Origin of the sequence: Shewanella frigidimarina NCIMB 400, assembly GCF_000014705.1 — a bacterium.
GTDB classification, from domain to species: Bacteria; Pseudomonadota; Gammaproteobacteria; order Enterobacterales; family Shewanellaceae; genus Shewanella; species Shewanella frigidimarina.
Map to the genome: position 1 here is coordinate 1,326,156 of NC_008345.1, position 115,343 is coordinate 1,441,498.

At 42.1% G+C, this 115,343-nt stretch carries 96 protein-coding genes and 1 tRNA gene (2 of these 97 cut by a window edge); 75 read left to right on the forward strand and 22 right to left on the reverse strand.

Annotated elements, in window-relative coordinates:
• From SFRI_RS05810 to SFRI_RS05825, 4 genes are all read left to right on the forward strand, one after another.
• A protein-coding gene (locus tag SFRI_RS05810) for a DUF3570 domain-containing protein (RefSeq protein ID WP_011636600.1) crosses the window boundary here: on the forward strand, window positions 1-287 show its final stretch. Its footprint begins 1,012 nt before the window's first position; 287 of the gene's 1,299 nt are visible here — the last part of the coding sequence; its start codon lies beyond the left edge, outside the window; the stop codon is at window positions 285-287.
• Window positions 288-343: 56 nt separating this feature from the next.
• A complete protein-coding gene (locus tag SFRI_RS05815; RefSeq protein ID WP_011636601.1) occupies window positions 344-1,240 on the forward strand; it encodes an FAD:protein FMN transferase in 897 nt (298 codons plus the stop codon).
• Window positions 1,241-1,256: 16 nt separating this feature from the next.
• Window positions 1,257-1,916 carry a response regulator gene (locus tag SFRI_RS05820; protein ID WP_011636602.1) on the forward strand — a complete coding sequence of 220 codons (660 nt, stop codon included), beginning with the start codon at window positions 1,257-1,259 and terminating at the stop codon, window positions 1,914-1,916.
• Between the two features lie 86 nt (window positions 1,917-2,002).
• A complete protein-coding gene (locus SFRI_RS05825) occupies window positions 2,003-3,406 on the forward strand; it encodes an ATP-binding protein (protein ID WP_011636603.1) in 1,404 nt (467 codons plus the stop codon).
• A 106-nt stretch (window positions 3,407-3,512) separates the two neighbouring features.
• Here the strand turns inward: SFRI_RS05825 and SFRI_RS05830 are convergent, their stop codons facing one another.
• From SFRI_RS05830 to SFRI_RS21215, 4 genes are all read right to left on the reverse strand, one after another.
• A complete protein-coding gene (locus tag SFRI_RS05830) occupies window positions 3,513-5,048 on the reverse strand; it encodes a DUF3300 domain-containing protein (RefSeq protein WP_011636604.1) in 1,536 nt (511 codons plus the stop codon).
• A 175-nt stretch (window positions 5,049-5,223) separates the two neighbouring features.
• Complete coding sequence (locus SFRI_RS05835) at window positions 5,224-6,552, reverse strand: ATP-binding protein (protein WP_011636605.1); 1,329 nt, start codon at window positions 6,550-6,552, stop codon at window positions 5,224-5,226.
• A complete protein-coding gene (locus tag SFRI_RS05840; RefSeq protein ID WP_011636606.1) occupies window positions 6,545-7,228 on the reverse strand; it encodes a response regulator transcription factor in 684 nt (227 codons plus the stop codon). Before SFRI_RS05840 ends, SFRI_RS05835 begins: the two co-directional genes overlap by 8 nt.
• Before the next feature lie 3 nt (window positions 7,229-7,231).
• The gene (locus SFRI_RS21215; RefSeq protein ID WP_011636607.1) at window positions 7,232-7,588 is read right to left on the reverse strand and encodes a PepSY domain-containing protein; all 357 of its coding nucleotides are present in this window, start codon (window positions 7,586-7,588) and stop codon (window positions 7,232-7,234) included.
• Between the two features lie 341 nt (window positions 7,589-7,929).
• Between SFRI_RS21215 and SFRI_RS05850 the strand changes: the two genes are divergently transcribed.
• Together SFRI_RS05850 and SFRI_RS05855 are read left to right on the forward strand one after the other, a co-directional pair.
• On the forward strand, window positions 7,930-8,811 hold the full coding sequence (locus SFRI_RS05850) for a choice-of-anchor H family protein (RefSeq protein WP_011636608.1): 882 nt from the start codon (window positions 7,930-7,932) through the stop codon (window positions 8,809-8,811).
• A 102-nt stretch (window positions 8,812-8,913) separates the two neighbouring features.
• Window positions 8,914-9,591 carry a YiaD family glycine zipper/OmpA-like lipoprotein gene (locus SFRI_RS05855; protein WP_011636609.1) on the forward strand — a complete coding sequence of 226 codons (678 nt, stop codon included), beginning with the start codon at window positions 8,914-8,916 and terminating at the stop codon, window positions 9,589-9,591.
• A 252-nt stretch (window positions 9,592-9,843) separates the two neighbouring features.
• Here the strand turns inward: SFRI_RS05855 and xseA are convergent, their stop codons facing one another.
• Window positions 9,844-11,184 carry an exodeoxyribonuclease VII large subunit gene (gene xseA, locus SFRI_RS05860; protein WP_041412834.1) on the reverse strand — a complete coding sequence of 447 codons (1,341 nt, stop codon included), beginning with the start codon at window positions 11,182-11,184 and terminating at the stop codon, window positions 9,844-9,846.
• A 118-nt stretch (window positions 11,185-11,302) separates the two neighbouring features.
• On the opposite strand from xseA, the gene guaB reads away from it, so the two are divergent.
• From guaB to tadA, 3 genes are all read left to right on the forward strand, one after another.
• Complete coding sequence (gene guaB / locus SFRI_RS05865) at window positions 11,303-12,769, forward strand: IMP dehydrogenase (RefSeq protein ID WP_011636611.1); 1,467 nt, start codon at window positions 11,303-11,305, stop codon at window positions 12,767-12,769.
• A 104-nt stretch (window positions 12,770-12,873) separates the two neighbouring features.
• A complete protein-coding gene (gene guaA / locus SFRI_RS05870) occupies window positions 12,874-14,451 on the forward strand; it encodes a glutamine-hydrolyzing GMP synthase (RefSeq protein ID WP_011636612.1) in 1,578 nt (525 codons plus the stop codon).
• 189 nt (window positions 14,452-14,640) lie between these two features.
• Window positions 14,641-15,120, forward strand: a complete 480-nt coding sequence (tadA, locus tag SFRI_RS05875; RefSeq protein ID WP_086019793.1) for a tRNA adenosine(34) deaminase TadA — start codon at window positions 14,641-14,643, stop codon at window positions 15,118-15,120.
• Between the two features lie 315 nt (window positions 15,121-15,435).
• Here the strand turns inward: tadA and mltF are convergent, their stop codons facing one another.
• Window positions 15,436-16,866 (reverse strand): membrane-bound lytic murein transglycosylase MltF, encoded by a 1,431-nt coding sequence (mltF, locus tag SFRI_RS05880; RefSeq protein ID WP_011636614.1) that lies wholly within the window; start codon window positions 16,864-16,866, stop codon window positions 15,436-15,438.
• A 355-nt stretch (window positions 16,867-17,221) separates the two neighbouring features.
• Between mltF and purL the strand changes: the two genes are divergently transcribed.
• From purL to SFRI_RS05905, 5 genes are all read left to right on the forward strand, one after another.
• Window positions 17,222-21,103 (forward strand): phosphoribosylformylglycinamidine synthase, encoded by a 3,882-nt coding sequence (purL, locus tag SFRI_RS05885; RefSeq protein ID WP_011636615.1) that lies wholly within the window; start codon window positions 17,222-17,224, stop codon window positions 21,101-21,103.
• Between the two features lie 1,139 nt (window positions 21,104-22,242).
• Entirely contained in the window at window positions 22,243-23,799 is a 1,557-nt protein-coding gene (locus SFRI_RS05890; RefSeq protein ID WP_011636616.1) for a cytochrome ubiquinol oxidase subunit I, read from the forward strand.
• Window positions 23,800-23,814: 15 nt separating this feature from the next.
• A complete protein-coding gene (gene cydB / locus SFRI_RS05895; RefSeq protein WP_011636617.1) occupies window positions 23,815-24,954 on the forward strand; it encodes a cytochrome d ubiquinol oxidase subunit II in 1,140 nt (379 codons plus the stop codon).
• 17 nt (window positions 24,955-24,971) lie between these two features.
• Window positions 24,972-25,082 (forward strand): cytochrome bd-I oxidase subunit CydX, encoded by a 111-nt coding sequence (gene cydX / locus SFRI_RS21220; protein ID WP_011636618.1) that lies wholly within the window; start codon window positions 24,972-24,974, stop codon window positions 25,080-25,082.
• A 363-nt stretch (window positions 25,083-25,445) separates the two neighbouring features.
• A complete protein-coding gene (locus SFRI_RS05905; RefSeq protein ID WP_011636619.1) occupies window positions 25,446-25,895 on the forward strand; it encodes a host attachment protein in 450 nt (149 codons plus the stop codon).
• Window positions 25,896-26,139: 244 nt separating this feature from the next.
• On the opposite strand, the gene SFRI_RS05910 is transcribed toward SFRI_RS05905, so the two are convergent.
• The 3 genes from SFRI_RS05910 to SFRI_RS05920 form a co-directional block, all read right to left on the reverse strand.
• Complete coding sequence (locus SFRI_RS05910; RefSeq protein WP_011636620.1) at window positions 26,140-28,146, reverse strand: methyl-accepting chemotaxis protein; 2,007 nt, start codon at window positions 28,144-28,146, stop codon at window positions 26,140-26,142.
• Between the two features lie 146 nt (window positions 28,147-28,292).
• Window positions 28,293-31,358 (reverse strand): efflux RND transporter permease subunit, encoded by a 3,066-nt coding sequence (locus tag SFRI_RS05915; protein WP_011636621.1) that lies wholly within the window; start codon window positions 31,356-31,358, stop codon window positions 28,293-28,295.
• Complete coding sequence (locus SFRI_RS05920; RefSeq protein ID WP_011636622.1) at window positions 31,355-32,476, reverse strand: efflux RND transporter periplasmic adaptor subunit; 1,122 nt, start codon at window positions 32,474-32,476, stop codon at window positions 31,355-31,357. Before SFRI_RS05920 ends, SFRI_RS05915 begins: the two co-directional genes overlap by 4 nt.
• A 244-nt stretch (window positions 32,477-32,720) precedes the next feature.
• On the opposite strand from SFRI_RS05920, the gene SFRI_RS05925 reads away from it, so the two are divergent.
• A complete protein-coding gene (locus SFRI_RS05925) occupies window positions 32,721-33,371 on the forward strand; it encodes a TetR/AcrR family transcriptional regulator (RefSeq protein WP_041412836.1) in 651 nt (216 codons plus the stop codon).
• A 133-nt stretch (window positions 33,372-33,504) separates the two neighbouring features.
• On the forward strand, window positions 33,505-34,437 hold the full coding sequence (locus SFRI_RS05930) for a DUF6268 family outer membrane beta-barrel protein (RefSeq protein ID WP_011636624.1): 933 nt from the start codon (window positions 33,505-33,507) through the stop codon (window positions 34,435-34,437).
• Window positions 34,438-34,520: 83 nt separating this feature from the next.
• Here the strand turns inward: SFRI_RS05930 and SFRI_RS05935 are convergent, their stop codons facing one another.
• Both SFRI_RS05935 and SFRI_RS05940 read right to left on the reverse strand, forming a co-directional pair.
• Window positions 34,521-34,967, reverse strand: a complete 447-nt coding sequence (locus SFRI_RS05935) for an LPP20 family lipoprotein (RefSeq protein WP_011636625.1) — start codon at window positions 34,965-34,967, stop codon at window positions 34,521-34,523.
• Window positions 34,964-35,674 (reverse strand): FlgO family outer membrane protein, encoded by a 711-nt coding sequence (locus tag SFRI_RS05940; RefSeq protein WP_011636626.1) that lies wholly within the window; start codon window positions 35,672-35,674, stop codon window positions 34,964-34,966. Before SFRI_RS05940 ends, SFRI_RS05935 begins: the two co-directional genes overlap by 4 nt.
• A 269-nt stretch (window positions 35,675-35,943) precedes the next feature.
• Here SFRI_RS05940 and SFRI_RS05945 point away from each other — a divergent pair, with 269 nt between their 5' ends.
• The 4 genes from SFRI_RS05945 (at window position 35,944) to SFRI_RS05960 (ending at window position 38,764) form a co-directional block, all read left to right on the forward strand.
• A complete protein-coding gene (locus tag SFRI_RS05945; RefSeq protein ID WP_011636627.1) occupies window positions 35,944-37,152 on the forward strand; it encodes a flagellar assembly protein FlgT in 1,209 nt (402 codons plus the stop codon).
• 203 nt (window positions 37,153-37,355) lie between these two features.
• Window positions 37,356-37,431: transfer RNA gene (locus tag SFRI_RS05950), tRNA-Arg, on the forward strand.
• A gap of 212 nt (window positions 37,432-37,643) precedes the next feature.
• Window positions 37,644-38,123 carry a DUF2947 domain-containing protein gene (locus SFRI_RS05955; protein ID WP_011636628.1) on the forward strand — a complete coding sequence of 160 codons (480 nt, stop codon included), beginning with the start codon at window positions 37,644-37,646 and terminating at the stop codon, window positions 38,121-38,123.
• 80 nt (window positions 38,124-38,203) lie between these two features.
• The gene (locus tag SFRI_RS05960; protein WP_011636629.1) at window positions 38,204-38,764 is read left to right on the forward strand and encodes a chalcone isomerase family protein; all 561 of its coding nucleotides are present in this window, start codon (window positions 38,204-38,206) and stop codon (window positions 38,762-38,764) included.
• A 156-nt stretch (window positions 38,765-38,920) separates the two neighbouring features.
• Here the strand turns inward: SFRI_RS05960 and SFRI_RS05965 are convergent, their stop codons facing one another.
• The 3 genes from SFRI_RS05965 to flgA all read right to left on the reverse strand — a co-directional run bounded on the left by SFRI_RS05965 (window position 38,921) and on the right by flgA (window position 40,608).
• A complete protein-coding gene (locus tag SFRI_RS05965; RefSeq protein WP_011636630.1) occupies window positions 38,921-39,394 on the reverse strand; it encodes a flagella synthesis protein FlgN in 474 nt (157 codons plus the stop codon).
• A gap of 102 nt (window positions 39,395-39,496) precedes the next feature.
• Window positions 39,497-39,826, reverse strand: coding sequence for a flagellar biosynthesis anti-sigma factor FlgM (gene flgM, locus SFRI_RS05970; protein WP_011636631.1), 330 nt, complete (start codon window positions 39,824-39,826; stop codon window positions 39,497-39,499).
• A 74-nt stretch (window positions 39,827-39,900) separates the two neighbouring features.
• Complete coding sequence (flgA, locus tag SFRI_RS05975) at window positions 39,901-40,608, reverse strand: flagellar basal body P-ring formation chaperone FlgA (RefSeq protein WP_011636632.1); 708 nt, start codon at window positions 40,606-40,608, stop codon at window positions 39,901-39,903.
• 370 nt (window positions 40,609-40,978) lie between these two features.
• Between flgA and SFRI_RS05980 the strand changes: the two genes are divergently transcribed.
• The 50 genes from SFRI_RS05980 (at window position 40,979) to SFRI_RS06225 (ending at window position 92,251) form a co-directional block, all read left to right on the forward strand.
• On the forward strand, window positions 40,979-41,899 hold the full coding sequence (locus tag SFRI_RS05980) for a chemotaxis protein CheV (protein WP_011636633.1): 921 nt from the start codon (window positions 40,979-40,981) through the stop codon (window positions 41,897-41,899).
• A 72-nt stretch (window positions 41,900-41,971) separates the two neighbouring features.
• A complete protein-coding gene (locus tag SFRI_RS05985; protein WP_011636634.1) occupies window positions 41,972-42,805 on the forward strand; it encodes a CheR family methyltransferase in 834 nt (277 codons plus the stop codon).
• 136 nt (window positions 42,806-42,941) lie between these two features.
• A complete protein-coding gene (gene flgB / locus SFRI_RS05990; RefSeq protein ID WP_011636635.1) occupies window positions 42,942-43,340 on the forward strand; it encodes a flagellar basal body rod protein FlgB in 399 nt (132 codons plus the stop codon).
• A 2-nt stretch (window positions 43,341-43,342) separates the two neighbouring features.
• Window positions 43,343-43,759 carry a flagellar basal body rod protein FlgC gene (flgC, locus tag SFRI_RS05995; RefSeq protein ID WP_011636636.1) on the forward strand — a complete coding sequence of 139 codons (417 nt, stop codon included), beginning with the start codon at window positions 43,343-43,345 and terminating at the stop codon, window positions 43,757-43,759.
• A 23-nt stretch (window positions 43,760-43,782) separates the two neighbouring features.
• Window positions 43,783-44,568, forward strand: a complete 786-nt coding sequence (flgD, locus tag SFRI_RS06000; protein ID WP_011636637.1) for a flagellar hook assembly protein FlgD — start codon at window positions 43,783-43,785, stop codon at window positions 44,566-44,568.
• Window positions 44,569-44,628: 60 nt separating this feature from the next.
• The gene (gene flgE, locus SFRI_RS06005; protein WP_011636638.1) at window positions 44,629-46,008 is read left to right on the forward strand and encodes a flagellar hook protein FlgE; all 1,380 of its coding nucleotides are present in this window, start codon (window positions 44,629-44,631) and stop codon (window positions 46,006-46,008) included.
• A 288-nt stretch (window positions 46,009-46,296) separates the two neighbouring features.
• Window positions 46,297-47,040: a flagellar basal-body rod protein FlgF gene (gene flgF, locus SFRI_RS06010; RefSeq protein ID WP_011636639.1), complete on the forward strand. Its 744-nt coding sequence runs from the start codon at window positions 46,297-46,299 to the stop codon at window positions 47,038-47,040.
• 11 nt (window positions 47,041-47,051) lie between these two features.
• Window positions 47,052-47,840, forward strand: coding sequence for a flagellar basal-body rod protein FlgG (gene flgG / locus SFRI_RS06015; RefSeq protein WP_011636640.1), 789 nt, complete (start codon window positions 47,052-47,054; stop codon window positions 47,838-47,840).
• A 9-nt stretch (window positions 47,841-47,849) separates the two neighbouring features.
• Window positions 47,850-48,524 carry a flagellar basal body L-ring protein FlgH gene (gene flgH, locus SFRI_RS06020; protein WP_011636641.1) on the forward strand — a complete coding sequence of 225 codons (675 nt, stop codon included), beginning with the start codon at window positions 47,850-47,852 and terminating at the stop codon, window positions 48,522-48,524.
• A 28-nt stretch (window positions 48,525-48,552) separates the two neighbouring features.
• The gene (locus SFRI_RS06025) at window positions 48,553-49,641 is read left to right on the forward strand and encodes a flagellar basal body P-ring protein FlgI (RefSeq protein WP_425271584.1); all 1,089 of its coding nucleotides are present in this window, start codon (window positions 48,553-48,555) and stop codon (window positions 49,639-49,641) included.
• A 17-nt stretch (window positions 49,642-49,658) separates the two neighbouring features.
• Window positions 49,659-50,786 carry a flagellar assembly peptidoglycan hydrolase FlgJ gene (gene flgJ, locus SFRI_RS06030; RefSeq protein ID WP_041412839.1) on the forward strand — a complete coding sequence of 376 codons (1,128 nt, stop codon included), beginning with the start codon at window positions 49,659-49,661 and terminating at the stop codon, window positions 50,784-50,786.
• On the forward strand, window positions 50,786-52,714 hold the full coding sequence (gene flgK, locus SFRI_RS06035; RefSeq protein WP_011636644.1) for a flagellar hook-associated protein FlgK: 1,929 nt from the start codon (window positions 50,786-50,788) through the stop codon (window positions 52,712-52,714). The genes flgJ and flgK overlap by 1 nt, the downstream gene beginning before the upstream one ends.
• A gap of 10 nt (window positions 52,715-52,724) precedes the next feature.
• Window positions 52,725-53,930, forward strand: coding sequence for a flagellar hook-associated protein FlgL (gene flgL / locus SFRI_RS06040; protein WP_011636645.1), 1,206 nt, complete (start codon window positions 52,725-52,727; stop codon window positions 53,928-53,930).
• 92 nt (window positions 53,931-54,022) lie between these two features.
• Entirely contained in the window at window positions 54,023-55,471 is a 1,449-nt protein-coding gene (locus tag SFRI_RS06045; RefSeq protein WP_011636646.1) for a flagellin N-terminal helical domain-containing protein, read from the forward strand.
• 261 nt (window positions 55,472-55,732) lie between these two features.
• Complete coding sequence (locus tag SFRI_RS06050) at window positions 55,733-57,178, forward strand: flagellin N-terminal helical domain-containing protein (RefSeq protein ID WP_011636647.1); 1,446 nt, start codon at window positions 55,733-55,735, stop codon at window positions 57,176-57,178.
• A 216-nt stretch (window positions 57,179-57,394) separates the two neighbouring features.
• On the forward strand, window positions 57,395-57,844 hold the full coding sequence (locus tag SFRI_RS06055; protein WP_011636648.1) for a flagellar protein FlaG: 450 nt from the start codon (window positions 57,395-57,397) through the stop codon (window positions 57,842-57,844).
• A gap of 65 nt (window positions 57,845-57,909) precedes the next feature.
• On the forward strand, window positions 57,910-59,274 hold the full coding sequence (gene fliD, locus SFRI_RS06060; protein WP_011636649.1) for a flagellar filament capping protein FliD: 1,365 nt from the start codon (window positions 57,910-57,912) through the stop codon (window positions 59,272-59,274).
• Window positions 59,275-59,361: 87 nt separating this feature from the next.
• The gene (locus SFRI_RS06065; RefSeq protein ID WP_011636650.1) at window positions 59,362-59,706 is read left to right on the forward strand and encodes a hypothetical protein; all 345 of its coding nucleotides are present in this window, start codon (window positions 59,362-59,364) and stop codon (window positions 59,704-59,706) included.
• Window positions 59,707-59,712: 6 nt separating this feature from the next.
• The gene (gene fliS / locus SFRI_RS06070) at window positions 59,713-60,117 is read left to right on the forward strand and encodes a flagellar export chaperone FliS (RefSeq protein WP_011636651.1); all 405 of its coding nucleotides are present in this window, start codon (window positions 59,713-59,715) and stop codon (window positions 60,115-60,117) included.
• Window positions 60,118-60,769: 652 nt separating this feature from the next.
• Window positions 60,770-62,200: a sigma-54 dependent transcriptional regulator gene (locus SFRI_RS06075; RefSeq protein ID WP_011636652.1), complete on the forward strand. Its 1,431-nt coding sequence runs from the start codon at window positions 60,770-60,772 to the stop codon at window positions 62,198-62,200.
• A gap of 505 nt (window positions 62,201-62,705) precedes the next feature.
• Window positions 62,706-63,776, forward strand: coding sequence for a sensor histidine kinase (locus tag SFRI_RS06080; protein WP_011636653.1), 1,071 nt, complete (start codon window positions 62,706-62,708; stop codon window positions 63,774-63,776).
• Complete coding sequence (locus tag SFRI_RS06085) at window positions 63,769-65,118, forward strand: sigma-54-dependent transcriptional regulator (RefSeq protein ID WP_011636654.1); 1,350 nt, start codon at window positions 63,769-63,771, stop codon at window positions 65,116-65,118. The genes SFRI_RS06080 and SFRI_RS06085 overlap by 8 nt, the downstream gene beginning before the upstream one ends.
• 240 nt (window positions 65,119-65,358) lie before the next feature.
• Window positions 65,359-65,700, forward strand: a complete 342-nt coding sequence (gene fliE / locus SFRI_RS06090) for a flagellar hook-basal body complex protein FliE (protein ID WP_011636655.1) — start codon at window positions 65,359-65,361, stop codon at window positions 65,698-65,700.
• Window positions 65,701-65,772: 72 nt separating this feature from the next.
• Window positions 65,773-67,452: a flagellar basal-body MS-ring/collar protein FliF gene (fliF, locus tag SFRI_RS06095; RefSeq protein WP_041413457.1), complete on the forward strand. Its 1,680-nt coding sequence runs from the start codon at window positions 65,773-65,775 to the stop codon at window positions 67,450-67,452.
• Window positions 67,445-68,500, forward strand: a complete 1,056-nt coding sequence (gene fliG, locus SFRI_RS06100; protein WP_011636657.1) for a flagellar motor switch protein FliG — start codon at window positions 67,445-67,447, stop codon at window positions 68,498-68,500. The genes fliF and fliG overlap by 8 nt, the downstream gene beginning before the upstream one ends.
• 154 nt (window positions 68,501-68,654) lie before the next feature.
• Window positions 68,655-69,866, forward strand: a complete 1,212-nt coding sequence (gene fliH / locus SFRI_RS20995; RefSeq protein WP_011636658.1) for a flagellar assembly protein FliH — start codon at window positions 68,655-68,657, stop codon at window positions 69,864-69,866.
• Window positions 69,847-71,187, forward strand: coding sequence for a flagellar protein export ATPase FliI (gene fliI, locus SFRI_RS06110; RefSeq protein WP_011636659.1), 1,341 nt, complete (start codon window positions 69,847-69,849; stop codon window positions 71,185-71,187). Before fliH ends, fliI begins: the two co-directional genes overlap by 20 nt.
• Window positions 71,188-71,192: 5 nt before the next feature.
• On the forward strand, window positions 71,193-71,639 hold the full coding sequence (gene fliJ, locus SFRI_RS06115) for a flagellar export protein FliJ (protein ID WP_011636660.1): 447 nt from the start codon (window positions 71,193-71,195) through the stop codon (window positions 71,637-71,639).
• Between the two features lie 304 nt (window positions 71,640-71,943).
• Window positions 71,944-73,482 (forward strand): flagellar hook-length control protein FliK, encoded by a 1,539-nt coding sequence (locus SFRI_RS06120; RefSeq protein WP_011636661.1) that lies wholly within the window; start codon window positions 71,944-71,946, stop codon window positions 73,480-73,482.
• 93 nt (window positions 73,483-73,575) lie between these two features.
• On the forward strand, window positions 73,576-74,097 hold the full coding sequence (gene fliL, locus SFRI_RS06125; protein WP_011636662.1) for a flagellar basal body-associated protein FliL: 522 nt from the start codon (window positions 73,576-73,578) through the stop codon (window positions 74,095-74,097).
• Window positions 74,098-74,126: 29 nt separating this feature from the next.
• Window positions 74,127-75,155 (forward strand): flagellar motor switch protein FliM, encoded by a 1,029-nt coding sequence (gene fliM, locus SFRI_RS06130; RefSeq protein ID WP_011636663.1) that lies wholly within the window; start codon window positions 74,127-74,129, stop codon window positions 75,153-75,155.
• Between the two features lie 11 nt (window positions 75,156-75,166).
• Window positions 75,167-75,550 carry a flagellar motor switch protein FliN gene (fliN, locus tag SFRI_RS06135; protein WP_011636664.1) on the forward strand — a complete coding sequence of 128 codons (384 nt, stop codon included), beginning with the start codon at window positions 75,167-75,169 and terminating at the stop codon, window positions 75,548-75,550.
• A gap of 85 nt (window positions 75,551-75,635) precedes the next feature.
• The gene (gene fliO, locus SFRI_RS06140) at window positions 75,636-76,046 is read left to right on the forward strand and encodes a flagellar biosynthetic protein FliO (protein WP_011636665.1); all 411 of its coding nucleotides are present in this window, start codon (window positions 75,636-75,638) and stop codon (window positions 76,044-76,046) included.
• Window positions 76,047-76,078: 32 nt separating this feature from the next.
• A complete protein-coding gene (gene fliP / locus SFRI_RS06145) occupies window positions 76,079-76,807 on the forward strand; it encodes a flagellar type III secretion system pore protein FliP (protein ID WP_086019795.1) in 729 nt (242 codons plus the stop codon).
• A gap of 12 nt (window positions 76,808-76,819) precedes the next feature.
• Complete coding sequence (gene fliQ, locus SFRI_RS06150; protein WP_011636667.1) at window positions 76,820-77,089, forward strand: flagellar biosynthesis protein FliQ; 270 nt, start codon at window positions 76,820-76,822, stop codon at window positions 77,087-77,089.
• Between the two features lie 3 nt (window positions 77,090-77,092).
• Window positions 77,093-77,896 (forward strand): flagellar biosynthetic protein FliR, encoded by an 804-nt coding sequence (gene fliR, locus SFRI_RS06155; protein ID WP_011636668.1) that lies wholly within the window; start codon window positions 77,093-77,095, stop codon window positions 77,894-77,896.
• A 9-nt stretch (window positions 77,897-77,905) separates the two neighbouring features.
• Window positions 77,906-79,039 carry a flagellar biosynthesis protein FlhB gene (gene flhB / locus SFRI_RS06160; protein ID WP_011636669.1) on the forward strand — a complete coding sequence of 378 codons (1,134 nt, stop codon included), beginning with the start codon at window positions 77,906-77,908 and terminating at the stop codon, window positions 79,037-79,039.
• Window positions 79,040-79,155: 116 nt separating this feature from the next.
• Window positions 79,156-81,255 (forward strand): flagellar biosynthesis protein FlhA, encoded by a 2,100-nt coding sequence (gene flhA, locus SFRI_RS06165; RefSeq protein ID WP_011636670.1) that lies wholly within the window; start codon window positions 79,156-79,158, stop codon window positions 81,253-81,255.
• Between the two features lie 29 nt (window positions 81,256-81,284).
• Window positions 81,285-82,670, forward strand: a complete 1,386-nt coding sequence (gene flhF, locus SFRI_RS06170; RefSeq protein WP_011636671.1) for a flagellar biosynthesis GTPase FlhF — start codon at window positions 81,285-81,287, stop codon at window positions 82,668-82,670.
• 4 nt (window positions 82,671-82,674) lie between these two features.
• Window positions 82,675-83,556 carry a MinD/ParA family protein gene (locus SFRI_RS06175; RefSeq protein WP_011636672.1) on the forward strand — a complete coding sequence of 294 codons (882 nt, stop codon included), beginning with the start codon at window positions 82,675-82,677 and terminating at the stop codon, window positions 83,554-83,556.
• Entirely contained in the window at window positions 83,549-84,268 is a 720-nt protein-coding gene (locus SFRI_RS06180) for an RNA polymerase sigma factor FliA (RefSeq protein ID WP_011636673.1), read from the forward strand. The genes SFRI_RS06175 and SFRI_RS06180 overlap by 8 nt, the downstream gene beginning before the upstream one ends.
• Before the next feature lie 44 nt (window positions 84,269-84,312).
• Window positions 84,313-84,696: a chemotaxis response regulator CheY gene (gene cheY / locus SFRI_RS06185; RefSeq protein WP_011919599.1), complete on the forward strand. Its 384-nt coding sequence runs from the start codon at window positions 84,313-84,315 to the stop codon at window positions 84,694-84,696.
• Window positions 84,697-84,709: 13 nt separating this feature from the next.
• Window positions 84,710-85,447: a protein phosphatase CheZ gene (locus SFRI_RS06190; protein ID WP_011636675.1), complete on the forward strand. Its 738-nt coding sequence runs from the start codon at window positions 84,710-84,712 to the stop codon at window positions 85,445-85,447.
• Between the two features lie 15 nt (window positions 85,448-85,462).
• Window positions 85,463-87,673, forward strand: coding sequence for a chemotaxis protein CheA (locus tag SFRI_RS06195; RefSeq protein WP_011636676.1), 2,211 nt, complete (start codon window positions 85,463-85,465; stop codon window positions 87,671-87,673).
• A gap of 30 nt (window positions 87,674-87,703) precedes the next feature.
• Window positions 87,704-88,900 (forward strand): protein-glutamate methylesterase/protein-glutamine glutaminase, encoded by a 1,197-nt coding sequence (locus SFRI_RS06200; protein ID WP_011636677.1) that lies wholly within the window; start codon window positions 87,704-87,706, stop codon window positions 88,898-88,900.
• On the forward strand, window positions 88,893-89,357 hold the full coding sequence (locus tag SFRI_RS06205; protein WP_049763524.1) for a hypothetical protein: 465 nt from the start codon (window positions 88,893-88,895) through the stop codon (window positions 89,355-89,357). The genes SFRI_RS06200 and SFRI_RS06205 overlap by 8 nt, the downstream gene beginning before the upstream one ends.
• 45 nt (window positions 89,358-89,402) lie before the next feature.
• Window positions 89,403-90,197 (forward strand): ParA family protein, encoded by a 795-nt coding sequence (locus SFRI_RS06210; RefSeq protein ID WP_011636679.1) that lies wholly within the window; start codon window positions 89,403-89,405, stop codon window positions 90,195-90,197.
• Window positions 90,181-91,263: a chemotaxis protein CheW gene (locus SFRI_RS06215; RefSeq protein WP_011636680.1), complete on the forward strand. Its 1,083-nt coding sequence runs from the start codon at window positions 90,181-90,183 to the stop codon at window positions 91,261-91,263. The genes SFRI_RS06210 and SFRI_RS06215 overlap by 17 nt, the downstream gene beginning before the upstream one ends.
• 2 nt (window positions 91,264-91,265) lie before the next feature.
• Window positions 91,266-91,760 carry a chemotaxis protein CheW gene (locus tag SFRI_RS06220; protein ID WP_011636681.1) on the forward strand — a complete coding sequence of 165 codons (495 nt, stop codon included), beginning with the start codon at window positions 91,266-91,268 and terminating at the stop codon, window positions 91,758-91,760.
• A 92-nt stretch (window positions 91,761-91,852) separates the two neighbouring features.
• Complete coding sequence (locus tag SFRI_RS06225) at window positions 91,853-92,251, forward strand: DUF2802 domain-containing protein (protein ID WP_011636682.1); 399 nt, start codon at window positions 91,853-91,855, stop codon at window positions 92,249-92,251.
• A gap of 88 nt (window positions 92,252-92,339) precedes the next feature.
• On the opposite strand, the gene SFRI_RS06230 is transcribed toward SFRI_RS06225, so the two are convergent.
• Both SFRI_RS06230 and SFRI_RS06235 read right to left on the reverse strand, forming a co-directional pair.
• Window positions 92,340-93,716 carry an RsmB/NOP family class I SAM-dependent RNA methyltransferase gene (locus tag SFRI_RS06230; RefSeq protein ID WP_011636683.1) on the reverse strand — a complete coding sequence of 459 codons (1,377 nt, stop codon included), beginning with the start codon at window positions 93,714-93,716 and terminating at the stop codon, window positions 92,340-92,342.
• A gap of 444 nt (window positions 93,717-94,160) precedes the next feature.
• Entirely contained in the window at window positions 94,161-94,832 is a 672-nt protein-coding gene (locus SFRI_RS06235) for a DUF2461 domain-containing protein (RefSeq protein WP_011636684.1), read from the reverse strand.
• A 469-nt stretch (window positions 94,833-95,301) separates the two neighbouring features.
• Here SFRI_RS06235 and SFRI_RS06240 point away from each other — a divergent pair, with 469 nt between their 5' ends.
• The 4 genes from SFRI_RS06240 to SFRI_RS06255 all read left to right on the forward strand — a co-directional run bounded on the left by SFRI_RS06240 (window position 95,302) and on the right by SFRI_RS06255 (window position 99,773).
• Window positions 95,302-95,733, forward strand: a complete 432-nt coding sequence (locus SFRI_RS06240; RefSeq protein WP_011636685.1) for an ATP-dependent zinc protease family protein — start codon at window positions 95,302-95,304, stop codon at window positions 95,731-95,733.
• A gap of 3 nt (window positions 95,734-95,736) precedes the next feature.
• Window positions 95,737-96,642, forward strand: coding sequence for a 30S ribosomal protein S6--L-glutamate ligase (gene rimK / locus SFRI_RS06245; protein ID WP_011636686.1), 906 nt, complete (start codon window positions 95,737-95,739; stop codon window positions 96,640-96,642).
• Window positions 96,642-97,655, forward strand: coding sequence for a succinylglutamate desuccinylase/aspartoacylase family protein (locus SFRI_RS06250; protein ID WP_011636687.1), 1,014 nt, complete (start codon window positions 96,642-96,644; stop codon window positions 97,653-97,655). The genes rimK and SFRI_RS06250 overlap by 1 nt, the downstream gene beginning before the upstream one ends.
• 534 nt (window positions 97,656-98,189) lie before the next feature.
• Window positions 98,190-99,773 (forward strand): methyl-accepting chemotaxis protein, encoded by a 1,584-nt coding sequence (locus tag SFRI_RS06255; RefSeq protein WP_011636688.1) that lies wholly within the window; start codon window positions 98,190-98,192, stop codon window positions 99,771-99,773.
• Between the two features lie 105 nt (window positions 99,774-99,878).
• Here the strand turns inward: SFRI_RS06255 and SFRI_RS06260 are convergent, their stop codons facing one another.
• Window positions 99,879-101,915 carry a methyl-accepting chemotaxis protein gene (locus SFRI_RS06260; RefSeq protein WP_011636689.1) on the reverse strand — a complete coding sequence of 679 codons (2,037 nt, stop codon included), beginning with the start codon at window positions 101,913-101,915 and terminating at the stop codon, window positions 99,879-99,881.
• A 372-nt stretch (window positions 101,916-102,287) separates the two neighbouring features.
• Here SFRI_RS06260 and SFRI_RS06265 point away from each other — a divergent pair, with 372 nt between their 5' ends.
• A complete protein-coding gene (locus SFRI_RS06265) occupies window positions 102,288-102,980 on the forward strand; it encodes a fumarylacetoacetate hydrolase family protein (protein ID WP_011636690.1) in 693 nt (230 codons plus the stop codon).
• A gap of 98 nt (window positions 102,981-103,078) precedes the next feature.
• Here the strand turns inward: SFRI_RS06265 and SFRI_RS06270 are convergent, their stop codons facing one another.
• The 5 genes from SFRI_RS06270 to SFRI_RS06290 form a co-directional block, all read right to left on the reverse strand.
• A complete protein-coding gene (locus tag SFRI_RS06270) occupies window positions 103,079-103,336 on the reverse strand; it encodes a hypothetical protein (protein WP_011636691.1) in 258 nt (85 codons plus the stop codon).
• A gap of 64 nt (window positions 103,337-103,400) precedes the next feature.
• A complete protein-coding gene (gene pfaD, locus SFRI_RS06275; RefSeq protein ID WP_011636692.1) occupies window positions 103,401-105,029 on the reverse strand; it encodes an eicosapentaenoate synthase subunit PfaD in 1,629 nt (542 codons plus the stop codon).
• A gap of 17 nt (window positions 105,030-105,046) precedes the next feature.
• Window positions 105,047-111,004 carry a hotdog fold thioesterase gene (locus tag SFRI_RS06280; protein WP_011636693.1) on the reverse strand — a complete coding sequence of 1,986 codons (5,958 nt, stop codon included), beginning with the start codon at window positions 111,002-111,004 and terminating at the stop codon, window positions 105,047-105,049.
• On the reverse strand, window positions 111,001-113,094 hold the full coding sequence (locus SFRI_RS06285; RefSeq protein WP_011636694.1) for a PfaB family protein: 2,094 nt from the start codon (window positions 113,092-113,094) through the stop codon (window positions 111,001-111,003). Before SFRI_RS06285 ends, SFRI_RS06280 begins: the two co-directional genes overlap by 4 nt.
• Window positions 113,091-115,343, reverse strand: partial view of a type I polyketide synthase gene (locus tag SFRI_RS06290; RefSeq protein WP_011636695.1) — the end only. It continues 5,610 nt past the right edge of the window; 2,253 of the gene's 7,863 nt are visible here — the last part of the coding sequence; its start codon lies beyond the right edge, outside the window; the stop codon is at window positions 113,091-113,093. Before SFRI_RS06290 ends, SFRI_RS06285 begins: the two co-directional genes overlap by 4 nt.

Sequence of the window (115,343 nt, forward strand, 5' to 3'; positions counted from 1 at the left end):
GTTATTACCAGCAGCAAGCCGCTGAGTTTTATCAACCATTCTTAATGAGTGGCGATGCAATACCTGAGTATGCCAGCGCAGATTATCGCATTGGTGATATGACGGCTTACACCATAGGGCTTAAATTTGGTCAGCGTTTATCGGGTGGCCATGAACTAAGTTATCGTATTGAATATTACCAGCAAAATCCTGAAAATAATGGCACAGAGATACCTGGTCAGCTACAAAACTACGATTTATTCCCAGCGGTGAAGGCGATAGTAGCTCAAGTGAGTTATTCGTTTTAAGATGAACGTATCATCAATAAACAGAGTCATTTAATTTGCTTGAACCACTCAAAACAATGTCAAAAGCCCCAAAAGTGATGAGCTTACAGCCTCGTCCTTGGGGCTTTTTAGGTTCATTTAACGCTATGGCTAGCCCATGTGAATTATTAATGGCGATTGATGATGAGCATACTGCGAGGCAAATGCTGACTATTGCTTACGACGAAGCAAAGCGTATAGAACATAAATTTAGCCGTTTTATTGAAGGTAACGTGGTGTGGCAGTTAAATCATGCCCAAGGTAAAGCAACCTCGGTCGATGCCGAAACAGCTCATTTATTACAGTTTGCTCAACAGTGTTTTCAATTAAGTGAATCAGCTTTTGATATCAGTGCCTGTCCTTTAATGGCGTTATGGCGCTTTGATGGTAACCATCGAGTGCCGTTACAAACTGATATTGATGCCGCTTTGCTTAAGGTGGGTTTTGATCGCATTGCATTGACTGATAAGACCGTTTGCATGCCTGCAGACATGAGTGTCGACTTTGGCGGTATCGGTAAGGAATATGCGGTGGATCGCACTGCACAAATATTAGCGAATCGTTGGCCAAATCAATCGGTATTAGTCAACTTTGGGGGCGACATTGCTTGCCCTATCACCAAAAGTGACGGTTGGCAGGTTGGGATTGAAAACCCGAATAAGCTTGATAACGCTGCAGCTCTGTTAACCATTCGCCAAGGGGCGTTAGCCACTAGTGGCACGACTCGGCGTTATATTGAGGTAGACGGTAAACGTTATGGGCATATTATTAATCCTCAAACGGGATACCCTGTAGAACAAGCGCCATTATCTGTCACTGTGCTGGCGCCCAATTGTGTTATGGCTGGAATGTTGGCCACAATGTCGATGCTAAAAGGAGCTGATGCTGAAGATTTTTTACAGCAACAAGGTGTCGATTTTAAGGTATTTCGTTAATGAATAAGGGTACTGAATGCGAGTGTTATTAGTAGAAGATAATAAGCTGTTAGCACAAGGCATCGTGATGAGTTTAGCTAAATCAGGTATTCAGGTCGATCATTTAGCATCATATAATCAAGCTCAAATCGCTTTAGAAAATGAAGATTTTAGCGCCATTATTCTCGATTTAAGTTTACCCGATGGCAATGGTGCGGACTTATTAAAACAGTGGCGTAAAAATGGTATCTCGTTACCTATAATTGTGTTGACCGCAAATACAGATTTTGACACCCGCTTAATGTGTTTAGATATTGGTGCAGATGATTATTTAAGTAAGCCTTTTGATGTAAGGGAATTAATTGCGAGGCTTAAAGCGATTATTCGACGTCAGCATGGCCTAGATAATAACCAATTCAGTTATGGTGCACTCAATATTGATTTTGCCCGCTGTGAAGTTCATTTTCGCGATGAGTTAGTGTCGCTTTCACGTCGTGAATATCAATTATTACTCGAATTTGCTCAATCAGCAGGCCGCGTGTTAACCCGTAATCAACTTGAACAGTTAACTTATGGCTGGGATGAAGTTGGCAGCAACTCTATTGAAGTGCATATTCATCATTTACGTAAAAAAACCGCCACTGAATTGATCAAAACCGTGCGTGGTATAGGCTATATATTAACTGAAACGGTATAGTCTTTTTAGCCGTTAAATAGGTTAGATGAAATTAATGGTGGGCAGCCAAGCTGCGGGTTAATTACACTTAATACAATAAGGATATTATGTTTTCATTACGATTATTATTAAGTTTGATTATGCTGGTAGGGATTGTTCTCACGGTAACTTTTTCGAGCATACTCAGTACCCGCGATGCTATGCATGAAGTCGAAGAATTGTTTGATGCGCAGATGGTGCAAACCGCCAAAATGTTGGAACAGTTTTATGTCGAACATTTAACAGAAGCTCAACTGGCACAATTGCTCCAGCAGCCAAGTTTGTTCCATGTTGCGGATTCAAAGATAGAAACCTTTGCAGAACAATCGAATCCTGTCACTTTGTCTTATGAGCATAAATTATCATTTCAATTACTGTCCAGCTCGGGACAGTTACTCGCGTACTCTGATAGCACTGGCGAACAACAATTAACCAATTTCACTCAAGGTTATGATATTCATCGAATCGATGATGAGTTATGGCATGTATACAGCTTTTTCTCATCGCCGCATCAAGTATGGATTGTGACTGCGCAACGTGATGATGTTCGGCAAGAATTAGTCTCATTAATCATCAGCAACACCTGGCGCTCGCCATTAATGATTACCCCCATTATGGTATTTTTTATGTTAGTGCTGACTTATTTCTTATTTAAACCAGTTAAATTATTAGAACGTCACCTAGCTAACCGCTCAGCCCAAGACCTAACCCCTATCAATTTCACTTTACCGACAGAGTTAGCGTCAACACAAAAAGCCCTTAATAGCTATTTGCTGCGCATTAGCGAGACGATGATCCGTGAACGTCGCTTTAGTGCCGATGCAGCCCATGAACTTAAAACGCCATTAGCGATTATTAAGTTACACAGCGACGGCTTAAGCGATGTATTGTCTAGCCAAACACCAGAGATCCAGCAGACAACTTTGCCGTATATAGAAGCCATAGGCGAGGGCGTAAACCGCATTAGCCATACTGTAGAGCAGCTGTTGTTATTATCACGCGTTGATGCCATTGAGGCGTTAAATAAAACCGATTGTAAGCTGCAAGATGTTATTGAGAATGTGATAAATCAGCTAGTACACATCATTGCCGATTACGAGTGGTATATCGTTGTTCCTAAAGATATGACCATCAATGCCGATCCGTTTTACATTGAATTGGTACTGAAAAATATTATCGAAAATGCTTGCAAATATAGCCCTATAGAATCATTAATTACCATTACGGTTACTCAGGACGAGCAGCAGACGATGATTTGTGTACTTGATCAAGGCAAGGGAATGTCTGATGAAGAAATTAGCTTAGCCAAAAATCGCTTTTATCGAGTTGATGAAAACGCTTCACACGGTGCCGGTTTAGGCTTGTCGATTTGCCAGCATATTATCAGTTTACATCATGGTGAATTGACTTTTAGCAAAGTAGAACCTCATGGCTTAAATGTTTGTATCGTCTTACCTCATGCTCAGATTTAGTGTGCGAACTGATAACTTTATTGATTTTATATATAAAAAAAACAACACGAGAGGCAAGGTCTACTCGTGTTGTTTAGTGCTTTAGCTCGCTGATTTTTTTGACTGTTTACTGTCTTTCTCTTGAAGGCTTTTCTCTTGACTGTTTGTCTCTTGAAGGCCCTGCGTCTCTTGATTGGCTTGTACGGCGTGATGATGAATTATCACGTTGCTGACTCATTGAGCGCGAAACTTGCTGAGGAGTCGATCGAGTTGTTTCGCGAACTTGCTGCTTTTGCGGTTCACTCCTACGAATTTGTTTCACTTGCTGTTGTGGATTGCGCATCGCGTTAACGTGCGACTCACGCGACTTTTCAACTCGAGTGTTACGCTGTGCTTGTTGTAATTCTTGAGTGCGCGGCTTGCTTGTTATATTTGCCACCGGTTTTGCCTCATATTTAGGCCTAGTTTGGGCCACATCGCGCTGGCGACTGTAATTTGACTTCATCGGCTCGCCTTTACGCTCAAACGACTTTACCTGTGCTACAGGTTGACGTTGTTGGCTTAGATCGCGTTTTAGCTGGTTACTTCTGTGCTCTATCGGCTCATTACGGCCTACGCTTCTTACTGTCGATTTTTCGCTACGCTTGTCATGCTTGTTGCCATGGCTTACTTCTTTACGCTGCTCATTGACCTTGGTTGAGTAATGACGAGGTTCATTGGCGTGCTGGCGTTTAGGTTCACGTGAATAGCTTACTTGCTTGTTACGCTTTTCATAATGGCCGTTATAACGTTTGCTGATCACTTGGCTGTGGTAAGCCACACCCTTGCGATGCTTAGGTTTATGTTGCCAATGTTGGGCTCCATGGCTGTAACTAATTTTCCGTGGTGTGTAGTAACGGTAGTTTTGATGTACTGGCACCGCAATCACGCGGCGGTCATGCCAATGAAAACCACTAAAAAAGAAATTAAAGCTAATGCGTACTCCGCTGTCCCAGTATATCGCGCTGTGGTTAGGGCGATAATGTACGTAAGCAGGTGCATGCCAATAAACGGGTGGATAACGATTCCAGCGCCAATTGCCATAAACGATACGGCTGTCGTAGTAAGGCACGTAAACAATTTCTGGGCGAACTGATTCAATAATAATCCGGCGCTCGACTCGTGACACTTTAACTTGCTCAAGGTCGGCTAAGTTGTTGGCTTCGTCAGCTTGTTGCCTTAACGATTGAATAGTGTCTAGCATGCGACCTTCGTCTTGCAAAAATGCATCGCCTACGCTTTGAGTCCACGCTAAATCATCATTTAAACGCTCTAATACATTGGGAAATGCTACCAATGCTTTCACGCTTGGGTCCCAGTCTTGCGACTCTACCTCGGTCATAATTTTGTTGGTGTCGCGGTTACCTTGGTTTGCTAACCAGCGTTTTGCTTGGACAATTTCTAATGGATACGTTGACGCTATTAATATGTGGGTTAATAAACTGTCTGGATATAGCGCTATTGGCGCGAGCATTTGTGCCAACTCAGCATCACTCACCACATCATCTGCTGCATTATAAGTGTATGAATTAGTTGGTTGCGCCGCTTGTACATTTGTTAATGGCATACAGACCAAGGCTAAGGCGAGTAATGCCTGAGCGGGTACGTGAATGGCTTTTTTCATGTTATCTCCAGCGTCATTGATGACTGTTAGGTTCATCATAACGAGCCGAAGATGAACATAAGCTGAAAGCTAATAACTGAAATTAATACGCTAGAACTATGCGAGAGAAATAAACGAGAGGAGTAAGCTAGATAAATTAAACAAATAATATATAACGACAACCTGAGGTAGGCGTTTACTGTTGGAAAAAAAACTCAAATTTGGCGCCACCCAATGATGCCGACTGATCAACGGTAAGTTTACCGTGATAACTGTCGACAAGATCTCTGACTATTGCCAGTCCTATCCCGTGACCTTGAGTGTAAGTGTCTGCACGGATCCCCCGTTCAAAAATATGCTGCTGTTTATCTTTAGGGATACCTTCACCATCATCTTCAATTGTTATGCACAGCTGATTTCCTTGCTGCGTAAGGGTTAATATCACCTTTGTTTTAGCAGCCTTACAAGCATTGTCGAGCACATTGCCAAGCATTTCTGTTAAGTCTGCTTCATCGCCTTTAAAGCGCGCTTGTTTGTTGGGGTGATACTCAATGGTGAGGTTTTGATGTTGGTATATCTTACTTAAGGTTCTGACTAATTTAACGGCAATACTGTCAACATTCACCCCTAAATGCCAAGCACTACCCGCTGCGCTTTGTGCCCGCTTTAGTTGGTAAGCAATAATTTGGTTTATACGATTAATTTGTTCCATCGAGGCTTCACTTAGATCCGCTTGAGTTTGGATTACCGCTAAAGGTGTTTTTAAACTGTGGGCTAAATCGGCTAAAGCATTGCGGTAGCGTTTGCGCTGACTTTGTTCGGTTTGCAATAAGGTGTTTAACTGTTGCGCTACTTTTTGCAATTCCACTGGGTAGCGAGTACTGAGTTGCTTTGATGTGCCTTGTTCTACAGCACTCAGTTCTTGGCTAAATTGACCTAATGGTTTTAGTGTCCATAACAACCAGCTGAGCTGTACGATAACCAATAAAGCAGTTAACACCAACAACCAAGTCCATAAGGTGTTAGAAAACTTTTGGATTTGTTGTAGGTATTCTTGTTGGTTTTTTATAATGTGCAGCGTCATGGTAAAAGGCTGTTCGCTGGTGGCAAAACTCACGCTAAAACTGTATATCAACTGCGGTTTGTCATTAATCAATATCGAGTCGAAGGTACTTCTACCGGTTGCGGGTTTGGGTAAGTTAATCGGCGTGTTGAGGCCGAGAAATGAGTTTGAAGTCCACAGTAGTTGGTTATCTTTAGTGGTGATTAATGCATAAAGACCTGAACCAATCACATTGAATTGGTTTTCAAGTAAATGAGACGGCATTTGTAATTGGTTATCTTCTACTTCAGCCATGGCTAAAACAGAGTAAACATAGGCTTTCAACTGGTTTTTTGCAGCAACATTTATTTGGGTTTCGAAGGCATTATTAACGGTTATACCGATAATAGGCAATAATACCAAAATCAGTAATAACGCACTGACCACAATGCGGACTTTAAGCGAGCTGAGTAGTTTACGCATCTGGGGCTAACTGTCGTAGTCGATAACCTTGACCACGCAGTGTTTCAATTAATTGATATTGATTGTCGGGGTCGAGTTTTTTACGTAACCGACGGATAAATACTTCAATTACGTTGGAATCTAAATCAAAATCCTGGTCATAAATATGTTCAATTAAACTGCTTTTTGAATGTACCGACCCAGGGTGCAGCATCAGGTATTCAAATAGTTTGTACTCAGAACCACTGAGGTTAATTATTTGCAGGCTCTTTTTAATTTCTAAACTACGGGTATTGATACTAAAGGGACCATTTTGAATTACTGGACTGGCTTTACCTGCGGAGCGGCGAATTAATGCATTAATTCGCGCGACAAGTTCTTCTAGCTGAAACGGCTTACTTAAGTAATCATCAGCGCCAGCATCTAAACCAACCACTTTATCTTGCCAACTGTCTCGAGCGGTTAAAATAATGATCGGGTAGCTAATGTCTTGTTCACGTAGTTTACTGATTAATGACAAACCATCAAGCTTAGGTAAACCCACGTCGATAATGGCGACATCGTATTGATATTCTTGAGCTTGAAATAAGCCTTCTTCACCATCGCTGGCAACATCAACTGTATATTGCGCATCAATAAGGTGCTGTTTTATGTTTGCTTGTAGGGCTAAATCGTCTTCGACCAGTAATAATCTCATGGGCTAGTTCCTTTTAACCGAGCCATTGGTGGCATCGACTAACACATAAAAAATAACGCCATCATTGGTGAGTAATTTAATCCGATAACCAGGATGTCCATTGACGTTAGCTGATTGCACTTTTAATACTTTACCCGAATAACTCCGCTGAGCCATTTGTACTGCTTGCTGGGCGCTATTAACTACCAGATTGCTGTTCTGCTGGTTATTGTTTTGACGATTATTATTTGGGCCAGGGGATAACTGAGCACCAGCAGATGAATGTAATGCAGCTGCATAGGACGGCACTGAGCACGTTAATGACAGTAGCGCTAACATCAGGCCTAACATGGTTGCATTTACGTTGAGCATACGCTGCATATTGTGTTCCCTAATAACCTCATTATTGCCAGTGTAAAAGATCCCTTTCTATATAGAAACATCTACTTAATCTTATTGGGTAAATAGCCGTAAGCGAAACATAAACGCCCGTAAGATATCGGTAAATACAAATGTGTCGATGATTTGAGTTGGCAGTATAAGGGGTAGCAGATGAACATTAACTGAATGACTTACGCCTATGGTCAGTTTTTGCGGTATTGATTTATAACAGCGTCACTAACGGGTAGCGTTAACGGAAGTCTGCCGTGTTGCTATGTTCAGCTTACGTTCATTTTGATTAGGGTTAAATGGCCTTAATATCAAGACTGTGAGGAACTAACATGAAACATAATACTGCCAAGACAGCCAATCTATCGACTATTAATACCCAGTTAAAATGGGGCGTAAGTTTATGTGTTGCCAGTGCACTCTGGTTAAGTTCGCCAACAGTACAAGGCGCCGAACGGATCTCTGAACAAGCTTTTGGTACATATAGCCAAGCAAGAGTCATTAATCCGCAAACGCCAGAAACTGAAGCTGACAAGCAGGCTAGGGTGAGCGCTTTACATGAGCAAGCTAAGTTGCAAAGTAACGTTGCAACACTGAATAAAAAAGTCACTCGTGAACAAGTGATGGCAAAAAATAAAAAAGCTGCCGCAACGACGGAAAACCAGCAGCAACGAGCGTTGGCGCAGCAAAACCAGGTCGTGTATTACGATTTTTCCTTCTATGGTGCCGATTCAAGTTTATTTGATGATTATGATTATGATGGTTTTTATCAAACCTTTAGTGTGACCTTTGATGCAGATATTACCAGCAGCGCGGGCGACATTCAGGCTGATGTATTTGCCGAATTATATTTAAGTCAAGACGGTGGACCGTGGCTCCATTATTACTCAACCGACGTATTCACCCTCCACGCAGACTCTAGCAATGATGATTACGAAGTGCTAACAACGTTAGCCAGTGGTTATCAAGCCGATCATTATGATGTATTGATCGATCTGTATGAGCTAGGTTATGCCGATCCGGTCGCGACAATAAGTAGTGATGAGTCCAATGCCTTGTACGCGCTGCCACTTGAAAGTAGCGACCGTGATGCGGTTTATGTGGAAGAGATTTATATTGAAACTGAACATTCAGGCGGGGCCTTATCTTGGTTAAGTATAGGCTTACTGGCCGGTGTTATTGGGTTTCGTAGACGTTTGATTAATAAAAAATAACGTAAGATTAATGCTTATGCACCTTAGATCTACGTTAGAATGGTTATTTTTGATTTTGTCAGTTTTTACTTATCCATCTGGGATAAGTAGTTAGGAGTATGTATGTTAGTAAAGTTAAATGCATCGTTGTTATGCAGTTCATTAATTGGTTCGGCGCTGTTGTTGTCAGGTTGCCAGTTACCTAATCCTTATACGGGCGAATCAGAAAATGCTAAAGCGACAAATGGCGCTATTATCGGTGGCCTTTCTGGCGCTGCCATTGGTGTGCTTTCATCAAGCAAAAGCGATCGCGGTAAAGGTGCATTAATTGGTGCAGCATCTGGTGCGGCTCTTGGTGGTGGTATTGGTTATTACATGGATGTGCAAGAAGCAGAATTGCGTAAACAGTTAAAATCAACTGGCGTGAGTGTGACGCGCAACGGTGACAATATTGTATTGAACATGCCTAATGAAGTGACTTTTGCGGTTGATCAAACTGTACTAAGCTCACGTGCTAAATCAGTATTAAACAGCGTTGTATTAGTTGCCAAAGAATATGATGACACTCGTTTAAATGTGATTGGTTATACCGACAGTTCAGGTTCAGATTCTTATAACCTGCGTTTGTCACAAGTTCGAGCGAGTGAAGTTGCGCAGTATATGACGAGCCAGAAAGTCAGCGGTTCACGTGTGTCTTCTACTGGTATGGGCGAGTCAAGCCCAATTGCCAGCAACTCTACCGAACAAGGTCGTTCGCAAAACCGTCGTGTAGAAATTGTATTAACACCAATGGGTAAGTAGTTTTAGCCGTGAGTGTGGTTAACAAGCGATGCTTGTTGACCTTTAAATAAAAAAGCCATCGAAAGATGGCTTTTTTTGCTTAACCGATAACGGAGTTAGTGAACAATAATCTAGATGACTACATGTATATGGCACAGATAATTTGGTATCTATGGATGGTAAGTGATCTAAATAACAAGCATACATAATCGATAATCTATCTGTTTCACGTTACGTCCTTTTGCCACATTTCTATCATCGAAACCATGCTTGTTATTTAGTTGAAACATCTGTCACGGTGGAGGTGACACTTCCTTGCTTTAACCGAGTATGAATAACATCACCATTGCTTAATTGATTGGCATTTTCGATAACATGCTCATTGGTACTTGTGATTGAATAACCTCGGCTTAAGGTTGCCAGTGGGCTGACGGTGTCAAGATTATGGGCGGCTTGTGAAACTCGTGATTCAGCCTGTTTAAAATAGTCTTTACTGGCGTCGTTAAAGCGTTCAATTAAATAGCCAAGCCGCTGTTTTTCTAAGGTTAAGGTGTTAACTGGTGAACGTTGTTGCAAACGATTATGTAATTGCTGGTGGCGTAAGGTTAAGCGACTGAGTTTATGCTGTAAGGCATTTTCTAAGCGCATTTGAATTTCGTCAAACCGTTGTTCAAATTGCTGCAGTTTATGTTGCGGCTCATGGCGTTGAAGCTGATGAGATAACTGAGTTAATCGTCCATATTGCTGCAATTGGTAATGCTTCATCCCTTGCTGCAAACGCGATAATAATAGCGCCAACTTTTCTGCTTTATTGCCTTTGTCTTTTGATAATAATTCAGCACCGGCTGACGGTGTTGGGGCGCGTACATCGGCTACATAATCACTGATAGTGGTATCTATTTCATGGCCAACCGCGCTAACAACAGGCAGTGCACTGTTGTAAATCGCATGGGCTAAGTGTTCGCTGTTGAAGCACCATAAATCTTCTAACGAACCGCCACCACGGGTAAGCAACAGCACATCAACTTCCATGCGTTGATTGGCGGTGACAATTGCTTGGCAGATTAATTGACTGGCTGTAGCACCTTGAACTTGAGTTGGGTACACAACCACTTCGATTGATGGATCTCGGCGTGCCAATACATGCAAGATATCTCGCAACGCTGCCCCCGTTGCCGATGTGATGACACCAATTCGTTGGATATTGGTTGGAATAGGGCGTTTGGTTTCTAGGGCAAATAAGCCTTCAGCGGCCAATTTTAGTTTTAACGCTTCAAATTCCTGTGCGAGTAGTCCGTCACCTGCTGGCAGCATTGACTCTAGTAGCAGCTGATAATCGCCACGAGGCTCGTAAACACTGATGGCGCCTTTAATCAACACTTGTTGACCATTGACGGGTTTAAAGCGCACAGATTGATTACGGCCCTTAAACATGGCACAGCGAACTTGTGAATGAGCGTCTTTTAACGTGAGATACCAATGCCCTGAACTTGGAGCCGAAAAGTTTGATATTTCACCATTTAGCCAAATTTTGCCAATTTGTCCTTCAAGAATATGCCTCACTTCGCTATTTAATTGCGAAACACTATAAACATTGTTTTTTGTGGCACTCATGAGAGTTCTCATTCTAACGTTAATAAAAATCTATTTTCCATTTACCAACTGCAATATGCAAGGTATAATCTCGCCGCAATATTTCACCTCAAATCCTACTTACTAGGGAGATGTTGCCATGCTACGTTTACTGAAAGATGCACTAACCTTTGATGATGTGTTGTTGGTTCCTGCCCACTCGACCGTACTCCCTAATACCGCTGTTCTTAAAACTCGTTTAACGACTAAAATCGAATTAAATATTCCACTTGTGTCAGCCGCCATGGACACTGTGACTGAATCTCGTCTTGCGATCGCGATGGCGCAAGAAGGTGGTTTAGGATTCATTCATAAAAACATGAGTATTGAGCAACAAGCTGAAGAAGTCCGTAAAGTTAAAAGTTATGAAGCCGGTATTGTTCAAGACCCCGTTACTGTTACGCCTACCACAAGCTTAACTGATTTACGTTTATTAACTGAACATAATGGTTTTGCTGGTTACCCTGTAGTGAATGATGCACACGAACTTGTGGGTATTATTACAGGCCGTGATGTGCGTTTTGTGACTGATTGGAGCAAAACCGTTGCCGACATGATGACCCCAAAAGATCGTCTAGTCACAGTAACTGAAGGTACTAAGTTAGATGAAGTGCAAAAACTAATGCATTCTCATCGTATTGAAAAAGTCTTAGTGGTTGATAAAAACTTTAAACTTAAAGGCTTAGTCACCGTTAAAGATTTCGAAAAAGCTGAACGCAAACCAAACGCATGTAAAGACGAATTAGGTCGTTTACGTGTTGGCGCAGCCGTCGGTGCTGGTCCTGGCAATGAAGAACGTGTTGACGCGCTCGTAAAAGCCGGTGTTGACGTGTTATTGATTGACTCATCACATGGTCACTCAGAAGGCGTATTGCAGCGCATTCGTGACACTAGAGCCAAATACCCTGATTTGCAAATTGTTGGCGGCAACGTTGCCACCGCATCTGGCGCACTTGCGCTAGTTGAAGCGGGCGTTAACGCCGTTAAAGTCGGTATCGGCCCTGGTTCAATTTGTACTACTCGTATTGTAACGGGTGTCGGTGTACCACAAATCACTGCGGTATCTGATGCTGCTGAAGCCGTACTCGCGTTAGGCATTCCTGTTATTGCTGATGGCGGTATTCGTTTTTCTGGCGACTTAGCTAAAGCATTAGCTGCAGGTGCATCATGCATCATGGCGGGTTCTATGTTTGCTGGTACTGAAGAAGCGCCAGGTGAAACTGAACTTTACCAAGGTCGTGCTTATAAATCATACCGTGGTATGGGATCTCTGGGTGCTATGGGCCAAACTCAAGGTTCATCTGACCGTTACTTCCAAAGTGACAACGCAGCAGACAAATTAGTACCTGAAGGTGTTGAAGGTCGCGTGCCGTACAAAGGTAAGTTGAAAGAGATCATTCACCAACACATGGGCGGCTTGCGTTCATGCATGGGCTTAACCGGTTGTGCCACGATTAAAGAGTTAAATGAAAAAGCACAGTTTGTAAGAGTGACTTCAGCAGGTATGGGTGAGTCACACGTTCATGACGTGACCATTACCAAAGAAGCACCAAACTATCGTTCATAATTACTGTAAGGGCGACGTTATGTCGCCCTTGTTTTATTAGCGTTAATTTGCCCGCATCAATTGGATGCGAGTTATTACACTTAATTAATATGTAAAGGTTATTCATGAGTAATATTCACGATCATAAGATTCTAATCCTCGATTTTGGTTCTCAGTACACTCAACTTATTGCGCGTCGTATCCGTGAAATTGGTGTGTATTGTGAGTTATGGGCGTGGGATGTGAGCGAAGCGCAAATTCGTGAGTTTGCCCCAAATGGTATTATTTTGGCTGGTGGCCCTGAAAGTGTCACTGCAGACAATTCACCACGTGCTCCAGAGTATGTGTTTAATGCTGGTGTGCCTGTATTGGGTATTTGTTACGGCATGCAAACCATGTCAGAACAGCTTGGTGGCAAAGTGATTCAAGGCGTGGGTGAAGGTGAGTTTGGTTACGCACAAATTGAATTACAAACCACATCTGCTTTGTTTAAAAGCATTGAAGATGCAGTAAGCGCAGAAGGCAAACCTTTGCTCGATGTGTGGATGAGCCACGGTGATAAAGTGTCTGCTATCCCTGACGGTTTTGTGACGGTAGCGAAAACGGCAACTTGTCCGTTTGCCGCTATGGCCAATGAAGAGAAAGGTTTTTACGGCGTACAGTTCCACCCTGAAGTGACTCACACTCGCCAAGGTCAGCGTATGCTAGAGCATTTCGCGTTAGACATTTGTGGCTGTAAAGCCAATTGGAAGCCATCATCAATTATTGAAGATGCTATTGAGCGTTTAAAAAAGCAAATTGGTGATGACGAAGTTATTCTGGGTTTATCTGGCGGGGTAGATTCATCGGTTGTGGCGATGCTATTACATCGGGCGATTGGCGATAAACTAACGTGTGTATTTGTTGATAACGGTTTACTGCGTTTGAACGAAGCCGAGCAAGTATTAGAAATGTTTGGCGATCATTTTGGACTCAATATTGTTCACGTTGATGCTGAAAACCGTTTCTTAGATGCAATGGCTGGCGAAGCAGAACCTGAAGCGAAGCGTAAAATCATTGGTCGTGTGTTTGTCGAAATTTTTGATGAAGAATCAAAAAAATGCGCGAATGCTAAATGGCTAGCCCAAGGCACTATTTATCCTGATGTGATTGAATCAGCGGGCAGTGCAACCGGTAAAGCACATGTGATTAAGTCGCACCACAATGTTGGCGGTTTACCTGCCGATATGAAGATGGGTTTAGTTGAACCACTACGTGAGTTATTTAAAGATGAAGTGCGTAAAATTGGTTTAGAGTTAGGCCTGCCTTACAACATGCTTTATCGTCATCCGTTCCCAGGACCAGGTTTAGGTGTTCGTGTACTTGGCGAAGTGAAAAAAGAATATTGTGATTTACTGCGAAGTGCAGACGCTATCTTTATTGAAGAGCTACACAAAGCTGATTTGTATAATAAAGTGAGCCAAGCCTTTACCGTTTTCTTACCCGTTCGTTCGGTAGGTGTAATGGGTGATGGTCGTAAGTATGATTGGGTTGTATCGCTACGTGCGGTAGAAACTATCGACTTTATGACCGCACATTGGGCACATTTGCCGTATGATTTCTTAGGCCGCGTTTCTAACCGTATTATCAATGAAGTCGATGGTATTTCTCGTGTGGTTTATGATATTTCAGGTAAGCCGCCTGCAACAATTGAATGGGAATAACGCTGTAGCGTGACACCTAGTTTGATTTAAAAAAGACGCTGCGGCGTCTTTTTTATTTGCTAGAATAGCCACGTATGACAATTACCTAGGTTTTATAGAGTGACAGATACCCCAAAAGCACACGTTTCCACCGATACTTGCCCACTTTCTAATGCGCACAATGATAAATCGAATCAGCTTCAGCGCGCCATTGATGAAAAGTGGATGCGTTTAGCGATGCAACTTGCCGAGCAAGCCGAGCTAAAAGGCGAAGTGCCTGTGGGTGCCGTATTGGTTAAAGACGATGTATTGATTGCTAGTGGTTGTAATTTAAGTATTGTAAATCACGACCCGACCGCTCACGCCGAGATGGAATGTATTCGTCAAGCCGGCAAGGTGTTAGAAAATTATCGTATGCTCGACACCACTTTATATGTCACGTTAGAGCCCTGCACTATGTGCGCGGGTGCCATGGTGCACAGCCGTATTACGCGGGTTGTGTATGGTGCGGATGATTTAAAAACTGGCGCGGCGGGTAGTGTGATTAATTTATTGCAACATCCTGTGTTTAATCATCAGCTTGAAGTGAGTTCAGGTGTGTTGGCAGCAGAATGTGGCGCGCAATTAAGTGCATTTTTTCAGCGACGTAGAGCAGAAAAAAAAGCACTCAAACAGTTAGCTAAAAAATAGACTGATTGAGTGACTTGTTTTTATGTGGTTAACGAAAGATTAATTTTCAGTTTGAACCAATAAAAAATGAGCTCGTTGACGATTTTGAATGCGGCTTTTATGTACTTTAAGCATGACACGACGACGTGACATGGTATTGCTTATAGCTCTTCTTCTCATACCGTGATCCCTTAATATTGGCTAACCTCACCGAGGTTACTGATAAACAACATACTTTAGCAGAATGCTTTCTAACGATAAATTCAGCACCATAGTACCTTATATTCGTGACGATTATCGGTCAGCTTTATGACGATAAACTCTCACGCATAATAATTATTGCGCCGATACGTGACTTTTGGCTGGCACTTCTTCTGCAATCACTTCAACTTGTTCTTTCTCTTCGATAATCTCCATTGTTTTGGTTTGATTATCGATCCAAACTAAGGTGTCGTAGTAACGACGAATACTGTCAACATAATGGACAGCTTCACTACCACGAGCATAACCATAGCGAGTTTGTTTATAATATTTAGATTGTTGCAGCAAAGGTAATACTTTTTTGACATCACGCCATGCGCTTGGATCCATTCCCATTGATTCTGTTAATCGGCGCGCATCTTCAACATGGCCTAAACCGATATTATAAGACGCCAGTGCGAACCAGATCCGTTGAGCTTCAGAAATGGTGTCTGGCAGTCTCTCCATCATGTCTTTTAAATAAAATGCGCCACCACGTATGCTTTGTTCTGCATCTAGACGATCATCTACACCGACGTAAGCTGCTGTAGGCTGGGTTAGCATCATCATACCTCTCACTCCAGTAGGTGAGCGAGCACTCGGATTCCAGTGTGATTCTTGATAACTGGCGGCCGCTAATTTACGCCAATCTAACTCTCCAGAATACTCCTCGAAAAAACTGCGATATTCGGGAAGAATATTATCAATTGCGCGGATAAAGGCACGAGTATCAACGTAATCAAAACGTTTTACGTGGCCAAAATACTTCTCGTTTAAATGCTCCAGCGTACCCGCACGCCTTTCTTTATGCCAAAAAGCCAACAACTTACTCATTAAACGATCGCTGTTATTCGGCGGTAATAGCCACACCACTTCGACTTTTTCTTCTAAAATCATTCCCGCGCGCAGTTCGGGTAAAAAGCGTTGATTGATCAATAAACTATTTGAATCTGAAATGGTGTAGTTCAGTTCACCGTTGGCTATTAGTGCAAACAGTTCTTCATTGTCTTTGTCGTTGACTTGATTCCACATCAACTCAGGATAGTCTTTTTGTAATTTGGTTAAGGTATTGACCGACGATGAGTTAGCCATGACGGTAATCTCACCCGACAGAGTGCTAATGTCTTTGGGTTCCGGAGTGCCTTCCTTATATACCAGTACTTGGTTGACTTTATATAATGTTGGTCCGAGCTTGAATTGTTGACTGCGGTTGGGGGTTTTAGCGATACCGGCCGCAATAATATCAATCTTGTTTTCTTTTAATGCCGCAAATAATTGCTTGCGATTGGTATACGGGATCATCTCTAAAGGGACGGCTAAATAGTCAGCAAAGCGCTGCGCCATTTCAAAATCGAATCCGCTTTCACCCTGTTCTGAATTCAGATAAATCTGTGGGCCATATAAGGTCCCTACCTTTAATACGGTACGCTTAGGTGCAGGAGCGGCAATATCAACATCTTGAATATCAACAGGTTGACAGGCGGATAGAATCCCGCAAAGTAAGATTATGAATAAGGTTTTGATCATATTTATTAATTGGTTATCTTAAGTTGTTTCGTTAATGTCACCAGAATGATGTGTAGAAACGAATGAAATACCGGTTGAATAGCCTTTAAATATGTAGGGGAGTTAGCTTATTTTTGGCTTACTTTATCAGGAGTTTTCCTAAACGCCTATAGTTGAGCAAATAAGCAGCATTTTGTGGTTGTTTTTTGTTAAAAGGTAAAGTGATTATGTTATTCACTTTAGCATTACTTGAGTGGGATATTTTCCCTATCAGGAAACACTGTTTTCACCGGTGCTTGAAGGTGATTTGTAGTGTGCAATTCCCTATAATAGCGCCAATTCTGATCCTCCTATATTATAAAGGTGAATAGACGTGATGGAAATCATTCGCGGAGCCCCAGCACTATCTGCATTTAGAGTTCAAAAACTCATGGAGGCTTGCGAAAACGCAGCGCTTCCTGTTTCTCAAATTTATGCTGAATATGTACATTTAGCCAGTTTGAGTGAACCACTAGATGATAATGAACGTCTACAGTTAGAAACTATTCTTACTTATGGCCCAGCTATTGAGTCTCATGCCCCACAAGGCACTTTACTGTTTGTTACTCCTCGTCCTGGCACTATTTCTCCTTGGTCTTCTAAAGCAACCGACATTGCTCATAACTGTGGTTTAGGCAAAGTTAGCCGTCTTGAACGTGGTATTGCTTATTATGTTGAAGCGTCAGTATTAACCGCAGAACAACAAAAACTACTGCAAGGGTTATTACATGACCGTATGGTCGAAGTGATGCTGCCAGCGTTTGAAGCTGCTGAAGTATTATTTGCTCGTACAGAACCGGCAAAATTTAGCAGTGTGAATATTCTTGCTGAAGGCCGCCGCGCATTAGAAGTGGCCAACATTAAGCTAGGCTTGGCCCTTGCCGATGATGAGATTGACTATTTAATTGAAAATTTTGTTCGTTTAAAGCGTAACCCTAACGACATCGAATTAATGATGTTTGCTCAAGCAAACTCGGAACATTGTCGCCACAAAATTTTCAATGCAGATTGGACAATCGATGGTGAAGTACAGCTAAAGTCATTGTTCAAAATGATTAAAAACACCTTTGAAGTGACACCTGATTACGTGTTATCAGCTTACAAAGATAATGCTGCGGTGATGACAGGTTCTGTTGCGGGACGTTTTTTCCCTGATCCCGATGGTATTTACAACTATCACACCGAGCCAATGCATATATTGATGAAAGTCGAAACGCACAATCATCCTACTGCAATTAGTCCATATCCTGGTGCGGCTACTGGCTCAGGTGGTGAAATTCGCGATGAGGGTGCTACTGGCCGAGGTTCTAAACCTAAAGCAGGTTTGTCTGGCTTTACTGTTTCTAACTTAAAAATTCCTGGTTTTGTACAACCATGGGAAGGGGATTACGGTAAGCCAGATCGTATTGTCACACCGTTAGAAATTATGCTCGAAGGCCCACTTGGCGGCGCAGCATTTAACAACGAATTTGGTCGTCCTGCCATTACCGGTTATTTCCGCACCTACGAGCAATTAGTCTCTAGCCATAATGGTGTTGAAGTACGCGGATATCATAAGCCGATTATGATTGCTGGTGGCTTAGGCAATATCCGTGAAGATCATGTTCAAAAAGGCGAAATTACCATTGGTGCTAAGCTCATTGTGCTTGGCGGACCGGCAATGAACATTGGCTTAGGCGGTGGTGCTGCATCTTCAATGGCATCTGGTCAATCTAGCGAAGATTTAGATTTTGCTTCTGTACAACGTGAAAACCCAGAAATGGAACGTCGTTGTCAGGAAGTTATCGATCGCTGTTGGCAATTAGGTGACACAAACCCAATTCAATTTATTCACGATGTGGGCGCAGGCGGATTATCTAATGCATTCCCTGAGTTAGTGAATGATGCTGATCGCGGCGGGGTATTCAATTTACGTAATGTTCCCTCAGACGAGCCAGGCATGAGCCCGCTTGAAATTTGGTGTAATGAATCACAAGAACGTTATGTATTATCGGTTGCACCAGAGAACTTGCAACAGTTTGCTGATATTTGTGCCCGTGAACGCGCGCCATTTGCCGTGGTTGGTGAAGCGACAGCAGAGATGCATTTAACGCTTGCCGACAGCCATTTTAACAACAAGCCGATTGATTTACCGCTTGAAGTTTTATTGGGTAAAGCGCCTAAGATGAGCCGTGATGTGGTAACTGCCAAAGCAGTATCGCCAGCGTTAGATCAAACTAAAATTGAGCTAAAAGATGCTGTTAAGCGCATTTTAACCTTGCCAACAGTGGCAGACAAAACCTTCCTTATCACCATTGGTGATCGCTCCGTTACTGGTTTAGTGAATCGCGATCAAATGGTGGGTCCATGGCAGGTTCCAGTTGCCGACTGCGCAGTAACCGCATCAAGTTATGACAGTTACTGCGGTGAAGCGATGTCGATGGGTGAGCGTACTCCGTTAGCCTTACTCGACTTTGACGCCTCAGCCCGCATGGCGGTTGCCGAATCGATTATGAACATTGCTGGTACTGACATTGGCTCGTTCAAGCGTATTAAGCTTTCTGCTAACTGGATGTCTCCAGCGGGTCACCCTGGTGAAGATGCGGGTTTATACCAAGCCGTTAAAGCGATTGGTGAAGACCTTTGTCCTGAACTTGGTATAACAATTCCTGTTGGCAAAGACTCCATGTCGATGAAAACCGCATGGGAAGATAACGGCACTCAGAAAACCGTCACATCGCCTATGTCGTTAGTCATCACTGCCTTTGGTGTAGTACAAGACATTCGTAAAACGGTAACGCCACAGCTTCGCAGTGATAAAGGTGATAGTGCTTTATTAATGCTGGACCTAAGCAATGGCCAAAACCGTTTAGGCGGTTCTTGTTTAGCGCAGGTTTACAGTGAGTTAGGTGACATTGCACCAACATTGGATAAAACCGCTAACTTAGCTGGCTTTTTTGAAGTGATGCAGCAACTCGTAGCCGATCAAGCGGTTATGGCTTATCACGATCGTAGTGATGGCGGTTTATTTACCACTCTCGTGGAAATGGCTTTTGCTGGTAATACCGGGTTAACAATTGATTTAGCCAGCTTGAGTGGTACTGATTTAGAACGTTTATTTAACGAAGAAATTGGTGCTGTAATTCAAGTCAGTGCTATTGATGCTAAAGCCATTGCCGCGCAATTTGAAGCTAAAGGCGTAACGTGTCATCACATCGGTGGTTTGCAAACGGCTGACAAAATTAGCATTAATGACGGCGAGCGAGTCATATTTGCTGACAGCCGTACTGCACTGCGTACCTTATGGTCAGAAACAACCTATCGCATGCAAGCGCTACGTGACAATCCGGAATGTGCGCGTGAAGAATATGAGCTTAAACAACAAGCTGATGCGCCAGGTTTAACGGTTAAATTAGGCTTTAATCCAAGTGAAGATGTCGCCGCACCTTATATCCTTAAAGGTGTCGCACCTAAAATGGCTATTTTACGTGAGCAAGGCGTTAACTCTCATGTTGAAATGGCAGCCGCTTTTGACCGTGCCGGTTTTGAAAGTCGCGACGTGCACATGTCGGACATTTTATCTGGTCGAATTAGTTTAGAAGAATTCCAAGGCCTAGTGGCATGTGGCGGCTTCTCTTACGGTGACGTGTTAGGCGCTGGTGAAGGTTGGGCTAAATCGATTTTGTTTAATGATCGTGCTCGCGACGAGTTTAGCCGTTTCTTCGAACGTGATTCAAGCATCGCCCTTGGCGTGTGTAATGGTTGTCAGATGTTATCTAACCTGAAAGAAATTATTCCAGGAAGTGAGCATTGGCCACGTTTTGTGCGTAACCGTTCTGAGCGTTTTGAAGCTCGATTCAGTTTGGTTGAAGTGCAACAAAATCCATCGGTATTTTTTGAAGGCATGGTCGGTTCTCGTATGCCTATCGCAGTATCGCATGGTGAAGGCTTAGTTGAATTTGCCAATGCTCAAGCGTTAGCAAATGCAGAAGCATCGGGCACTATTGCACTGCGCTATGTTGATGGTCATGGTCAAATTGCGACCCAGTACCCAGAAAACCCAAATGGTTCTGCTAATGGCTTAACTGGTATCTGTACCACTGATGGTCGCGTAACAATTATGATGCCGCATCCTGAGCGTGTATTCAGAACCGTTGCCAATTCATGGCATCCAGATAATTGGGGTGAAGATAGCCCATGGATGCGTATGTTCCGTAATGCACGAGTGAAGATTGGTTAATAGCAAATCATGCACTTAGTTTAGCAAAATCACTTGATTTAGTTAAATTACTTAATGTAACTAAAGCGAAAGGCGACTCCGTTGAGTCGCCTTTTTTATTGGTTTCAATTTGTTTACCGCAACTGACTTTATGTTGTGGTGAAAAAGAAAAACCCCATAGGTTTACTCTATGGGGTTTTCTGATTCGTTATCATTGGATAATAACGATTACCGCTTAATATGATCTCTGCGCTAACAAAAACATCCACTAAACACGGTATAAATAAAAAAGTGTGCTCGCTTATTTCACTTCTTTAGCAGTAAACATTTCAGTAAAAACACGTATGTATAGGTTGGCAACATGTTCGAATAATTGAGTCATAGCACATTCTCTCTAGGTTAGGTCACTGGAATTAAGACAACGACTGATTGCACAACTCGTGTTCGTGTTCTTAACTGTGCGCAAATTATACAATTGAACTAATGTGCATTCAAACGAGAAAAAATGATGTTTGACATTAGTTTATTTAATGATTGAATGTTTTGTTTTAAGATAATTAATAGTTATGATTTTTTATGTTATTGAAAAATGACAATTTATTTCTTTTTACTTCAAATGTAAATTATAGAAATATTTATCTAATATTAATTTTTTGTGTATTTTGCTACTTTATATTAACAATCTGTGTGAGTTGAGCTTTTTATCTAAAATTAGGTCAGCTTGCTGTTTATGCCTAGCAATTATGCGTTTTTTGTCAATACCTCAAGAGGGTTGCAAATTCGTGTTCAAATGTTATCACTCTGAATATCGCAAGTTCATTTATGATTGTGATCAACCTGACAGCTAATATCTGCTGAAATAATCGACATGCTTTACGCTAATGGGCTGATTATCTGTAATAAAACATTCTCCATGCACCAAATCTAATGCTGGTCACATAATTGACTAAAAAATATGATCTACAAAGTGAATATGCCGTAAGATATAGGGCGTTTAGGATTGGGCTTGAAAACATAGGCAAACAGGTTAATTTATCATTTTTCACTCTTTGGTGAGTTGTCCACTGCTTCAATATGACCGTTTTCAGGTATAACATCATCATTATGGCAACGGTATGTTGCTGTGTCGTATTTGGTTGTACTGAAGTAAGGAGTCGCCAATGATTATCGAAGAGGTCGTTGAGCTATCGCGTTTTCAATTTGCGCTGACAGCCATGTATCATTTTTTATTTGTTCCACTCACCCTAGGTTTAGCCTTTATTCTTGCGATTATGGAATCACTGTATGTGATGACCAATAAGCAAGTTTATAAAGACATGACTAAATTTTGGGGTAAGTTGTTTGGGATAAACTTTGCCTTAGGCGTGACAACGGGTTTAGCGATGGAGTTCCAGTTTGGTACTAACTGGTCCTACTATTCTCATTACGTAGGTGACATTTTTGGTGCGCCCCTGGCGATTGAAGGCTTAATGGCATTCTTCCTTGAGTCTACGTTAGTCGGGATGTTCTTTTTTGGTTGGGATCGTTTCAGTAAGCGCCAACATTTAGCAGTTACATGGCTCGTTGCCCTTGGCTCTAATATGTCAGCTTTATGGATTTTGATCGCCAATGGTTGGATGCAAAACCCAGTGGGTTCTGTGTTTAACTATGAAACCATGCGTATGGAAATGACCAATTTTGCCGAAGTGGTATTTAATCCCGTTGCGCAAGTTAAGTTTGTTCATACCGTCGCCTCTGGTTATGTTGCTGGTGCGATGTTTGTATTAGCTATTAGCTCATACTACATATTGAAAGGCCGAGATTTACCTTTTGCTCGTCGCTCATTTGCTATTGCAGCAAGTTTTGGTATGGCATCTATTTTATCGGTCATCGTGTTAGGCGATGAATCAGGTTATGAAGTAGGTGAAGTCCAACGTGTTAAATTAGCCGCAATTGAAGCTGAATGGCACACAGAGCCAGCACCAGCAGCCTTTACGGCATTTGGTTTCCCTAACCAAGAAACTATGCACACGGATTACGCCGTTAAGATCCCATATGCGATGGGCATTATTGCGACACGTTCTTTAGATGGAGAAGTGACCGGTATTAAGGATCTTATTAAAGATCACGAAGTACGAATTCGTAACGGTATGGTTGCATATGCATTACTGGAAAAATTACGTGCTGGTGATAAATCGGTTGAAGTTAGAGAGCAATTTGAAGCAACCAAAATCGACCTGGGTTATGGTTTCTTGCTTAAGCGTTATACCGACAAAGTGGTTGATGCGACTGAAGAGCAAATTATTGCAGCGTCTTATGACTCAATTCCTACTGTAGCCCCTATGTTCTGGAGTTTCCGCTTAATGGTTGGCTCTGGGGTGATAATGCTATTGGTGTTTGCTGCGGCCTTCTGGCAAAGCACTCGTCATCAAATCGCCGAGAAAAAGTGGGTACTTCGTGCTGCCCTTTACAGTTTGCCACTTCCATGGGTAGCCATTGAAGCTGGTTGGTTTGTGTCAGAGTTTGGTCGCCAACCTTGGACCATTTCTGAAGTGCTGCCAACATTCATGTCGGCGTCTAGTTTAACGACGGCGGATCTTTGGTTCAGTATTATTTCGATTACGGTGTTCTATACCATCCTGTTGGTGATAGAAGCTTACTTGATGTATAAGTTTGCTCGTCTTGGTCCAAGCAGCTTAAAGACCGGTCGTTATCATTTCGAAAACCAAGATGCTTAATCTGAGGACCTGATTATGTTTGATTATGAAGTATTAAGATTTATTTGGTGGGCGTTAATCGGCGTGCTGTTTATTGGTTTCACCGTGACAGATGGCTTTGATATGGGCGTAGGTATATTGTTACCCGTTATTGGTAAAGATGATACTGAACGCCGTATTATGATTAACACTATCGCACCACATTGGGACGGTAACCAAGTATGGCTAGTGACGGCTGGTGGCGCGTTATTTGCTGCTTGGCCTATGGTCTACGCGGTATCGTTTTCAGGCTTTTATGTGGCAATGATGCTAGTGCTATTTGCATTGTTTTTACGTCCAGTCGGTTTTGATTATCGCTCTAAAATTGAAGACCCAAGATGGCGTAAGTCATGGGATAGAGCATTATTTGTCGGCAGTTTTGTGCCACCGTTAATCATTGGTGTGGCATTTGGTAACCTGCTTCAAGGCGTACCATTTAACTTTGATGAATATCTACGTGCTACTTATCATGGCGGTCTGTTGGGTTTATTGAATCCGTTTGGTTTATTAGTCGGTCTTGTGAGTGTCACTATGGTGATAATGCAAGGTTCTACATGGTTACAAATGAAGACCGACGGAGAGCTGCGGGTTAGAAGTGCTAAAGTATCGCAAGTTTGTGGTGGTTTATTAGTGGTTCTATTTGGTGCAGCTGGTGTTTGGCTTGTAAACGGTATTGATGGTTATGTTATTACCTCAGCCCTTGACCTTGCTGGTCCGTCAAATCCAACCACTAAGACTGTAGCGGTTGAAGCGGGCGCTTGGTTAACTAACTATGATAAATATCCTCTTACCATGCTATTCCCGGTATTAGGGTTATTAATGCCAATATTAGTGATTTTTGCCAGTCGATTAAATCGTAGTGGATTTGCGTTCTTTTTCAGTTCGCTAGCGGTTGCTTGTGTCATTTTGACCTGTGGAGCAGCAATGTTCCCATTTGTTATGCCTTCATCATTAGAACCTAATGTCAGCTTAACAATGTGGGATGCTACAGCCAGTCAAATGTCACTTAAAGTGATGACAGTTGCCGCTATTATCTTCGTACCCACAGTATTAAGTTACACCATTTGGACTTACTACAAGATGTACGGCCGCTTAAATCGTGAGTTTGTTGAAAACAACAAAAGCTCACTTTACTAAATTAAGGAGCAACGTCTATGTGGTATTTTGCGTGGATTTTAGGGGTATTGTTAGCGTGTTCATTCGGTATCATCAACGCGTTATGGCTTGAGAATACTGAAAATATGGATCGTAACAACGAACTATAAACGTTATATCGTTTGATATGAAAAAACCGCTTTAGTAATAAAGCGGTTTTTTATTTGCTATTCATCTTGTTTACAAAACTAAAACCGACCGGTTTTAACTTATGACTCAAACTAGCACTCATTATCTCGTTACTTAGTGGCTGTTAACAAAGCCAATTTTATGTTCAATTGCCGCCTTTTAAAAAGTCCCCCCAATATGTAATAAACACGCCGCTGCTAAGTAAGATTTTTATTTAAAGATACAAGAAAATACAGCTCAATTCCGAAGTGTTAACAGAAATATTGTCTATAATTAATTAACCTTAGTTGTCTGTTTTTTAAACATGGCAATTTGTTAATAATGCACTTAACGGGAGACATATAATGAGCAGTTGGATTTTAGTCGCGGATAGCGCATATGCACGTCTATTTTACGCAGAAACAGCAAAATCTACGTTAATTGAGATTAAGAGCATGATCCATCCCGAAGCACGGCAACATGAACAGAAACTAACCTCAGATCTACCAGGCCGTCAGGCTGGAGGTGCCATCAATAGTCACCATTCTGTTGGGGGGAAAACTGAGCCTAAAAAGAATGAGGCTGTCGAATTTGCTCGGGAGATCTGTCGATACCTTGAGGCTGAATATAATGCACACAAATTTAGCCAGTTGATTGTTGTGGCTGCTCCTCATTTTCTTGGTAACTTACGCAAAGAAATGAGCAGTAACGTTGCTAAAGTTGTTACGCTGGAAATAGACAAAGATATTGTAAAGCAGGACATCGACTCGATTAGAGGTCTGTTGCCAATTATCTTGCCTAGCTTAGCCACATAAGCTGAAATCTAGATAATTAGGTTCGTTTAATAAGCTGCCATCATCCTTACTCATATGTCGGCAGCTTAATGGGGTATTTTTGTTTTTTGTCGTAAGCTACTGTCGTGAAATAACATTAAACATAAATTTGTTTTACCCAAGTCTCAAACCTTCGTTGTGACAATTATTGTCGCTCAATTTAGCGATTAGGATAATTAACCAGCACTCAATAGATGGAGTACTGGTCTGCTAAAATATCACTCAGTTAAACCACGTTAAATACACCTATTTGTTGTTTAATACTGTGCGCAAGTTTAGTTAATTGCTCTGAATCACTCACCGCTTTTGTTGCCCGTTCATCACTATTTTGTGCAAGTGTAGAAATAGTATGTAAGCTGCGTGACACTTCATCTGCCACTGTACTTTGCTGTTTGGTGGCACTGGCTATACTAGACGAAAATATAGCCATTTCGCCGATATTATGATTAATCAGCGTGAGTTGATTATTAACTGTATCAGCTTGTACCGCTGAGGACTCTCCCAGTTGCTGACACTGGATCATCTGTGTGGCTGTGTGTTCTACTTGCTGTTGTAATTTGTTAATAGTCGCACCTATCTCACTAATTGAACGTTGTGTTCTTTGTGCTAATGAGCGAACTTCATCAGCAACAACAGCAAAACCACGACCTTGGTCTCCCGCTCTAGCTGCTTCAATCGCGGCATTTAAGGCGAGTAAATTAGTTTGATCTGCAATGCCATTAATGACTTCTGTAACCTGACTGATTGCTTGACTTTCATTGTTGACACTTTCAATATTTTTTTGACTTTGAATAAGTTGTTCACGCAAGGATTGTAGTTCTGTAACCGCCTGAGTTAACTGTGTATGTCCTTGATTTGATGCGCTATCAATTTCTTGCGCCTGCTGGGCAACTTGACTCGAATTCTGTGCGACATCTTTAATAGATGAAGACATTTCTTCGATAGCTGTCGCAATTTGTTCTGTTTGGTTTAACAGTGACTTTGCTTCAGTACCGTTCAATTTCGATGTTTGCTGGCTAAGAATTGCTTGGTTTTCTAAGCTGATGACAGACTGTTTTAAGGACTCAATTAATCCAGCTAAATTTGCAGCCGTTTGGGTCACACTTATCGTGATGTGGTCAACTTCATTGTGACTGTCTTGAGGGCATTGAACGAAAGTTTGTGAAAGATCCCCTTGGCCTAATTTAGCTATTTGCCTCTGTAGGTTCTTTAAAGGCTTAATTGCACGATTAATTACATTAAAGAGTAAAACGGAAATAATCACCACGCCTAGCAATGCCAATATGGCGTTAATTTTTAACATTCCTAAGCTTTCATCACTTAATTCCTTTTCAGGAACGAACCCGACCAAAGTCCAATTCCAACCGGGAATATATACGGAATAAGAAAACATTTCTTGATCAGACAAGGAGCTGTAAACCCAACTCCCTTTATCTGTGAGTGCTTGTTCAAGCGATAGGCCATTAAGCAATGTTTCATTGTATGGTTCTTCTGATGTTAACTCACGATGAGAGATAATCTGTTTATCAGAGTTTCGGATGATGACATACGAACCTGATTCTTCAAGAGTCAGTTGTTTAAGTGATTTTTGGATTTGTGCAACAGATTGGGTGATATCAAAACCGATAAAAAGAATAGCGATAACTTTGCCTCCGGGAGCTTTTACCGGCCGATAAATTGTCATGTAGTCTTTACCAAAAAGCTTGGCGTAGCCTTCATACTCTTCGCCTTTAACTAAACGCTGATAACCGGGATGTTTAATTCCTAAATAGGTCCCTAATGCACGATTACCATCAGCTTTTTTAAGTGATGTTGATACACGAACAAAATCATCATTATCGCGAGCAAATATCGTAGCGACTCCGCCTGTAAGCTCCGAAAAGTGATCTACGTTATTGTTTGAGTTATTAATTTGCTCATTATCATGGACTAGTACTGGGGTCTTAATTCCTAACACCTTAACGGTGCGATCCTCTATCAAGAATTGTCCTGGATATAAGGTACGCAAAACATCGGCGTTTCGTTTGGCTAAGTCCAACATACTGTTGTACTGCAGTTCAATTAAATGAGTATTACTGTGCATTTGTGATTTAATCGCTTGAATTGCTTTGTCATGCAATACTGTGGATGCCGATTGATAGGAAAACCAAGACATAGCGGTAAAGATTATGATTGATGACAATATGGCAAGTGAGCCTATTTGTTTTGCTATAGGCCAGTTTTTATAATTCATATGTACTGTTCCATAATTATTGTGAAAATTAATTTTGAATAGGTAGGTATACGAATTTAAATGTACATCTAAAGACTACTAATTATCCGTTATTTAGTACGAAAGTGTGACGAGGAAAGATATAATTTCTGATGAAATTTACATCATTACGCGACTGAGTGTTTAACATCTTTACCTTTAGGCTTCATCAATAAGGTATACATTACCGGCACCCAAATCAGTGACAACATGGTGGCTAACAGCGTACCACCGGCAATAGCGATAGCAAAGGGCGGCCAAAAGCCGCCACCGGCGATAATTAGAGGTAAAAAGCCACCGATGGTGGTGATAGTGGTTGAGCCAATATGACGACCGCAACTGCTCACTGTACTAATGATTAGTGCTAAATTACCATCGCGCGCCTCGGGGATATCCTCAAGTTCAGCCAAAATAACAATGGCAGCATTAATGGCTAAACCCATTAACCCCAATAAACCGATGATGACGGTAAACCCAAACGGATAGCCAAATACATACACAGATAACAAGCCTAAACCTGCCGATTGAAAAGCACTCAGTAAAATGATTGCTGTTAATCTAAACGAGTTAAACGACAACACTACCGTCGCTAATAATAAAGTGACGACAAGTACAATATTTGACAATAAATTACCTACCGCTTCATTACGCTTTGCGCTTTCGCCGCCTATTTCGAGGTGGTATCCCGCAGGAATAGACAAATTAGCAATAGCATCTTTAACCTCGTTAAGCACTTGTGCAGGCAATACTCCACTGGTGATATAAGCCTCAATGGTATTGACGCGCTCACCATTTCTTCGGGGGATTGCGCCGCGACTGACATTGATTTCGTTATAAGACAATGCCGATAGTGGAATCCCGGAGCCTGAAGCTGAAACTAGATTGATCTCGGCTAAACGTGTGGCTTGTTCGCGGCTGTTGTCACCTAAACGCACACGAATTGGCAGTGATTCCGTTTGCTCTAAAATGCTGCCACCAATAATACCGGTAGTCGCCATTTGAATTTGATTGGCAATGTCGCTCAAACTTAGGCCGCTCATTAAGCTGGCGTCTTCATTCACCTGTAACCACACTTTTGGCGCGCCTGAACTGAGGGTTGCACGAGTGTGAATAACATCAGGTGTGGCGGCTAAAATTCCGCGTACTTGTTCGCCCAATGTTTTCAGGGTATCAAGATTAGGGCCATAAATACGCAGCTCAACCGGAGCGTTAAAGGGAGGCCCTTGTTCCAGTTTTCGCACTAAAATTTGTGCTTGTGGAAATTGGGCATCAAACTCTTTTTGTAATTGTAAAATCAACCGATTGGCGGCGACATAATCAGTCACTTTAATCATCGCTTGGGCGTAATTGGTTGCCCCTTGTTGCCGTTGAGTTAAGTTGTAATAGAAAGAGGGCGTATTACCGCCAACAACCCATGTGGCAGCGACAATATCGTCAATCTGTTGCAGCTTATTATCAATCAGTTTGACCTGCTCTAGAGTGTTATCGATACTGACATGAGGGGCTAGGTAGACTTCAATTTGGAACATATCGCGGTCAGACGGAGGGAAAAATTGTTCAGTCATTTTGCCCGCAGCAAAAAAGCCTGCAATCGGTAATATTCCAATTACGATGGCGGTCAATATTGGCCTAGATAACGCAAACTGTAAACTGGCGGTAAATGCTTGGCTAATTCTTGGAAATGCCATCCCTTGCTGATACCAAGTCGTTGGTTTTTCACTGCGACTGAATCGACCCGCCAGGCCAGCAATGATGGTATGAGAAATAATATATGAGCCGAGTAAGGCAAACATGACCGAAATGGCAATGCCACCAACAAACTCACCTGCAGAGCCCGGCATTAACACAATAGGTGCAAAGGCTAGCATGGTGGTAATGGTCGACCCCGCAAGGGGTAGCCATAAATGGTGTAAGGTTTTTGATACCGCTTCCAGTTTGCTCATACCTTGTTGACGACGTTGCGCAATGGCATCAACAATCACAATCGCATTATCGACCATAATACCTAGCGCAACCACTAAACCTGTTACCGACATTTGGTGGATCGGTAGGCCAGTATATTTCATGCAGGTGAGGGTAAATAATGCGGTTAATGGTAATGATATTGCCACAATCACTGCATTGCGCAGTCCTAATGTCAGCATCAGAACCACTAAAATAATCACAAATCCTTGTAACAGATTAATCACCAAGTCGCCTAATCGGTCACTGGTATAGCTTTGTTGGTCGAATAACCATTGCACCTTAATATTGGCCGGTAAATTAGCTGAAAAATCATCTATGGCGCTGCTTACATGTTGTTGCCACACATCGACTCGATTATTATTGAGCATGCGCGCAGACACCAAAACACCTTGCTGACTGTCGATTAAGGCGATACTCGATGCCGGAGTCTTAGCTTGGCGACTAATATTGGCCACATCCCCCAAGCGAATAATTTGACCATAGTCGTCTACTTTTAACGGCACTTGGCGGATACGATTTTGCGAATCTAACTCGCCAGATACTTCAACTAAGGCTCTAAATTGGCTGTTATTAACTTCACCGGCTGAAATTTTACTGTCGGCATTATTTAAAATAGCGGCAATACTGGCGGGAGTTAAATGCAATTGGCTGATTTTATTACCATCTAACTCAACTAAAATCTCTTCTTGTGGTGCGCCATATAGTTTAACAAAATCAGTACCGCTGAGCAGCCTTAGGCGGCTTTGTAATTCTTTAGCATAACGATTAAGAATATCGGCTCTTACAGGGCTATTATCTGCCCAAACAAGCCCTAAAATGGCTGTGTTGGCATAACCTAGTTGATCATCTAACACACTGTTTTGTGCTTCTATTGGCAACAAGGATTTACTGTCGGCGATGAGATCTCGAGCGCGTGACCACACAGGAGCCGTCTCTGTGACTGTGTCTTTTAACTCTAACTGGATAACCGAAATCCCTGGGCGAGAAGTCGACTGGACTAGCTTTAAATCTTCTAAGCGGCGTAATTGATTCTCTAACACTTCAGTCACGAGAGCTTCAACCCGCTCTGCAGATGCACCAGGGTATTGAGTGATAACAGACGAAAATCGGTTAGTAATATGTGGATCTTCAGTGCGGGGTAGGCTTGAAATAGCACCTAATCCCGCAACAATTAATAATGCGATAAATAAACTGGTTAGGCGGCCATTTTCTAAAAATGCTTTAATCATAATGCCCCCATTTTCTCTGATTGAGCGAGAGTGACCTTCTGATTAACCACCAATTTATGTAATCCTTTTGACACAATTAAATCGCTTGGTTTTATGGCGCCTTGAATATACGCTTGTTGCTCATTGGTATAGATAATCTCTACATCGCGACGTTCAATGGTATAAAAACCTTGCTCAGCCTCAACTAAGGCCAACACGTTCCATAATCCGCGCACACCATCGGTTAATGCTGACATAGGCACCCAATAACCAGGTGCTAGTACGTCTTGTTGATACGCCAAATAAGCTATTTCGCCATTAATCACTCTGGCTGAGTCAGGCAAATGAATACGCAACTGAACCGTACGACTAACGGTATTGATCTCGGCACTAATACCGGCAATTTTAGCGGTAAAGGTTTGTTTACCTACACGGACATCTACCATCTGCTCGGCGGTTAACTGCTGTGCGATGTCTATGGGTACACCTATGTAAGCCAAAGGCTGACTGTTACCGACTAAGGTGAAAACCGGACTGCCTAGCGCAATCACTTCACCGACATTATGAAAACGTTGACTGATTTTTCCATTGAATGGGGCCAGTAAAGTTGATTTTTCAATTTTCAAATTGGTCGCACTTAAGCTGGCTTCTATACGCTTTTGGTTAGCTTGTAAGCTGATAACTTGTTGTTGGGTTTCATCGAGTTGCTGTTCAGACACATAGTTTTGTTGTTTCAATTTTTGAGTACGGACTAAGGTGCTTTTTGCTAAATCTATATCCGCTTGAGTTTGTAATAAACTGGCTTGTAATTGCTGCTTTTCTGCAGTTAATAAATCGGTATCCAGCTGCGCTAATATTTGCCCTTTACTCACCGTATCGCCACTATCAACCAGGATATTATTGAGTTTACCCGCAAGCTCAAAACCAATTCCGGTGGTATTGGCTGAGCGAATCGTACCCGTATAAGTTTGCATGTGCTGATAACGGTCGCTTAACGATAAAGGTTGTGACAATACCGTTTGATACTCAGTTGTTTGTGAATGCTCTTTTACCTCAGAGCCACAACCGCCTAATGCGATTAAGCTTAAACCTAGCGCCCAGTATCGAATGATTGGGGTGAATGTCTTTGACGCGTACATAAGTTTATTCCTTGCAAAGCAATATATTGTGCCAATGTTGATTTGTCTTAAGGAGCAGTGTTAATAACAATAAGCGAACTCATTAGCCAAAAAATATAATTTGTAATTTAAATGTTAACTAGACTCAGTAGTCTAGTTTTATAAAACTAGACTGTCCAGTCTATTTTTAGTTACTATAACGTTAAATAATGAGTAGTAAGCCCGACACTCAATTATGCTTAATGGGTTAATTTACGGAACCAACATGACAAAAAAAAACACATCGCTTAATAATATCGAACAGATTAGTTTGAGCCGCAGTGAACAAAAGCGTGCTCAAGTACTTGAGTCTGCGATTGACCTTTTTTGTCATCAGGGTTTTCCTAATACCAGCATGGATGAAGTAGCAAAACATGCCGGAGTATCAAAACAAACTGTTTACTCTCACTTTGGCTCCAAAGATGATTTGTTTGTATCTGCGATTGAGTCTAAATGTGTTGTACATCAACTCACTGGCGATGCCTTAATTGATGCAGCAAATCCACAACGGGTTATTTTGCAGTTTGCTCTGCAATTTGGTGAAATGATTGTTAGCAAAGAAACCATGACTGTATTTAAAACTTGCGTAGCTCAAGCTGACACTCACCCAGAAGTGTCTAGATTGTTTTATGACGCAGGCCCCAAGCACGTACTCGGACTGATTAGAAATTACTTAAAAAAGGTCAATGAGCATGGCGAATACTTTTTTGAAAATCCACATGAAAGCGCAGTTAGACTATGTTTAATGTTATTTGGCGAACTAAAATTACGTCTAGAGTTAGGCTTAGAAATAGGTGATTTGCTGACAACCAGACAACAATACTTACAAGATACTGCCGGGATGTTTTTGCGAGCCCACCAAGTTGACGTAAAATAAGCCATCAAAAGTTGAACCTAATTGGCTCGATAACAGTATTATTGTAATTAATCCAAGTTACTATTAATCCAAGTTGTAATTAAGCCAAAGTAATAGCTAACTTATCTCATTATTTGAAGGGAAGCAGATCGATATGACGCTTTATAACGTTAACGTAATTCAGCCAAAATCATTGAGTACATCAGCGTTGTCAATTTTGCTAGCATCGGGACTGTTGTTAAGTCAGCATGCTTTAGCAGCGCCAGAACGTTCACCATTTTCGCTCACTGTGGCTCGTACATCAACGGGTACCGCTAATGTTGGGGCTGATAGCAATAACCCTAATCAGTTACAGCGTGATGCTTGGAAGACCAGTTTTTCGGCCAGCATGCCACTCAATCGTCAGTGGTCAATTGGGGCAAATCTAGGCTACGACAATCTCGATTATGACTGGGATATGAACCAAAACACTCCTTTACGTTCAACGATTCAACCTTGGTCAACCATACATCAATACAGTGCTGGTTTATCGTTATCTTATCGTCTTGATGATCATTGGATGTTCCTTATAGCACCCAAACTGCAATACGCCTATGCCGATACAGCGTCATCTTCAAATGCGCAAAGTTATGGTGTCGTTGCCTCGGGCATGTACCGCTTTGATTCCGGCAATATGCTGGGCTTTGGTGTTGCCTATTTAAATGATATTTCAGAAGTACGCACCGTACCTTATTTAGCCGTACGTTGGCAGATAAACGATAAGTGGGTACTTGCTAACCCGTTCCAAGCTGGTTTTAGTGGTCCTGCAGGATTAGAGTTAAGTTATCAGTATAACCGTGACTGGAATTTCGGTGTGGGTAGCTCAAAGCGAACAGAACGTTTTTTAATTGCAGACGATGACAAAACCATTGAAGTAGAAGAATGGGTAGGCTTTGCTCGCGCAGGCTGGCAAGCAACGACTAATGTTAGTCTTAATGCGTATGCTGGTTATTATTTTGGTGGCGAAATGGAGTTAAGTTATCCGGATGTTACTGAAGATATGGAAAACCAAGCCGCATTCGGTTTAGTGTTCAAACTGACGTTTTAATGATAAATGTTAATGTCATACAATAAAAAATGCCGCTGATGTCAGCGGCATTTTTATATCAACAAGGTAGCGTAAATGTTCAATTAAAAGTAAGTAACTTCTTTTACGCGTTTAGGGCGATTTTGTTGTTCGTACAACTGCCATACTTGCTTAAAATCGAGTGCTAGCTCCGTGACATAAAATTCACCAGAAGGGTAGGTCTTAACCACTTTAGCGCCGCGAATAATACCACTCACGCTAGACTTAACGTTGTCGTCAGTTAATAACCACTCACTTACGTCGCTATTTGCCGAAATCTTTTGTCCATATACTTGCTCAGCCAACTCTCGGTAAGCGGCAATTTTTGAAGCTTGCATCGCCATTAAAATACGATGTGATGGCTCTTTACTGGGTTGGGTCGCCAACGGGGCATAACCAATTGCCGTTAGTGTTGGGAATGAAGCTGGCGCTTCGGTTTCCCACTGAACATATTTATCTTTGCTCACACAGCCAGTTAGCAGCAATAGCATAATTAACATCAACGACTTCATAGCTTATCTCCTAATACGGTGTAACGACTGTCGCCCTTATTTTCGTGGCGATACAGTAAACCATTGCGTGATTCAATCATTTCAGAGGGCTGTAAATAACCCGATAAGCTCGATGCTGCTACAAATGATTGCACCGCTGAAAGGACGCGATTATTAGTCACATTAACCACTCGGCCGTTAAACACAATACCTTCAGGGGTTAGGGTCATGGTTGACACTAATACATGCGATACCGGCAAATCTGCACGTAACAGTTCCCAGTTGCGGCTCAACATAAACTCGCCTTGTTCTGTGGCGCGCAAATTTGTCGCCACATTTAAATCGACTAAATTAAATTCATGAGCGTGGAACGCCGCGAGTAACCCTTGTTGTAACTGCAATGCTAATTCATTGGTCGTATTGAAATTACTGGTCATCACTGGCGTAGAAATCAGCAGTGGTTGATCTGGGCGTAAGGCGTCGTTTTGTAACACTAACTCGTTAACTAACTTTTCTGCCCACACATTCACTTGGCCTTTGGGTGATATTCCCGCAGCCTGAATATCATAAGCCAGCTTATCGTGATAAACCTCATCTTCGTCGACGATTTTGACAAATTTACCGTTATTACTAAAGGCAAGGTTATTGGCAGCATTAGGCGTTTGGGTGCATGCCGCTAACGATAACGACGCAAGCATGACCGTGGAGATAAAAAGCCTGTTAATCATAATAATTCCTCTAACAAATAATGCCGCTAGTCTTGGTATAAATGAGTCATTTAATCGCCTTGTACATCGATAACTAAGGCCAATTATGTACTCTTTCTTATTGGTGTCTTTATATCGGCAAATGCGTTAAAAGCTTTACTGTAATAGTGCAACATCGAAAATAATCACTAATATAGTGAGTCGGCACAATTTTTGCTTTGATTAAAATAGAGTAAATTGAATTTACAAAATTGTGAAAAATAGACGATTTTTTGACATTAGGACATTGTATGTTGATCCGACACAGCCCTGCTAACCGAATTAAAACCTTCAATCACCTTGCTGTAATGGCAATGCTATGTGTAAGTGCATGGTGTGTTACCCCGTCGGTATTGGCTGAACAAATTGAAGTGACTGGTAAGGCTAAAATCGTTAATGGCGATATAGATAAGGCCCGTGAAGACGCCATAAGCCAAGCGTTAAATTATGCTAGCTTAAAAGCCGGGGTTAACTTTTCCAGTGAACAACAAGTCAACCAAGGTCGGCTTACTCAAGACACCTTTCAAATTCAGCGGATGGGATCGGCCAATAACGTTGAATTAATGAGTGAAATGATCAGCCAACACACCATCACCGTGGTATTACAGCTTGAACTCAGCGAACAAGAACCTAACGCTCAATGTAAAAGCCAGTCTCTCAAGGCCGCGATTATGTTGCCACAAGCCTATTTACAAGAACGCGAACAGTTGCGTTATGGTCAATTAGCTCACTTTGAAGAGCGGATCACCGAACAATTAGGTAAAGCTATCAATGCGCAGTCGCGATACAGTTTTGCTCGACTGCATGCAGATGAAAAAATTGATAACACCAATCAACTGGTCAACTTTAAAGGATATCGTATTCCCAGTTGGTTAGGCGAAATCACCGACAGCCAATATCTGCTGCAACCTGAAATCATTGATATTTCGACCGAACCAGCTCAAAGCAGTTACATGGGCTTTGTCGAGGATGATCCACTAAGACAGTTTATATTTAAATTAACCCTTTACCACGGGATCAGCGGTGAAGTGGTGTGGTCAGAATCATTCGCCACCTCAGCGCCTTGGGAATTTGAAAGACAAGAAATCGTCTCACCTGCTAACCAGCGCTTTTGGCGATCATCTTATGGTCAGGCGATCAGCGATATTTTACAGCAAAGCGTCATGTCGCTGGATAAGCAGTTAAACTGTCGTCCATTATTAGGCCAAATTGTAGCCAGGCAAGGGGATCGTATTATCATTAATTTAGGCCGTAAAAATGGCGTTAAAATGGGTGATAAGTTCCAAATCGTATTACAAAAGAATATCCCAGACAGATTTAATTCCATGCGTGCCATAGCCACAAAAAGCCGTGCCAATGTGGTTATCGAACAAGTTACCGAAAACAGCTCAACCGCAATATTTGACGGCATCGACAGCGCTGACAATATTCAAGTGAACGACATTGCGATTAAGAACTAATGATTGGTTACTAGAAGCTAATTGTTCCAAACTAAGTGTTAAGTGCTAAGTGCTAAGTGCTAAGTGCTAAGTGCTAAGTGCTAAGTGCTAAGTGCTAAGTGCTAATCGATAAGAGTAAGGCGATTATGAATTAGTTGGTTATTAATCAAGCAATTAAATATAAAAGGTTTAATTCGATTATAAACTCAGTATAATCACGTGGTCTCTCTATAGCTCAACAGGATAGAGCAGCCGCCTCCTAAGCGGCCGATCGGGGTTCGAGTCCCTGTGGGGAGACCATATAATTTATGTTAATTCTTGCTACTAATCTTTTTACCCTCATTTTAATTTAGTCGTTTTTTCCTAGATTCAGACTTTTCTTCAATTAATCTTTTTATCTTCAGTATTAATATTTTAACAAATCATCACATCATTTATCTCTATCGCTATCGCAGTCTGATCGGCTTTAGCGCTATAATTGCGCTTCATTTTTTGTTGCTAGGAGCAGTTGTTTGTCACATTCATATATTCCGTTTGATCTTTATAAGCGTAAGTGGATTTTTAACCATAAAGATTTGCCTGTATCAGATGATGATAAGGCCTTGATTAAACCACTGACCGATAAAAGTGCCATGGAAGTGTGGGATAAGTGGATAAGCAATAAGAGTAGTCGTGCTGAATTGTTTGAAAAAGGCGATTGGCCAATAAAGCAAGATGCTTGGGCGGCAACGGAGCATTGGCAGTCGGCATGGGATTCTAATGATAATGCGATGCCTGAAGCAATTATTGCGCATATTCAATGGCCTGATGATGCGGTGGTGTACTTTTGTTATGAAAAGTACCAAATAGTTGAAACTCGCTGGGATGTGTTTGTGCGTAATTGGAAGTGCTTTTTATTTTTTGATGATGGCCCAATACTCATCTCGCCAAAGCACAAGCAAGCCTTGATGTTTCTACAGAATGGCCAATATAAATTAGGCGTTCGCGGTTAAATTAGCCGACTTGAGTTGCGGTTGTTGGTTAAACGGCTGATGTTGTAGTCGTTGGTATTTCAGATTTTTAGAGAGTTTATATGAAAGTATTAGCTTCAATTGGATTGAGCTTATCGTTAATGATGCCGATGTTGGCACAAGCTAGCATGATTGCAGATGTTGATGTAGCAGAGCAAATGACAGTCGTAGAGCAGCCATTGATATTGAATGGCGCTGGTGTACGCAGTAAATTTTTTATGGATTTATATGTGGGTAGTTTATATCTGCCGACAAAAGCGCACACTCTGGAAGATGTGCTTGCTCAGCCGATAACGGTGATCCAGCTAACGATTACTTCTGGGATGATCACTTCAGACAAAATGCGTGATGCCATTACTGACGGTTTTGAAGGTGCTACCGACAATGACACTCACTCAATTGCCAAAGATATTGAACATTTTACCCAATTGTTTGCAGATGAAATTGTCGAAGGTGATCAATTTACTTTTGTTACACAAAAAGGCAAGGGTGTGAGCAGTATTAAAAATGGGATAGCTCAGGGAGATATTGCTGGAGAGGCATTTCGTCAGGCTTTACTTAAGATTTGGTTAGGTGAAGAGCCTGCACAACAAAGTTTACGCCAAGCTATGCTAGCTCAGTAAATCACCTGCTAGGTTCTAGGGCGGACTGCGTCCTGCTAGGGTCGCTGCGCTTCTAGGGACAGCTTCGCAGCTAAGATTTTATAGCCTCTAGCCGCGAAGCGTCCTAGCAGCGCAGCGCTCTAGGCTGTTGCTAAGTTTTATAGCCTCTAGGCTTTATTAGGCTGAAAAGTCATTGCCTAGTGTTGAAATGGTAGAAGTTTTACCTTTGTCATTGTAGGTCAAGCTTGAGGCATTGCGACTGGCTTGTAATGCTTGGGCAAATCGATTGAGGCTGGCGATATTGAGCTCAATCAAGCTGGCATTCTGACTGTTGATGTCTTTGCACTCGGCGAGAATAGCTCTAGCTTGTGCGACTTGTTGTGCCAATTCAGCATCGGTAGTAAGCAGATCGTGCTGTGGGTGGTTTGCCAGTTTCTCGTCAGTAGTTTTCATATTGAATAAGCACTGGGTTTTATCTTTGGAAAGCGCCAGCAGCTTATCGGCATCTTGTTTGGATAATGCCGCTTTTTCTTCAACAATAAGCGATTTCAGCTGCACTAATGTCTGATTTTGGTTATCAAGCAGTTGGTGTAGCTCTTTGCGCTGTTCTTCGCTTGCTTGCTTATGTAATTGCTGGTTTAACTCTGTCATAAATTACTCTTAGGTTTTCTTAACTAACACTTCTCTATGATGCAAGTTTGCACCTAATTATCTGTGTGTCGTTAAAACAAATTAAAGAGTAACGTTTAACGGTTACTCTCTGTCAAACGATAAACCGCCTAGCTCTGCTTCAAAGCTGGCAATATTCGCCGCAAGTTTTTCTGGGTCAACTTTATATCGTCCCTCAGAGATTGCTTGCTTAATTTCAGCGACCTTTTTTTGGTCGACTTCTGGTAACGATGCCATTTTTGTTTGCGCGCTCTGAAGCTGTTGAGCTTGAGAGGTAATGCTAACGGAATCTGTTTTAACCGGTGCAGCTGATTTTGGGGCTGCAGTAGTTGTAGATTGCGTAGCAGACTGCGTGTCACGTGCAGTGCGCATTTGTGTATTGGTAGCAGTGTTATGCTTAATGTCAATTGCCATGGTAGGCTCCAGCGTAATGAATCAGGTTTTCCAATCAGGCTATCGGCACCCCAGGAAAAAACTTTAACGCTATTTTACATTCTTACTTCAACTTCGCCAACGCCAATTACAACAGCATCAAATTGTTTGCTAGTGTTACTGTTTTTTACTCTGATAACCTCATCGATATTGCCATCTCGCAGTGCTTCCCCAAGGGTTTTTATTTCTACATTAGTGGTTTTTGCATAGATAGAAACAGTGTCACCTTTGCAAACAAAACACAGGTTATTACTTAATACTGGAGAGTCTTTCGCTACCCGGCGTTTCACTCGTGAGCCAATTAATGTCGTAATGTCGGAAAAAAACTGACCTTTTAAGCTATATTGGTCAACATACATAACTTGTAAATGATGTTCGCCAATAATTTGGTCTGGGGACAATAGTTGGTTAGCAACCACAACAGGATATTGTATTTCGACTCGAACAGAGAGATACATTTGCCATGGATAATCAAAGTCTGGGCTATTGCAGCTGAGTTTTACCATGTTATTTCGACTAATAGCTCGTTCACTGGCAAGTTCAACATTAATCGGCGGGTAACAGGCTGGTGGGCTGATACGGCCCTCAAGATTTTGTGGGGTTATTTGCACTTTAGCTTTTGAGTCGGCATCAATTTTTTTGGCTACCGCCTCTTTAGCTAACTTATAAATGGTCGATAGGGAAGGTGTGATTATTTCTTCGCTAGCAAATGCTGGCAAAGAAAATGTTATTGAGCACAAAAAACATAAAAAAAATACTTTCATAATGAAGATACTAGCTTGTTTTGCCAGAATGCACCTATACTTTGAAAAACGAAAAATATGCGAGTAATCTCTGCATACGCAATAAGCTAAAATAAATGGGCTAGGGGACATAAGAATAACATTATCCCTTTGTCAAAAAAGTGTCAGTTCACAGTGCGAGCTAATTTATACAAATTAAAGCAAGTTGCATGCCCACTTTTTTGATTCATTAAATTGATATGTATTTGTTAGATTGGTGATGGTTTAGACTCAAGTTGAGTGATCATCAGTAAGATATGCACTAACCGTATTATGCTAAACCAAGGTTTACTATAATTTCAGAGAACAATTTTTATCCTTTTTGGGTGACAGTTAACTACAAGGCCTTGTTATGTCGAGCATTTTAGATTCAGTAAATAAACGTACCCAACTTGTCGGGCAAAACAGACTAGAGCTGCTATTGTTTAGGCTTAGCGGCCGTCAACGGTTTGGCATTAACGTGTTTAAAGTGAAAGAGGTTTTGCAATGTCCACCACTGACTACGTTGCCTAAATTAAACCGTTTTGTTAAAGGTGTTGCTCATATTCGTGGTGCAACTATTTCCGTTATCGATTTAAGTGCAGCAACGGGTGGACGTCCACTGACATCAACAGAAAATTGCTTTATTATCATTTCCGAATATAACCGTAGTATTCAAGGTTTTTTAGTGAGTTCTGTTGAACGTATTATCAACATGAACTGGGAAGCGATTATGCCTCCACCGCAAGGTTCTGGCCGTTCTTCTTATTTAACCGCGGTGACAGAGATTGAAGGTGAGTTGGTTGAGATTCTAGACGTTGAAAAAATTCTTGATGAAATTTCACCGGTTAAGACTTCTATCAGTAAAGAGCTCAATGAAGCATTAACTATTGATAGAGAACAGCATTATCATATTATGGTTATTGATGATTCAGCAGTGGCACGTAAACAAATTATTCGTTCGTTAGAGTCATTAAATCTGCAAATCGATACCGCTAAAGATGGTAGAGAGGCGTTAGAAAAACTGAAAAGTATTGCCGCAGAAATGGATGATGTGTCAGTTGAGATCCCGTTAATCATTTCTGATATTGAAATGCCTGAAATGGATGGCTACACCTTAACGGCTGAAATTCGTAATGATCCAAAATTAAAGAATATCAAAGTTGTATTGCACACATCATTAAGTGGTGTATTTAACCAGGCGATGGTACAAAAAGTAGGGGCTAACGACTTTATTGCTAAGTTTAACCCCGATGAGTTAGCCGCCGCGGTTAACAAACATTTAAGTTTATAAACCTTTTATTATTGCAAAAGATTGCAAAATATTGGAGGTTGAGCTCATAGGCTTACATATTAGGAAGATAATGTGACAGATAAATCACTTGCTGAAGCAGAGTACAATCAATTTAGACTGTTTTTAGAACAGCATAGCGGTATTGTGTTAGGTGAGAACAAACAATATTTAGTACGCAGTCGTTTAGCTCCTTTGATGGGAAAGCATAATTTGCCTTCTTTGTCTGAGGTGGTTAAAAAATCGATGAAACCGATAGAGCGGCAACTGCGCGCTGAAGTGATAGATGCGATGACCACCAATGAAACGTTATGGTTTCGAGACCGTTATCCATTTGAATTACTGCACAATACTCTACTGCCTGAATACAGCAAGCTTGGCAGACCATTAAAAATTTGGTCGGCGGCATGCTCTTCAGGGCAAGAACCTTATTCGTTGGCCATGACGGTGTTGGAATATCAACAGCGTAAACCTGGTACTTTACCAGGAGGCGCGACGATTCAGGCAACAGACTTATCACCTTCTATGTTAGATCGTTGTAAGAATGCTGAATATGATGGTTTAGCACTTGCTCGTGGTTTGTCTGAAGAACGTAAACGTCAGTTTTTTGATGCTTTGCCTTCAGGCAACATGAAAGTTAAAGATAATGTGAAGCGTTTAGTTAACTTTAGAGCCCATAATCTACTTGAAAGTTATAGCTTATTAGGTAAATACGATATTATTTTTTGCCGCAATGTGTTGATTTACTTTGCTCCTGAGGCAAAGGCTAAAATTTTGCGGCAATTTGCTGCCGCACTTAATCCTAAGGGTATTTTATTTTTGGGTGCGTCAGAATCTCTAGCAGGGTTAACCGATGAATTTAATATGGTTCGCTGTAATCCTGGGATCTATTATCAAAAGAAAACCTAGATAATATAATAGTTTAACCTATTTATCATGCCGGCATTCGTCGGCATGTTTGTTTTTGTCTTTTATTCACCCATAAATTAAATTGTTGGCATAACCTTTGCTTTATTTCTATCAGTTAGCTGATGGAGGCAATTTTATGGCGATTAATTTCGATAATGCATTAGGTGTTCACCAATATTCTTTGGGCGTTCGAGCGCAAAGAGCAGAAGTGATTTCAAGTAATATCGCCAATGCCAATACTCCTCATTATAAAGCTCAAGATGTCAATTTTGCTTCTGCTATGCAAGCTGCAAGCTCGCATCAGAAAGGCTTGAGTATGAGCCAAACTACAGAGAAACATTTTGATTTAACGGCGTTAAGTCAACAGCATGTTCAATATCGTATGCCAAATCAAGCTGATACTGGCGATGGTAATACTGTCGATACGCAAAAAGAGCAAGCTGCATTTATGCAAAATGCGCTCGAATATCAAATGTCATTAGGCTTTCTTGAGGGAAAATTTAATGGCATGCGTAAAGCATTGCGAGGTGATTAATTATGAGTTTATTTAATATTTTTAATGTTTCTGGTTCAGGTATGTCTGCGCAGTCAGTGCGTTTGAATACCACCGCCAGTAATATTGCCAATGCTGATTCTGTGTCTAGCAGTGTCGATAAAACCTATCGCGCGCGTCATCCTGTTTTTGAAGCCGAAATGCTAAAAGCCAATAGCCAACAAAATAGCTCACCTGGCGTGACCGTTAAAGGCATTGTCGAAAGTGATAAACCATTATTAAAAGAATATTCGCCAGACCATCCCATGGCGGATGGTGATGGTTTTATCTATAAACCTAATGTCAATGTGATGGAAGAAATGGCGGATATGATTTCTGCATCGCGTTCTTATCAAATGAACGTTCAGGTGGCTGATGCAACAAAGTCTATGTTGCAACAGACATTAAGGATGGGTAAATAGTATGATTATTCAAGGAGGTAACAATGAGCCTCGTTAATTCTTACAGTCAGTCTTTACCGCAACAATCCAGTAGTGCATCTAATACTAGCGCTACAACGAAAAGTTCTGTACAGACAAATACGACTAGCACGACTACGGGTAATCCTTTCCTAGACGGAATTCGTTTGCCTGAAGAAAGCGCTATCCCTGAATCAAAAGATCAGATGTTAAAGCAAGAGGATTTTTTTGCTTTACTTAGTCAGCAGTTGTCGATGCAAGATCCTTTTAAACCGGTTGATAACGATCAAATGATTGCCCAAATGGCATCGTTTTCTACAGTAGATGGTATTTCAAATCTTAATGATGAAATTCTTAACCTTAATACTGTGATGAGTTCTAGCCAGGCGTTACAAGCTTCAGGCTTGGTTGGACGTAAAGTGCTCATTCCTTCTGATACCGGCGCTATCTCTACTGAAAGCTCTGAGATAAAAGGGGTGATCAGTACACCGTCAGCGATTGAAACGATTACGGTAAGGATTGAAGACGAGTCGGGTCAGCTTATTAAGAGCTTTAATGTTGACGGCAGTAAAGGCGGCAATGTTGACGTGACTTGGGATGGTTTAGATAAAAGTGGTAACCCAGCTAAAGCGGGTAATTATGCCATTAAGGCCAGTGGTAAAGTCGATGGAACGTCGGAAGATTTAGCCGTGTCGACTTACGCTCATGTTACTAGTGTGTCATTAGGCACTGTAGCAACAGGAGCAATTTTGAATTTGCGTGGAGTAGGTGGAATTAAGTTATCTGACGTACTCGCAGTATCTGAAACATAGTACGGCTAATAACGAACCGTTAGCTGTCATCATAAATGAATTAAATGTGAGAGGTGTAATATGTCATTTAACATCGCATTGAGTGGTATCGCTGCCGCGCAAAAAGATTTAAATACGACCGCGAATAACATCGCCAACGTCAATACTATTGGTTTTAAAGAATCTCGAGCTGAATTTGCTGACGTTTACGCCAATTCAATTTTTTCTAACAGTAAAACTGCAGTGGGTGGCGGTGCAACTACCACACAAGTTGCGCAGCAGTTTCATCAAGGTAGCTTGCAATTTACCAGTAACTCGTTGGATATGGCGATCAGTGGCGGTGGCTTCTTTGTTACCTCTTCAGAATTAGGTTCGCAAGATCAGTCATACACCCGTGCGGGGGCGTTTAAAGTTGACTCAAGTAATTATATGGTCGACTCAGCAGGTAATTTTTTACAAGGTTTTCCAGTGGATGAAGATGGTAACTCAACTTCAGTGAGTTTAACTACAACTCAACCAATTAAGATACCTGACACAGCAGGTAGCCCTGTGCAAACCGGAAATGTTGGTTTGCAGATGAATCTTAATGTGAGTGAAACAGCCTTAGATCCAGCTAATTTTAATCCTGCTGATTCTGATACATTCAATAATTCCACCTCGGTGACGATTTATGATTCGTTAGGTGAGTCGCATATTATGACTACCTACTTTGTTAAGCCAACGAACGGTTCATATACTGGAGAAAGTAATTGGGTGGCATTTTATGCGGTTGATGGTGACCCTGTTGACGTTGCAAGTGGACCCGGTACTTATTCCACTGATACTGATGGTGATAGCATAGCTGATGGAACAGGAACCGTGTCAGCTGCTAACCCTGGCGGGGCTGCTGGTACATGGTCAGGTGCGGTGCTTAAATTTAACTCTGTAGGTGCTTATACAGGCAGTGATCCTGCCATTATTACCACTGAAGCACTAGGTACCGGAGGTGCGGGTGCTTTAGGTCCTGGGGCGGATGGCACTCAGACTCTTACGATAAAATTTAATAGTCCAACCCAGTATTCATCTCCGTTTGAAGTGACCGAATTAACTCAAGATGGTATTACAGTGGGTCGATTAACCAATGTAGGTATTGGTTCAGATGGTTTAATTACCGCCAGTTATAGTAATGGCTCAACGGTTCCATTATCGCGTGTTGCTTTAGTTCGTTTTGCTAACGAGCAAGGGCTCACTCAAGTGGGTAATACCTCTTGGAAAGCCAGTTTAGATTCAGGAGCCGCATTAGCCGGAGAAGCCAATAGCGGTACATTTGGTAGTATTCGTTCATCAGCGCTTGAACAATCAAACGTTGATTTAACCACAGAGCTGGTAGATTTAATCTCTGCTCAGCGTAACTTCCAGGCTAACTCGCGTACACTTGAAGTCAACAATACTTTGAATCAAACGATATTACAGATCCGCTAAGTTTACGTTTACCTTTACCTTATTAATTTATGTTTACGTGATAATAGGTGTTGCCGTTTACGGCAACACCTTGCCTTTCCCCTTGTTATTGTTACTCCTCGCTACTCTTTGTTATTACCTCACTAGTGTTGATAGATGCTTTTTTGACACTTAGGCGTTATTCGTTAATTTTATTGATTAACCGATTCATGTAGTTACCTCCTTACAACATAACTTAAAACTCATTGGCATGATGCTTGCTTATTCTGTGTATATAGTGTTTTTGCAGAAAGTTTGACGGAGCAAAAAATGGACAAATTTCTTTATATTGCCATGAGTGGCGCAAAGCAAGGGATGAATGCCCTAGCAGTGAGTGCGAACAATCTTGCTAACGCCAATACAGATGGATTTAAAGCAGACATGGTCCAAGCCCGTTCAATGCAGGCTTTTGGTGAAGGCTTGCCTACACGGGTATTTTCGATGATGGAAAGCCCAGGCAGTAACTTTAACGGTGGTCCAATTAAAACCACTGGTCGCGATCTTGATATTGCGGTTAAGGGTGATGGCTGGCTTGCAGTGCAAGCGGCAGATGGTTCTGAAGGATACACCCGTGCGGGCAGTTTGAAAATTGACAGCACAGGTATGTTGTTAAATAGCAGTAACCGTCCGGTAATGGGGGCTTCGGGTCCTATTGTGTTACCTATTCCAGTTGAGAAAATTGAAATTTCCGCCAACGGTATTATTTCAGTACGTCCGCAAGGCGCAACCGCTGAAGTGATAGAAGAGGTCGCGAGGATTAAATTAGTTAATCCGGGCAACGAAAACCTAATGCGCGGTGAAGATGGTTTGTTTCGCCTTATTGCAGGTGGTAATGCTCCAAACGACCCAGGGGTTCAAGTTGAAAGCGGCGCGGTTGAAGGAAGTAATGTGAACTCAGTGCATGAAATGGTCGCCATGATTGATATTCAACGTCAATACGAAATGCAAGTCAAAATGATGAAGAACGCTGAAGAAATTGATCGGGCGTCCACTTCCTTGATGAGAATTAGTTAGGAGTAATTATTATGCATCCAGCGTTATGGATAAGTAAAACCGGTGTCGATGCCCAGCAAACTAACATTGCCGTTATTTCGAATAACGTGGCCAACGCCAGCACTGTCGGATTTAAGAAAAGTCGCGCGGTATTTGAAGACTTACTGTATCAAACGGTTAATCAAGCCGGTGGCATAAGCTCAGATAATAGCAAATTACCCAATGGTTTAAACATTGGTGCAGGTACTAAAGTTGTTGCTACCCAAAAAATGTTTACCCAAGGCAACATGCTTACTACCGATAACTCATTAGATTTAATGATTGAAGGTTCGGGCTTTTTTGAAGTTCAAATGCCGGATGGTACAGCAGCTTACACGCGTAATGGCCAGTTTAGCTTAGACGATACCGGTCAGATTGTAACTCCAGGTTCAGGCTATGTGGTGCAACCGCCAATTACCATCCCGGATGATTCAACCAGTATTACGGTGTCTGCATCGGGCGAAGTATCAGTGCAAACCCCTGGTACCGCAGCAAGTCAGGTTATTGGCCAGTTAACCATGACCGATTTTATTAATCCGGCAGGTTTAGACCCGTTAGGACAAAACTTGTATACCGAAACGGGTGCAAGCGGCACACCTATTCAAGGTACAGCATCGTTAGACGGCTTAGGTTCTATTCGCCAAGGAGCACTAGAAACCTCTAACGTGAATGTAACAGAAGAGTTGGTCAACCTTATTCAAGGTCAACGTATTTACGAGATGAACTCAAAGGTTATCTCGGCAGTTGACCAGATGCTGTCTTATATTAATCAGAATCTCTAAGGAGCTAACATGATTAAATACATTGCGTTAGCCTCAGTGGTGTTATTGGTTGGTTGTAGCTCAACCGCTAAAAAACCGATTGCTGATGATCCATTTTATGCGCCGGTATACCCAGATACAGTACCTACGCAGGTGGCGGCGACGGGGTCTATTTATCTTGATAGCCAAGCATCAAGCTTGTATTCCGATATTCGTGCGCACCGCGTCGGTGACATTATTACCGTGACGTTAAAAGAGTCCACTCAAGCGTCAAAAAGCGCCAATAACGAAATCAAAAAAGGCTCAGATTTAAGCGTAGAGCCAGTTTATGCCGGCGGTAAAAATATTTCCATCAGTGGTGTCCCAATTGATTTAGGTTACTCCGACAGCATGAATACCAAGCGCGAATCTGACGCCGATCAATCTAACAGTTTAGATGGCAGTATTTCGGCCAATATCATCCAAGTGCTAAGTAACGGCAACTTGGTGATCCGCGGTGAAAAATGGATTTCAATTAACAACGGTGATGAGTTTATTCGTGTCACCGGAATGATCCGCAGCGAAGACATTAATCCAGACAATACAATCGATTCGACACGAGTGGCTAACGCTCGTATTCAGTATAGCGGTACCGGTACGTTTGCTGACTCCCAAAAAGTCGGTTGGCTGAGTTCATTCTTTATGAGTGACTGGTGGCCTTTTTAAGGAGTAATGCATGAAAACTAAACTGCTTATGTCGACTGTCGCAGTAGTCGCATCAATACTAATGCTAACCGCGCCTGCACATGCCGAACGGATTAAAGACATCGCCAGTATTCAAGGGGTGCGAAGTAACCAATTAGTGGGTTATGGCTTGGTGGTGGGTTTGCCTGGTACTGGGGAAAAAACCCGTTATACCGAACAAACCTTTAGAACCATGCTCAAAAATTTCGGTATTAATTTACCAGACTCTGTTCGTCCTAATTCAAAGAATGTCGCTGTCGTTGCTGTGCATGCCGAAATGCCGGCCTTTATTAAGCCGGGTCAAAATCTTGACATTACCGTGTCCAGTTTAGGTGAAGCAAAAAGTTTACGTGGTGGCACTTTATTACAAACTTTCTTGAAAGGGGTCGATGGCAATGTGTATGCCATTGCTCAGGGAAGCTTAATTGTAAGTGGTTTTAGTGCCGAAGGGCTAGATGGCTCAATGGTGATTCAAAACACTCCAACCGTTGGCCGTATCCCAAGTGGTGCCATTGTCGAGCGCAGTGTAATTAGTCCGTTTGCTAGTGGTGATTATCTTACGTTTAATTTACGTCGTTCTGATTTTTCTACGGCCAAACGTACCGCAGATGCAATTAACGATTTACTTGGCCCAGACATGGCAAAGGCAATTGACGCCACATCTATTCAAGTGAGCGCGCCACGCGATGCTTCACAGCGGGTGTCGTTTTTATCGGTATTAGAAAACATTGAAGTTATACCCGCAGAAGAATCAGCCAAAGTGATTGTTAACTCACGTACCGGCACCATTGTGGTTGGCCAAAACGTCAAGTTATTACCCGCGGCTGTCACTCACGGCGGATTAACTGTGACTATTGCTGAGGCGACCCAAGTGTCACAACCCAACGCATTAGCGGGTGGTGATACGGTTGTTACGACAAACAGTACGATTGATGTGTCAGAAAAAGATCGTCGTATGTTTATGTTTAATCCAGGTACCACACTTGATGAGCTTGTCAGAGCCGTGAATTTAGTGGGTGCAGCACCATCAGACGTACTTGCCATACTCGAAGCGTTAAAAATGGCAGGCGCTTTGCATGGTGAACTTATCATCATCTAATAATTGTCGGAATGACTATGGAAAAGTTGTCAGCTTCATCGAACTTTCTGGATCTAGGAGGACTAGATTCACTTCGTGTCCAAGCCCAGAAAGACGAGAAGGGGGCACTTAAAGAAGCGGCAAAGCAATTTGAAGGTATCTTTATTCAAATGCTAATGAAAAGCATGCGAGATGCTAATGCCGCGTTTAAGTCAGACAATCCAATGAACAGTGAAACCACCGCATTTTTTGAACAAATGCGCGATCAGCAAATGTCAGTCGATTTATCTAATAAAGGCATGTTGGGGCTGGCTGAGATGATGGTGCAGCAATTAGACCCAGATGATAGCCCCATTACACCAGCATCGGTATTGCGTGGTAATACAGACTACAAAGTTAACCCAAGTATGTTTGTTGCTCCAGCAACAGAGTTAGATAAAGACACTCTCGATATTATCGCGCCAAAAGATCAAATAGCAGCATCGCATTCTGTTATAGATAGCGCCGAATCGATGCGACCAATGTCAGCCCAACTTACTAATGTGCTAGACGGTGAACAGTTAAATAGTGTATTGCGCGGTGAGCAATTAGCCAGTCAAGCGGTACAAATAGGCAAAGTATTGCCGCAAGCTGATGTTACTTTGCCAAAAAGCAAAGGCATAGCTGTGAGTCAATTTACCAGCCCAGAACATTTTATTTCAGTGTTGTATCCCCATGCTGAAAAAGCGGCTAAATCGTTAGGAACCTCAGCTGAGGTATTAATTGCCCAGTCAGCGTTAGAAACCGGTTGGGGCCAAAAAGTGGTACGCCGTAATGACGGCACTATGAGCCATAACCTGTTTAATATTAAAGCAGACAAGCGTTGGCAAGGTGATAAAACCTCAGTCAATACGTTGGAATTTGAAAAGGGCATTGCGGTGCAACAAAAAGCGGATTTCAGAATGTATGACAACCTTGAGCAAAGCTTTAATGACTTTGTGTCATTTATTAGCCAAGGCGATCGTTATCAGGATGCGCGTAAAGTTGCCAGCGAGCCAACTCAATTTATTAAAGCGTTACAAAAAGCTGGCTACGCCACAGACCCTCAATATGCCAATAAAGTCATCAATGTGATGAAATCGGTTAAAGAAGGCCTTAAATCTATATTACCTGTGGAGACTAAATAATGTCGATTGACTTACTCAATATCGCTCGCACAGGCGTTCAAGCATCTCAAGCACAGTTAGGGGTGACCAGTAATAACATCGCCAATGCCAATACTGAAGGTTACAACCGTCAAGTTGCTACTCAGTCATCATTAGAATCACAACGCTTGGGCAATAGTTTTTATGGCACCGGTACTTATGTGTCGGATGTTAAACGTGTTTATAACGAATTTGCCGCACGTGAATTACGCATCGGCCAAACCAGCATGAGTGCGGCTGAAACGTCTTACAGTAAGTTAAGTGAGTTAGATGAGATTTATTCTCAAATTGGCAAAATGGTGCCAGAAAATCTAAATAACTTTTTTGCTAGCATTAATAGTGTGGCCGATTTACCGACAGATCTTGGTATTCGTACAAACAGCTTAAGTTCTGCGCAGCAGTTGGCCATTGGCTTAAATCAAATGCAATCACAACTTGATGGCCAAACAAAACAAACCAATAACCAAATAGAATCCATTACCACTCGAATAAATGAGATAAGCAAAGAACTAGGCAGCATCAATTTAGAGTTGATGAAATCCCAAGGCCAAGACAGCCAAGTATTAGACAAGCAAGACGCACTTATTTTAGAGCTCAGCCAGTATGCTCAGGTTAATGTTATTCCGTTAGATACCGGCGCAAAGTCAATTATGTTGGGCGGCTCGGTGATGTTGGTATCGGGTGAAGTGTCGATGTCGATGGGCATGAGTACTGGCGACCCTTATCCAAATGAACCGCGCATTAATGCTTCTATTGGCGATAAAACTCTTAATGTTGATCCGTCTAAGCTGGGTGGTCAACTTGGCGCATTATTTTCATTTAGAGACGACACCTTATTACCTGCCAGTACTGAACTCGGTCAATTAGCATTAGGCATTGCAGACACCTTTAATGAAATGCAGTCCAAAGGTTTTGATTTAAACGGTGACATTGGTAGTGATATTTTTCGTGATATTAACGACCCATTAATGGCATCTGGCCGTGTCGGAAGTAATTCTACTAATAGCGGTACGGCAGCCATGTCGGTCAATATTGACGATGTGGGAGCTTTATCTGGAGGCAGTTACCAGCTGGGTTATACCACATTAGGTGGCTATCAACTAACAGATACTCAAACCGGTAAGCAAACCACATTAACCCTATCAGGTAGCCAACTTACAGGTGGCGCAGGTTTTAGCATTAACATTGACAGTGGTGCGATAGCTGATGGCGATAAATTTGATATACGCCCAACAGCGGGTGCTGCAGCGGGCTTAAAAGTAGTGATGACCGACCCTAAAGGCATTGCCGCAGCAGGGCCTCAAATTACGCCAAATACAACCAACTCTGGTGAGTTAGCGGTAAAAGTGAATGCCATTAATCGTGCCGACGCTAACTTCCCGGTTACAGGAAGTGAACTTTCGGTTCGAGTTAATACCAATACCGCTATAAAAACTTTTGAAGTTTTTAATGCCGCTGGCACGAGCGTTGGTGGCCCAACAGCATTTACTCCGCCACAAATAAATACAGGTTTTGGTTTTAGTTTCGAAATTGACGACCAATCAACCGCAGGTGTCACCGATACATTCACCTTTGATTTGTCATTTGCCGAAGGCGATAACAGCAATGCCGTTGAAATGGCTAAACTGTCGGACACCAAATTAATGAATAACGGCACTGGCACCTTAACCAGCGTATTTGAAAATACTAAATTGGATATCGGTAGCCAAACTAAGTCTGTTGAAGTGCGCGTGGGCTCAGCGACGGCAATATATCAACAAGCTAGTACTCGGGTGCAAAGTGAATCTGGTGTAAACCTTGATGAAGAAGCTGCAAATCTATTGCGCTTTCAACAATCCTATCAAGCAGCTGCCAGAATTATGACTACAGCGCAAACCATTTTCGATACTTTATTCAGCTCGGTTCGCTAGGAGATACATCATGAGAATTTCTACCGGACAGATGTTTCAGCAAAACACTAATAGCATATTAAATAAGCAATCTGCCACCAACACCATCATGGCGCAAATTGATAGTGGTAAAAGAGTCAATACCGCAGGTGACGATCCTGTTGCAGCCATCGGCATTGATAACTTAAAGCAAAAAAATACCTTAATAGATCAATTTGTAAAAAACATTGATTACGCCACTAGTCACATTCAACAAGCCGAAAGCCAGTTAGGTCAAGCTGATACCTTAGTTGGCAGCATGAAAGAGTCTGTGCTTCGCGGCATAAACGGCAGCATGACTTCCGCCGAGCGGCAAGTGATTGCCGATGACATGCGTCAAAGTCTTGAACAATTAATGTCCATTGCCAATACCAAAGACGAATCGGGTAATTATATTTTTGCGGGCAATAAAACCAACAGTGCACCTTTTGCTTTCGCTAACAATGGCGATGTGGTTTACAGCGGTGATTCCGGTATTCGTAAAAGCAATGTTGCTGCAGGGGTACAAGTTAATACTAATGTGCCAGGCGACGCCGCCTTTATGAATGCACCAAATGCAATGGGCGATTATGGCGTCAATTATTCGTCATCTCAGCAAGGTGACCTTGTTGTCTCTAGCGCCAAAATCACTGACTCGACAACCTATACTCCTGGTTCTTATAGCTTTAGTTTCGCCGACGACGGTGCGGGCGGGCTTAATATTTCGGTAACCGACAGCGCTGCACCCCCGGTTACCACGGTAACGGCTTTTGACGCTTCTGTGCCGGTCAGTGTTAGCGGCATTGTGGTTAAAGTAGATGGTGAGCCTCAAGCTGGCGATAGTTTCAGCATAGAAGAAGTGGCACAAGTCAGCATTTTCGACACTTTCAGCAAGGCTATCGCATTATTCGAAAGTGGAAATGACACACAAACACCTGCTGGTCAGTCAGAGTTGGCACAGCTCTTGAATAACATTGACAGTGGCGTCAATCAAATGAGTCAGCAACGTAGCTTAACCGGCAACAGCCTAAAAGTGCTGCAACAGTATAGCGACAATCATATTGATGAAAAGTTGATTAACACCTCGGCTCTATCAAAGTTAGAAGATTTAGATTTTGCCTCGGCAATTACAGAATTTGAAAAGCAACAAGTCGCACTCAGCGCTGCATCGAGTTTGTTCAGCAAAGTAAGTTCGACCAGTTTGTTTGACTATATATAAAACACGTTTCACCACACATTAAACAGTTTAATGATTAACCGTTTAGCCAAGCTCCGAGTCTTGGCGTTCAACTAAGAAGAGGAATTTTACATATGGCTATTTCAGTTAATACCAACGTCACATCAATGAAAGCGCAGGGCAACTTAAATAAAGCGCAAAGCGCTACATCCATGTCTATGGAGCGATTAGCTTCAGGTTTACGTATCAACAGTGCCAAAGATGATGCCGCAGGCCTACAAATCTCCAACCGTATGACGAGTCAGATAAACGGGATTGGCGTTGCTATCCGTAACGCTAACGATGGCATTTCGATTGCACAGACTGCTGAAGGAGCGTTGAGTGAATCGACAAATATTTTGCAGCGTATGCGTGATTTATCGTTACAATCTGCCAACGGTTCAAACTCTGCAAGCGACCGCGCTTCGATGCAGACAGAGCTTTCTGCACTTCAAGAGGAATTAACGCGTATTTCTGATACGACCGCTTTTGGTGGGCAGAAACTGTTAGATGGTACTTATGGTAGTCAAGCATTTCAAGTGGGCTCTGACGCAAATCAAACAATTAGTATTAGTTTACGTAGTAGTGCTGCCGAAAATATCGGTGGTCAGAAAATTACAGGTGCAGGCACAGCAGCTGGTACGACGGCGTTAACCACTGGTGCACCAGCGTTTGGCGCGGGTACGTTAACCATTACCAATGATGCTACTGGCCAGGCTGGTTTAGTTTCGGCTGCTGTTACTGACACTGCAAACACTTACGCTAGTAAAATTAATGCACTAGAAGGAACAACAGGTGTTAGCGCGCGGGCCCATACTGAAATCGAGATTACTTCAGACTATGCAGCAGCCCTAACAGGTGGCACTATAGGCAGTTCCCGTACTGGCGCACCTACAACAGATATTTCTAGTGTAACGTCAGCGCAGGGCTTAGTGGATACAATTAATGCTGATAGTTCGAACACAGGATTAACGGCAAAGTTAGATGCTGAAAGTGGCAACGTTCGTATCGCTTCGTTGGACGGAGACAATATAACAACGACACAGGTTGGAGGCGCGACTTTCACCATTGATTCTGTTGTAAATGGTGTAGCTGATGGAGCCGCTATAGATGCTGCAGTAGCAGCAGGTACAACTTCATTGGGTGCGATAGAGCTAACGTCAACAAGTTCTTTTTCTATGGTAGAGAGTGCTGTTACGGGGGCGTTCAATGGTCTGACTTCTAGTGACGATCTTGTAAGTTCAATTGATATCACCACAGCATCGGGTGCTCAAAGTGCAATATCGGCGATTGATGGAGCGATTGCGACGATTGACTCACAGCGCGCAGATTTAGGTGCGGTGCAAAATCGTATGGAATTTACTATTAGCAATTTGAGCAATATTCAAAATAACGTTACCGATGCGCGTAGCCGTATTCAGGATGTTGACTTTGCGTCAGAAAGTGCTGAACTTAGTAAACAGCAGATTTTGTCGCAAGCCTCGTCGTCTATGCTTGCGCAAGCGAATCAGTTACCACAGGTAGCATTATCTTTACTTGGTTAATAATTAGCTAAATTATTAACCATTACTCATTAATCGATATAGTAAACCCCGCCACTTATTCAAGTGACGGGGTTTTTATTTGTAGGTTATGTATTGAAAATAAGAGTTTATTGCGTTTCTACTGTATAAATTTTGCATAGTGTAAAAAAAAGCTAAAGTTCTTCTTATTATTGCCGTTACCTTAATTGTAACCAATATATGATCCGCCTGGCTTAATACAGACAGGCAATGTCTACAGTCAGGAATACGAGGAATTAAATCATGGCTATTTCAGTAAATACTAACGTCACGTCAATGAAAGCGCAGGGCAATTTAAATAAAGCTCAAAGCAACACAGCTACTTCAATGGAGCGTTTATCTTCAGGCTTACGCATTAACAGTGCAAAAGATGATGCAGCTGGTTTACAGATATCGAATCGTATGACCAGCCAGATTAACGGTATTGGCGTCGCCATGCGTAACGCTAACGACGGTATCTCGATTGCGCAAACCGCTGAAGGTGCATTGAGTGAATCGACAAATATTTTGCAGCGTATGCGTGATTTATCGTTGCAATCTGCCAACGGTTCAAACTCTTCAAGTGATCGAGCATCAATGCAAACAGAAATTGATGCATTGAGCGAGGAATTAACGCGTATTGCTGATACGACCGCTTTTGGTGGGCAGAAACTGTTAGACGGTTCTTATGGTAGTCAAGCATTTCAAGTGGGCTCTGACGCAAATCAAACAATTAGTATTAGTTTACGTAGTAGTGCTGCCGAAAATATCGGTGGTCAGAAAATTACAGGTGCAGGCACAGCAGCTGGTACGACGGCGTTAACCACTGGTGCACCAGCGTTTGGCGCGGGTACGTTAACCATTACCAATGATGCTACTGGCCAGGCTGGTTTAGTTTCGGCTGCTGTTACTGACACTGCAAACACTTACGCTAGTAAAATTAATGCACTAGAAGGAACAACAGGTGTTAGCGCGCGGGCCCATACTGAAATCGAGATTACTTCAGACTATGCAGCAGCCCTAACAGGTGGCACTATAGGCAGTTCCCGTACTGGCGCACCTACAACAGATATTTCTAGTGTAACGTCAGCGCAGGGCTTAGTGGATACAATTAATGCTGATAGTTCGAACACAGGATTAACGGCAAAGTTAGATGCTGAAAGTGGCAACGTTCGTATCGCTTCGTTGGACGGAGACAATATAACAACGACACAGGTTGGAGGCGCGACTTTCACCATTGATTCTGTTGTAAATGGTGTAGCTGATGGAGCCGCTATAGATGCTGCAGTAGCAGCAGGTACAACTTCATTGGGTGCGATAGAGCTAACGTCAACAAGTTCTTTTTCTATGGTAGAGAGTGCTGTTACGGGGGCGTTCAATGGTCTGACTTCTAGTGACGATCTTGTAAGTTCAATTGATATCACCACAGCATCGGGTGCTCAAAGTGCAATATCGGCGATTGATGGAGCGATTGCGACGATTGACTCACAGCGCGCAGATTTAGGTGCGGTGCAAAATCGTATGGACTTTACCATTAGCAATTTGAGCAATATTCAAAATAACGTTACCGATGCGCGTAGCCGTATTCAGGATGTTGACTTTGCTGCAGAGAGTGCAACGCTAAGTAAGCAGCAGATTCTATCGCAAGCATCATCGGCTATGTTGGCGCAGGCTAATCAGTTACCGCAGGTTGCACTATCACTACTATAATCAGCGAATGATAAGTAGATGATTGACTGTTATTTACTGAGTGAATCGGTAACATAACGGCAAATAGAAAAGGAAGATTCACAGTTGAATCTTCCTTTTTGTTTTATGCGATTATAAATTATGTCTTATATACTGTGTTTAGCGATTATATTTGATTGATGTTAGATTATAATTGCTTGGCGTGACGTTAAAAGATTGCGATAACTGGAGGATGTTATGGATAATAATTCAATGGGCATTACAAACTCGTTTGTAAGCCCTACGGTAACAAAGAGACCTGAAGTCATATCCGAAACTTTGTCAGCTAGAAATGACGCGTCAAATATCGCAGCTGAAACAATCATTCATACGACAGAAGTGGATAAGGTCTCGTTGACCAAGACGATAGTTGAAACTCAGGCTGATGCTAACACTGCAGCCGAGACTAAAAAAGAACAATCTCAAGCTGAAGCTTTAGCTGTAGTAGTTGAGCAGTTATCAGAGGTGATGTCGATAATGAATAAAGGTTTGGCATTTTCGATTGATGACGATTCAGGCTCGGCGGTAGTGAAAGTCATGGACATCGATACTGGTGAGCTTATACGTCAAATCCCTAATGATGAAGCGTTAGAGTTGGCGCAAAAATTGCTTGATGTGAAAGGGCTGTTGATGAGAACAGAAGCCTAATTAGCCTTCTTTTGAATTTTAAAAAAAAGATAATGATACTTTTTAAGAGATAAGTTGAGGTAAACATGGGATTAACATCGGTAGGGCTAGGTTCGGGCCTAGACATTAACGGTATTGTATCTGCTTTAGTTAGCTCTGAACAAGCCCCAAAAGTTGCTCAGTTTAACGCCAAAGAGGGCGCGATAAATGCTGAAATATCAGCGTTGGGCTCTTTAAAAAGTTCGTTATCTGAATTTAAAAGTAGTTTAAGTTTTCTGTCTAAAACAACATCATTCGATAGTCAGAGCGTGTCGCTTTCTAAGAGTACTTACCTAAGTGCAACTGTGAGTAACAATGCGGTGTCTGGCAGTTATAATGTTGCCGTTGAGCAACTAGCTGTTAGTCAAAAAGTTGGCTCTGCGGCCGTGAGCGATGTGACGGCAGCGTTAGATGAAGGCTCGTTAAATTTTGCCGTTGATGGCAATAGCTTTGATGTCGCAGTCACCACAGAAGATACTTTACAAACATTAGTGTCTAAAATTAACTCAGCTAAAGATAATGTTGGCGTTACCGCTACCATAGTTAACAGTGATGGTGGTGCAAAATTAGTATTAACCTCCAACAAAACCGGTACCGCCAATAATATAACGGTTTCGGCAACTGATACTGGTGCCGGTACTGTGTTGGCCGATACCTTTGCTATGACTGAATTGCAACCTGCCAAAGATTCGATTATATACATTGACGGCTTAAAGCTTACTTCGAGCAGTAATACCGTAGAGGGCGCCATTGATGGTGTGACCCTTAACCTTAAAGACGCCGATATCGATAAGCCAACCACATTAACTGTTGCACAAAATACCAGTTCAATAAAAAGTGGCATAAAATCATTTGTTGAAGCGTTTAACTCGATGTCGAAAACAATTACTGATTTAACCAGTTACAATGCTGCGACCGAAACTGCGGCTGTTTTGCAAGGGGATTCGTTACCTCGCGGGATCCAAAGTCAGTTGCGCGGTGTTATTTCATCTGCATTCTCAACATCAAGTGGTAATTTATCACTTGCCTCTATCGGCATTACCACCACACGTAGTGGCACCTTAGAAATAGATGACGATATTTTAACCGCAGCATTAAAAAACAATGTTACTGGTATTAAAGAAATGTTTACCGCTGAAGATACTGGTGTGGCTGCAAAATTAGACGGCTATCTTGATTCGTATGTTGGCACCGGTTCTATTATTGATAGCCGCGATAGCTCCTTAGACGGTAATTTAGAGCGCTTGAGTGATCAGCGAGAAGTGTTTGCTCGAAAAATGGCGGCATTTGAAGCGCGCTTGTTTAAACAATATAACTATATGGATTTGATTGTGGGTCAATTAAGTACCCAGAGTTCCGATTTACAATCACGACTCGATTCACTTCCAGGGCTTGTGAGTCAAAATAATTAATTGGAATGTTAATTAACCGTTTGAACAACCTTTTAGTCAATCTGTTTAATCAATTTTTTTAAAAGATAATATCGAGATGAAAATCAAATGACCACAACAGAGCAACAAGTGCTAATTGATGATTTGGATGCTACCAGCGAACAATGTAAGACAGTATTGAACCGTTTAAAAAACAAAAATGACATCGAAGAATTTGATGAGTTGGTATTGAATTTGCAGGAGTTGGTTACTAAGCGTCAAAACTTATTGAATGTTTTGATTGCGGATGATTCGTTTGTGCAAAGAGATTATTTGGAGCGTCAATTGGAGTTGACATTAAGCCTTGAAGTGAAAGCAAAGCTAGTGTTAAACAGTTTGCATTCTGAGATACATCTAGGCAAGAAAAACCAACGTCAAGTTAATGTTTATAAGAGTATTGATTCAGATAGGTAGGTATTTATGAGAAGCTCACTACAGTCATATCGAAAAGTATCGCTAGAAAGCGAAATAGCGGTGGCTTCGCCACATCGCATTATACAAATGATGTTTGAAGGCGCATTGCAACGTATAGCCCAAGCAAAATACGCTATTCAACAGAAAAATCCTGCTCAAAAAGGCGAGAATATCGGTAAAGCCGTTAGTATTATTGCTGGGTTGAGCGGTAGCCTAAACATGGATGCTGGTGCTGATGTTTCTGCTAATTTAGATTCGCTTTACGAGTACATGCTAAGACGATTATCTGAGGCTAATGTCGCTAATGATATAGAGATGCTCGAAGAGGTTTCTGCTTTAGTCAGAACCATTAAAGAAGGTTGGGATACCATCCCTCAAGATATGCATGAGCTAACTTCTGAAGCGAGTTAATCGTTACCGCATACTGTATTTAAACTAAAAAAGACGCCTAGCGTCTTTTTTGCTATCTGGCTTAGTATTTAATTCAAGAACATCATCTATTTGCCGAGAGAGAGTGTTTCTAGCGAGTCGATATTTAACCTCGCCACCAAAACAAAACTTGCTCCATTAGAATTTTTGAATGAAAAAACATCATTTTTAACATAAAATGCTATCTGTTGTAGATAAAATGTAACTGATGCTTGCTTATAGTTGGCTGATAATACAATATTTAACCTCAACTCGGGTTAATATGTGGGTTATGTAAGGCAAAATGACAGCATGCGGCCTATTTCATATCAAACTTGTCATTTGTTTTGCTAACAAGGCGCAGTCTCTTATTACTAGCTGCGCCAATAGCTAGCTTATTGCAAGTCAATGCAACACAGTTAGCGAGACAAAGGGCTGTTTGATAACCATTTATTATCCCTAGCTGAGGTTATTTACCATTGAGTTCGTTTTTCTTCACTGTATTTAGCGGATTAACGATCCTGTTTTAGGAATAATGCTAGAATAATGTCAGTGCTGTTTGTTTTTATGACGGCAATGTACTTTGGCTTATGTGGCGATATGCGGCATAATCATCCCGAATCAATACCTATAACAAGAGCTTTTGGCCTTCTGAATGATGCAAATAGAACAAAGAATTTTAATTGTCGGTACCCCATCAGAGCGCGTGACTCGTTTGTGCTGCATTTTCGAATTCCTAGGCGAGCAGTGTGAAATTGTCTCTAATGAATCTTTTTTAGCCCTGATCGAGCAATCTCGGTATCGCGCTGTTGTCATTGTTGATGAAAACATCAGCGTCGAGAGTATTAAAAACATAGCCGCTATAGTGCCTTGGCAACCGATGTTGTTATTAGGCGATACCGATATCAATTTATCCAACATGCTCGGAACAATTGAAGAGCCGATAAATTACCCGCAATTGACTGAACTGCTGCATTTTTGCCAAGTTTTTGGCCAAGCCAAGCGAGAACACACTTTAACCAGTGGCAACCAAACCAAACTATTCCGAAGCTTAGTCGGGCGCAGTGAAGGTATTGCTAAAGTCCGCCATTTGATTAACCAAGTATCAAGCTCTGATGCGACAGTATTAGTACTGGGTCAATCGGGGACCGGTAAAGAGGTTGTAGCGCGTAATATTCATTATTTATCTGAACGACGAGATGGACCGTTTATCCCGGTCAATTGTGGTGCGATTCCTGCTGAATTACTTGAAAGTGAATTGTTTGGCCATGAAAAAGGCTCTTTCACTGGGGCTATATCATCTCGTAAAGGCCGTTTTGAATTGGCTGAAGGTGGCACGCTCTTTTTAGATGAAATTGGTGATATGCCGCTGCAAATGCAAGTTAAGTTGTTACGTGTGTTGCAAGAAAAGGTATTTGAACGTGTTGGTGGCAGTAAAACAATTGCTACCGATGTGCGTATCGTTGCCGCAACGCATCGCGATCTTGAAACCATGATTGTAGATAACTCATTTCGAGAAGATTTATATTATCGACTCAATGTGTTCCCAATTGAGATGCCAGGATTAAGTGAGCGTCGTGACGATGTGCCGCTACTATTGCATGAATTAGTTAGCCGAGTATTTAATGAAGGCCGCGGTAAGGTTCGTTTCACTCAACGCGCCATCGAATCGTTAAAAGAACACCCTTGGTCTGGTAATGTGCGAGAGTTATCAAACTTGGTCGAGCGTTTAACGATCTTATTCCCTGGTGGATTAGTCGACGTTAATGATTTACCGCATAAGTACCGTTATATAGAGGTACCAGAATATTGCGTTGAAATCAGTGAAGAACAATTAGAGCGCGATGCTTTAGCTTCAATATTCAGTGATGAAGAGCCTGTTGAAATACCTGAAACGCGTTTCCCTAGTGAATTGCCGCCAGAAGGGGTTAATTTAAAAGATTTACTAGCGGAATTAGAAATTGACATGATCCGTCAAGCGCTTGAGCAGCAAGATAGTGTTGTAGCAAGAGCTGCTGAAATGTTGGGTATTCGTCGTACAACATTAGTCGAAAAAATGCGTAAATATGGTTTGAGTAAAGACTAGACCATTATCTGAATTTTGGATTTTATAAAAACACACCTTCAGGTGTGTTTTTTCGTTTTATCAGTAACTGAAAAATTAATGATCTCATGTTTCTAGTGCTTGAGATAATAGCTTGGCACTGCAAATGTTTTTAACTTTAGAAGTAATATATTGTTACCGCTAGATAGTATTGTGATTAAGTAGTTTTATTGTTAGCTGGCCGAATATTGGTTTTGCAAGATGTGGTAAGGCCAATGAACTAAACTCATAAGTATGTTGCTTTATCACTGGCTTAAAACACGGTCTGCCGATGCTTCTATTACTATAAGAAATTGCTTGGCACAGTAAATGCATTCAGCTAATCAAATGTTATTTTTTTGACGGAGCGACCATGTATTTAGCACGAGCGTTAACACATACAGATCATTCAGACTATGAGTTACCTGCGTCAGCTTCGTCTATCACTACAACTGATACAGAGGCGGAATCGCCAGCTATTGGGATTAATTCAGTTCAGCAGCGTAATGTGAACTTTGCTACCAACTTAGCAACTAACTTAGCCACTCCCGTTATCAGTACTTATTCTAGTAAGGCCGCCAATATGTCAAATCAAATGGCGCATATTCTTCAAGCCATGCCATCTGGTGTGGTGATCCTTGATGGTGACGGTGTGGTTACGTTAGCCAACCCAGTTGCAACCGAACTATTAGGACGACCTCTGCAGGGGGCTCGTTGGTTTGATATTATTCATCGCGCTTTTGCCCCACAAGATGATGACGGCCATGAAGTGTCGCTTAAAAATGGTCGACGAGTAAAATTGGCTATTACGCCATTAGCGCCTGAACCTGGGCAGTTGATTGTGTTAACCGATCTCACTGAAACGCGTTTATTGCAGAAAAACTTGTCTCATTTACAACGTTTATCGGCATTAGGCAAAATGGTGGCGACATTAGCACATCAGGTGCGCACCCCATTGTCTGCAGCTTTGCTGTATGCCTCTAATCTTGCTAGCCCTAAATTATCTGATTCTGCTAGGTCTAAGTTTCAATCTAAATTGGTCGACCGGCTTAATGAGCTAGAACGTCAAGTTAATGACATGTTGCTAATGGCAAGGGGACGTCAAGATGGGATGGCTGAATCAGTCTCAATGGATGAAATCATTAACCAAGTGATGGCTAGCTGCGAACCGATTGCAGATAAAAAGCACTGTCAGCTAGTTGTGGAAGATACTTCACATTCATTGATGCTTGCCAATGCGAATGCTCTCAGTTCTGCCGTTAATAATTTAGTGATGAATAGCATTGAAGCGGGCGCCACAAAAATAAAAGTCAGTGCCAGCGAAACACCAGATGGGCTATTGTTAGATGTCATCGATAATGGCAAAGGGCTCGAGCCGTCAATGCAACAACAAATTCTTGAACCCTTTTTTACCACTAAAAGCCAAGGTACTGGTTTAGGCTTAGCGGTTGTGCAGTCGGTAGTGCGTAACCATGGCGGACAAATTCAATTGTCGTGTAAGCCGGGTATGGGTTGCCATATTAGGTTGAGCTTTCCACACATGAACAAAGCAAGTGATCAGGAGGTGATGCGTGGCTGAAGCAAATATTTTATTAGTTGAAGATGATGCCGATTTACGCGAGGCATTGCTTGATACTCTCATGCTTGCCCATTATGACTGTGTCGATGTAGGTAGCGCTGAAGAGGCCATTCTGGCCTTGAAAGCAAACCATTTTGATATGGTGATTAGCGATGTGCAGATGGACGGTATTGGTGGTATCGGGTTGTTGGGTTATTTACAACAGCATCAACCTAAACTGCCAGTATTGTTAATGACCGCTTATGCCACTATTAACAGTGCTGTGAATGCGATGAAATTAGGTGCAGTGGATTATTTGGCTAAACCGTTTGCGCCTGAAGTGTTATTGAATCAGGTGTCACGTTATTTACCTTTAAAACAAAATCATGATAAACCCGTGGTCGCAGATGAGAAAAGTTTAGCGCTGTTGTCGCTGGCTCAGCGGGTAGCAGTATCTGATGCATCGGTAATGATTATGGGTCCTAGTGGCTCAGGTAAAGAAGTGTTAGCGCGCTATATTCACCAACATAGTCAACGCCATGACCAACCATTTATTGCGATTAACTGCGCTGCAATCCCAGAAAACATGTTAGAAGCCACTTTATTTGGTTACGAGAAAGGTGCATTTACTGGCGCTTATCAAGCCTGCCCAGGTAAGTTTGAACAAGCCCAAGGCGGCACTATATTACTTGATGAAATATCTGAGATGGAACTTGGCTTACAAGCTAAATTGCTCAGGGTATTACAAGAGCGCGAAGTAGAGCGTTTAGGTGGCCGCAAAACCATTAAACTTGATGTGCGAGTGTTGGCAACCTCAAACAGAGATTTAAAAGCCATGGCGACCTCTGGTGAGTTTAGGGAAGATTTATACTACCGAATTAATGTGTTTCCGTTAACGTGGCCAGCGCTGCATCAGCGTCCTGCTGATATATTACCGCTTGCACGGCATTTGCTGATTAAACATGCTAAAGCATTTAATATGGCTTCTGTGCCTAAGCTTGATGATGCTGCCACTCGGCGTTTATTGACTCATCGATGGCCTGGTAACGTGCGCGAGTTAGATAATGTTATTCAACGAGCGCTAATATTACGGGTTAATGATGATATTGGTGTCAATGACATTATTTTAGATTGTGCCGATGTGAGTTTAGTTGCAACTGAATGTGTTGATGCGGATAAGCCAGCCGAAGTTGACGGTTTAGGTGACGAACTAAAAGCCCAAGAACATGTCATTATTTTAGAAACTCTAAATCAATGTCAGGGCAGTCGGAAAATGGTCGCTGAAAAACTCGGTATAAGCGCCCGTACGCTACGTTATAAAATGGCCAAAATGCGTGATATGGGTATTCAATTACCTGCTTAACGTAAATGCCGTCAACTAATTGTTAGTTAACGTTATGATTTTATAGCCTAATAAGGCTATTGTTTATCGTTCATCTACGCAAAAGTAACCTGTTTTATTTAATGGAGAGGTTACTTTTGCTTGTGCTACCCCCCCTGTTATCGACTAATCTTCCACTAATTGTAATACTGGCACCTAAATTGCTTTAACTCTTTATCAGTTATTGTTGTCGTCAAAAAGTCGACGAAAGGGAGTTACATCATGCAGATTAGCGCAAATCCATTAATGCAAGAAATGCAATCGCTTCGCGGCGAAATAGCCCCTTCTATTGGTTCATCTATTCGTCCCAACCTTACCCAGCAAGTGAATAACACCACCGGTGCTGATTTTAGTCAGTTACTGTCTCAAGCAGTGGGAAGCGTCAATGAGCTACAACAATCATCGGCAAATTTAGCGACTCGTTTAGACATGGGCGACACCACGGTGACCTTGTCTGATACCGTTATTGCGCGTGAGAAAGCTGGCGTTGCCTTTGAGGCCACAGTGCAAGTACGTAATAAGCTTGTCGATGCTTATAAAGAAATTATGAGTATGCCTGTTTAGTCGCAGACTGTTTTTGAGCACTAAATAACATAACAACATTAGATATAGCAGGTACGTATTGTGAGCACAGACATTATGGTAGGTTCGGGTTCAACAGCCGATGGCGGTGTCCAACAAGAGAACAAATCTGGACTTCTTGGTGGCGTTGGTGGTGCAGATATGATGCGTCAAGTCATCATGATTCTGGCACTAGCGATATGCCTTGCTTTGGCTGTTTTTGTGATGATGTGGGCCCAAGAGCCTGATTATCGCCCACTTGGGAAAATGGAAACAGCTGAGATGATCCTAGTCTTAGATGTGCTTGATAAAAACCAAATCGATTATCAAATAAACGTCGACGTGGTAAAAGTGCCTGAAGACAAATATCAAGAAGTGAAATTACTGCTCAGCCGTGCAGGTGTTCAAAGTAGTACTCAAGCAAATGATTACTTAAACCAAGATAGTGGTTTTGGTGTCAGTCAGCGTATGGAACAAGCGCGCTTAAAACAAAGCCAAGAACAAAACCTAGCCAGAGCCATTGAAGAATTAAAAAGTATTAGTCGTGCGAAAGTGATATTAGCGTTACCAAAAGAAAATGTTTTTGCCCGTAATGCATCTAAACCCAGTGCCACAGTAGTAGTCAATGTACGTCGTGGTGGCTTGGGCCAAGAAGAGATTGATGCCATTGTTGATATCGTAGGCTCAGCAGTTCAAGGGCTTGAACCTGCTCGTGTTACGGTAACTGATTCAAATGGGCGTTTACTCAATTCCGGTAGTCAAGATGGTGCGTCCTCTAGAGCACGTCGTGAGCAAGAGCTCGTACAACAGCAAGAGGCTGAATACCGTAAGAAAATCGAGTCAATCTTGATGCCAATTTTAGGCCCTGAGAATTTTACTTCTCAAGTCGATGTGAATATGAACTTTACCGCAGTAGAGCAAACGGCGAAGCGTTTCTCACCTGATTTGCCGGCGATTCGTAGTGAAATGATCATTGAGAGAAATTCGTCTGGTCAAAACTCTGGCGGTATTCCTGGTGCGCTAAGTAATCAACCACCAATGGAATCTGATATTCCGCAAGTGGCAGGTGAAGCGACAGCTTCAACCATGTCTGGTGACTCTTCAAAAGAAGCCACGCGTAATTATGAATTAGACACTACCATCAGCCATACTCGCCAACAAATTGGGGTGGTTCGTCGTGTAAGCGTGTCAGTTGCGATTAACTTTAAACCCGGCCAAGTAGATGAAAATGGTGTGGTTGCTCGGGTACCGAGAACAGAACAAGAGTTAACTAATATTCGTCGTTTATTAGAAGGCGCGGTAGGTTTTAGTACTCAGCGTGGTGATGCGCTGGAAGTGGTAACCGTTCCGTTTATGGATCAGTTAATTGAAGCGTTACCTGAGCCAGATATGTGGGAGGAGCCTTGGTTTTGGCGTGCGATTAAATTGGCATTAGGCGCAATTGTTATTTTAGTGCTCATTCTAGCTGTAGTGAGACCTATGCTTAAGAAGCTAACCAATCCCAATGGAATCAACATGCCTGACGATATTCGTCCTGGACATGAGTTAGCTGAAATTGAAGATCAATATGCCGCAGATACCTTAGGTATGCTTAATACCAAAGAGGCGGAATACAGTTATGCCGATGACGGGTCAATTCAAATACCTAATTTGCATAAAGATGATGATATGATTAAAGCAATTAGAGCGTTAGTGGCAAATGAGCCTGAACTTTCCACTCAAGTGATTAAAAACTGGTTACAAGACAATGGCTAATGAAAAAAAAGATAAAGCAGCTAAAGCTGAGAAAGCAACAGGATTTGATCCCGATTTAGTGACAGGTGTTGAAAAGACTGCAATTTTACTGCTTAGCTTGAGTGAAGCTGATGCGGCGTCAATTTTAAAACACTTAGAGCCTAAGCAAGTGCAAAAAGTGGGTATGGCGATGGCAGCCATGGAAGACTTTGGTCAAGAAAAGGTCATTGGTGTTCACCAACTATTTTTAGACGATATTCAAAAGTTCTCTTCTATTGGTTTTAACAGTGAAGAATTCGTTCGTAAAGCGTTAACTGCAGCATTGGGTGAAGATAAAGCCGGTAATTTGATTGAACAAATTATCATGGGCAGCGGAGCAAAAGGTCTTGATTCATTAAAATGGATGGATGCACGTCAAGTGGCCACCATTATTCAAAATGAACATCCGCAGATTCAAACGATTGTATTGTCGTATTTAGAACCCGATCAAGCTGCTGAGATTTTTAGTCAATTTCCTGAAAATACCCGTTTAGATTTGATGATGCGTATTGCCAACCTTGAAGAAGTTCAGCCAGCGGCATTGCAAGAATTAAACGACATTATGGAAAAACAATTTGCCGGTCAAGGCGGTGCGCAAGCGGCTAAAATGGGCGGCCTAAAAGCGGCTGCTAATATCATGAACTACCTCGACACTGGTGTTGAGAGTCAAATCATGGAAACCATGCGTGAGTCAGATGAAGAAATGGCGCAACAAATTCAAGACATGATGTTTGTGTTTGAAAACCTCATTGATGTTGATGACCGTGGCATTCAGGCCTTGTTACGAGAAGTGCAGCAAGATGTACTGATGAAAGCACTCAAAGGGGCTGATGAAGCCTTGAAAGAGAAAATTCTGGGTAATATGTCTAAACGTGCAGCAGAATTGCTTCGTGACGACCTAGAAGCCATGGGACCAATACGTATTAGCGAAGTTGAAGTCGCACAAAAAGAAATTCTGTCTATTGCCCGTCGACTCAGTGACAGCGGTGAGATAATGCTAGGCGGCGGCGGTGGTGACGAGTTCTTGTAACCACTCCCATATTCATTAATGTGACAGTAATGGCGGGTATTTCTATTTGGATATCCGTCAGCTATCTGTATTATTAGGTCGTACACCTAATACCGTTGCTACGGTTATTATTTTTGTTTTGAGCCAATGTTTTTAACAACACAAGTGATGAATTATGCCTGAATCAAAATCGCCTAAAGATGCACTCAATACGGATAGCGAGTATGAATTTAGTCATTGGCAATTACCTGATATTACCAAAGATAGTAGCCTAGAACCTTCAAATTTGTTCGGTCAGTTTTCTGAAGCCCACACGCCTACTCCTGTTACTGGGGCCGAGAAGTCTATGGCGCCACCGACTATGGCGCAAATTGAAGACATCCGCGCTGCAGCTGAGCAAGAAGGATTTGAACAGGGTAAGCAAGAAGGTCATCAACAAGGATTAGAGCAAGGGCGTTTAGAAGGACTGGAGCAAGGTCATCAACAAGGGTTTACTCAAGGCGAGCAACAAGGATTAGAAGCTGGGCAAATTAAAGCCAATGAGCTTATTGCACAACTTAACCACATTATTTCCCAATTCGAGTTACCATTATCCATCTTAGATAATGAAATTGAAGCTGAATTATTGGCCATGACAATCAGTTTAGCCAAATCGGTTATCGGCCATGAACTTAAGACTCACCCAGAACATATATTATCGGCTTTACGTCAAGGTGTTGACGCACTTCCATTAAAAGAACAGTTGGTTAAGTTACGTTTTAATCAGGCTGACGCTGAACTCGTAAACCAATGTTACAGTGCCGAACAATTGCAAAGAAATCAATGGCAAATCGATATTGATCCAACGTTAGCTAATGGTGACTGTATGATTGAAAGTGTCCGTTCTGCTGTCGATTTACGTGTAGAACAGCGTATTAGCCAAGTGTTTAGTGAATTAGACGCTCAATCGAATCAGTTAGCAAAAAATGTCCAGCAGCAAAAATCAACTCATCCACAATATCAAACCACATCTGTCGATAATTTGAGTGAACATCAGCAAGCCGCTGAGCTTGCAGGTAGAACCGATAGCACAGAAAACACCGATAGGGACGAGATTGGCCAAGGTGATGTTGAAGAACTTGGCGCAGAGATGGGCGCTGATAAGGTTGCAGAACCGTTAGTTCAACAAATTGATACTTCTTCGGCAGCGTCAATCGATGCTGAAGACTCTGATGTTGTTGATTCTGATGGAGGTGTAACTCTCGATACAAGCACGCCTCTCGATACAAGTGCGCCTCTCAATACAAATGCACAAGCTGACACCTCAATAGCTGATAAAGTGGCTGATGCTCAGCAACAGACGAAAGACCTATCTCAAGGAAATACCGATGAGCACTCGTCAACATAAACTACTGAACAAATTTGCGGTACATCATAAACACGTGTTACCACTGCGACCAGTTGCAAGCGGTCAGTTAGTTAGGGTTGTTGGTTTAACGCTTGAAGCGACTGGGTGCCGCGCACCGGTTGGTAGTTTATGCTCTATTGAAACAATGGTTGGTGAACTGGTTGCTGAGGTTGTCGGTTTTGATGACAAGTTACTTTATTTAATGCCTATTGAAGAGCTTAGAGGTGTATTGCCTGGCGCTCGTGTAAAACCTTTAGGCGAACAATCAGGATTAAATGTAGGTTTATCATTATTAGGCAGAGTATTAGACGGTAGCGGCGTTCCGTTAGATGGTTTAGGCCCGCTTAATACAGATCAACATGCATCACGTCATGGTCCTTATATTAATCCATTATCTCGACGAGCGATTACTGAACCGTTAGATGTTGGCGTTCGTGCTATTAACTCGATGTTAACGGTTGGTAAAGGGCAGCGAATGGGCTTGTTTGCTGGTTCCGGTGTGGGTAAAAGTGTGCTGCTTGGCATGATGACACGAGGATCGAAAGCCGACATTATTGTGGTGGGGTTAGTGGGCGAGCGTGGCCGTGAAGTTAAAGAGTTTATTGAAGACATTTTAGGTAAAGAAGGTCGTGCGCGCTCAGTCGTTGTGGCTGCACCTGCGGATACTTCTCCGTTAATGCGCTTACGAGCCTGTGAAACGTCCACTCGTATCGCTGAGTATTTTAGAGATTTAGGTTACGATGTACTATTGCTGATGGACAGTTTAACGCGTTACGCACAAGCACAACGAGAAGTCGCTCTTGCTGTAGGCGAGCCACCTGCCACCAAAGGCTATCCACCTTCGGTATTCGCTAAATTACCGCGTCTGGTTGAGCGAGCGGGTAACGGTGGTGCCGGACAAGGTTCAATTACCGCTTTTTATACGGTATTAACCGAAGGTGATGACCAGCAAGATCCTATTGCCGATGCTTCTCGAGCAATTTTAGATGGCCACATTGTATTATCTCGTCAGCTTGCTGATTCGGGTCATTATCCCGCTATTGATGTGGAAGCATCGATTAGCCGTGTCGCGCCGATGGTGATTAGTGAAGAACACTTAGAAGCGATGCGTAAAGTTAAACAGATGTATTCACTGTATCAACAAAATCGCGATCTGATTTCAATTGGCGCGTACTCGCAAGGCAGCGATCCTAGAATTGATAATGCCATACGTTTACAACCTGCAATGAATGCTTTTTTGCGGCAGGGATTTAAAGAACCGATGACGTTTGAAGAAAGCCGAGTCATGTTGACTCAAATTGCCGCACAGTGTCAGGGATAATATCAATGACTCGAACTGACCCACTATTGACGGTTTTGAAGTTAGCCACCGCCGCAGAAGATCAAGCGGCATTACAGCTTAAGTCTGCGCAATTTGAAAAACAAAAACGCCAGGGCCAGTTGGATGCACTAAATAACTATCGTTTAGATTATATGAAACAGATGGAAGGGCACACTGGTACTACATTACGTGCTAACCAATACCATCAATTTCATCAATTTATTCGCCAAGTAGATAGTGCAATCACCCAGCAAGTTGCCGCTGTTAAAGATGCCGAAAAACAGGTGGGTTATCGTCAAATTCATTGGCAAGAAAAACAACAAAAACGCAAAGCGGTAGAAATGCTATTAAGCCAAAAAGCAACTAAAGCGATGGTAATAGAAGCTAAACGCGAACAAAAAATGTCGGATGAATTTGCTATGCAGCAATATTTTCGTCGAAATCTTAAATAGCCCTACCAGTCAAATGACTCTCTAATCCTAATATCGTTTACGCTTAACTTTTTCGTTACTTTTTTTGTATGTTTAATCACTGAAATCTTATTCAGCCAATGCGTATTGGCATTTAAATTGCTTAATAACAATGATTGAAATAAAAATCGTCAGCGAAGCGACAGTGAATAACTCTTTATGAGGTTTTCACAATGACCTTATTGATATAGCGAAATAAACCGTTATATGACGCATAAGGTTTAAATACAGAGCTATTTATTAGACGACCAATAACTTAACCTTGTTTGATTGAGTGGAGCAGATTATGCAGCAGATGAGCAATATCTTACTTGGCAGTAGCAGTAAATCTGCCGATGTGAGTACGAAGGGAAATGTACAAGATGTTGAAAATACATCATTCTTATCTGCTTTCAATCAGGCGAGTGAATCCGATCTTGTTATACGGCGTAGTGGTAATACAGCGCAGGTGTCAATTGATACAGACGTTGACAAAACCAGTGTTGCGTTAGCAAACGAGTTTTCTACCGAAGAAAATGCAGATGCGGAATTGATTTTTGCTCAACTTAATATGGCCGATTCATTTAATAAACGTCATTCCTCTGGCGGAAATGAATTGCCGCATGTCGATAAATCTGACGTTTATTTTGACGCAGCCGTTTCCACAGAACCTGAAAGTAACACTGCAGATGTGGATCTTGATAGTGATCTTATTGAACTTGAAGCTGATGTTTCTTCTATTAAAGATGTTCTTTCTCAGCTTAGTCCAGAAGACCTCGACAACTTAATGGCATTTGCCGATTTATCTATACAAGATATTCAAGCTCTAGACAATCAAGAGTTAAGCAAATTACTTAGTGACTTCAATTTACAAGCAACGGTTATGACTAGCAGTGATGAATTGTCTTCTAGCACGCTTAATAGCCAACAATCCGATAGCGTGCTTAATAGTGAAGAACAGAGCCAATTTGATAAGTCTGTTGCCACAAGTGTGGCTGTTCAAGGTCAAGTAAGTGCGACAAACCTGAATTCAGCAGCCGCTAAAGTCGATCAAACTGTAGCTTTACATTCTGGAGTTAGCAGTTCAGCAGCGTTAACTGAAGTTACGTCGGCGATGACAATTGATCCTGATACCATTTTAGGCGACAAAACTCGTATTGATGGCAACATCAAATTAGACACTGATAATGCCAAAATGCTAGCAAAAGCTGACTTTTCGGTGGTCTTAGATTCCTTAGCGACAAAACGCGCCTCCGGTGATCCTTCAACCGCTGTAAATCAAACTAGTTTTGGATTAGATACACTGGCTGACATCGGTGACACTGACAGCAAGGCGTTACAAAATCAGAGTAGCTTTACCTCAGTTCATAAAAGTGATGTTCCACAATTTCAGCTATCGTTAAGACCACAAGGAGAACCTGGTGCTCAGATGCAAGAGATGATCCAGCGTTTTTCTCCGGTAATGAAACAGCAGTTAATAACCATGGTCAGTAATGGTATCCAACAAGCTGAAATTCGTCTTGATCCGCCAGAGCTTGGACATTTAACGGTTAAAATTCAGATTCAAGGTGATCAAACTCAGGTACAGTTTCATGTAGCGCAGTCGCAAACCCGCGATATCGTTGAACAAGCGATGCCTCGATTACGCGATATGCTGGCTCAAGAAGGATTACAACTGACAGACAGCCAAGTGTCCCAAGGTGATGGTGGTAGTGAACAACCGCATGAACAATCACCTAATCAAGGTGGGGGAGACAGTCAGTTGGACGAAATTTCAGCACAAGAGGTCAGCTTGATGACAAATCCATCAAGGAGTTTACATTCAGCTATAGATTATTATGCTTAAGCAGGTAACCTATAGCAATAATATGACTTTTCAATAGAAGCTGACTACTTAGCTACGTTTTAATGTTAATCACAATGTTGATTAGGAACCAGAATGCCTGAACAAGAATTAGAATTGAATGAAGCCTCTGAAGGCGGTAAAAAAAGCAAAAAATTAGTCATCTTTGGTGGTATTGGTTTGGTGTTGGCTTTGCTTATAGGGGGAGGCGTGTGGTTTTTTATGGGCTCTGATGAACCTGAAAATACTGACTCTCAGACAGAAACAGAGACATCTATAGATGCCAAACCTATGTCGATGGAAGAAGCTAATTATGTCGGCATGCCGAGACCTTTCCTATTTAATTTGCCGGGTGTCGATCGAGCTAGACTGGTTGAAATAAAAGTTCAATTAATGGTGCGCGGTGATGATAGTGTATTGACACAAAAACATATTCCATTGATTGAAGATGCATTATTAACTACTTTTAGTGCTGCAGACGTACAAAAACTCAGTACCCAAGCCGGTAAAGATGAGTTACGTCAGTTAGCGTTACTCAATGTTCAAAATACGCTGCAACCAATAACAGGCAAGAAAGTTGTTGAAAAAGTCCTGTTTACTGGCTTTGTAATGCAATAACCAAAAGCATTAACTGCTAAGGCGATGATGTGAGTGATTTATTAAGCCAAGATGAAATTGATGCGCTATTGCATGGTGTTGATGATGTAGATGATGATGAAATAGAAGAGGACAGCGCTGATGCGCGTTCATATGATTTCTCTTCTCAAGATCGAATTGTGCGTGGCCGTATGCCCACGCTTGAAATCGTAAATGAGCGATTTGCACGGCATCTACGCATCAGTATGTTTAACATGATGCGCCGCGCAGCCGAAGTGTCGATCAATGGCGTACAAATGCTGAAGTTTGGCGAGTATGTGCATACTTTATTTGTGCCAACCAGTTTAAATATGGTGCGTTTCAGCCCACTTAAGGGCACTGCATTAATCACCATGGAAGCACGATTAGTCTTTATTCTGGTAGACAATTTCTTTGGTGGTGATGGCCGGTTTCATGCCAAAATTGAAGGCCGTGAATTTACACCAACAGAGCGCCGTATTGTGCAGTTGTTGCTTAAAATTATTTTTGAAGATTATAAAGAAGCATGGGCACCGGTAATGGATGTGGAGTTTGAGTACCTCGACTCTGAAGTGAATCCTGCAATGGCGAATATTGTCAGCCCGACCGAAGTGGTAGTGATTAATTCGTTCCATATCGAAGTTGATGGCGGCGGCGGTGATTTCCATATTACCATGCCGTATTCGATGATTGAGCCTATTCGTGAATTACTCGATGCCGGTGTTCAAAGTGATAAACAAGATACTGATATGCGCTGGTCGCAAGCATTACGTGATGAAATCATGGATGTGCAGGTCGGTTTTGATGTCAATGTTGTTGAACATGAAGTGACATTACGTGATGTTATGGGGTTTAAAGCAGGGGATATTATTCCGATAGATTTACCAGAACACATTATGATGCGAATTGAAGGTTTGCCGACTTATCGTTGTAAAATGGGGAAATCGCGCGATAATTTAGCATTAAAAATCAGTGAGAAAATTCCGCGGCCAGAAACGGTTAAAACAGAGATGCAATTAGTGACTCGCAAAGGCAAGTCGCGTGATATTTCAGATTTATAAGGTGAAGTAGAATGAGCACAGAAGATACAGGCGATGACTGGGCTGCAGCAATGGCAGAGCAAGCTTTAGAAGAAGCAGAACATGTCGAACTTGATGAGTTAGTCGATGACTCTAGACCGATCACGAAAGAAGAAGCAGCCAAGTTAGACGGTATTCTAGATATTCCGGTAACGATTTCCATGGAAGTGGGTCGTAGTTTTATTAGCATCCGTAATTTACTCCAGCTCAACCAAGGTTCGGTGGTCGAACTTGACCGTGTAGCTGGTGAGCCTTTAGACGTTATGGTTAATGGAACCTTAATTGCTCATGGTGAGGTAGTGGTAGTGAATGACAAATTTGGTATCCGTCTAACGGATGTTATTAGCCAAACAGAACGTATTAAAAAACTAAAATAACTAAAATTATATTATAAACAATAATATAGCAAATATTAGCACGTGCTGAAGTTTGCTTGATTGGTTGCACAAACAAGGAATAGCAGTGGCGAATATAATACTAATGCTGAGCATTATGAGTGAGGCGTTAAGCGTCCCTGAAGTGTCTAGCACTCTAGCTAAAAATACCTCTGCTCACCCTGTTGAAGTGTCCAATGTGGCAACTTTGGCCAACATGGTTGGTGGATTAATTGTCGTATTAGCGATTATTTTTTTGTTAGCTTATATTGTAAAACGCCTTAAGTTAGTGCCATCAAGTGGCGGTGTGATTAAAACGATTGCAGTGACTTCCATCGGCCAACGTGAAAAAGTGGTACTGGTAGAGGTAAATGGCCAGCAATATCTACTTGGTGTAACCTCGCAACAGATTAATCTGATTGATAAGTTAGCCACTCCCGTCGACGTTCCCATTTCCTCGTTTGCTAGTCGTCTAAAACAAGCCAAGGAACAGCAATAATGAATAAGTACACAACAGTATTGGCATTGGCGATGATGGCGCTAGTGGCACTAATTTTGTCGCCCACAGCACTGGCTCAAGACGGTGTGCTACCAGCGTTAACGGTTACAACCGCTGCAGACGGAACAACTGAATATTCGGTAACCATGCAGATTTTATTGCTGATGACAGCAATGAGTTTTATTCCTGCAATGGTGATAATGCTCACTTCATTTACCCGCATTATTGTTGTGCTATCGATATTAAGACAAGCTTTAGGTTTACAACAAACACCTTCTAATCAGGTATTGATAGGCATCAGTTTGTTCATGACTTTTTTTATTATGGCGCCGGTTTTTGACAAGATTTATGCTGAAGCTGTAGAGCCTTATATCAATGAAACCATGACGTTAACGCAAGCTTATGATGTTGGAAAAGAACCGATTAAAACATTTATGCTATCGCAAGTGCGTACCACTGACTTACAAACATTTATTGAAATCTCTGGCTATAAGGATATTCAATCTCCTGAGCAAGCACCAATGAGCGTGGTGATCCCAGCGTTTATTACCAGTGAACTTAAAACGGCGTTCCAAATCGGCTTTATGCTGTTTGTGCCTTTTTTAGTACTCGATTTGGTCGTCGCCAGTATTCTAATGGCCATGGGTATGATGATGTTGTCACCGATGATTGTGTCATTGCCATTTAAAATTATGTTGTTTGTACTCGTCGATGGTTGGGGCTTAGTGATGGGTACATTAGCGAATAGTTTCGGAATATAAGGCCGCGTATTTATGTCTCCAGAATCGCTCATTGATATCTTTCGAGAAGCACTATCGGTTATCGTATTAATTGTGTCAGCGATTATTTTACCAGGCTTATTCATCGGTTTAATTGTGGCGGTATTTCAGGCCGCGACATCCATTAACGAACAAACCTTAAGCTTTTTACCACGTTTATTGGTGACGTTATTCGCGTTGATGTTTTTAGGCCATTGGCTAGTGCAAACCATGATGGATTTTTTCTTTGAGATGGTTAATCTCATCCCACAGGTTATAGGTTAAGCCATGGATATTTTGTTTGATGAAATCAGTCAAACAATTGCCGCATATCTTTTGCCGTTTTTTCGTATTTCATCCATGCTCATGGTGATGGCGGTATTTGGCGCCAATACTACTCCTGCTCGAGTTCGATTGATGTTATCCGTAGCGATAACGATGGCCGTGGCGCCTATTTTACCCCCTATTGAAAACGTCGAGTTACTGGCATTGAGTTCTGTTTTTGTCATTGCTCAGCAAATTTTAATTGGCGTCACCATGGGATTTGTGACCTTAATGGTGATGCAGACATTTGTATTAACAGGGCAAATAATTGGTATGCAAACCAGTTTAGGTTTTGCCTCTATGGTCGACCCCGGTTCTGGTGAGCAAACGCCTGTTGTGAGTAACTTTTTCCTATTATTAGCAACACTTATCTTTTTAGCTGTTGATGGCCATTTGTTAATGATACGGATGTTAGTGGCCAGTTTTGAAACCATTCCTATTTCAAATCAAGGTATATCAATTGCCAATTATCGTGCGCTTGCTGATTGGGGAAGTTTTATGTTTGGCTCTGCGTTAACGATGTCGATTTCGGCTATTGTTGCGTTGTTATTAATCAATTTATCCTTTGGTGTGATGACCCGCGCCTCACCTCAATTAAATATTTTCTCTATTGGTTTTCCGGTCACAATGGTCAGTGGTTTGTTGATTTTGTGGTTAACATTAGCACCTATCATGGCGCATTTTGATGAAGTGTGGATGGCTGCGCAGTTACTTATGTGTGATGTTCTGCAACTTCAATGTCAACTTGATGGCTCAGTAGTATTCTAAGGGGCATGTATGGCAGAAAGTGACAGCGGTCAAGAACGCACTGAAGACCCCACATCCAAACGACTTGAACAATCTCGAGAAAAAGGTCAAGTCGCTCGCTCTAAAGAGTTAGGTACCGCAGCGGTACTGCTTGCTGCATCTGTTGGGTTTTCGATGACAGGACCGGCAATTGCCAAAAGTCTCTATAATATTATGAAGCAAATTTTCTCGATGGAGCGCGATCAAATTTTTGATACTAATTCCATGTTTCGTGTATGGGGGGTCGTAGGCAGTGAACTTGCTGGGCCGTTAATTAGCTTTATTGCTTTGCTGGCATTTGTGTCTTTCCTAGGAAATATTGTTTTAGGTGGGATGTCTTTTTCTGTCAAAGCGTTTATGCCTAAAGGCAGTAAGTTAAATCCCATGAACGGTTTTAAGCGTATGTTTGGCACCCAGGCATTGGTTGAGCTTACTAAGGGTATTGCTAAGTTTTCGGTGGTAGCATTATCGGCTTATTTTTTATTAAAATTTTATTTCTACGATATTTTGACTCTGTCAAGCGATCACCTGCCAGGCAATGTTTATCATGCTCTAGATTTGCTTATCTGGATGTTCATCTTACTCTGCAGTTCGATGTTATTGATTGTGATTATTGATGTGCCATTTCAAATTTGGAACCACAAAAAACAGTTAAAAATGACTAAACAGGAAGTCAAAGACGAATATAAAGACACTGAAGGTAAACCTGAAGTTAAAGGCCGGATAAGACAAATGCAGCAGGAGATGGCACAACGGCGGATGATGACCGAAGTGCCTAATGCGGATGTTATTGTGGTTAACCCAGAGCATTATGCTGTGGCAGTTAAATACGATGTCAGCCGCTCATCAGCCCCTTTTTTAATCGCCAAAGGTGTCGATGATGTAGCTTTTAGAATACGTGAAATTGCTCGAGAACATAACGTTGCTATTGTATCGGCTCCACCGTTGGCTCGTGCTATTTACCACACGACTAAAGTGGATCAACAAGTGCCAGAAGGTTTATTTACCGCCGTTGCGCAGGTATTGGCTTATGTGTTCCAATTGAGACAGTATCAAAAAGGTAAAGGCCGTCGACCAAAACCTATCCCGCTTAAACAACCCATACCAGATGATTTAAAACACTAATAAATAATCTATTTTAGATAGATAATATTTGTGGCTTAATTTTTGCTTTGTATGTCTATTCGCGTCAAATAATAGTCCATTGACGCCGTGATCAGACATGAAGGGTTCGTCTTAATATGGATGCAAAAGCAGCTTTTGGCCAAATGAAACAAATGAAAGTATCTACTTTTAAAGGGATCGGAACACCTTTATTAGTACTTGCTGCGTTAGGCATGGTCGTTTTACCCATTCCTGCTTTTTTGCTAGATATTCTGTTTTCATTCAATATTGCGTTGGCTTTAGTTGTACTCTTAGTTGCTATTTATGCTGACAGACCACTCGATTTTGCTGCTTTCCCTACCGTATTATTAATTGCAACGTTACTAAGACTTGCCCTAAACGTCGCCTCTACCCGTATTGTATTGCTTGAAGGCCATAATGGTGGTGCCGCTGCGGGTAAAGTTATTGAAGCGTTTGGTTCAGTGGTCATTGGCGGCAATTATGCCGTTGGTTTAGTGGTGTTCATTATTCTTATTATCATTAACTTTGCTGTGGTAACTAAAGGTGCGGGGCGTATTGCTGAGGTGAGCGCTCGTTTTACCTTAGATGCAATGCCGGGTAAGCAAATGGCCATTGATGCAGATTTAAATGCTGGCACATTAACCCAAGACCAAGCACGTATTCGCCGCGCCGAAGTGACTCGAGAAGCTGACTTCTATGGTGCGATGGATGGTGCTTCAAAGTTTGTTAAAGGTGATGCCATAGCAGGGATCATGATCTTAGTCATCAATATGATTGGTGGATTTGTGATTGGTATGATCCAACATGGATTAGACTTTTCTAGCGCGGTTGAAATTTATACCTTACTAACCATCGGTGATGGTTTAGTTGCGCAAATTCCCGGTTTATTGCTGTCTATTGCCGCGGCCTTAATGGTAACTCGTCAAAACGAGTCTGGCGATATGGGCCAAATGATGTTCAGTCAGATGTTTGACAGCCATAAATCATTAGCCATTGCAGCAGGGTTACTCTTTATTATGGGTATTGTGCCTGGTATGCCTCATGTTGCGTTTTTGACATTTGCATTTATTACCGCTGGTGCTGCGTACTTTATTTACAAGCGTAATGTTGACAAAAAGCAAGCTGCACTAACGTTAGCGACTAAAGGGCCGGTTGAGAGCAAGGATAAAGAACCTAAAGATTTAAGCTGGGACGATGTGCGTCATGTTGATACTATTGGTCTTGAAGTCGGATATCGCTTAATTCCGCTGGTTGATAAGTCTCAAGGTGGTGAATTATTAGGCAGAATCAAAGGCGTACGTAAAAAACTGTCACAAGAATTAGGTTTTTTAGTGCCTGCGGTACATATTCGTGACAATCTAGATTTATCACCTAATGCGTATCGCATTTCATTAATGGGTGTAGTGGTAGGTGAGGCTGAAGTTAGACATGATTGTGAATTAGCGATTAATCCAGGCCAAGTTTACGGTAAGCTAGACGGTATTGAAACTCGTGACCCAGCTTTTGGTTTAGAGGCGGTGTGGATAGCGCCAGAGCAACGTGAACATGCACAAACATTAGGTTATACCGTAGTCGATACTGCAACGGTTGTAGCAACTCACATAAGCCAGTTACTGAGTAATAATGCTGCCAAATTATTAGGTTATGAAGAAGTACAGCAGTTAATGGATATGCTTGCCAAGAACTCTCCTAAATTAGTGGATGGCTTTGTACCAGATGTTATGCCTCTGGGATCCGTTGTTAAAGTGATGCAGAACTTACTTAACGAAGGGGTATCGGTACGGGATTTACGCACCATTGTGCAGACCTTGTTAGAATACGGTACTAAGAGCAATGACACAGAAGTATTAACGGCAGCAGTGCGTATAGCGTTAAAACGTATGATAGTGCAAGAAATCTCAGGACCAGAACTCGAAATTCCTGTCATAACATTGGCACCAGAGTTGGAACAGATGTTGCATAAGTCTATGCAGGCGACTGGCGGTGAAGGACCTAATATTGAACCCGGTCTCGCAGAACGCATGCAGCAGTCATTATTAGACGCTGCACAGAAGCAAGAAATGGTAGGGCAACCAGCCATTTTATTGACATCGGGTATGCTTAGGTCAACGCTGTCAAGATTTGTTAAATACACTATTCCAAATTTACGAGTGATTTCTTATCAAGAAATTCCGGACGAGAAACAAATTAGAATTGTTTCTGCAGTAGGCCAATAGTGATAACGTCAGTTTATAGAGGTGCATAAGTGAAAATTAAACGATTTTTTGCCAAAGATATGCGCGCGGCATTGGCTCAAGTAAAAGAAACCTTGGGTTCTGACGCTGTCATTATGTCAAATAAAAAAGTCACAGGCGGAATCGAAATTGTCGCTGCTGTAGATTATGATGAACCTAAAGCTGCCATCGCATCACAAGCGCCGACAACTGGTTTTATGGATGTCAGTGATGATCGAGTGTCATTAGGCACTAAGCCTGCCATGAAAGCCCAATCAAAGGTGAACCCACCTCCTGAGGCTGATTCTTTACAAGCATTACTCCAAAAACAACATAATCGCATGACACAACAAATGTCTGTGAGCCAAGATGAACCAGATTTACCAGAATGGGCCCGCCAATTACAAGGGGCAAAATCTGCTAAACCAGCATCAACTTTTCAATCGCAAGCGGCACCAGAGCAAGTTAAAAAAACCAATAAAAATCAATCTGCTGATATGGATGCACTGCGCGAAGAAATGGCTTCATTGCGTAACTTATTGACCCATCAAGTTTCATCGTTGATGAAAGACCAAAAAAAGCGTACCGATCCTGTCGGCGCAATGTTAGAAAGTAAATTGATTGCAGCAGAGTTTTCTCCAGCAGTTGCTGCTAAACTAGCTGGGTTAAGTCAACACTACACTCCAGCAGATTTAGTAAGAGCTTTACCACAAAGTTTAGCCAATTTACTCGATAATCAAGGCGATGACATTGTCAAACGCGGTGGTGTTGTGGCGTTTGTTGGTCCAACTGGTGTCGGTAAAACAACTTCTTTAGCTAAGATAGCCGCTCGATTTGCCGCCCATCATGGCCCAGAACAGGTAGCATTGATTACCACTGACCATTATCGTATTGGTGCCTATGAGCAATTAGCGACTTATGGCAAAATAATGGGCTGTCCGGTTAAGCAAGCACATGATTTAACCGAATTAGAACAAATTTTATATCAATTTAGAAATCGTAAGTTAGTATTAATTGATACGGCAGGTATGGGGCAGCGTGATATGCGCTTATATCAGCAATTGGATAATTTAACAGCAAATAGTAGGATCCCAATACGGAGCTATTTAGTCTTATCAGCGACTGGCCAACGTCGTGTGTTACAAGATGCTGTAGAACATTTTAAACGAATTCCATTAGCCGGTGCGATTTTAACAAAGTTAGATGAATCGGTATCAATTGCAGGTGCATTGAGCGTATTGATTCAAAATGAGTTACCATTGAGCTATGTTACTGACGGTCAACGTGTTCCTGAGGACATGAAAGTGGCAGATACGTTAGAGTTGGCTAAGAAAGCTCTCGCGGCGTTAAATGAAACAGAACAACAATCGTCACAAGACACAGTGTGGTCTAATGACACAGCCTATGCATTTGAGTAAAGATATGACTCGGGATCAAGCAAGTGGTTTACGTATGATGAATCAACCAAATAACGATAAAGTTAAAGTAATTGCCGTATCCGGTGGTAAAGGCGGAGTGGGCAAAACCAGTGTGTCAATTAATACTGCGGTAGCACTAGCTGAAAAAGGCAAACGCGTATTAGTGCTTGATGCCGATTTAGGTTTAGCCAACGTCGATGTCATGCTTGGGATACGTGCTGAGAAAAATTTATCTCATGTTTTGTCTGGAGATGCCGAATTAGATGACATCATTGTACGCGGACCTAAAGGTATTGGTATTGTTCCTGCCACATCTGGTTCTCAAGCGATGGTTGAGTTATCGCCAGCACAACACGCTGGACTTATCCGTGCATTTAGTGAAATGCGTACTCAGTTCGACATTTTAATTGTAGACACTGCCGCGGGTATTTCAGACATGGTGCTGAGTTTTTCTCGTGCATCACAGGATGTATTGATTGTCGTTTGCGACGAACCAACATCAATTACTGATGCTTATGCGCTAATTAAAATATTAAGTCGTGAACATGGTGTGTTCCACTTCAAAATTGTGGCAAATATGGTTCGTAGTCTTCGAGAAGGTATGGAATTATTTGCTAAACTCAGTAAAGTGACTGATAGATTTTTAGATGTTGCTTTAGAATTAGTGGCAACAATACCATTTGATGAAAATTTACGTAAAGCTGTTCGTAAGCAAAAGTTAGTTGTTGAAGCGTATCCTAAGTCTCCTTCAGCTATTGCTTATCATGGATTAGCCAACAAAATTATGACTTGGCCAGTTCCACAACAGCCTGGTGGTCATTTAGAATTTTTTGTTGAACGTCTTGTACAACGTAAACCGATACAAGAAGGAAGAACGAGTGAATAAAGCCGCAGCGTATACTCAGTTCGATAACAAAACGTCTATTGTTGAACAGTATGCACCGTTGGTAAAAAGAATTGCTCATCATATGCTGGCAAGATTACCAGCATCGGTGCAACTTGATGATTTATTACAAGCAGGGATGATGGGGTTACTTGAGGCCTCTTCTAAATTTGATAATAGTAAAGGGGCTAAGTTTGAAACCTTTGCTGGCATCAGAATTCGTGGTGCAATGATTGATGAAATTCGCCGTGGTGACTGGGTTCCGCGCTCAGTTCATCGTAATAATCGTCTAGTAGCACATGCAATTGATGAATTGGGGCAACTGCTTGGAAGAGATGCCAACGATACAGAAATTGCTGAAAAACTTGATATGTCGCTCGATGAGTACCATCATATCTTAAATGATGTTTCTGTTGGTAAAATCATAGGCATAGAAGATCTTGGTGTTTCGCAAGATGTGTTAATCACAGATAACGAATCACCAGATGAAACCTTTGACTCGCTTGCTGAAATTCAATTCCAATCTGCATTGGTTGAAGCAATTAAGACATTGCCAGAAAGAGATGCATTAGTGTTGTCGTTATATTACGACGAAGCATTAAATTTAAAAGAAATCGGTGCCATCCTTGAAGTTAGCGAATCGCGAGTAAGCCAGATATTAAGTCAGGCAATGCTCAGATTAAAAGCGAAGCTCAAGCATTGGACACAAGAATAATAACTTATCTAGAGCAAACGAGTGTCAGCTCACCGGAGGAAACCTTGGACAAGAATATGAAGATTCTTATTGTTGACGATTTTTCAACAATGAGGCGTATCATTAAGAACTTGTTGCGAGATTTGGGATTTAATAATACCCAAGAAGCAGATGATGGCTCAACAGCCCTACCTATGTTACAAAAAGGCGATTTTGATTTTGTGGTAACAGACTGGAATATGCCTGGAATGCAAGGTATTGACTTACTTAGAGCAATCCGTGCAGATGATTCGTTAAAGCATTTACCTGTGCTAATGGTAACTGCAGAAGCTAAGCGTGAACAGATTATTGCTGCCGCGCAAGCCGGTGTAAATGGTTATGTAGTAAAACCTTTTACCGCAGCTACGTTAAAAGAAAAGTTAGATAAAATCTTTGAACGACTCGCATAAGCAAGGATAAGTCATGCAGGCATCAATATCGGGGTTAATCACCCTCGAACAGGCCCAAGAACTTGTTGAATTGCTTACCTTGAGTCAACAAGATAAAGCCGATGAAATGATCAGAGAGCTTGCTACGCCATTACAGCGTGAGCTTTTTGAAGAAGTCGGTAAGCTAACTCGACAACTCCATAGCGCACTAAAAGATTTTCAAGTTGATAACCGTTTATCTGAATTAGCTAATACTGAAATACCAGATGCTAAAGAAAGATTGAACTATGTTATCGACATGACAGAACAAGCTGCAAATAAAACTATGGATGCAGTTGAAGAATGTCTGCCTTTGGCCGATACCATCATTAGCAATATACAATCAGTGACGCCAATGTGGGATAAATTGATGCGTCGTGACATTGAAATGGGTGAGTTTAAGTCGCTTTGTCATGATGTTCAGCAGTTTATGTTACATAGTGAAAATGATTCTAATCGTCTTCGCGAGTTATTAAATGAAATTTTGATGGCGCAAGACTTCCAAGATTTGACGGGGCAGATGATCCGTCGAGTGATTGATTTGGTTCGTGAAGTAGAAAGTAATTTGGTCTCAATGCTAACGGTATTCGGTGATCATACTACCGAATCATCGCCAACTATAAACGAAAATAAAATAGAAGCAGAAGGTCCCATCATGCATGCTGAACTGCGTGAAGATGTGGTGACAGGTCAAGATGAAGTAGACGATCTGCTATCAAGTCTGGGTTTCTAATTAGGAGTCAATTTAATGTCTTTTGATGTTGATGAAGAGATACTCCAGGACTTTTTAATTGAAGCTGGCGAGATTTTAGAGCTTCTACAGGAGCAGCTAGTTGCTCTTGAAAATAATCCTGATGACAGTGATTTACTTAATGCTATTTTCCGTGGATTCCATACCGTTAAAGGTGGGGCTGGTTTTTTAAGTCTAAAACCGATGGTTGACGTATGTCATGAAGCAGAAAACACGTTCGATTTATTACGCACCGGTAAACGTGGCGTAAATGCAGAATTAATGGATATTATTTTGCAAGCGGTCGACGCCATTAATTCCATGTTTGCTCAAACTCAACAGGGAGAATCACAAGACCCTGCTGATTCTGCATTACTTGCTAAACTCAAATTATTAAGTTCGGGTGCACCATTACCTTCAGAAATGTCGGCGGATGAACCGGAACCAATTGAAAATATTGTTGAATTTAGTGAGCCTGAATACGTCGAAGATATCAGTATTCCATCAACGGAAATGTCTGACACTGGCAGTATTGATGACATTGATGAGTCAGAATTTGAAGCGTTGCTTGATGCCTTACATGGTCCGGGTAAAAGTCCTGTTGCAGCTAAACCTTCTGAAGTAAAAAAAGACAATATTGACTCAAAGCCTGCTACAACAATTGGTAGCGATGAAATTACTGATGATGAATTTGAAGCATTATTAGATGAATTACATGGCTCTGGTTCATTCGAAGCTAAAACCAAACCTGTTGCTCCATCTAAGCCCGCTGCAAAGCCTATTGTTGAACCCTTGGTTGATTCTGATGAAATCACAGACGATGAATTTGAACGTCTTTTAGATGAATTACATGGTAAAGGTACTGCGCCAGTCGCTAAATCGCAAACGCCTCCTCCAGCTCAACCTACTAAAGCCGTCGCACCTCCACAAGCAGCAAAAACGAGTCCAGCCCCTACAGCTAAACCAGTAGCGACATCAGCCCCGGCTGTTGCTTCAAAGGTTGAGCCAGTAAAAGATAAAACGCCTGCAAAAGCGGCGTCTGTCCCACAAGGCGAAACAACAGTTCGTGTTGATACTGCTCGTTTAGATCAAATCATGAATATGGTCGGTGAGTTAGTTTTAGTGCGTAACCGATTGGTTAGTTTAGGCATTAATCGTGAAGACGAAGAAATGTCCAAGGCGCTTGCAAACCTAGATTTGGTTACGGCTGATTTACAAGGTGCGGTGATGAAAACCCGCATGCAACCGATTAAGAAAGTTTTTGGTCGTTTCCCGCGTGTTGTTCGCGATTTAGCTCGTACCTTAAATAAAGAAATTGATTTAATCATGATTGGTGAAGACACCGATCTTGATAAAAACTTAGTTGAGGCATTAGCCGATCCTTTAGTCCACTTGGTTCGTAACTCAGTTGATCACGGTATCGAAATGCCGATTACTCGTGAAGCGAGTGGTAAATCTCGAACCGGTACAATTACCTTATCGGCTAGCCAAGAAGGCGACCATATCCTGCTTAAAATTGAGGATGATGGCGCGGGAATGGATCCTGAGAAACTAAAACAAATCGCGATAAGTCGTGGTGTGCTTGATGAAGATGCCGCCTCGAGAATGACCGATAACGAAGCTTATAACTTGATTTTTGCCCCAGGATTTTCAACCAAAGTTGAAATTTCAGATATTTCAGGACGTGGAGTGGGTATGGATGTGGTGAAAACCCGCATCAACCAACTAAACGGTACTGTTTATATTGATTCTATGAAAGGTAAGGGCACGGTTCTCGAAATTAAAGTGCCATTAACCTTGGCTATTATGCCGACATTGATGGTTGATGTGTCTAATCAAGTTTTTGCACTACCATTATCGAGTGTGAATGAAATCTTTAATTTAGATTTAACAAAAACCAATATAGTAGACGGTCAATTGACGGTAATTTTCCGTAATAAGGCCGTGCCATTATTCTACCTAGAACATTGGCTGCACAGTAAAAAATCAACATTTAAACATGGCGATAAAAAGCATGGTCATGTGGTTATTGTTCAGCTTGGCACGATGCAAATTGGTTTTGTTGTTGATGCATTGATAGGCCAAGAAGAAGTTGTCATTAAACCGCTTGGCAGTATGTTACAAGGAACTCCAGGAATGGCGGGTGCGACTATTACATCCGATGGTGGTATTGCACTGATTTTAGATGTGCCAGGACTACTAAAACATTACGCTAAAAGCAAAAAATAAGAATAAAAGTTCCATTATTTAAGGAATTAAATGGCCATAAAAGTACTAGTTGTAGATGATTCTAGCTTTTTTCGACGTCGAGTCAGTGAGATTGTCAATCAAGATCCTGATCTCGAAGTCGTCGCAGTTGCCGTTAACGGCAAAGAAGCTGTTGAAATGGCTGCAAAATTAAAGCCTCAAGTCATTACGATGGATATTGAAATGCCTGTGATGGACGGTATAACTGCTGTCCGTGAAATTATGGCTAATAATCCTACACCTATTTTGATGTTTTCATCATTAACTCATGATGGTGCTAAAGCGACACTTGATGCGTTAGAAGCCGGCGCATTAGATTTTTTGCCAAAACGTTTTGAAGATATAGCAACGAATAAAGACGATGCGATTCTTTTGTTACAGCAACGAATTAAAGCGTTAGGTCGACGTAGGATGTATCGGTCAAGTTCGTTAACACCGACTTCAACAATAGAATCTCGTCGTTCAACGATTGCTGCTCCAGAGACAAATACGCCTCGCCGCCCGTTAAGTAGTCGTTTGGCTTCCACAACAACGCCAGTAGCGACTCGTTCCAGTTTATCAACAACCTCGGCAGATCGTCATAGCGCTAATCCGACAACGTCTTCAATATCATCTATTCGGGCCAGTGGTAAGCAATATAAATTGTTACTCATTGGAACTTCAACTGGTGGACCAGTAGCATTACAGAAAGTATTAACTGCATTTCCAGCAAATTATCCTCATCCTATTGTGTTGATACAGCATATGCCTGCGGCGTTTACTCCAGCTTTTGCAGCTCGTTTAAATACCTTGTGTAAAATTGAGGTAAAAGAAGCCGAAAATGGTGATGTTATGCGCCCTGGTTGTGCTTATTTAGCGCCTGGAGGCATGCAGCTCATGATTGAGCGAAGCGGTATTTCTGGAAGACTTAAAGTCATCTCTGGAACTCAAGAAATGAACTATAAACCGTGTGTTGATATTACTTTTGCATCAGCATCCAAAGCTTTTGGCGGTGATGTTTTAGCGGTTGTATTAACCGGAATGGGGGCTGACGGTAGAGAAGGTGCCAGAATGTTGAAGTCTGTTGGTGCCACTATTTGGGCACAGGATGAAGCAAGCTGTGTGGTATATGGTATGCCTCAAGCTGTGGCATCAACCGGTATCTCGACTCACTCTATTTCGTTGGACAATATGGCTGAAGCTATTTTAAAAGAGTCTAGTCGTGGCTAAGCCTGAGTACTCATTACAGACCAAGCAAATGCTAGGATTTTTTTTATCCTTTATTGCCATCTTAGTATTAGCGGGTTTGTATATTGATGCTCATCAAAAAGTGACGTTATTAGAGCAAGATGTCGCGCGATTAACGGCATCTCAAGTGTTATTAATGGTACCCGATGATCAAGCCGCTAATATTGCTAATTGGTTAACTCAGCATCCTGAACAAACTCAAGCAATTATAGCGTCTGCAGGAAATAAACAACCCCAAAGTGTGTTGTTTGGTCCAGGTACTTTAGATGACGCACCGCTTACTGATATTGATAAGGTTGAGCACGATGCTGATGTTGCTGCTGAACAAATTGATCAAGAAGTCATAGTATCAGAAGATGCTCAGGGGGTTAAAGTGATCCGTTTACCTAATGGTGGGATCCGTGTAACAACCCGTGATGATAAAAAACACAAGCAGTAGTCAATATTCCATAATAGTACCATTATAATGAGTTGAGAGGCTTTTTTGAAAGTATGGACGGTAGCTAACCAAAAAGGTGGAGTAGGTAAAACCACCACAGTAGCCAGTTTAGCCGGAGCGTTGGTTAAACGTGGTCAACGAGTGCTGATGATCGATACCGATCCTCACGCTTCATTGGGCTATTATTTAGGTATTGATTCCGATGAAGTGCCTTGTTCACTTTATGATGTCTTTTTGAATCATCAGACGCTGACCCAAGAGTTTATTCTACAGAATGTGCTCCCAACTCAAATCGAAGGGCTTGATATCATTCCTGCGAACATGGCGTTAGCGACACTTGATAGGTCATTAGGTCATCAAGAAGGAATGGGTTTGGTGTTGCGCAACTTATTGGCATTGCTTGAAGATAAATATGATGTTGCTATTATCGATTGTCCACCAGTATTAGGGGTGTTAATGGTTAATGCATTAGCAGCAAGTCATCACATTATTATTCCAGTCCAGACTGAGTTTTTGGCTATAAAAGGACTCGAACGTATGGTGAAAACGATGGAAATAATGGGCCGTTCTAAGAAAACTCGTTATAGCTATACTGTATTACCTACAATGTATGACAAGCGCACTAAAGCGTCCCCAATCGCATTACAATTTTTGCAGGATAAATATGGTCCAACACTGTGGCCTAATGATGTAATACCTGTAGATACAAAATTTAGAGATGCAAGTTTGGCTCATTTACCCGCATCACATTATTCAGCCAGTAGCCGAGGTGTAAAAGCATATAATCGCCTGCTGGATTTTTTATTTTCTCAGGAGTTTACCCATGTCAAAATCGGTTGATGAAACTGTTTTTGATTATTTCAGTCTTTTATTACAGGAATCGCCTAAGCCGATTACTGAACAAAGCCTTGAGGTAAAACCAAGTATTTCTGCTAATACCGTTAAAGACAGCGGCAATAAAACGTCAAGCATTAGCGAGGAAAAATCGACTCATACATCGGCCGAAATGACGCTGTCGGCACATTATTCGCAACTAACATCATCTAAGGTTGTTCCTGTTATTGCTAGGCAATATGCAGAGCCAACAACCAGTGTCGATAAGCTGGCACTTGAAAAATTATTATCTGCAGTGTCTAAACCCAAGGCTGAAACCGATTTATCGCAACAGATTAAAGCCAGTGCAGAACGAGTTCGTCAGGCTATCACTCATATTGAGCCTGAAACGGACATTACTCATACAAAAATACAACAAACAGAATTAACGGATAAAGAAATCAAGCCGTTAGTCGATATAAACAATAACGAAAGTTCACATGCCGATATAAAAGACGCTATCATTAAGCATGATCAGTTGGTAGAGAACTCGGCGTCGCAAGAGCACGATGCGCCACAGACTCAGGTTGGGTATCAACCGCCCAGTATTACCCATGATTTACAAGAATTACTTGATGATGAATTTCAGGTGTTATTCTTCAATGTAGCAGGGTTAACACTCGCGGTGCCATTGGTCAGTTTGGGTGGGATTATTAAAATTGAGAAGATAAGCCATCTTATAGGTAGGCCCTCTTGGTTTAAAGGGGTGCAAACCCATCGAGATACTAAAATAAATGTGGTTGATACGTGTGCTTGGGTGATGCCTGAAAAATATTCTCCAGAATTAGCACAAACAGTAAATTATCAATATCTTGTTATGCTTGAAGATAGTCAGTGGGGATTAACGTGCGAATCGTTAGTTAACGCCGTTAAAATAGATAAATCACACGTCAATTGGCGTGAAAAACCGGGTAAGCGTCCTTGGCTTGCTGGGGTAGTAAAACAACAAATGTGTGGCATTTTACATGTTCAAGCATTAATCAAAATGCTTGATGCAGGTTTAGGTTGTCAGGATTCGATTGACCGAGGTTAACTATGAGCAATTCTAGAAGTGTAGCAGCGGCTACTGCAGCTAAAGACGATTTGGTATTACAATGGGTTATATTTAAGCTAGATAATGAAACCTACGGTATTAACGTAATGCAAGTTCAAGAAATATTACGTTACACCGAAATTGCTCCTGTACCAGGTGCACCAGATTACGTTTTAGGTATTATTAACTTACGCGGAAACGTGGTAACGGTTATCGATACGCGTTCACGTTTTGGTTTGCCATCAGCCGAACTAGATGATTCTACTCGAGTGGTTATCATTGAAGCTGAAAAACAAGTTATTGGTATTTTGGTTGATAGCGTAGCTGAAGTGGTTTATTTACGTCGCTCAGAAATTGATAACGCACCAAATGTGGGCACTGAAGAAAGTGCTAAATATATTCAAGGTGTGAGTAACCGCGATAATGAATTATTGATTCTAGTCGATTTGGACAAATTATTGTCTGATGATGAGTGGGTAGAATTAACACAAATTTAATCGTAATCTGATGAAAAAAGCCAACCGAATAACTGTTGGCTTTTTGTTTTGGCTTTAGTTTTGTTTTTTGTTGAAGCAACAAAGGTATGTTAATGGGTGATGAATTTCTAATTGCAGCTTTAGTGTACGTTATTGCATGCCTTGGTTTGGTACTTTACTTACAAAAACAGTCGAGCAAATTAAAGACTAAAGTTAATGCTCTGACAGTGCTAGTAAAAGAAAGCGATCGTCAGCGAGAAGCTGTTAAACGTGAATTACACGAATTGCGCAGTGGTACTATTGGTGTAGGAAGGCGCGTTGTCGAATTAGAGAAAAAACTCTCCAAGCAGTTTGATATGCTGGAAGAAGCTAGCCAGCAAGACCCACAAGCCAAGTTATATTCTAGAGCCGTAAAAATGGTGGGTTTGGGGGCCGGTATTGAAGAGCTAATGCAAGAGTGTGAGTTACCTAAAGCAGAAGCTGAATTAATATTACGCCTTCATCGAAGATAGACAGTTAGTCGTTGTTTCACAATAATAAAAAGCCATCGATATGATGGCTTTTTAGTGGGAAATTTTAATTCTCTTTCGGCTAGGCGTACTACTTACGGCGCATTTTTGCGACAAACATGCCATCACTGTTAGCTTGCTGAGGCCAAATTGTCAGCATATCACATAGTTGCCCTGTAAAAGGATGCGTGACCGGTTCAAGTTCAAACTCGGCTGTTTCAGATAAAAAGTCTTTTACAATTTGTTCATTTTCACTAGGTGATAAAGAGCAAGTTGCATAAACCAATTTACCGCCTGATTTTACCGCCACTGCGCTACGTCTTAAAATGGCTAATTGTAGCATCGGTTTATCTGTTACTGCACTGGCATCATCAAGCCATCGCATATCAGGGTTTCTACGCCAAGTACCTGTGCAGCTACAAGGAGCATCGACTAATACTCCGTCAAAAGCATTCGCGTCTACAGGCAATACGTCGCCTTTCCAAGGTGCAACACTAATATTATCAAAACCTGCACGTTTGGCACGCTTGCGTAGCTCTTCTAACGGTTTAGTTCGAATATCTGATGCAATAATACTGCCCGTTAAGGCAGAGCCTTGCTGTAACATTAATGAATATAATTGCAGTGTTTTGCCGCCAGCACCACTACAAGCATCCCACCATTTATCATGGTTATTTGGCTGACAAATTTGTCCAATAACTTGTGAAGCTAAATCTTGGATTTCAAGATAACCTTGTTTATAAACATTAACTTCATTTAAGTTAATACTCTTATGACCTAAATTTATGGCATCTGAAAAGTAACTATTCGCTTTTGCTTCAATACCAGCTTGGCCAAGAGATTTGATCACTTTTTCTGTTGATAATGTTTGTGCACGAGCCCAGATCGGAGGGCGGCTGCTCATAGCATTAACAACTGCATATTGATCAACATCATCTATAGGACACAGTTGCCAAAACCATTGTGGCAACAACTGGGTTAGTTGACAGGTATCAATGCCACTTACCGTCATAAAGGCGGTTAATTTGTCATTCAATGAAGCATTATTTATCAGTTCAACTTGGTCCGGGCGGGTTTGAGGCCAACTCGCGAAGTCATTCCAGGCAGTAGCAACGTCATTCCATTCATGTTGTTCCAACATCGCGCATGTGCTTAGCTGTTGAAACCATGTAGTGTGTTTTTGGCTTGAATTTAATTGGTTTAACCAGCCCCACCAGCGAAATAGACCAAACAAACTTTCGCGGATCACTCGCCTATCTTTTGACCCATGTTTTTTATGTTCACGAAAATATTGGCCAATGATTCGATCGGCAGGCATGTTGGTACTCATAACCTGATTAAACAGAGTCTCAATAGTGGTTGAGTAACTTAGGGCTCGCTTTTGTGCTGGTGTCGTCGCAGCTATTTCTTGCGCATGTGTCTCGTCTGATGTGGATGCGTTAGACATGGCGGGAATATTATGACTCATGAATTAACCTGATATTGCCGCACAGCACATAACTGATGCTGTACAGGGGACTATTTTTTGCTAGTTTAACACGGCTTATCTAAATGATGAGCTAAAACTATGTTGGCGAAAATGACATCATATCTTAGTGATAATCTTGTAATATTAAATATTTCTAAAAGGTTATCACCAGCGTTCTGTGCTAAATAACCTGAGCTCGGGATAATAAACGCCTTTCAAACAGCCCTTTGTCCTGCTAACTGTGTTGAATCGACTTACTATAGGCTAGCTATTGACGCGTCAATTCGCCTTATTAGCATAACAAATGACAAGCTTGAAAGTGAGCTTGGTTAACATGCTGATTTTAAATAGCTAAGTTCATTCCTTATCCCGAGTTCAGGTTAAATACGCTTATTCGCGTCGTCGAAACGACGCTTCTATGATGATGTTATGATTCACTCGCACTTAAAAGTCTAAATCTAATGCAAAACATAAGTAAGCCATCAAGGCGCGCGTATGTTGATATTCTTGTGTACAAAATTCAATAAAATCAGCCTGGCATACTTGTTCTGAACTAATTGGTTTGATGGCAATAAAGTCTTTGCGCCTGAGCTCGTCAATCATTGGGTGATGTTTATCAAATCCTCGTGGAGGTCTAATTAAACTATCTCCCGTTAATTCAAATCCTGCTTGCGACAGTTGAGTTAATGCTTTTTGATAAGCATTAGGGTTTTCATCAATACAATGACGAATGGCATTGAGATCTTTTGATTCTGGGTGCCAAATACCCGCGGCAATGAAGCATTCATCATTAGCGATGTGAACATAAAATCCCGGAGCATGGACATCTTTGGCTTGAAAGTGTTTAAACTGAATGCCGACATTAGTCTTATAGGGTGTTTTATCTTTACTAAAGCGACTGTCGCGTTGTGGGCGCATTAAGCTACCACCAACTTTTTTAGCCACTGCAGTGAAGCGTGGAGACAAACCTAAAATAGGCCCTTGCATGGCTTCTATAAACTGTAATGCTGGTGTTCTCACTTGATCTTCGTATTGCTGTTGGTTGGTTTTAAACCATTCTCTATCGTTGTTAACTGCTAGACTGTTTAAAAAATCGAAACTATGTTGACTGAACATGACGATACCTTTTTTACAATAGCGATGCAGATATTAATGTTATAATTTGGCTATCATGTTAAACAATGTCTACTCTGAGTGAAATAGCTAGAGTTGTTTTAAGCCATTAATATTATGCACGTTATTTGAACGTTTTAATTTTAATTACGTGATTTTTGTATTGTAAGTCAAGGTGGATGTTAGTTTTTAGCGCTTTAGATATGGTCGTATTGTTATCGTAACTTACTGACATAGAAATTTATTTTAGATATGTTGTCAATGTTAGTTTGATATAAATAAAGTGTTGGTGTTAAAATTGTTTTGAAAGCTACATTTTTGACAAAAACTTTGTCGGTTAACGTTTGGTTAACAAAAAATATACGTTGAGCAGTGCAATGAAAAAACTTAATTGTGGTGTCTGCTCAAATATTGAATTTTTAGAAAGATAACACTTTGGAATGAATAATTCCTCTACAAGAAAGGATTGACCATGACTGAACATTCCCTCGGTATTGTGGGTTGGCGTGAATGGGGCACTTTTCCTGATATTGGCAACGAAAGAGTCAAAATCAAAGTGGATACTGGCGCAAAAACATCTTGTTTACATGCGTTCAAAATAAAACCGTTTCAAAAAGAAAACCAAAAATGGGTTCGAGTCTGGCTTCACCCTGACCAAGGTTCAGATCGTGAAGTCGTCTGTGAATTCCATGTCTTTGATCGCCGAGATGTTAGTGACTCTGGTGGTCATGTAACGAAACGCTACGTGATAAAAACGCCGATCTTAATCGGTGACCAACTTTTTGACATCGAACTGACGTTAACCAATAGAGATCACATGAAATTTAGAATGTTATTGGGACGCCGCGCATTAGAAGGGCGTTTTTTGGTTAATTCAGCAGAATCATTTCTAGCAGGAGAATAACAAATGCATATTGCAATAATGTCGAGAAATAAGAATTTATACTCGACAAGTCGGTTAAAAGAAGCTGCTGAAGCTCGCGGTCATGTCATAAAAATTGTCGACCCATTAAAGTGTTATATGAACATCAATATGAATGCCCCTAGCATTCATGTTCGTGGTGAAGAACTACCAAAATTTGATGCGGTTATTCCACGTATTGGTGCATCTGTCACTTTTTATGGTACCGCGGTATTGCGCCAGTTTGAGATGATGGGCACTCACCCGTTAAACGAGTCTGTTGCTATTACTCGCTCACGGGATAAATTACGTTCATTGCAACTCTTGTCTCGTAAGAATATTGGTTTACCCGTGACTGGTTTTGCTAGTAAGCCTGCTGATATTCCTGATTTATTGGACATGGTTGGTGGTGCCCCTTGTGTTATTAAGTTACTTGAAGGTACTCAAGGTATTGGTGTTGTCTTAGCTGAAACTCGTAAAGCGGCTGAATCTGTTATTGAAGCATTTATGGGCCTAAAAGCTAACATCATGGTGCAAGAATATATCGCTGAAGCTGGAGGTGCAGATATCCGCTGCTTCGTTATTGGTGATAAAGTGATTGCTGCAATGAAACGCCAAGCATTACCCGGTGAGTTCCGTTCTAATTTACACCGTGGGGGTTCTGCTAGCATTGTTAAGTTAACGCCTGAAGAGCGTTCGACCGCGTTGCGTGCTGCCAAAACAATGGGTCTTAATGTCGCTGGTGTAGATATTTTACGTTCAAAACACGGCCCATTAGTGATGGAAGTTAACTCATCTCCAGGTCTTGAAGGCATCGAAAAAGCTACTGGTATTGATGTTGCTGAAAAAATTATTCAGTTTATTGAGAAAAACGTTAAATCCACAAGTTCAAAAACGAAAGGTGTTGGTTAATGGCAAAAAAGCATGAACCGTTTGTTATCGGTGATGTTAGCGTAGCGGCAGGTACTCAACAAAGTGTCAAATTGCCTGCAGCAAAACTGTATAACGATACACCGATGGATTTGCACGTTGAAGTGTTTCACGGCACTAAAGCGGGACCTGTTTTATTGGTTTGCGCAGCAATCCATGGTGATGAGTTAAATGGCATCGAAATATGTCGACGTTTGCTCGGTCGTGTTAATGCTAAAACCTTAACGGGAACCTTGTTAATTGTTCCTATCGTTAACGTGTTTGGTTTTATTCAACAATCTCGTTATTTACCGGATCGACGCGATCTAAATCGCTGTTTTCCAGGCTCTGCTAAAGGTGCGCTAGCGAGTCGTTTGGCCCATTTGTTTAGTAGTATTTTAGTTAAACGAGCAACGCATATTGTCGATTTGCATACCGGTGCTATCCATCGTGATAATTTACCGCAGATCCGTTGTGATACCGACGATGAAGTGATGCTCGACATGGCAAATGCTTTTGGTGCACCGGTGATAATGTCATCAAAAGCGCGTGAAGGTTCAATGCGCGGTTATGCTAACAGCCTGAATATTCCTTGTATTTTATATGAGGCAGGTGAAGCACTGCGCTTTAGTGATATGTCGATTAAATCTGGCGTTAACGGCGTTATCAATGTGATGCGCTGTTTAAGTATGACTAAAGGCAAAATTAAAACTAAAAGTACCAGTGTTAATGCCAGCCGCAGTTATTGGGTCCGCAGTGAGTCTGATGGATTAGTTAATATTAAGCTTAAATTGGGTGAGCGCGTCTCTAAAGGGCAGGTGTTAGCCAACATCGTTAACCCTTTGGGTGGTGAACCATCGCCTTTGCTCGCACCTACTGACGGAATTATTATTGGTAACAGTAATATTCCTGTTACCAATGAAGGCGAAGCCTTGTTTCATATCGCGCAATTTAGCGGTGACGAGATAGAAATCATCAACGATAACCTTGACGATTTTATGCAAGAATACGCTTAATTTCTTTTGTATTGGCGTTTTTAGTTATTGGCTCAGTTGTCACTCAAGTAGGTATGGTTAACGGATTGGACATATTACTTGGGTTATTCGAGCGTCTGATTAACATGTAGGGCATACTTTGCCTTACATGTTAATTTTATTACCACAATACATGATTAATAACCTATTCTGCTTTGTGACTAACCAATTTAACTTCAACTTTGAAATAAGCTAATTAAAGTTCGTAATATTCTATTTTTAAAGGTTTTTTATTTTAAATTATCTTTTGCGATAAAAAAAAAGACTTTTGATCAACTCTACTACATCATGCTTTTTCCGGAACATCTGTTGTGTCTATTAAATTATATAATTGACAATTTTCAAATACATACCAAACTATAATAACCTATAAAAAATAGGGTTATGGCTCACTAACGACAGTGATGACATAAATCCACCACCTCATTAAATGGAACCGTTGTCCACGCACCTTTGGTGTACAGATAACATTAATGGGTTTTCTATCCACTATACAAAACAAGGATGTCAGTGCCTATGCGCAATAATCAACCCGTTACCCTCAATCAGTACAACTTCGATGATGCTCTTCGTTTAATTTCAGGAACCGATCTGCGCGGCCATATTACCTATTGTAATGATGCTTTTGTTGAGGTCAGCGGCTTTGAAAAAAGTGAGTTAATCGGTAAACCACATAACCTTGTGCGTCATCCAGACATGCCAAGTGAAGTATTTAAAGATATGTGGGCATGTATCTCAAGCGGTAAAGTGTGGATGGGACTGGTTAAGAATCGTCGTAAAAATGGTGATTATTATTGGGTTAGCGCATTTGTTACTCCAGTATTCGAAAATAATAAAATAGCAGGTTACGAGTCTGTTAGGGTTACTGCATTACCAAGTGAAATTGCCCGTGCTGAAGCGGCTTATGCCAGAATAAAAGCTAATAAGTCACCAAGACCACTTCATGCAAAAATAAAACATCAAGTAATTAAATTATTACCCGCATGGTTACCAATGTTTATTTTGTCCATTGTATTAACTGAGTTCTGGGGGGGTGTGCCTGGTGCAATGGGTTTATTCACCCTTGTATTATCAACGGCTTGGTTGGGCTATAAACAGCAACAAGATTGGTATGAAGTCGTCAAACTTAATCCTAATTCGTTTACAGATCTCATTGTGGCAGAAACCTATTTTGCTGATTTTGGCGCTAAAGCGCAGGCAAAATTGGCTCTGGGTTGCGAAGTTGCTCGTTGTCGTACAGCGATGACGCGTATTGAAGATGCTGCAAAATCATTAGATGGCATTGTCGAGCACACTCAACTTGAGGCTGAATCAACGGCTAAAGCGGTAAGTTTACAAAGTGTATCAACACAACAGATTGCTTCGGCAATTACCCAGATGTCTACAGCTATTCAAGAAGTGTCCGCTAATGTCGAGCGTAATGCTTACAGCGCAAAAGAAGCATTAGACAATGTTACCGACGGAGCTCAACTGGCTAATCAAGCTAAACAGTCTATTGATGAATTAAATCTGTCTGTCGCGGATATCGCTAAAACAGTACGCGAGTTATCTGACTCTACAAATGAGATCGGCCAAGCGGCCAGTCTTATTTCGAGTATTGCCGACCAAACCAATTTGTTGGCCTTAAATGCCGCGATTGAAGCCGCAAGGGCGGGGGAACAAGGTCGTGGATTCAGCGTTGTTGCAGATGAAGTACGTTCCCTAGCACTGAAAACTCGAGAATCGACCGATAGAATTCACAGCATAGTGAGTGTACTAACGAAGCGAGCCAGTAATGCCGTTCAAGTGTCGGTTAGGGGGGAGCAAGCAGCCAGTAAAGGTGTTGAGATTGTTGATAAAACGCGTAACGCATTAGCGTCGATTAACCAATCCGTTGAACAAATCACCCAACTTACCTTAGATATGTCTGCGGCGGTAGAGCAGCAGAGTGCAGTCGCTGAGCATATTAATCAGCAAATTATTGATATTGCAGATTCTGCAGAAATTACTAAAGCTTCATCAGAAAAATCGTTACATAACAGCAGTGAATTGGGCCAGTCAGTGTTGATGGTTCGATCTATTATTAGGCGTTTTGCTGTAGGGACATTAGGTAAGAAATAGACGATACGCCACAGCATCTTTTACAGAGTCAAAATAGGCCAGACATCTTGCGATTACTGGCCTATTTTATTGTTTCTCTGACTACCGCTTTTATTACGCTACTGCTCAGAGTGTAAAGCGTTCAACAGAGGTGGTAAGCGAATGAGCTAATTGATTTAATTGCTGGCTTTGCTGTGTCATTGAAGCAGACTCCTGAGCATTTTGTTCTGCTGCCTCGGCTGTTTGGGTCATTGTTTGCTCTATTTGTTGGCTATGGCTTACTTGTTCATTGGCTGCATGAGTAATGCTTTGGCTCATACCATTAATAGTGCTAAGCGCCGCTTCTATTTGCTCGATTGCATCATGCAACGACTGGCTTTGTTCTACACATTCACTGGCTTGTATTTGTCCTTGTGAGATTGCTGTAACGGCATAAGTTGTTTCTTGCTGTAAGGCACTAATCATGGTTTGAATTTCGGCGGTTGATAGTTGCGTTCTAGAGGCTAATGAACGAACCTCATCAGCAACAACGGCAAAGCCACGCCCATGTTCACCCGCTCTTGCAGCTTCAATTGCAGCATTCAATGCTAGCAAATTGGTCTGATCGGCAATAGCACTGATGGTGGTTAAAATCCCACCAATATTATCACTGTGCTGACTGAGTTTTGCCATGATCTCCACAGAATCGCGCAAGCTGGTTGATAAGGCTTCAATACGGAAACGGTTATCATTAGCAATGCTTTTTATTTGTAATCCTTGCGAGGAAGCTAATTTAACATGTTGTTCAGATTCAGAGGCTTGCTCATTGACCTGATTTGAACTGTGATGTATTTGCTCTGCAAGCTGCTTAGCTTGGCTAATATTGTTAATTTGTGCGGAAGCTGAAAGGGATATTGTTTCGCTTTGCGCTTGCGAGCGAATAGCGGATTCATCTAGCAGGTGTGCATCACGACTAATGTCTTGCAATAAATTAGTCAGGTCGTCAGACAGTTTATTGATGTTATCCATCAACTCGCCAAATTCATCATTATTTCTCTTGGTTAATCGCCGAGATAAATCACCGCTGGCAATTCGCGATAATGCACTGTTAATGGCTTGTAGGGGGCCTAACATGGCTTTTGAGGTAAAGTAATAGATAAACATCGCCATCAAGACAAACACCACCGCCATTGCAACAGCCAATGTTTGTGCGGTACTAACGTCATCAATCGCAACCATTTGTAACTGGTGGAATCGTTCGTTGGCGAGCTTTACTAATTGCTCTAACTGATTGTTAGTTGCATCAAAAAAGGTGTTGGCTTGCAGGTTACTATTCTCAGCTAAGCGCTGCTGATTGACGACATTTTCTTGTGCGAGATACAAGCTGCCTGGTTTATCGGTGAACTGTTTAATTGTTTGCAAGTTAGTGTCAAAATCTACAAATAGCTCAGTAGCACCCAAAGGCTCTGCTTGTTGGGTTAAGTAGTTGCCATTAACCGTAATATTACCTAATAACATAGCCACATCTTGTTTATGAATATTAACAGCATCAACAGCGGTTAATCGGCCAAGTTCCGTCATGGTATTGCCTAGAGTAAACAGCATATCGTCGATGCGTACTCCGCCGCCAATGACTTCATTTAATAACTGCTGTTCGCCCGCCGAGGCTTCTATCAGTTCTAAATCAATCATATTGTTACTGGCATTAATTCGAACATTATCAAATTGCTGTTTTAGTGTGCCGAAGTTGTCGCGGTTTTGTCCTATTTCAAGTTTAGCGCCGAACATGATGTGCGATTGCTGTTCGTACTGCTGGTATGATTTTTGAGCTTGAGTTAATGACTGAAGCATTGTGGGTTGATCAGCCACTTTTGCAGATAATGTCTTTAATACCTCTCTGAACTCCAGTTGCAATTGCTTGAACCGCTTATAACTGAGGTCAATATTGTCATTATCGATTTGTGAATAAGCTAAACTGCCAGTTTTAGCCATTTTTAATAGGGTAATTTGCAAGGCATTTGACTGGTTTTGAACTGGTACTGCTAAGGTTTCGATATTAATATTGGCTGTTTGAATTTTACTCAAGGAATGATAAAAAAAACTACTTCCAGCAAGCAGTAATAAGCCAATCGAGGCAAATCCCAACGCTATTTTTTGTTTGATTGTCAATTCGAATATTGTCATTTAGTCTCTCTTATTGTTATTTTCTGACGTCATTCTTACTGTATTTATGCGTAATCAAGGATGTTTTTTGTTCAATAGTGACAATCTCTAGAGTAGTTGTTTGTTAAAATAATGTAAATGACCTTGTGTGAAAATAGAAATATATCCTTGTTTTTATAGTTATATTTCACTTTTTAATCCAAATGCTTATTGAGCATGTGTGCCAATTGATTAGTACTAATAGAGCAATATCGTTAAGCTATTAACAATCTAATAGGCAAGCGATAATGCTTTGGGTATTATTTAAAAATAGCAGTTGTTCTATTTTGAAATATTTAGCTTTATCGTTAGAAGAATTACTCTTGTCACTGCTTTCAATTATTCGAGGTTAATGTGGGTCTACAATCAGTATCACTCAAGCAGTCAGATGGCCAAGTAAGTAGCATCATCCCATCAAAAATTATTTGTATCGGACGTAATTATGCTGAGCATATTAACGAACTTGGTAATGACATTCCTGACGAGATGGTAGTGTTTCTTAAACCAAACTCAGCCATTACTAACACGTTATGTAGTCACTTAGGTGAACCTTTACATTATGAAGCAGAGTTGTGCTTTATGGTGAGTGATGGTCAGTTCAGTGCCGTTGGCGTTGGACTTGATATGACTAAGCGTGAGTTACAGACTAAGCTAAAGAAACAAGGTTTACCGTGGGAGCGTTCTAAAGCATTTGATGGGTCGGCTCTTTTCAGTGAATTTATTGCAATAACACCAGACATCAAAGATTGGTGCTTTCAATTAACCATTGATAATGTCGTAACGCAATTAGGTCATCAGCAATTAATGATGTACCAGCCACACACTATTCTTAATGCTGTTAGTGAGTTTATGACCTTAAACGATGGTGACATTGTGATGACAGGCACACCTAAAGGTGTAAGTGTGGTGACAGAAAATGCTACTTTTGAGCTGAGCTTATGGGCTAATGTGCCATTTACTGTATTTGAAGCTGCGTTGTCGGGAGATAAACCGATTGAACAGCTTTGTGGTAACCCAGAAATCGTTAAGCAATGGCAGGCAAAATAACGTTAGGCCGAGAAATAAAGAATACTCGAAAAAATGACCTTCTTATTAAAGAGGGTCATTTTTTTATGAGGACATTAAATTGGCACGCTTAATTAATGCTATTTCATCAACGCAACGGCTTCCATGTCTAGCTCGATATCAGTGCAACCTTTAGCGCAATAAATCCCTGGGGCTTTAGCGCTTTTTGCTGCCTTTGGAGTGTTGGGAGGCAATTGCAGTGTCAACGGTTTATTGCAGTCATTGCAAGTGGCGCTATTGCCCTTTAGCATGCGTTTAATCAGATTCTTTTGCTGATTAAATGATGCCAATGTAGGGTCGTTAACTGCCGAAAAATCGAGTTTCTGTGTATCGCTCATGTTGGTTCCTATCTTTCTCGCTGATCTCGCAATAAAGCGAGATCAATCTATTTCACTTGATCGATCACTTTACTTGATCAATTGGGCGCCAGCGCTGTAATGCTACAGGAAGGCTAACACCTTGCGCTGTTAATAAATTTACTCGGGCTAAATAAGCCGCGCCATGCATTAAGTGTTTGGCTAAATCTACTGCATGACGCTGAGTATAGTCATCTAAATAACTGCCTTTAGCCCATGCGTTAAACGCGCCGAGTGCCGGACCTGCCCAGATTTGATAATCCATCTCGCGTCCAAGTTCACCAGTGTTTGACCAACGGCTAGACAGACCTAAGTACCAACGGAAAATCAACGCCATTTTACGTTTAGGATTATCTTTAGCGCGCTCTATTTGCTTTGGGTCGCGCTCATTAAAATGCGCTACTGTACCAGCCCAAATATCATCCAGGCTTGAGCGGAATACTTGTTTTTCAAGCTTTTCGCGCTCGTCCTTTGGTATCGCTTCAATCGAATCATAGCGGGTATAAATTTCGTATAACTTGTTGGCCCGCATTGGGAATAAAGTACCGCGTTTTACCACTTGCAGCTTAACACCCATTTCGAACATATCGGCGGCTGGCGCCATGGTCACATCGGCCATTTCTGTAGTGGCCAGTAATTTACGTGTATGCACGCTGGCTCCAGCTTCTACACAGGCTTGGTTGATTGAACCGGTAACAATGTAGGCTGCACCCATATGAAATGTCGCCAGTGCCGCGTCGGGCGTACCAACACCGCCACCGGCGCCAACCCGAATAGGAATTTTATAGTTGTATTGTGCTTGCACTTCATCTTTTAACGCTAAAATGGTCGGCAGTAAAGTGACTAATGGGCGATTGTCTGTGTGACCGCCTGAATCTGCTTCAGCGGTAATATCATCAGCCATGGGCACTAATTGAGCCAGCTCCATTTGTTCTGCGCTAATAAGTCCTTCATCAACCAACTGTTGCAGTATTTTAACGGGTGCAGGTTGCATAAACTTAATGGCGACTTCAGTACGGCTGATTTTTGCAATCACTTTATTGTCGATTTGAATGTCACCGTGTTTGTCACGGCTTAAGCCCGCTGCGCGGTAATAGACAATTTGTGGTGTTAAGCCTAAAAAGGCAGAGGCCTCAACAGTGCGCACTTTGTGCTTTAAAAACAGCTCGACACTGCCACGCTCTAACGCTGGCTCACTTGGGCTGTGGATTAAATTAAACGCATAAGGCCCGTTTGGCAGCGCGGCTTGAATGCGGTTTATTGCTTGTTCAACCCGTGACGGAATTAATCCTGCTGCGCCAAATGAACATAAAATACCCGCCTGACCTAATGCAATAACCAATTCTTCAGAAGAAATACCATTGGCCATTGCGCCAGCATAATAGGCAAATTTTACCCCGTGCACGCGGCGGAAATTACTGTCGCCTAAGCTTTGGGTGCCAAGGGCAGGGGCAAATGCGCTGACCGGCAGAGCATTTGCTGCAGTAATAGCATCAGTTACGACTTGGGCTTGCTGAGCAACCCCTAAGCCTTGTTGTGTGTCGTTAACCACATAACACGCTTGTGATAAATCTTTAAGCTTTTTGTCCATGCCAGTAGAGTCAAAACTGACGTGTTGCTGGCTAACTTGCCATGGCCAAGGAGAAAGCTTTTCGTTGTGCACTTGAGTTGTCATTATTATTCCTTTTTGGCCTAAGCTTCTTCAATACAGATGGCGATATCTTTGACTTCATAAATGCGCAGACCATCTTTACTGAGATTTGCGTCGCCTATTATGATGCGTTTACCGTCTTCATCTTTTACTGCACTGATATGTACATCAAGTGACATTTGTTTGTTCAGTGGGTTAATTTGACCGCGATATTTCCATTTAATATCCGACAATATTTGGCCGAACTTTGGATTAGTGAAACCTTTACCTAGGTCTGTGCTGATGGCGTAAGTTTGCATTAACTCGATCACAGCTTCAACACCTAATGAACCTGGCATTACCGGATCTTGATGGAAGTGGAATTGGAAGAACCAATCACTAGGGTCAATAGTGCGTGACGCAGCAAGATAGCCTTTACCGTATTTCCCGCCCGCTTCAACAATTTCTGCTTTGTCGATAAAGTTAAGCTGGCCACCCGCTAAACAATAATGCGGTTGGCTAGTTGGCGGAGTAAATACCCGTGACTGTTTATCCAGTAAGTTAACGCTGATGTCTGCCATGACATTGTTATCAACATGCCATGGTTGAGTTATTTTGCCGTTATCTATGCCTAACTGGTTCTTAAGCGCATCACCTTTAAAGTAACCAAATACCGCGCTACCTGTGTAAAAAGGCTCGTTATCGACACTTAACTCAAAGGTGAAGCTTTGAATAATGTTACTGCCAGCAATGACGGTTGATAATAGCTTTGAATCATTGACGATAGTTTTACCGCGTAAATCCACATGACGTAATAATTGTCCGCCACCGTCTAAGTTACGGAAAAATAGCTCTTGCCCAGGAAAGCCTAGGGTGGTGCCCATGTAGCCAGAAATAAAGCCATTGGGTTGTAATGAAATTTCCATTAACACCGAATAAGGCATTACCGCTTGATGGCTGTTTTTAGCAAAGTACCAAGCATCTGCCGGCACTTCGTATTCTGCTATACACGATGATGGCTTTTTCAATTCGCCGCGTTTACCGTTAATTTCAACCACGCGAGTGGTTAACTGTAAGTCGCCACAAGGTGTGCGCGGTGGGATAAGTCCGCGGTAAATACTAAAGTCAGGGCCAAAGCATTTTTCGATATCGCCAGTAGCAAACTCAAACATATGGTATGGGGTAAATGGAACGGTATCAGGCACGCGATTAGCGTACTTTGAATCGGCGCTTACAATGGGCGCTTCAACGTGTTTTAGTGGAATAACGCCTTTGTTAGTCGGGGCGTTTAAATCTGGAATTTGCGCCATTAACGGCGCTTTGTTAGCAATCACTTTACTGCTAGCGTTTGAATCAACTGCAGGGCTAGCGTCTAACGAGATAAGCGGATAACGAGTACATTCGGCATCTTCTTTAATCATCACACCCAAGTTTTGGAAATCGACCACGACTTTTCCATTGAGTAAAATATCAATATTGGCTTTGGCATACGGGCGGGGATGAATACCGATTTCAGTCACTTCCATGCGATAGGTCAGCTCAGCCGTTTGTGGTAACACTTGGCCACGACAGCGAACTTTTTGCGAAGCATTTTCCAATGGTTGGAATCGGCCATTTTCTACTAGAGTATGCATGCCGATGTGGATCATAAAGAACTGTAATAGCTGGCCACAACCTTCTGCCATTAACGAGCCTGCCATCACTTGGTCGCCTTGGAAATGACAAGGGAAATACCAATGGTCTGGCGCAATGTGTTTATGACCTTCGAGTAAGCCTAAGCCCCACGCGCCACCTTGTGTTTGTAATTGACTCACTCGCTCAATCATTAAGAATTTTTCTGAGGCAAAACAAAGCGATTTTTGTATTCCAGTTTGCAGTTGGTGCGCGACATGGTCGCCACCAAAACAGCTGCCAATATCACCAGTCAATAAATGATGGATTTGACCATAATCAAATGCCGTTTGGCTACAGTGGAGTAATGGGGTAAAGGTTGGTTTATTTGGATTGTTGATCACTTGTTGGCGATGTTTTATTTCATCTTCAGTTTGAATAACCCCTTTACCATCGGCCAGCTCTTGGTCGGTAAAGAAGCCTGCACAGCCACCATCCATTTTTAGGATCATCTTGTCGCCTACGAAACACTCGTAAGAGAAAAAGAATAATAACGTGTCGCCATTGCTGGCAAAGTTATTGATTTTAATGTCGTAACGCAGAGTGTCGCCGCCACGAGGTAAATCGGCTAAGAAGGTCAAAGTACAATCTAATAAGCGATAAACTCGTTCGCCTTTGTTTTCAAAGTCGATACCTAAATAACTGATCAACATTAAATCGCACTGACCCGATTCTACCGCTACAGCCCAAGGAATTTGACCATCCACTAAATACGGCGCATCGACGGGGATGTCGTATTCTGTGGTCATTGAACACGGTTTGTATTGATTCATGGTGGCATCGAGTTTAGTCACACGCGACACCAATAAATAATCTGTGGTCGGCAAGCGAACTCGGCGCGAGTAACTGTCGATAATGGCGTAATCTGGGCCAAACACCTTAGCGATATCGCCTTCGGCATATTCAACTAAATCAGCATAATTCCAAATACACGGTTTATCCGCTGGAATAGGCGCAGTGTAAGCTGGCACACAAGCATGATTAGGTTGGATCAACCTAGCGGGGCTAATTGCTTCACTCTTAACCACTGTTTGAACCGCAGCATTAACCGCATAAGTATTAGCCGCCGGAGACGCGACTTGAGTCGCAGTTGGTTGATGGCTCAAACCAGCCAATTGGGACCGTAATAAACTGTCTGCCACTTTTAAGCCTGCATCACGGCTGGCTAAATAAGCTAAATGCGCTTGTTGTGCTAACCACTGATTTTGTTGGAATGCCGTTAAATGTGCTGGTGGAATCGTATGATTTGTCATACTGGCAACCCTTGGTTGCTTTGGAATCGTTTTATTTGGCATATTTTCTGACATAAGAGGCTCGGCGATATTCTCGCTATTATTGACGCTAAGAGGGCTATTATCACCAATAGTTGGTTGCTTACTTTCAGTGGAACTGACCACAGTAGGGGCAATATCAGCACATTGATTAATAATACTGTCGAGGGTATCAAGTGGGCTGTCGATAATGTGTTGGTAAATATCGCGACCACCTAAACTGACTTGTTTAATTAAACTTAACTTACTGCCCGTGGCCAGTTGTTGAGTTAAATTATTGCCCAGTCGAGCGTGCAATGCGTGTTGTTGCGCCGCAGAAACCGACAGATTAACTTGTGAGTATTGATTGTCGCTACTGGTGAATACACTGGCATTGATAGACGGTTTGTCGATGTGACGAGTTTGCACTAAACCGTGCAGCAAACTGGCCATGCCTGAAGCGGCAAATGTATGACCGAGAATATCATGGGCTTTACTCAATAACGGTGCTGAGCTGACCGCTGTAGCTGCATCAGTTAATCTTTGGGTAAACTGTCGACCTTGAGTTGTTAATATGCATTCCGGCGATTGGTTTAACTCAACAATGTCTGCCGATAACTCAGTTGGTAATTGTGTTGGCAGTTGTGTTGGTAATTGTGACAATGGCGTAAAGTTAACGCTGTCGATACTGGCGTAACTATCAAGCTGAGAGTGTACAGCACTGGTTTGTTGCAGCACTAGCGCGCCAGCCCCTTCACCCACTAGCCAATCGGTTGAACGCAATCCTTTGGCGTTAAGCTTTGCGGTATTGAACAACATATTTTCAATGCTGCCAGACAGGTCTACAGCGGCAATAATGATGGCATCTAATGGTTCTTGTAACGACCCTAACGCAAACAGGTTTTGCGCCACATCTATACAGCGGTTAACTGACTGTTCGCCCGCAGAAATCGTAAATGCTGGGCCGTTGAAATCCCATAGTGAGGCTATCCGCGATGCCATAATATTGCCAATAAAACTGGTGTATTGGTTAAGCTTAGCGGCGTCGAGGACACTGTCCATCGCAATGGTTTCAAGGCTGTCATATTCCGCTGTAGATAATTGAATACCTTGAGCGTTAAGGCTTTGAGCTATTTGGCTATGTAAGTTAACTCGACCGCGGAATTGATGAAGTTCGAGTTCGGTTTCCATGGCGACTAATACCGCGACTTTACTGCCTGGTGTTAGCTTGGCATCGGCGATAGCTTCATCGGCGACTTTAATCAACAGTAGTTGTTGCGATATTAAGCGATCATCTTCATTGGGTGGCACTTTAAAGCGCAAGAAATCAAAATCGAACTGATCGATATACGCGCCTTGTGGTACATCTGTGATGCCATATTGGGCTAATAGTTCAGGATGTTTGTCTAAGCCTTTCCAGCGCTGAGTGGGTAGCGGGCTAAAGATGGCTTGTTTGGCGATGATTTTACTCGCCAGTGCATCAATACTGCTACATTGACCAAAATGCGCCGCCATGCCGGTAATGTGCATTGGCGTTTCTGCATCAACTAGCGCTGTGCTGCGAGTTTGAATGTTATTGTTCAGAGCGTTATTACTTAGAGAATTATTATTTTGAGAATGATTGTTCAGCGTCTTGTCAGTAACGGCTTTAGCTTGATACGACTCAAGTAATAAATGGGCGTTACAACCGCCAAAACCAAATACTGATACGCCAGCATGGCGGGCTTTATTGCCGACCTTATCGGGCCACGGCAGCACATCATTTGGCAAAGTCGCTTGACCAAATAAGCCATTAGGTGAGGCGATAGGGGCACTGATATTAATACTCGGTGGCAACACGCCTTCACGCATCGCAAAAATCATTTTCATGATCCCAGGCATGCCTGCTGCGGTGAGTAAATGGCCTAAATTGGATTTTGCGGAACCAATTAATGGCGTGGCGCTACCTTGAAGTTTATCTTCAAAAAAACGTTCCATCGAGGTTAATTCAACTTTGTCGCCTAATGGTGTCCCCGTAGCATGACATTCAATCACTTCAATGCTGGCAGGGGTTATGCCTGGGTCGATTGCGGCGGCATCACGATAAGCGCGCTCGAATGCTTGCACTTGGCCTTTGCTGTTTGGGCTTAACACAAACTGGCCTTTACCATCGTTCGACAAGCCAATGCCACTGACCAAAGCGTAAATATGGTCGCCATCACGCTCGGCATCTTCAAGGCGTTTGAGCACTAATACCCCTGCACCTTCACCAGCGAACAAACCTTTACTGTTACTATCAAATGGGGCGGAAATACCGTGGTCTGGGTAAGCATGAAATATCGAAAAGCCCATATTGATAAAAAACGGATCGGCTCCCGACACCGCGCCAGCCAGCATCATGTCTGATTTGCCGGTATGCAAGTAGTCGCAGGCCAATTTTAATGCGTAAACCGAACTTGCACAGGCGGCATCTAAACTTAGCTGCGTACCACCTAATCCCAAAGCATCGGCAACAATTTTAGAGGCGTTATGGGCAATGGCACCATTACGTAAGTTAACCGTTTTAGGCGCTACATTATTATTGTTATTGGCATTTTCTGCGGTATTGTTTTGCGATGCTTGATTAAACGATTGCAGATTAAAGTTTGGCTGCTGGAGTTTAATCTGTAAGGCTTTTTCGACCGCGCTGTGATAGAGCGGTACAAATAACTCGTTAGACTTGGCTGTAGGGAACGATAAAGTGCCCATGACAATGCCGGTGCGTTGCAGCACGTTATTGCTAAGGTCTATACCCGCGTCGGTTAACGCATTTCGGGCTGTGTCGGTTGCCCACAAGAAACTGTCATCCAAACCTGTAAATGCGTCGGGCTCAATACGATACCCTTGAGGGTTAAATTGAAAGTCTTGAATGTAGCCGCCTTTATCACAATAAAAACGGTCCGATTCGCCTTGTACACCCAAGTAATCACTCGGTGAAGCATTGAGTTTGCTCGCACTGATTTGGCTGCGTGAATCTTTTTTGTCTAATAAGTTTTGCCAAAATTTAGCGGGAGTATCCGCGTCGGGATACTGATTGGCTAAACCGACAATGGCTATTTTAGGGGTGGCTTGAGAACTCAATGAGGTTCTCCTTCTAATGATGTTTCACTGCAACGAGACAGTGGTGAGCCGCCGGCTATTGCCGTCTGCTGAGATAATGAGTTAATTGCATCGTCAAGGCTGCGAATAAAGGGCGTTAATGACATCGGCACGCGATGCGCCATTAGTTGTCCCAGACACTTGAGTAAACTGCTGACATCGTCGCCGCCTTTGGCATTAACGGCAACGGCCATTGCTGGGGACGTGTTGTTACTTTGAGCATTGATTTTGTCAATTAAGGTGGTGGTTTGTCTATCGGCTCCGACTTCAACAAATAATCGACAGCCTTGATCTCGAGCATTGTGGATTAATTGAGTAAAATCCAGCTGATGACAAAAAGTATCGGCAATCGATTGTGCAATAGCGTGTGAGTCTAACGTGACAGGCGCAACTTGAGCCGCCGAGATAAACTGCAAATGTTCGGGTAAGTTTGCCAACAGCGGTTGCAGATAAAACTGACGTACATGGTCGGTAATATTCAGTGCGGCTGGTGTATGCATTGCCGTAATTCGATTGGCTGCAATACCTCGTTTACCTGCTTGTTTTAACAATGCTTTACAACTGGATTCACAACCTGCGATAACACAAGTATCGCCTTGGATGATGGCAATATAAGCACGCGGGTAATCCGCTAAATGGGGCGTGAGTTCGTCAATACTGGCTCGAGTCACAAAGCTGTTCCACACAATGGTTTCGTCATCGGCTAATTGCCATTGTTGACGAACGCAGCGAAGCTCGCCTGAAATATCTTGGGTAAAGATACTGCTGTTTTGGGTTGCCTCAATCATAGTGTGTGGTGCTTGCCAAACATCTAGACTCGCCCACATGGCCGCTTCGCCCATGGAGTAACCCAAGGCAAACTTAGGTTCAATGGCAAATTCTTGCTGCAACAGTTTGGTTAACACATAACTGGCGCCCACACCGGCAATGGCTAATTGGCTCAAACTCATTTGTGCGGTACGGTTTTTATCTGCCGCGTAAATAAACTCGGTTTGTAACATCGATTGCATGTCACCTTGGTTTTCGAGTTCGGCATACACATTGGGAAAAACCAAGCCCATTTGACTGAGCATGTTTGGATACACAGTACCGACGCCAGGATAAACAAAACTTAAGCCATGATCACCCAGCGGCGCAGAATAGAAACAACTGCCAGCAGGGGTTTTATATTCTATCGACGGTTTATCGCTAACGTCTGACTGAAGGTGAGTCGACATTGTTGCCAACATTGCATTAATTTCTATGATTAATCCGCTACGATCCTGCGCCATTAACACTAAAGCTCGGGGCGCATCCGTTTGATAATCGGCCAATGTACTTTTGATAAGTTTTAGTAAGCTGACATCGTCTGTCGCCGAATTGACCTGCGCAGAGAAAGCCATCAGTTTAGTGTGCAGTTGCACCAATGAAGTGGCACACAGTGGCAGCCATAAACGTTGGGGGTTAACCAATTGCTTTGAGGCTACTAATGCACGCCCTTGGGTCAAGATCATTGCCTGAACACCGTTGGCACTTGGGTAACATAACGCTGCAACTCGACTTTGGTGAAGTGGGCTAAACCAATACAGGCTGTTAGCTTTGTCTTGTACTGGTATACAACGACTGGCGATAGACTCTACTAGGGCGGTCATTGCGGCCAATGCAGTTTGAGCATTGCTAGCAGTATTTGGTGTTACGCTGCCATCTAACGCGACAATCTGCGGTTGAGTATGTAAACGTTTTGCATGGCTCAGCGCCAATGTGATTGCTTCAGCCTGATTGCTACCAAGTGCAACACCATTGAGATAAGCGTGCGCATTGACGCCATGTTTCGCGGCAAGTAGCCCCTGCATTATCCACAACCGATCGGCAAGATTGATCATTTCATCGGTAGTGGATGATAGCCGCTCTATGCTGTGTAATAACGCCAGTTCAAAACCTTCGCTATGCTGAGTATCAATCGCAACGTAGTGCTCATTAACCGAGTCGATATTGGGGTCGCTCAGCAACAAAGCCAAGCGCATTGGCTTGGTTTGTTGCTGCAAAATACGCTCACTAATGGATTTTAGCGCCATGTTATCTGTGGCTGTCACACGGTGTCCTTGTGTGATAGTTCTGCAGAAGCTTGATGTGGAATAAATGCCCCATTCAAACTCTTACTAATGGTTACTTTAGCATTGAGCATTTGGCAACTCAGGCGGCCGTCTTGATGATATAAACTCACGTTAGCCACGAGCATTCTGCCGCTGTGCTTAACTACATCAAGTTGAATATAACCTTTATCACCATTTGCCAATGGCCAAGCAGTAACACACTCACCGGTTGTTGACGGTAAACTTGCAGCATCGTATTTCAGTCTTGCCCATACCAGCATGGCTTGTAGTAGCAAATCTTCAGCGAAAATTTGGCTACCACCTAATACCGATGACGGGATAAAACCTTGGCAGTCTGTGGCATTAATCTGCGGCAATTGCACTCGGCACAGTAGCTGAGCATCATCAAATGCCAACACTTGAGCAATGCCTTGCAAACGTGGGCCATGAAATAAGGTTCCGTTTTGGTACAGTTCAGCGCCTGAATACAATGGCGTCATGTTGGCCCATTGAGCCAAACTGTTGTCGCCAATAATCGGTTTAGCAACATCAGCTGCCAATATCGCCTTATTGATCACCAATTGAGCTTGGTATTGCGGTTTCATGGCGGCGCTTGGATCGCTTAACAAACGAGAGGAGATCAGCGCGCTGATCCCCGCGTCAGTTTGCGTTAGTGCCAGTTGCAACAAATGTGGCTCATTGGTGTCAAAAATAACCCCTTTAAGCAATTTGTATTCAGCAATACTGACAGGCACATGACATAACGTTTCTGCCGCATCACGCATCCATTGCATGGCGCATACCGTGGGTAATACCGGATTGCCAGCAATACAATGATCGCTAACAAAAGGCATTTCAGCTGGGGTTAATACTCGTGTCACCGTCTGACTGATAATATCAGTAGCCGATGACTTAGTCGTAACTGCCTCAGTCGTAACTGCGTTAGCCGTAAATGCTTTAGTCACAAGTGTATTAGTAGCAAATGTCAGCGAACCCTTAGCAATAAGCAAAGCGTCCGCATTAAGCTTTTTTACAGCGTTGTCCTGCTCTGATGAACCTTGCATATCAGAGCCAATAAGCAGTTGTGCCCCTTGTTGGCTTAATAAACTGTGGGCAAATAACTCGGCACCTGCTTGTAGTGGAATAACGTAAACGCCACGTTCAACAAACATTTTCTTTAATGCTGAACTGACCATACCGCCATCCCAAGGGCCCCAATTAAAACTCATCACTTTAGCTTGCGGTAAAGTGTGCGCTAGTTTCAGTGCGGTTTTATTGAGGATTTCATTCGACATAGCGTAATCACTCTGTCCGGTATTACCGTAAAAACCGGCCGCCGATGAAAACAGTGCAATAAGCTTAATCTGCTGTGGGTCGAGTGCATTAATAATGCTAGCAAGCCCAGTCACTTTGGTGTGGTATACGCGGTTAAGTTCATCCAAGGTTTTATCTTGAATGTGCTTATCGGCTAACACGCCAGCACCGTGAATAATCCCATTAATGGTTAATGAGTCGCCCTTGGTATTAGTCAGGCTATTAAGGCTGGCAGCTACCGCGGTGGCATTGCTGACATCCATCGAGACATATTGAGCACTGGCACCAACCTTGCTGAATGCGTTTAACGCAGCATCTATTTCTAGGCTGCTGCTTATTGGCCATACGAGTGCATCAATCTGTTTTGGCGTTGGTTTATTGCCTTGAGATTGAATATAAGCGATGGCTGCGGCTTTTAACTCAGAGGCTTTTTTGCCTTGTGCCCAAGCTGGTAAGTCTTTGCCAAAATGTTGGCTACGACCCGCTAACACAAAATGTGATTGGCATTGTTTGGCTAAGGTGAGGGCGCATTCAAACGTTACGCCTTTTGCGCCGCCGGTGACCAAAATAGTGTCACTTTTGTTTAGGCTTGCTGGTGCAAACTGCTCGCTGGCATTTTCGGCAACTAAAGTGACTCGACCTTGATTACTGATCCCCACTTCATTAATGCGATCCGCGCTAGCATTGGCACCATCGATATCAAATAACTCAGCAACGATGGCATCGGCAAAGCTTGTAGTATCAATATTGTTGGCAATGTCTAATGCGCGGCAAAACACCTGTGGCCATTCATGGCTTAGGGTTTTACTCAGACCAGATAAGGCTGCTTGGTTAAGCTCAGCTGTTGCGAGCTGAGTATTATCAAGATAACCAAATCCACCGTCTAAACGGCTCACGGTAAAGTAGCATAAACGCGAAGCTTGAGCTGGTTTTGC

Bases quoted from the DNA above. Each gene is read 5' to 3' on its own strand.
- SFRI_RS06235 (WP_011636684.1), bottom strand. From the start codon at position 94,832: ATGTTCAGTCAACATAGTTTCGATTTTTTAAACAGTCTAGCAGTTAAC.
- SFRI_RS06255 (WP_011636688.1), top strand. From the start codon at position 98,190: ATGCGCAATAATCAACCCGTTACCCTCAATCAGTACAACTTCGATGAT.
- SFRI_RS06055 (WP_011636648.1), top strand. From the start codon at position 57,395: ATGGATAATAATTCAATGGGCATTACAAACTCGTTTGTAAGCCCTACG.
- SFRI_RS06050 (WP_011636647.1), top strand. From the start codon at position 55,733: ATGGCTATTTCAGTAAATACTAACGTCACGTCAATGAAAGCGCAGGGC.
- flgD (WP_011636637.1), top strand. From the start codon at position 43,783: ATGAGCCTCGTTAATTCTTACAGTCAGTCTTTACCGCAACAATCCAGT.
- flgK (WP_011636644.1), top strand. From the start codon at position 50,786: ATGTCGATTGACTTACTCAATATCGCTCGCACAGGCGTTCAAGCATCT.
- SFRI_RS05840 (WP_011636606.1), bottom strand. From the start codon at position 7,228: ATGAGATTATTACTGGTCGAAGACGATTTAGCCCTACAAGCAAACATA.
- fliR (WP_011636668.1), top strand. From the start codon at position 77,093: ATGGATATTTTGTTTGATGAAATCAGTCAAACAATTGCCGCATATCTT.
- fliS (WP_011636651.1), top strand. From the start codon at position 59,713: ATGAGAAGCTCACTACAGTCATATCGAAAAGTATCGCTAGAAAGCGAA.
- flgH (WP_011636641.1), top strand. From the start codon at position 47,850: ATGATTAAATACATTGCGTTAGCCTCAGTGGTGTTATTGGTTGGTTGT.
- guaB (WP_011636611.1), top strand. From the start codon at position 11,303: ATGCTACGTTTACTGAAAGATGCACTAACCTTTGATGATGTGTTGTTG.
- fliE (WP_011636655.1), top strand. From the start codon at position 65,359: ATGCAGATTAGCGCAAATCCATTAATGCAAGAAATGCAATCGCTTCGC.
- SFRI_RS06065 (WP_011636650.1), top strand. From the start codon at position 59,362: ATGACCACAACAGAGCAACAAGTGCTAATTGATGATTTGGATGCTACC.
- SFRI_RS05945 (WP_011636627.1), top strand. From the start codon at position 35,944: ATGTTGATCCGACACAGCCCTGCTAACCGAATTAAAACCTTCAATCAC.
- cydX (WP_011636618.1), top strand. From the start codon at position 24,972: ATGTGGTATTTTGCGTGGATTTTAGGGGTATTGTTAGCGTGTTCATTC.
- fliH (WP_011636658.1), top strand. From the start codon at position 68,655: ATGCCTGAATCAAAATCGCCTAAAGATGCACTCAATACGGATAGCGAG.
- SFRI_RS06200 (WP_011636677.1), top strand. From the start codon at position 87,704: ATGGCCATAAAAGTACTAGTTGTAGATGATTCTAGCTTTTTTCGACGT.
- SFRI_RS05925 (WP_041412836.1), top strand. From the start codon at position 32,721: ATGACAAAAAAAAACACATCGCTTAATAATATCGAACAGATTAGTTTG.
- SFRI_RS05820 (WP_011636602.1), top strand. From the start codon at position 1,257: ATGCGAGTGTTATTAGTAGAAGATAATAAGCTGTTAGCACAAGGCATC.
- flgA (WP_011636632.1), bottom strand. From the start codon at position 40,608: ATGAAAGTATTTTTTTTATGTTTTTTGTGCTCAATAACATTTTCTTTG.
- SFRI_RS05980 (WP_011636633.1), top strand. From the start codon at position 40,979: ATGTCGAGCATTTTAGATTCAGTAAATAAACGTACCCAACTTGTCGGG.
- SFRI_RS05855 (WP_011636609.1), top strand. From the start codon at position 8,914: ATGTTAGTAAAGTTAAATGCATCGTTGTTATGCAGTTCATTAATTGGT.
- rimK (WP_011636686.1), top strand. From the start codon at position 95,737: ATGCATATTGCAATAATGTCGAGAAATAAGAATTTATACTCGACAAGT.
- SFRI_RS05910 (WP_011636620.1), bottom strand. From the start codon at position 28,146: ATGAATTATAAAAACTGGCCTATAGCAAAACAAATAGGCTCACTTGCC.
- cydB (WP_011636617.1), top strand. From the start codon at position 23,815: ATGTTTGATTATGAAGTATTAAGATTTATTTGGTGGGCGTTAATCGGC.
- SFRI_RS05935 (WP_011636625.1), bottom strand. From the start codon at position 34,967: ATGAAGTCGTTGATGTTAATTATGCTATTGCTGCTAACTGGCTGTGTG.
- flhA (WP_011636670.1), top strand. From the start codon at position 79,156: ATGGATGCAAAAGCAGCTTTTGGCCAAATGAAACAAATGAAAGTATCT.
- SFRI_RS06120 (WP_011636661.1), top strand. From the start codon at position 71,944: ATGCAGCAGATGAGCAATATCTTACTTGGCAGTAGCAGTAAATCTGCC.
- fliN (WP_011636664.1), top strand. From the start codon at position 75,167: ATGAGCACAGAAGATACAGGCGATGACTGGGCTGCAGCAATGGCAGAG.
- flgM (WP_011636631.1), bottom strand. From the start codon at position 39,826: ATGGCAATTGACATTAAGCATAACACTGCTACCAATACACAAATGCGC.
- SFRI_RS06240 (WP_011636685.1), top strand. From the start codon at position 95,302: ATGACTGAACATTCCCTCGGTATTGTGGGTTGGCGTGAATGGGGCACT.
- SFRI_RS06175 (WP_011636672.1), top strand. From the start codon at position 82,675: ATGACTCGGGATCAAGCAAGTGGTTTACGTATGATGAATCAACCAAAT.
- flgC (WP_011636636.1), top strand. From the start codon at position 43,343: ATGAGTTTATTTAATATTTTTAATGTTTCTGGTTCAGGTATGTCTGCG.
- SFRI_RS06045 (WP_011636646.1), top strand. From the start codon at position 54,023: ATGGCTATTTCAGTTAATACCAACGTCACATCAATGAAAGCGCAGGGC.
- SFRI_RS05825 (WP_011636603.1), top strand. From the start codon at position 2,003: ATGTTTTCATTACGATTATTATTAAGTTTGATTATGCTGGTAGGGATT.
- SFRI_RS05890 (WP_011636616.1), top strand. From the start codon at position 22,243: ATGATTATCGAAGAGGTCGTTGAGCTATCGCGTTTTCAATTTGCGCTG.
- flgL (WP_011636645.1), top strand. From the start codon at position 52,725: ATGAGAATTTCTACCGGACAGATGTTTCAGCAAAACACTAATAGCATA.
- pfaD (WP_011636692.1), bottom strand. From the start codon at position 105,029: ATGACAACTCAAGTGCACAACGAAAAGCTTTCTCCTTGGCCATGGCAA.
- SFRI_RS06195 (WP_011636676.1), top strand. From the start codon at position 85,463: ATGTCTTTTGATGTTGATGAAGAGATACTCCAGGACTTTTTAATTGAA.
- xseA (WP_041412834.1), bottom strand. From the start codon at position 11,184: ATGAGTGCCACAAAAAACAATGTTTATAGTGTTTCGCAATTAAATAGC.
- SFRI_RS05830 (WP_011636604.1), bottom strand. From the start codon at position 5,048: ATGAAAAAAGCCATTCACGTACCCGCTCAGGCATTACTCGCCTTAGCC.
- SFRI_RS05920 (WP_011636622.1), bottom strand. From the start codon at position 32,476: ATGTACGCGTCAAAGACATTCACCCCAATCATTCGATACTGGGCGCTA.
- fliP (WP_086019795.1), top strand. From the start codon at position 76,079: ATGATGGCGCTAGTGGCACTAATTTTGTCGCCCACAGCACTGGCTCAA.
- fliD (WP_011636649.1), top strand. From the start codon at position 57,910: ATGGGATTAACATCGGTAGGGCTAGGTTCGGGCCTAGACATTAACGGT.
- flgB (WP_011636635.1), top strand. From the start codon at position 42,942: ATGGCGATTAATTTCGATAATGCATTAGGTGTTCACCAATATTCTTTG.
- SFRI_RS05915 (WP_011636621.1), bottom strand. From the start codon at position 31,358: ATGATTAAAGCATTTTTAGAAAATGGCCGCCTAACCAGTTTATTTATC.
- guaA (WP_011636612.1), top strand. From the start codon at position 12,874: ATGAGTAATATTCACGATCATAAGATTCTAATCCTCGATTTTGGTTCT.
- SFRI_RS05930 (WP_011636624.1), top strand. From the start codon at position 33,505: ATGACGCTTTATAACGTTAACGTAATTCAGCCAAAATCATTGAGTACA.
- SFRI_RS06225 (WP_011636682.1), top strand. From the start codon at position 91,853: ATGGGTGATGAATTTCTAATTGCAGCTTTAGTGTACGTTATTGCATGC.
- fliG (WP_011636657.1), top strand. From the start codon at position 67,445: ATGGCTAATGAAAAAAAAGATAAAGCAGCTAAAGCTGAGAAAGCAACA.
- fliQ (WP_011636667.1), top strand. From the start codon at position 76,820: ATGTCTCCAGAATCGCTCATTGATATCTTTCGAGAAGCACTATCGGTT.
- fliI (WP_011636659.1), top strand. From the start codon at position 69,847: ATGAGCACTCGTCAACATAAACTACTGAACAAATTTGCGGTACATCAT.
- flgE (WP_011636638.1), top strand. From the start codon at position 44,629: ATGTCATTTAACATCGCATTGAGTGGTATCGCTGCCGCGCAAAAAGAT.
- SFRI_RS06260 (WP_011636689.1), bottom strand. From the start codon at position 101,915: ATGACAATATTCGAATTGACAATCAAACAAAAAATAGCGTTGGGATTT.
- SFRI_RS06250 (WP_011636687.1), top strand. From the start codon at position 96,642: ATGGCAAAAAAGCATGAACCGTTTGTTATCGGTGATGTTAGCGTAGCG.
- SFRI_RS06075 (WP_011636652.1), top strand. From the start codon at position 60,770: ATGATGCAAATAGAACAAAGAATTTTAATTGTCGGTACCCCATCAGAG.
- SFRI_RS21215 (WP_011636607.1), bottom strand. From the start codon at position 7,588: ATGCAGCGTATGCTCAACGTAAATGCAACCATGTTAGGCCTGATGTTA.
- SFRI_RS06215 (WP_011636680.1), top strand. From the start codon at position 90,181: ATGTCAAAATCGGTTGATGAAACTGTTTTTGATTATTTCAGTCTTTTA.
- SFRI_RS06230 (WP_011636683.1), bottom strand. From the start codon at position 93,716: ATGAGTCATAATATTCCCGCCATGTCTAACGCATCCACATCAGACGAG.
- fliJ (WP_011636660.1), top strand. From the start codon at position 71,193: ATGACTCGAACTGACCCACTATTGACGGTTTTGAAGTTAGCCACCGCC.
- SFRI_RS05965 (WP_011636630.1), bottom strand. From the start codon at position 39,394: ATGACAGAGTTAAACCAGCAATTACATAAGCAAGCAAGCGAAGAACAG.
- SFRI_RS06190 (WP_011636675.1), top strand. From the start codon at position 84,710: ATGCAGGCATCAATATCGGGGTTAATCACCCTCGAACAGGCCCAAGAA.
- SFRI_RS05940 (WP_011636626.1), bottom strand. From the start codon at position 35,674: ATGATTAACAGGCTTTTTATCTCCACGGTCATGCTTGCGTCGTTATCG.
- flgJ (WP_041412839.1), top strand. From the start codon at position 49,659: ATGGAAAAGTTGTCAGCTTCATCGAACTTTCTGGATCTAGGAGGACTA.
- flgF (WP_011636639.1), top strand. From the start codon at position 46,297: ATGGACAAATTTCTTTATATTGCCATGAGTGGCGCAAAGCAAGGGATG.
- SFRI_RS05815 (WP_011636601.1), top strand. From the start codon at position 344: ATGTCAAAAGCCCCAAAAGTGATGAGCTTACAGCCTCGTCCTTGGGGC.
- flhB (WP_011636669.1), top strand. From the start codon at position 77,906: ATGGCAGAAAGTGACAGCGGTCAAGAACGCACTGAAGACCCCACATCC.
- flgG (WP_011636640.1), top strand. From the start codon at position 47,052: ATGCATCCAGCGTTATGGATAAGTAAAACCGGTGTCGATGCCCAGCAA.
- SFRI_RS05835 (WP_011636605.1), bottom strand. From the start codon at position 6,552: ATGCGTAAACTACTCAGCTCGCTTAAAGTCCGCATTGTGGTCAGTGCG.
- SFRI_RS06270 (WP_011636691.1), bottom strand. From the start codon at position 103,336: ATGAGCGATACACAGAAACTCGATTTTTCGGCAGTTAACGACCCTACA.
- SFRI_RS06220 (WP_011636681.1), top strand. From the start codon at position 91,266: ATGAGCAATTCTAGAAGTGTAGCAGCGGCTACTGCAGCTAAAGACGAT.
- fliL (WP_011636662.1), top strand. From the start codon at position 73,576: ATGCCTGAACAAGAATTAGAATTGAATGAAGCCTCTGAAGGCGGTAAA.
- purL (WP_011636615.1), top strand. From the start codon at position 17,222: ATGGAAATCATTCGCGGAGCCCCAGCACTATCTGCATTTAGAGTTCAA.
- SFRI_RS05905 (WP_011636619.1), top strand. From the start codon at position 25,446: ATGAGCAGTTGGATTTTAGTCGCGGATAGCGCATATGCACGTCTATTT.
- mltF (WP_011636614.1), bottom strand. From the start codon at position 16,866: ATGATCAAAACCTTATTCATAATCTTACTTTGCGGGATTCTATCCGCC.
- SFRI_RS05850 (WP_011636608.1), top strand. From the start codon at position 7,930: ATGAAACATAATACTGCCAAGACAGCCAATCTATCGACTATTAATACC.
- SFRI_RS05960 (WP_011636629.1), top strand. From the start codon at position 38,204: ATGAAAGTATTAGCTTCAATTGGATTGAGCTTATCGTTAATGATGCCG.
- SFRI_RS06025 (WP_425271584.1), top strand. From the start codon at position 48,553: ATGTCGACTGTCGCAGTAGTCGCATCAATACTAATGCTAACCGCGCCT.